This is a genomic window from Achromobacter sp. 1012554356 (assembly GCF_059760815.1).
Genome location: NZ_JCBANC010000024.1, coordinates 1 through 83,017, shown reverse-complemented (window position 1 = coordinate 83,017; position 83,017 = coordinate 1). Strand labels below are relative to the sequence as shown.

Annotated in this window: 80 protein-coding genes; 28 read left to right on the top strand and 52 right to left on the bottom strand. The window is 65.5% G+C overall.

Features of this window, described 5'->3' with window-relative positions:
• Positions 1-258: 258 nt before the first annotated feature.
• The 4 genes from arsC to AC6LJW_RS14575 all read right to left on the bottom strand — a co-directional run bounded on the left by arsC (position 259) and on the right by AC6LJW_RS14575 (position 3,534).
• Positions 259-690: an arsenate reductase (glutaredoxin) gene (arsC, locus tag AC6LJW_RS14590; protein WP_056561337.1), complete on the bottom strand. Its 432-nt coding sequence runs from the start codon at positions 688-690 to the stop codon at positions 259-261.
• A gap of 72 nt (positions 691-762) precedes the next feature.
• Positions 763-1,842: an ACR3 family arsenite efflux transporter gene (gene arsB / locus AC6LJW_RS14585; protein WP_498087641.1), complete on the bottom strand. Its 1,080-nt coding sequence runs from the start codon at positions 1,840-1,842 to the stop codon at positions 763-765.
• A gap of 97 nt (positions 1,843-1,939) precedes the next feature.
• Positions 1,940-2,266 (bottom strand): ArsR/SmtB family transcription factor, encoded by a 327-nt coding sequence (locus tag AC6LJW_RS14580; RefSeq protein WP_056561341.1) that lies wholly within the window; start codon positions 2,264-2,266, stop codon positions 1,940-1,942.
• A 359-nt stretch (positions 2,267-2,625) separates the two neighbouring features.
• Positions 2,626-3,534: a LysR substrate-binding domain-containing protein gene (locus AC6LJW_RS14575; protein WP_498087639.1), complete on the bottom strand. Its 909-nt coding sequence runs from the start codon at positions 3,532-3,534 to the stop codon at positions 2,626-2,628.
• A gap of 278 nt (positions 3,535-3,812) precedes the next feature.
• Between AC6LJW_RS14575 and AC6LJW_RS14570 the strand changes: the two genes are divergently transcribed.
• The 3 genes from AC6LJW_RS14570 to AC6LJW_RS14560 all read left to right on the top strand — a co-directional run bounded on the left by AC6LJW_RS14570 (position 3,813) and on the right by AC6LJW_RS14560 (position 6,348).
• Positions 3,813-4,598, top strand: a complete 786-nt coding sequence (locus AC6LJW_RS14570; RefSeq protein ID WP_056561343.1) for an SDR family oxidoreductase — start codon at positions 3,813-3,815, stop codon at positions 4,596-4,598.
• A 42-nt stretch (positions 4,599-4,640) separates the two neighbouring features.
• Entirely contained in the window at positions 4,641-5,576 is a 936-nt protein-coding gene (locus tag AC6LJW_RS14565) for a dihydrodipicolinate synthase family protein (RefSeq protein ID WP_498087638.1), read from the top strand.
• Positions 5,577-5,643: 67 nt separating this feature from the next.
• On the top strand, positions 5,644-6,348 hold the full coding sequence (locus AC6LJW_RS14560) for a ribonuclease activity regulator RraA (RefSeq protein ID WP_498087636.1): 705 nt from the start codon (positions 5,644-5,646) through the stop codon (positions 6,346-6,348).
• A gap of 63 nt (positions 6,349-6,411) precedes the next feature.
• Here the strand turns inward: AC6LJW_RS14560 and AC6LJW_RS14555 are convergent, their stop codons facing one another.
• The 14 genes from AC6LJW_RS14555 to AC6LJW_RS14490 form a co-directional block, all read right to left on the bottom strand.
• Entirely contained in the window at positions 6,412-7,137 is a 726-nt protein-coding gene (locus tag AC6LJW_RS14555) for a type 1 glutamine amidotransferase (protein WP_498087635.1), read from the bottom strand.
• Positions 7,138-7,318: 181 nt separating this feature from the next.
• Positions 7,319-8,302, bottom strand: a complete 984-nt coding sequence (locus tag AC6LJW_RS14550; protein ID WP_056561350.1) for a hypothetical protein — start codon at positions 8,300-8,302, stop codon at positions 7,319-7,321.
• Positions 8,303-8,311: 9 nt separating this feature from the next.
• The gene (locus tag AC6LJW_RS14545) at positions 8,312-9,094 is read right to left on the bottom strand and encodes a bestrophin-like domain (protein WP_498087642.1); all 783 of its coding nucleotides are present in this window, start codon (positions 9,092-9,094) and stop codon (positions 8,312-8,314) included.
• Positions 9,095-9,162: 68 nt separating this feature from the next.
• Complete coding sequence (locus AC6LJW_RS14540) at positions 9,163-10,134, bottom strand: SphA family protein (protein ID WP_498087634.1); 972 nt, start codon at positions 10,132-10,134, stop codon at positions 9,163-9,165.
• 30 nt (positions 10,135-10,164) lie between these two features.
• Positions 10,165-12,705 carry a spermidine synthase gene (locus AC6LJW_RS14535; protein ID WP_498087633.1) on the bottom strand — a complete coding sequence of 847 codons (2,541 nt, stop codon included), beginning with the start codon at positions 12,703-12,705 and terminating at the stop codon, positions 10,165-10,167.
• 96 nt (positions 12,706-12,801) lie between these two features.
• Complete coding sequence (locus AC6LJW_RS14530; RefSeq protein ID WP_427985477.1) at positions 12,802-14,436, bottom strand: arylsulfatase; 1,635 nt, start codon at positions 14,434-14,436, stop codon at positions 12,802-12,804.
• 48 nt (positions 14,437-14,484) lie between these two features.
• Positions 14,485-15,519, bottom strand: coding sequence for a haloacid dehalogenase-like hydrolase (locus AC6LJW_RS14525; RefSeq protein WP_498087632.1), 1,035 nt, complete (start codon positions 15,517-15,519; stop codon positions 14,485-14,487).
• On the bottom strand, positions 15,516-16,940 hold the full coding sequence (locus AC6LJW_RS14520; RefSeq protein WP_498087631.1) for a BatD family protein: 1,425 nt from the start codon (positions 16,938-16,940) through the stop codon (positions 15,516-15,518). The genes AC6LJW_RS14525 and AC6LJW_RS14520 overlap by 4 nt, the downstream gene beginning before the upstream one ends.
• Complete coding sequence (locus AC6LJW_RS14515; RefSeq protein WP_498087630.1) at positions 16,937-18,448, bottom strand: VWA domain-containing protein; 1,512 nt, start codon at positions 18,446-18,448, stop codon at positions 16,937-16,939. Before AC6LJW_RS14515 ends, AC6LJW_RS14520 begins: the two co-directional genes overlap by 4 nt.
• Positions 18,433-19,461, bottom strand: coding sequence for a VWA domain-containing protein (locus tag AC6LJW_RS14510; protein WP_427985482.1), 1,029 nt, complete (start codon positions 19,459-19,461; stop codon positions 18,433-18,435). The genes AC6LJW_RS14515 and AC6LJW_RS14510 overlap by 16 nt, the downstream gene beginning before the upstream one ends.
• Positions 19,448-19,948, bottom strand: coding sequence for a DUF4381 domain-containing protein (locus AC6LJW_RS14505; protein ID WP_427985483.1), 501 nt, complete (start codon positions 19,946-19,948; stop codon positions 19,448-19,450). The genes AC6LJW_RS14510 and AC6LJW_RS14505 overlap by 14 nt, the downstream gene beginning before the upstream one ends.
• Positions 19,945-20,910, bottom strand: a complete 966-nt coding sequence (locus AC6LJW_RS14500) for a DUF58 domain-containing protein (RefSeq protein WP_498087628.1) — start codon at positions 20,908-20,910, stop codon at positions 19,945-19,947. The genes AC6LJW_RS14505 and AC6LJW_RS14500 overlap by 4 nt, the downstream gene beginning before the upstream one ends.
• A gap of 8 nt (positions 20,911-20,918) precedes the next feature.
• Positions 20,919-21,899, bottom strand: a complete 981-nt coding sequence (locus tag AC6LJW_RS14495; RefSeq protein WP_498087627.1) for an AAA family ATPase — start codon at positions 21,897-21,899, stop codon at positions 20,919-20,921.
• A gap of 57 nt (positions 21,900-21,956) precedes the next feature.
• A complete protein-coding gene (locus tag AC6LJW_RS14490; RefSeq protein ID WP_498087626.1) occupies positions 21,957-23,105 on the bottom strand; it encodes a formylglycine-generating enzyme family protein in 1,149 nt (382 codons plus the stop codon).
• Positions 23,106-23,421: 316 nt separating this feature from the next.
• Here AC6LJW_RS14490 and AC6LJW_RS14485 point away from each other — a divergent pair, with 316 nt between their 5' ends.
• Positions 23,422-23,637, top strand: coding sequence for a hypothetical protein (locus AC6LJW_RS14485; protein ID WP_056561352.1), 216 nt, complete (start codon positions 23,422-23,424; stop codon positions 23,635-23,637).
• A 125-nt stretch (positions 23,638-23,762) separates the two neighbouring features.
• Here the strand turns inward: AC6LJW_RS14485 and AC6LJW_RS14480 are convergent, their stop codons facing one another.
• The 12 genes from AC6LJW_RS14480 to AC6LJW_RS14425 all read right to left on the bottom strand — a co-directional run bounded on the left by AC6LJW_RS14480 (position 23,763) and on the right by AC6LJW_RS14425 (position 38,383).
• A complete protein-coding gene (locus AC6LJW_RS14480; RefSeq protein ID WP_498087625.1) occupies positions 23,763-26,195 on the bottom strand; it encodes a membrane-bound PQQ-dependent dehydrogenase, glucose/quinate/shikimate family in 2,433 nt (810 codons plus the stop codon).
• Positions 26,196-26,528: 333 nt separating this feature from the next.
• A complete protein-coding gene (locus AC6LJW_RS14475; protein ID WP_498087624.1) occupies positions 26,529-30,389 on the bottom strand; it encodes a cobaltochelatase subunit CobN in 3,861 nt (1,286 codons plus the stop codon).
• Between the two features lie 15 nt (positions 30,390-30,404).
• On the bottom strand, positions 30,405-30,752 hold the full coding sequence (locus AC6LJW_RS14470) for a DUF2149 domain-containing protein (protein WP_056566503.1): 348 nt from the start codon (positions 30,750-30,752) through the stop codon (positions 30,405-30,407).
• Between the two features lie 8 nt (positions 30,753-30,760).
• Positions 30,761-31,315, bottom strand: coding sequence for a MotA/TolQ/ExbB proton channel family protein (locus AC6LJW_RS14465; RefSeq protein ID WP_056561358.1), 555 nt, complete (start codon positions 31,313-31,315; stop codon positions 30,761-30,763).
• Positions 31,316-31,318: 3 nt separating this feature from the next.
• The gene (locus tag AC6LJW_RS14460; protein ID WP_498087623.1) at positions 31,319-33,379 is read right to left on the bottom strand and encodes a TonB-dependent receptor; all 2,061 of its coding nucleotides are present in this window, start codon (positions 33,377-33,379) and stop codon (positions 31,319-31,321) included.
• 283 nt (positions 33,380-33,662) lie between these two features.
• Positions 33,663-34,244, bottom strand: coding sequence for a GTP cyclohydrolase II RibA (gene ribA / locus AC6LJW_RS14455; RefSeq protein WP_304438791.1), 582 nt, complete (start codon positions 34,242-34,244; stop codon positions 33,663-33,665).
• 130 nt (positions 34,245-34,374) lie between these two features.
• A complete protein-coding gene (locus tag AC6LJW_RS14450; protein ID WP_056561360.1) occupies positions 34,375-34,794 on the bottom strand; it encodes a YgiW/YdeI family stress tolerance OB fold protein in 420 nt (139 codons plus the stop codon).
• Positions 34,795-34,902: 108 nt separating this feature from the next.
• Entirely contained in the window at positions 34,903-36,306 is a 1,404-nt protein-coding gene (locus AC6LJW_RS14445) for an ATP-binding protein (RefSeq protein WP_498087622.1), read from the bottom strand.
• A gap of 1 nt (position 36,307) precedes the next feature.
• Positions 36,308-36,964, bottom strand: coding sequence for a response regulator transcription factor (locus AC6LJW_RS14440; RefSeq protein ID WP_498087621.1), 657 nt, complete (start codon positions 36,962-36,964; stop codon positions 36,308-36,310).
• A 127-nt stretch (positions 36,965-37,091) separates the two neighbouring features.
• Positions 37,092-37,589 carry an outer membrane lipoprotein gene (locus AC6LJW_RS14435; protein WP_427984525.1) on the bottom strand — a complete coding sequence of 166 codons (498 nt, stop codon included), beginning with the start codon at positions 37,587-37,589 and terminating at the stop codon, positions 37,092-37,094.
• A gap of 39 nt (positions 37,590-37,628) precedes the next feature.
• The gene (locus AC6LJW_RS14430) at positions 37,629-38,069 is read right to left on the bottom strand and encodes a hypothetical protein (protein ID WP_056561367.1); all 441 of its coding nucleotides are present in this window, start codon (positions 38,067-38,069) and stop codon (positions 37,629-37,631) included.
• A 77-nt stretch (positions 38,070-38,146) separates the two neighbouring features.
• Positions 38,147-38,383 carry a LapA family protein gene (locus AC6LJW_RS14425; RefSeq protein WP_056561369.1) on the bottom strand — a complete coding sequence of 79 codons (237 nt, stop codon included), beginning with the start codon at positions 38,381-38,383 and terminating at the stop codon, positions 38,147-38,149.
• 267 nt (positions 38,384-38,650) lie between these two features.
• Here AC6LJW_RS14425 and AC6LJW_RS14420 point away from each other — a divergent pair, with 267 nt between their 5' ends.
• Entirely contained in the window at positions 38,651-39,379 is a 729-nt protein-coding gene (locus AC6LJW_RS14420) for a carbonic anhydrase family protein (protein ID WP_156395094.1), read from the top strand.
• 69 nt (positions 39,380-39,448) lie between these two features.
• Here the strand turns inward: AC6LJW_RS14420 and AC6LJW_RS14415 are convergent, their stop codons facing one another.
• Both AC6LJW_RS14415 and AC6LJW_RS14410 read right to left on the bottom strand, forming a co-directional pair.
• Positions 39,449-40,072 carry a class I SAM-dependent methyltransferase gene (locus tag AC6LJW_RS14415; protein WP_234015627.1) on the bottom strand — a complete coding sequence of 208 codons (624 nt, stop codon included), beginning with the start codon at positions 40,070-40,072 and terminating at the stop codon, positions 39,449-39,451.
• 335 nt (positions 40,073-40,407) lie between these two features.
• Positions 40,408-41,847: an NAD-dependent succinate-semialdehyde dehydrogenase gene (locus AC6LJW_RS14410; RefSeq protein ID WP_498087620.1), complete on the bottom strand. Its 1,440-nt coding sequence runs from the start codon at positions 41,845-41,847 to the stop codon at positions 40,408-40,410.
• Positions 41,848-42,061: 214 nt separating this feature from the next.
• On the opposite strand from AC6LJW_RS14410, the gene AC6LJW_RS14405 reads away from it, so the two are divergent.
• Positions 42,062-42,346: a hypothetical protein gene (locus AC6LJW_RS14405; RefSeq protein WP_056561376.1), complete on the top strand. Its 285-nt coding sequence runs from the start codon at positions 42,062-42,064 to the stop codon at positions 42,344-42,346.
• Between the two features lie 10 nt (positions 42,347-42,356).
• Here AC6LJW_RS14405 and AC6LJW_RS14400 read toward each other — a convergent pair whose 3' ends face one another.
• The 8 genes from AC6LJW_RS14400 to AC6LJW_RS14365 form a co-directional block, all read right to left on the bottom strand.
• Positions 42,357-43,286: a symmetrical bis(5'-nucleosyl)-tetraphosphatase gene (locus AC6LJW_RS14400; protein ID WP_498087619.1), complete on the bottom strand. Its 930-nt coding sequence runs from the start codon at positions 43,284-43,286 to the stop codon at positions 42,357-42,359.
• A 99-nt stretch (positions 43,287-43,385) separates the two neighbouring features.
• Positions 43,386-43,625 (bottom strand): hypothetical protein, encoded by a 240-nt coding sequence (locus tag AC6LJW_RS14395; protein WP_056561378.1) that lies wholly within the window; start codon positions 43,623-43,625, stop codon positions 43,386-43,388.
• A gap of 33 nt (positions 43,626-43,658) precedes the next feature.
• Positions 43,659-44,204 carry a cytochrome b gene (locus tag AC6LJW_RS14390; protein WP_056561380.1) on the bottom strand — a complete coding sequence of 182 codons (546 nt, stop codon included), beginning with the start codon at positions 44,202-44,204 and terminating at the stop codon, positions 43,659-43,661.
• Between the two features lie 133 nt (positions 44,205-44,337).
• Positions 44,338-46,824, bottom strand: coding sequence for a DNA ligase D (gene ligD, locus AC6LJW_RS14385; RefSeq protein WP_498087618.1), 2,487 nt, complete (start codon positions 46,822-46,824; stop codon positions 44,338-44,340).
• Between the two features lie 2 nt (positions 46,825-46,826).
• Positions 46,827-47,843, bottom strand: a complete 1,017-nt coding sequence (ku, locus tag AC6LJW_RS14380) for a non-homologous end joining protein Ku (protein ID WP_498087617.1) — start codon at positions 47,841-47,843, stop codon at positions 46,827-46,829.
• A gap of 19 nt (positions 47,844-47,862) precedes the next feature.
• Positions 47,863-48,141 carry a hypothetical protein gene (locus AC6LJW_RS14375; protein WP_056561386.1) on the bottom strand — a complete coding sequence of 93 codons (279 nt, stop codon included), beginning with the start codon at positions 48,139-48,141 and terminating at the stop codon, positions 47,863-47,865.
• A gap of 60 nt (positions 48,142-48,201) precedes the next feature.
• Positions 48,202-48,594 carry a PRC-barrel domain-containing protein gene (locus AC6LJW_RS14370; protein ID WP_498087616.1) on the bottom strand — a complete coding sequence of 131 codons (393 nt, stop codon included), beginning with the start codon at positions 48,592-48,594 and terminating at the stop codon, positions 48,202-48,204.
• A gap of 30 nt (positions 48,595-48,624) precedes the next feature.
• Complete coding sequence (locus AC6LJW_RS14365) at positions 48,625-48,822, bottom strand: hypothetical protein (protein WP_056561389.1); 198 nt, start codon at positions 48,820-48,822, stop codon at positions 48,625-48,627.
• A 284-nt stretch (positions 48,823-49,106) separates the two neighbouring features.
• On the opposite strand from AC6LJW_RS14365, the gene ppk2 reads away from it, so the two are divergent.
• Positions 49,107-49,928, top strand: a complete 822-nt coding sequence (gene ppk2, locus AC6LJW_RS14360) for a polyphosphate kinase 2 (protein WP_056561391.1) — start codon at positions 49,107-49,109, stop codon at positions 49,926-49,928.
• A 17-nt stretch (positions 49,929-49,945) separates the two neighbouring features.
• On the top strand, positions 49,946-50,200 hold the full coding sequence (locus tag AC6LJW_RS14355; RefSeq protein ID WP_498087615.1) for an RNA-binding protein: 255 nt from the start codon (positions 49,946-49,948) through the stop codon (positions 50,198-50,200).
• A 36-nt stretch (positions 50,201-50,236) separates the two neighbouring features.
• Here the strand turns inward: AC6LJW_RS14355 and AC6LJW_RS14350 are convergent, their stop codons facing one another.
• The 5 genes from AC6LJW_RS14350 to AC6LJW_RS14330 all read right to left on the bottom strand — a co-directional run bounded on the left by AC6LJW_RS14350 (position 50,237) and on the right by AC6LJW_RS14330 (position 55,190).
• Positions 50,237-50,434, bottom strand: a complete 198-nt coding sequence (locus AC6LJW_RS14350) for a hypothetical protein (protein WP_400519817.1) — start codon at positions 50,432-50,434, stop codon at positions 50,237-50,239.
• A 72-nt stretch (positions 50,435-50,506) separates the two neighbouring features.
• On the bottom strand, positions 50,507-52,567 hold the full coding sequence (locus AC6LJW_RS14345; RefSeq protein WP_498087614.1) for a TonB-dependent copper receptor: 2,061 nt from the start codon (positions 52,565-52,567) through the stop codon (positions 50,507-50,509).
• A 179-nt stretch (positions 52,568-52,746) separates the two neighbouring features.
• Positions 52,747-53,160 (bottom strand): DUF2946 family protein, encoded by a 414-nt coding sequence (locus AC6LJW_RS14340; protein WP_498087613.1) that lies wholly within the window; start codon positions 53,158-53,160, stop codon positions 52,747-52,749.
• 88 nt (positions 53,161-53,248) lie between these two features.
• On the bottom strand, positions 53,249-54,652 hold the full coding sequence (locus AC6LJW_RS14335) for a PepSY-associated TM helix domain-containing protein (protein ID WP_056561399.1): 1,404 nt from the start codon (positions 54,650-54,652) through the stop codon (positions 53,249-53,251).
• 73 nt (positions 54,653-54,725) lie between these two features.
• A complete protein-coding gene (locus AC6LJW_RS14330; RefSeq protein WP_498087612.1) occupies positions 54,726-55,190 on the bottom strand; it encodes a DUF2946 family protein in 465 nt (154 codons plus the stop codon).
• A 284-nt stretch (positions 55,191-55,474) separates the two neighbouring features.
• Between AC6LJW_RS14330 and AC6LJW_RS14325 the strand changes: the two genes are divergently transcribed.
• From AC6LJW_RS14325 to AC6LJW_RS14270, 12 genes are all read left to right on the top strand, one after another.
• On the top strand, positions 55,475-56,650 hold the full coding sequence (locus AC6LJW_RS14325) for a PepSY-associated TM helix domain-containing protein (RefSeq protein WP_427984507.1): 1,176 nt from the start codon (positions 55,475-55,477) through the stop codon (positions 56,648-56,650).
• Positions 56,647-57,186 carry a PA2404 family protein gene (locus tag AC6LJW_RS14320; RefSeq protein ID WP_498087611.1) on the top strand — a complete coding sequence of 180 codons (540 nt, stop codon included), beginning with the start codon at positions 56,647-56,649 and terminating at the stop codon, positions 57,184-57,186. Before AC6LJW_RS14325 ends, AC6LJW_RS14320 begins: the two co-directional genes overlap by 4 nt.
• Positions 57,183-57,509, top strand: coding sequence for a hypothetical protein (locus AC6LJW_RS14315; protein ID WP_056561406.1), 327 nt, complete (start codon positions 57,183-57,185; stop codon positions 57,507-57,509). The genes AC6LJW_RS14320 and AC6LJW_RS14315 overlap by 4 nt, the downstream gene beginning before the upstream one ends.
• An 18-nt stretch (positions 57,510-57,527) precedes the next feature.
• A complete protein-coding gene (locus AC6LJW_RS14310) occupies positions 57,528-58,136 on the top strand; it encodes a DUF6162 family protein (protein WP_498087610.1) in 609 nt (202 codons plus the stop codon).
• Positions 58,137-58,179: 43 nt separating this feature from the next.
• Positions 58,180-59,133 carry a metal ABC transporter substrate-binding protein gene (locus AC6LJW_RS14305; protein ID WP_056561410.1) on the top strand — a complete coding sequence of 318 codons (954 nt, stop codon included), beginning with the start codon at positions 58,180-58,182 and terminating at the stop codon, positions 59,131-59,133.
• A complete protein-coding gene (locus AC6LJW_RS14300) occupies positions 59,130-59,897 on the top strand; it encodes a metal ABC transporter ATP-binding protein (protein ID WP_427984504.1) in 768 nt (255 codons plus the stop codon). The genes AC6LJW_RS14305 and AC6LJW_RS14300 overlap by 4 nt, the downstream gene beginning before the upstream one ends.
• On the top strand, positions 59,894-60,799 hold the full coding sequence (locus AC6LJW_RS14295) for a metal ABC transporter permease (RefSeq protein WP_056561413.1): 906 nt from the start codon (positions 59,894-59,896) through the stop codon (positions 60,797-60,799). Before AC6LJW_RS14300 ends, AC6LJW_RS14295 begins: the two co-directional genes overlap by 4 nt.
• Entirely contained in the window at positions 60,796-61,797 is a 1,002-nt protein-coding gene (locus AC6LJW_RS14290; RefSeq protein WP_427984502.1) for a metal ABC transporter solute-binding protein, Zn/Mn family, read from the top strand. The genes AC6LJW_RS14295 and AC6LJW_RS14290 overlap by 4 nt, the downstream gene beginning before the upstream one ends.
• 265 nt (positions 61,798-62,062) lie before the next feature.
• The gene (locus AC6LJW_RS14285; RefSeq protein ID WP_199778146.1) at positions 62,063-62,452 is read left to right on the top strand and encodes a hypothetical protein; all 390 of its coding nucleotides are present in this window, start codon (positions 62,063-62,065) and stop codon (positions 62,450-62,452) included.
• Positions 62,453-62,460: 8 nt separating this feature from the next.
• Positions 62,461-62,682: a YMGG-like glycine zipper-containing protein gene (locus AC6LJW_RS14280; protein WP_056318016.1), complete on the top strand. Its 222-nt coding sequence runs from the start codon at positions 62,461-62,463 to the stop codon at positions 62,680-62,682.
• A 168-nt stretch (positions 62,683-62,850) separates the two neighbouring features.
• Positions 62,851-64,320, top strand: a complete 1,470-nt coding sequence (locus tag AC6LJW_RS14275; RefSeq protein ID WP_498087609.1) for a hypothetical protein — start codon at positions 62,851-62,853, stop codon at positions 64,318-64,320.
• A 57-nt stretch (positions 64,321-64,377) separates the two neighbouring features.
• Positions 64,378-65,166 carry a ProQ/FINO family protein gene (locus AC6LJW_RS14270; protein ID WP_498087608.1) on the top strand — a complete coding sequence of 263 codons (789 nt, stop codon included), beginning with the start codon at positions 64,378-64,380 and terminating at the stop codon, positions 65,164-65,166.
• Between the two features lie 87 nt (positions 65,167-65,253).
• Here AC6LJW_RS14270 and AC6LJW_RS14265 read toward each other — a convergent pair whose 3' ends face one another.
• Positions 65,254-65,850, bottom strand: coding sequence for a DUF4202 domain-containing protein (locus AC6LJW_RS14265; RefSeq protein WP_427984498.1), 597 nt, complete (start codon positions 65,848-65,850; stop codon positions 65,254-65,256).
• Between the two features lie 262 nt (positions 65,851-66,112).
• On the opposite strand from AC6LJW_RS14265, the gene AC6LJW_RS14260 reads away from it, so the two are divergent.
• On the top strand, positions 66,113-67,099 hold the full coding sequence (locus tag AC6LJW_RS14260) for a Bug family tripartite tricarboxylate transporter substrate binding protein (RefSeq protein WP_498087607.1): 987 nt from the start codon (positions 66,113-66,115) through the stop codon (positions 67,097-67,099).
• A 16-nt stretch (positions 67,100-67,115) separates the two neighbouring features.
• The gene (locus tag AC6LJW_RS14255; protein WP_056561420.1) at positions 67,116-67,865 is read left to right on the top strand and encodes a class II aldolase/adducin family protein; all 750 of its coding nucleotides are present in this window, start codon (positions 67,116-67,118) and stop codon (positions 67,863-67,865) included.
• Here the strand turns inward: AC6LJW_RS14255 and AC6LJW_RS14250 are convergent.
• Positions 67,853-69,565 (bottom strand): thiamine pyrophosphate-binding protein, encoded by a 1,713-nt coding sequence (locus AC6LJW_RS14250; RefSeq protein ID WP_498087606.1) that lies wholly within the window; start codon positions 69,563-69,565, stop codon positions 67,853-67,855. The two genes, AC6LJW_RS14255 and AC6LJW_RS14250, sit on opposite strands and share 13 nt — an antisense overlap.
• 139 nt (positions 69,566-69,704) lie before the next feature.
• On the opposite strand from AC6LJW_RS14250, the gene AC6LJW_RS14245 reads away from it, so the two are divergent.
• The gene (locus AC6LJW_RS14245; RefSeq protein ID WP_498087605.1) at positions 69,705-70,649 is read left to right on the top strand and encodes a LysR family transcriptional regulator; all 945 of its coding nucleotides are present in this window, start codon (positions 69,705-69,707) and stop codon (positions 70,647-70,649) included.
• A gap of 16 nt (positions 70,650-70,665) precedes the next feature.
• Here the strand turns inward: AC6LJW_RS14245 and AC6LJW_RS14240 are convergent, their stop codons facing one another.
• The 4 genes from AC6LJW_RS14240 to garD form a co-directional block, all read right to left on the bottom strand.
• Entirely contained in the window at positions 70,666-71,034 is a 369-nt protein-coding gene (locus tag AC6LJW_RS14240) for a hypothetical protein (protein ID WP_498087604.1), read from the bottom strand.
• Positions 71,035-71,140: 106 nt separating this feature from the next.
• Positions 71,141-72,118: a Bug family tripartite tricarboxylate transporter substrate binding protein gene (locus AC6LJW_RS14235; protein ID WP_056561424.1), complete on the bottom strand. Its 978-nt coding sequence runs from the start codon at positions 72,116-72,118 to the stop codon at positions 71,141-71,143.
• Between the two features lie 71 nt (positions 72,119-72,189).
• The gene (locus tag AC6LJW_RS14230; RefSeq protein WP_056561425.1) at positions 72,190-73,239 is read right to left on the bottom strand and encodes an SMP-30/gluconolactonase/LRE family protein; all 1,050 of its coding nucleotides are present in this window, start codon (positions 73,237-73,239) and stop codon (positions 72,190-72,192) included.
• A 61-nt stretch (positions 73,240-73,300) separates the two neighbouring features.
• On the bottom strand, positions 73,301-74,869 hold the full coding sequence (garD, locus tag AC6LJW_RS14225) for a galactarate dehydratase (protein WP_056561426.1): 1,569 nt from the start codon (positions 74,867-74,869) through the stop codon (positions 73,301-73,303).
• A 244-nt stretch (positions 74,870-75,113) separates the two neighbouring features.
• Here garD and kdgD (AC6LJW_RS14220) point away from each other — a divergent pair, with 244 nt between their 5' ends.
• Positions 75,114-76,028, top strand: coding sequence for a 5-dehydro-4-deoxyglucarate dehydratase (gene kdgD / locus AC6LJW_RS14220; RefSeq protein WP_286896166.1), 915 nt, complete (start codon positions 75,114-75,116; stop codon positions 76,026-76,028).
• Between the two features lie 115 nt (positions 76,029-76,143).
• Positions 76,144-77,727 carry an aldehyde dehydrogenase (NADP(+)) gene (locus AC6LJW_RS14215; RefSeq protein WP_056561427.1) on the top strand — a complete coding sequence of 528 codons (1,584 nt, stop codon included), beginning with the start codon at positions 76,144-76,146 and terminating at the stop codon, positions 77,725-77,727.
• Between the two features lie 683 nt (positions 77,728-78,410).
• On the opposite strand, the gene AC6LJW_RS14210 is transcribed toward AC6LJW_RS14215, so the two are convergent.
• Positions 78,411-79,397 carry a Bug family tripartite tricarboxylate transporter substrate binding protein gene (locus AC6LJW_RS14210; RefSeq protein WP_056561428.1) on the bottom strand — a complete coding sequence of 329 codons (987 nt, stop codon included), beginning with the start codon at positions 79,395-79,397 and terminating at the stop codon, positions 78,411-78,413.
• A 275-nt stretch (positions 79,398-79,672) separates the two neighbouring features.
• On the opposite strand from AC6LJW_RS14210, the gene kdgD (AC6LJW_RS14205) reads away from it, so the two are divergent.
• The 3 genes from kdgD (AC6LJW_RS14205) to AC6LJW_RS14195 all read left to right on the top strand — a co-directional run bounded on the left by kdgD (AC6LJW_RS14205) (position 79,673) and on the right by AC6LJW_RS14195 (position 82,984).
• Positions 79,673-80,587, top strand: a complete 915-nt coding sequence (kdgD, locus tag AC6LJW_RS14205; RefSeq protein ID WP_286896166.1) for a 5-dehydro-4-deoxyglucarate dehydratase — start codon at positions 79,673-79,675, stop codon at positions 80,585-80,587.
• Between the two features lie 264 nt (positions 80,588-80,851).
• On the top strand, positions 80,852-81,577 hold the full coding sequence (locus AC6LJW_RS14200) for a FadR/GntR family transcriptional regulator (protein ID WP_056561429.1): 726 nt from the start codon (positions 80,852-80,854) through the stop codon (positions 81,575-81,577).
• Between the two features lie 390 nt (positions 81,578-81,967).
• Positions 81,968-82,984 (top strand): amino acid ABC transporter substrate-binding protein, encoded by a 1,017-nt coding sequence (locus AC6LJW_RS14195; RefSeq protein WP_427984603.1) that lies wholly within the window; start codon positions 81,968-81,970, stop codon positions 82,982-82,984.
• Positions 82,985-83,017: the final 33 nt, after the last annotated feature.

Below are 83,017 nucleotides of genomic sequence, written 5' to 3'. Positions count from 1 at the left end.
TGGGGCTGGGGTTGGGTGTGCTGGGGGTCAGCGGTTTGTGGCTGTGGTGGCGGAGGAGGTCGTTGCGGCGGGAGCGGGTTTCTGCGGATCTTGGTGTCTGACACCTGAATCCGTCTTATGGATCGGTTGCCAAACTCGGTGTCTGACACCCTCTGAGACGCCGCTACAAGTTGACGTTCATCTCCCTGGGTGTCAGACACCAGACGCAAGTCTCCGGAACCGCCAGACGACAGTCTCCTGGGTGTCAGCCATCTTCAACTAAACATCTCGGAAGCGATCACCATTCGCGTCGATCACCCGCTCGCCGTCTTCCTTGTTGAAGGCGCCTTGTTGCGCTGACGGCAGGATGTCCAGGACCGCTTCCGACGGACGGCAAAGGCGGGTGCCCAGCGGCGTCACCACGATGGGGCGGTTGATGAGGATCGGGTGTTGGAGCATGAAGCCGATCAATTGCTCATCCGTCCATGTTGGATCCGACAATCCCAGTTCCTCGTATGGCGTGCCTTTTTGCCGAAGCACGGCACGCACCGGCATCCCCATGGCGGCGATCAACGACTTCAGCGTCTCGGCGTCGGGAGGCGTCTTGAGGTACTCGACGATGAGGGGTTCTTCGCCGCTGTTGCGAATGAGCGCAAGGACATTTCGGGAGGTCCCGCAAGCGGGATTGTGATAGATCGTGATCGAACTCATGGCATGCCCCAGTGGGTGCTGAATAAGAAATTCTTGTCGCGGGCAACTGCGACTACGCTTGGCGACACCGCGTCAGGTGCGCGCGGCGCCGGCTTCGTACCAGCCCTTGCTTTGATTCACGATCCGCACGACGAGCAGCATGACGGGCACCTCGATCAGTACGCCGACCACGGTGGCCAACGCCGCGCCGGACTGGAAGCCGAACAGGCTGATCGCGGCCGCGACGGCAAGTTCAAAGAAGTTGGACGCGCCGATCAGTGCGGACGGACACGCGATGCTGTGTTTTTCGCCGACCCGGCGATTGAGCCAGTAGGCCAGGCCCGAATTGAAGAACACCTGGATGAGAATCGGCACGGCCAGCATCGCGATCACCAGCGGCTGGCCGATGATGGCTTCGCCCTGAAACGCGAACAACAGCACCAGCGTCAGCAGCAGGGCAGCCATCGAGAACGGACCAATCCGCGCCAATGCAGCGTCGAACGTGGGCTGACCGCGTCGCAGCAAGGCGCGGCGCCACACCTGGGCCAGGATGACCGGCACCACGATGTACAGCCCCACCGACACGAGCAAGGTGTCCCAGGGCACGCTGATGGCCGACAGGCCGAGCAGTAGTCCGACGACCGGCGCGAAGGCAAACACCATGATCGTGTCGTTCAGCGCCACCTGCGACAGTGTGAAAACCGGATCCCCGCCCGTCAGCCGGCTCCAGACGAACACCATTGCCGTGCACGGGGCGGCTGCCAGAAGGATGAGACCGGCGATGTAGCTGTCGAGCTGGTCGGCGGGCAGCCATGCGGCAAAAACGTGGCGGATGAACAGCCAGCCCAGAAAGGCCATCGAGAACGGCTTGACCGCCCAATTGATGAACAACGTCACGCCGATGCCGCGCCAGTGCTGCTTGACCTGCCCCAGTGCGCCAAAGTCCACCCTCAGCAGCATCGGGATGATCATCACCCAGATCAGAATGCCGACCGGCAGGTTGACCTGAGCGACTTCCAGGCGGCCGATGGCTTGGAAAACGCCGGGGGCCAACTGGCCCAAGGCCACCCCCAGGACAATGCAGAGAACGACCCACAGGGTCAGATAGCGCTCGAAGACGCTCATGGGCGGGCGGTGAGGCTGCGCAAGTGCGGCGGGTGCGGTGGAGGGCATGGTTATTTTGAGTGAAGGCGGGTGCGGCGAACTTTGGTCCACCGGCGCAGCCGGCGCCAGTTTCAGGAAATTAGAGCAGGGGGAACAGTTCGCGGTTTCAGCAGGACGTACACGCACCGCCGTCGGTGACTACGCAGGGCGCGCCTTCGCAGCAGTGTTCGGTCAGATAGCCCAGTAAGCCATTCATGCGTGAGAAGTCGGCTCGGTAAATCAGGTTGCGGCCTTGCTGCTCGATGGACACCAGTCCGGCATGCGCCAACTCTTTGAGATGGAATGACAACGTGTTGCGTGCAACTTCGAGCTGGTCGGCGAGCACGCTGGGAGTCAGGCCTTCAGGACCGGCAACGACCAGGGCGCGGAACACGCGCAGGCGTTGGGTATGGGCCAAGGCAGCAAGGGCGAGGACGGCATGATCTTCATTCATGCGGCGAATAATACAACGATTGTTGAATTATTGAATGATTGGAGATGAAAAATGCCGATTTCAAGGGCGACCTCGGTGTCTGACACCCTCTGAGAGGCCGCTACAAGTTGGCGTCCATCTCCCAAGGGTGTCAGACACCTGCCGAAGTACGAATGCCGATTCCAGGGAAAACCTCGGTGTCTGACACCCTCTGAGATGCCGCTACAAGTTGACGTTCATCTCCCCAGGGTGTCAGACACCAGCCGAAGTACGAATGCCGATTCCAGGGAAAACCTCGGTGTCTGACACCCTCTGAGATGCCGCTACAAGTCGGCGTCCATCCCCCCAGGGTGTCAGACACCCGCCGCATGCGACCGCGTTCACTGCGGTGATTCTCCCGCCGCGCTCTCATCCAGCAGCCAATCCCGGAAAGCCGCGACGGCAGGAATCGCCAGTCTGTCCGGCGATGCCAGGAAGAAATACCCCGCGCCCGTACTGAATTCCTCATCAAGCGCCGGCGCCAGCACGCCTTGCTGCAATTCATCCGCCACCAGGAAGGTCGGCAACAGCCCAACGCCCAATCCCGACGCAACCGCCTGGATCAGGTGCGTGGTCAGTTCGAACTGGGCGCCCCAGCGCATTGAGCGCACGGGCAGGCCGTGGGCCTCGAACCAGCGTTGCCACACGGCTGGACGGGCCGCGACTTGCAGCAGCATGTGCTGGGCGAGGTCGGCCGGTTTGCGAATGGTCTGGCGCGCGGCGATCTCGGGGCTGATGACGGGGATGACTTGTTCATTCATCAGCCGATGGGGGAGCAATCCCGGCCAGTCGCCGTCGCCCACGGCGATGACGGCATCGATGCCGGCCAGGTCCAGGTCGAAGCGCGTCACGCGGGAATGCAGGTGAACCAGAATGCCGGGATGGCGAGCATAGAAGCGGTGCAGCCTGGGCATCAGCCACTTTGCGGTAAACGTGGGCAAGGCGGCCAGGTGGAAGGCGCCTCGGCCGGTGCGGTGCGAGATCGCCTGAAGCGACGCGCTGCGGATGCGCTGCAGGGCGGCGGCCAGTTCCTTCTGGTATCCCGTGCCCGCCTCGGTCAGCACGATCCGCCGCTTCTCTCGGCGAAACAGCGCGACTTCAAGCAGATCCTCCAGCGCTTGCACCTGCCTGCTGACGGCGCTTTGCGTCAGCGCAAGCTCGGTCGCCGCTCGCGTAAAGCTCAGATGGCGGGCGCTGGCTTCAAAGGCCAGCAGCAGGGACATGGAGGGAGTGAGGCGGCGCGGGTTCATTCAATTCGTGCATGAAATAGGTGGCCCCAATATAGCGGAATTGCCCAGTGTGGCTGCTTTCACGCGATGAATCTCAAACCGTGCGCGAAATACTTCATTCGTAAAACGAATGATCTATCCAACAATTTTCCGTTTTTCCGCAGCGCGCATTGGCTAGAGAATGTTGTCTACAGGCCGCACCTTGCGATCCATCAGGAGCAGGGCGGCGCGACGCGGTCAACATAGGGCGGCCACAGCCAAGTTCTGGCCGATCACGCATTTTTTGCACGGAGGTAAAGATGGATTTGGGTATCAAAGACAAGACGGCGCTGGTGTTGGGCGGCGGGGGTGGCCTGGGAAGCGCCATTGCGCAGTCGCTGGCGCGCGAAGGCGCCAAGGTCGTCGTGGCCGACTTGAACCTGGACGCCGCAAAGGCCACGGCCGACGGCATCGACGCCCAGGGACAGTCCGCCGTCGCCCTGCAATGGGATCTGCGCGCGTTGGACGCCTTCGACAGCCAAGTTGCGTGGATCGAGGCCAACGTCGGCCCCGTCGATATCCTGGTCAACAACACCGGCGGTCCGCCTCCCACGCCGTCCTTCGGGCAGCAGGCGGATCTTTGGCGCGAACACTTCGAAGGCATGGTGCTGTCGGTCATCAAGCTGACCGATCGCATCCTGCCCGGAATGCGCGAACGGCAGTGGGGCCGCATCATCACCAGCACCTCGTCGGGCGTGATCGCGCCGATTCCGAATCTGGGCATCTCCAACGCGCTGCGCATGTCGCTGGTGGGGTGGTCGAAGACGCTGGCGCGCGAAGTGGGCAAGGACGGCATCACGTCGAACATTGTGCTGCCCGGCCGCATCGCCACGGCGCGCATCTCTTTTCTGGACGAAGCCCGGGCCAAGCGCGAAGGGCGCAGCGTCGAGGACGTCAGCCGCGAAAGCACCAGCGCCATTCCGGTGGGCCGCTATGGAGATCCGCAGGAGTACGGCGACGCGGTTGCGTTCCTGGCCAGCGCGCGGGCCAGCTACATCACCGGTTCGACGATCCGCGTGGACGGCGGCCTCATCGCCAGCATCTAAGGGCTGACGCCTGCCTCAATCAAATCATTGGAAAAACAGACCATGAAACTGACTGCTGACGCAAAAGGCGTCTATCCCATTGCCCCGACGCCGTTCTTTGACGATGGTTCCGTCGACCACGCCTCGATCGACCGGATGATGGAGTTCTACCTGGCGTGCGGTTCGACCGGCCTGACCGTGTTGGGCCAACTGGGCGAGGCGCCCAAACTGGACTTCACGGAATCCCTGGAAATTGCCTCGCAGGTGATCGGCAAATCGCAAGGCATTCCCATCGTCGTGGGCGTGTCGGCTCCCGGGTTCGCCTCCATGCGCTCGCTGACACGCGAAGTGATGGATCGCGGCGCGGCCGGTGTGATGATTGCACCGCCCAACACCTTGCGCACCGACGATCAGATCGTCAATTACTACCATCAGGCGGTGGAGGCCATTGGCGACGACGTCCCGTTTGTGCTGCAGGACTATCCGCTGACGTTCTCGGTGCAGATGGCGCCCACGGTCATCCGGCGGATCGTGACCGATCTGGCCTCGTGCGTCATGCTCAAGCATGAAGACTGGCCCGGCCTGGAAAAGATCTCGGCGCTGCGCCGCTTTGAAGCCGAGGGCTCCATGCGGCATATTTCGATTCTGTGCGGCAACAACGGCCTGTTCCTGGATTACGAAATGGCGCGCGGCGCTGACGGCGCCAATACCGGCTACTGCTTTCCGGACATGCTGTGCGACTTCGTCAAATGGGTGGGCGAGGGCAGGACCGAAGAGGCGCATGACCTGTTCGATGCGCACCTGCCGCTGCTGCGATATGAACAGCAGCCGGGTGTCGGGCTGGCCGTGCGCAAATACGTGATGATGCGCCGGGGCATCCTGACCAGCGCGGCGCAGCGCCGGCCGGGCAGTGCGCTGACCAATCAGGCGCGGAGCGAGGTCGATCATCTCTTGTCGCGCCTGGGCAAGCGCGATGCGCGGGCGCGGGATCTGGTCTAGGACGGCTGCCGCATCAATCTCCGGCGCGCTGAGCGCCCATTCCGATTTCACCAGGGAGAAAAAACCCATGACCGTTTCGGACGAGGTTCAATTCAAGGCGCTGTCCGGCGTCACCACAGCAACACTGACCACAATTCTGTTGAAGAAGGGGCTGCGCAACGTCTGGATCCGCGGCGCCTTCCCGTTGGCGCAAGGCATGGAACGCATCGTCGGCCGCGCGTTCACCGTGCGCTTCGTGCCGGCCCGCGAAGACCTGGCTACGCCGGAATCATGGTCGTCGCCGAAGTCCAGCCGCGGCGCCATCGAGCAGATGCCCTCGGGCTGCATCGCGGTGGTCGACGCCATGGGCGTCAAAGACGCCGGCATCTGGGGCGACATCCTGTGCGCCCGCATGGCGAAGCGTGGTGTTGCGGGCCTGGTGACCGACGGCGTCGTTCGCGATCTGGCCGGCGTGTTGGGCACCAGGTTGCCCGTCTGGGCGAGCGGTGCGGCGGCGCCTCCCTCGGTAGCCGGTCTGACCTTCGTGGATTGGCAGCAACCCGTCGCCTGCGGCGGTGTGGCGGTTTTTCCGGATGACGTAATCGTCGCCGACCAGGATGGCGCTGTCGTCATTCCTGCCGCGCTGCTGGCCGACGTGGTTGACGCCGCCGTCGAGCAGGAACGGTTTGAAGGCTGGATCATGGACGAGGTCAACAATGGCGCCGTGCTGCCAGGCCTGTACCCGCCGAACGAAGCCAACAAGGCGAAGTACGAGGCGTCCAAGAAGAAGTAACGCTGTACAAAAGGCGATGCCGGGGAAACCTGGCATCGCCTTTTTTGCGCTTCAAGCGCCGGATCAGCGCTGCGCGGGCTTGGCTATGGTGGCGACGAAGGCCCGTGCAATGTGCAGGCCCGCCGCGTCGGCGTCGGCGGCAAAGCGCGCCCGGTCCTCGGCCGCCTGCGTTTCCAGCCATCCCGGCGCAATGCGATTGACACGCTCAGGATTACCGCGCGTCCAATCGTGAACGACGTCGGCGCTGGCTTCGAAGTGGAACTGCATCCCGTAAGTCGCCCGGCCCACGCGGAAACACTGATTCTGGACGGTTTGCGACCGGGCCAGAAGGAGGGCGGTCTTGGGAAGGGTGTAGGTGTCGACGTGCCACTGAAAACTGGTGAAGCCGTCCTGCAACTCGGCAAACAGCGGATCCGCGCGCCCATCGTCCGTCACTGCCAGCGGCGTCCAGGAGAACTCCCGTGCCACGCCCAACAGGTTCTCGGCGCCGTAGGCGCGGGCCAGTACCTGCGCACCCAGGCAAATGCCAAGTACGGACTTGCCGGCATCGCCGAACGCGCGCATCAGCGCGACCAGCTTGGGCAGGTAGGGATAAAGATCATCGTCCCGCGCGCTCGGCCAGCCGCCCGGAACGATCAGGGCGTCGAAGTCGTCGAGCGCAATGTCGCCGAGTCCGTCGCGATAGACCCGGAACCAGGTGATGTCGGCATGGGCTTCATTCAGCGCACTCAGCAGAAGGCCGAGCTGCGTGTTCTCCATGGTTTCGATGATTGCGACGCGCGGGGGCATGGGTACTGGACTGGGATGGGTTAGGGAGGCTTGGCGCGCATCTTATCCGATGGCGACCGGACAACGGGGCGGAAACGGCTATTTCGCACTTTACATAATACACATTATGCGTATGTCGGCGATTCCGCAGTCCGAATACGCCTGACGGTCTCCGCGCCTCCCGCGGCCGATCCGCTTGTCGTCAGAAGCTGACCGCCAGGCCAACAGAAAAGCCGGACACGTTGTTGCCGAATACATACCGCCCGACCAGGCGGGTGCGCGTAATGAATACGTCGTAGGCGCTGGAGTCCAGTTCGAGACCGGCGCCCACTGAAGTCAGCCGGTCAAAGCCCAGAATCCCCTTCTGATCGCCCAGGAATTCCGAGTGTGTCAGTTCCAGGACGTATCGCAGCGGGCGTTGCAGCAGCAGCATGCCGGTGGGCGCCCGATATCGGGCCCATAGATTCGCCGACTGCGCGATCGCGCTGCCGCTGACCGCAGCGGAACTGTCGAAGCTCTTCAAGCGGATGTCGGAATAGCGCAGTTCGACATCCACTTCATAGCCAGGCCGATAATGCTCGTAATCCAGCATGATCGAGCCGCCCAGTCCGTAGGCGTTCAGCGATCCCCGGTCCAGGAAGTCGATGTCCCGTCCTGTGCGTTGCCCCACGTACCAGCTTGCGGCGCGCAAGTCGCTGGTGACATTGCCCAGGGCGAAATTGAAGATGGGGCGAAGTTTCAGCTCGTCCGTCAACTTGAAGTCCCAGCCGATTCCCCCCGTGGCCGAGAGGCTGTTCCATTTGGTCGGAATGCTCCGGGTTTCGGCGCCTTGCGTTGCCACGAATGTGGGATCGTACCGGCTGCCCGCCAGCACGCCTTCCAGATAGACGGGAAACGAATCCGAAATCGTGTCCCCTCCTCCCAGCTGCGTCATGAAGAATTCAGTTGATCCCGACGTCGACCCGCCGCCGCCGGCGATGTTCAGGGAGCTGGTGGTGATGTCCGGCACGATCGAGAACGACATCAATGCGAGCACGCCATTTGCCCGCTTTTGCAGGTCATTCTGCGTCAGACGCAGCCCCTCCTGGCCAAAGGCAAGGCCAGGAACCACGGCAAGCGCCGCCAGCGTGCATGCGCCAAAGCCGCCCGTGGCCCGGTGGCGCGCAACTCTGGATCCGCTGGGCATACGCACCTCCTATTTGACGGCGGCGGGCGGATCGACCATTGATTGCCGCTGCGCAATCAGCAGTTCGTCGCTCTGGTCGATCCGTATGGTGCCGATGCGGGGGAATTCGAAGTCGATGATGATGTAGAGCGCCGCCGTCATGACGACGGCATACACGAGCCGGTGGATCAGCGAGTCGCGGTTGGACGATGCCAGGTTGAGGCCGACCAGCACCGCCGCCACCAGCGCCAGAAACCCCAGGAAGGCATAGGTGGCAATCGGCGGATGCACCTTTTGCGCCACCGTTTGGGCGGATGCCATATCGAACATTTCATTGACCGCGCCGGCGTAAGACGCGGCAAATGGCGGAACGCTGCTTCTGGCCGCCTGCATGGATGTCGCCCAGATTTCCTTCTGCATCGCCGCCACCTTTGCGGCCACCGCGTCTCGATGCGCAAGGTCCGCGACATTACGGTAATAGTCGATACGCCCGTCCACGTACCGGCGGAACTGCTCTCGCAAGGCGGGCTGCTGGCTCGCATCCAGCATGTCAATGCGTAGCCAGGCGGTCCCGATCGCATTGACTTCCTGGACCAGAAGATCGCGACGGTCCGCCATGCGCTGGGCCGCGCCGGAAAAGGTGAATGCAACCAACAGCCCCAGAAGGGCAAAGACGGAGCCTTCTATGATGGAGGCGCCCGATCCGCCTTTGGCGTCCGTGCCGGCACCAAGCCATTTACCGATCTGCATGGCAATCAGGAGCAGCACGAAGAATCCCAACGCCAAACCCGCAAGAACCAAGGAGTAATTCACTGGGGCACCCATTTCTCTGAACAGCGTTGACGGGAATACTGCCGAGCGCTGACGCACCTTTTCAAAGTTCAAAACACAAGCGTCGCCGTCCCCATGAACGTCCTAGTACTGTCGAGCCGATTCGTACTGCTGACCGTTGGCACCCAGCGCAGGCTCAGCGACAGTGAACGTTTATCCGCCAGCTTCCTGTCGTAGGTCACGATGGGACCGAATGCCCAATCTCGTCCTTTGAAGCCGTTGAGCCGGTCAGCCGTCGGGCCCGTGTCGTCGCCCAACTGCTGCTGGGTGCCCAGAATCAGGCCCGCGCTGACGCCATTGCTGAACGTCTTGCGCCCCATCACGTCCAGACTGAAGACAGGCGCGTTCTGGTAATCCGTGGCGCTGTTGCGGGTGTAGAACTGCACCCCGGCCACCGTATCCAGCTGGAATCCCGACTCCGGAAAGATCTTCGTGTAGGCCACCTGCGGAATGAACGTCCAGTTGTTCAGGCTGGGGTTGGCCATATTGTCGGCGTTGTACTTGCCCGTCGGCGCCCAGATGTTCAAGCTCAGCGCCATGTGAGACGTTTCAGAGAAATGGTAGCCGGCGATGATGGGCGAGAAATACAGGTCGAACAAATTGGATGCAATGTCGCTGTTTTCCACCGTGCGGCCGCCCGGTCCCGTCAGCGTGGAAGTCACCTTGGTCCAGATATAGGGCAACGTGAAACTGGACGCGAAGTTCCAGCGCCCGGGTCCGGTGTCCCAGGTTTTCAGCACGGTCGCCAGCGTGAACGCCACCTTGCCGTCCAGCCCCAGCGAGGTTCGCCCGCCCACCGGCACTTCACGGCTTCCGCCGATCCTGCCATCCAGATAGATTTGCGAGAAATTCACCGCCCAGATCGGTTCGGGAGAAACGATACCCGCGTTTGGCTGCACGTTGGTTCCCGTGACTTGGCGTCCCAGTGCGCCTTCGGTCGCAAAAGCGACGCCGGGCAATGCCAGCTGGGCAAGCGCCATCATTCTCAAAATTCTGTGCCATTTGGCGAACGTTTTCGGCATGCATGTACTCCAGAACATGAATCTGCTGCATCAATTCGAGTCGGTGCCAGCCATGAACCACCGCAGATACGGGTTGTCGCGTGCCCGTTGCGCCAGCGCTTCTGCATGCCGGCCCCACTCCCGTCTGTCGCCACGGTAGGCGGCCAGCGCACTCCGGTAAAAAAGATCGAGGGCACCGCGCTCCTGCTCGATGCCGGCCTTGAGAGACGGATCGACTGCGCCCAGCGGCGGCTCCCCTTGCAGTGCCAACAAGGCAGGTAGCGTTTGCACAATCTCGCGGGGCCGGACCCAGGCCGCGTACTCGATTCCAGGACGATCGTCTGTCACGGGCGGCGTCTGGCTGGCGAAGCGCGTCAGCCCTTCCCTGTCCGTTACCCAGGTCGCCAGCAATGCGGCGGGCGAGCCGACGCCGACCTCCGCCAAGGCCTCGCGCAGTTTGGGATCGGCCATGCGCCCTGCTATACGCGCGGCATCCAATGGCATCGGCTGCAACGATCCGACGAGCAGCATCTCGTGCAATTCGGTCGTCCATAGCGAGGCATGAGGAAACACCGCGATGAAGCTGGCTACCAGCGCCCGGGTGTCGTCGAGATTTTGCGTGGGCAGCGGCAGCCATTGCGCAACAAGCCCTTTGGGATTCAGGCGACCGGCCGCTAGTTCGTAGAAATCCCGCGAGTAAAGGTTGACCACGCCCGCGGCCGATGGCGGCGGAGGCTCGAGCGTGATCAGGTCGTAGCGTTCGTCGCTGGTGAGCAATTCGCGCCGTCCATCGCGCAGCCGGCGATCAAGGCCAGGATCCGTAGCCGCGTCATAACTGCCCTTGAACAAAGGGCCGGCCTGCAGGACGCCAGGCAACAATTCCGCGACGACGCGCCGCTCCAGGCCGGAATACCGTGACAAGGCGCCCGCCGTGATGCCGGTCCCATAGCCGATCACCAGGGCGGAACGTGGTTCGCCTGCGTGGATCACCAGCGGCAGCAACGCTTGCAGCCGCATATAACGTAGCGATGGCATCGCGTCGCCGGAGTTGGAAACGCCCTGGATGTAGAGCCGCCGGAAGCGCCGCTCGCCTTCGCCGCGCTCGACGACCGCGACCGTCCCACCCCGGCTTTCCTCGTAAAAGACCAGCTTGCCGTCCTTGGCCCCGGGCAGCAACCGCGCCAAGTGATCTGCCGGCAGCGCCCAACCCAGGATAAGCACGGCGCCAAACAGCGCCATCGTCAACGCCCGTGCCATGGGCGCGTCAGCGCGCCAAGCAGCCGCGACGCCGATGGCGCAGGCGGCCGCGGCAAGAACGACAAGGGCGTGCACCGTGCCCAGGCGCGGCAATAGAACGAACGCGACAAACAGGGTGCCGGCAATCCCGCCCAGCGTGTTCCCCGCCAGGACCAGGCCCGCGCCCTGCCCTCGCCGGTCGGCAGGAACCGCAATGCGCAGCACGGCGGGAAAGGCCGCGCCAAGCAGCAGCGTGGGCAACAGCACGACCCAAGCGGCAACGACCGCAAAACGGGCGCTCATGCCGGCCAGGCCGCTGTCGCTCCAGCGCCGCACCGCGCCCTCGGCCAGTGACTGGGCATGAATGAGCCACGGCCCCAGGATCGCAACTTCCAACAACGCCACCACGCCCGCACCGGCAATCAACAGCGCGAACACGTGCCACGGATCGCGAAACCGGTGTTCCCAGCGTGCGTAGGCCGCCGAGCCCAGCGCCAATCCGGCGAGATAGACGGCCAGCACCACGGAAAACGCGAACGCCCGCGTGCTCATGAAAGGAACCACCATTTGGGACCAGAGCACCTCATAGCCCATTGCGACCGCGCCCGCCCCGGCATACAACGCGAGCGCCGCGCGAGCCTCCTTCGACAAGCGCAGTGTCGGCGACGTGGCTTGAGGCGGCGCTGGAGCGTCAGCGGCCGGAGACAGGTTCCGCCGATCCAGCGCCCACGCGCCCAGCGCCGCCACCAGGTTCAAGCTTGCCGCCGCCCAAGCTGTGCCACGCACGCCCAGCGCGGCGATAAGCAGAAAGGACGGAAGCAGCGCACCGATGATGGCGCCGCCCGTGTTGGCGGCGTATAGGGTGGCGCCTGCACGACCGATGCGTCCCGCGCCCGTGGCGCGCAACAGGACAGGCAATGTACCGCCCATGAAAAACGGGGCGACGCCCACGACCACTATGACCGCGATCCAGGCTAGCCAAGGGCTGTACGCCTGCGTCCGGGCAAAGGCCGGCGCGCCGACCGCCAGCGCGAGGGTCACGGTTATGCCCGTGACGGCAATGGCCGCTTCGATGCCCGCGTAAAGCAGATACGGCCGGGCGGACCGGTCCGCCTGACGGCCCAGCAACCAACTGCCCGCAGCCAAGCCCAGAAAAAACGCGGCAACTGCAGCCGCGATCGCGTGCACTTCGACGCCGACGATCAGCGACAGCTGTTTTATCCAGACAATCTGGAACATCAATGACGCCGAGCCGGAGATGGCCAGCAGCGCAACTGCGGGCCAAAGGGGCGCCCGGGAAAGCGAGGCCGCGCCGGTCGCACGAACTACCGCAATCGGGCGCGCGGATGCATTCATTGGTTCGTCCTCTTCCTCTTGTCTGTCCACCGAGTTGTCTGGCGCGAGCGCAGCCGTGTAGCCGCGCCCGCCCCTTGCCCTGCTTACTTGCCCTGCCTACTTGCCCTGCTTTTTGGCTTGCTGCTCGAAGTATTCCTCGATCTTCTTGTCCACTTCCTTCTGCACTTGATCGGTGCTGAAGCTGGGCGGATTCTGACTCGGCGGCCATTCGATGAAGGTCTGGAGGAACTCTCCTGCCTTGGCCGATCCGATGAAGGCAAGATACGCGTTCTTCGTAATCCAGTCGTTGTACTGGTCTGAGACGATGTCGGCGCGCTCATAGGGATCCATGCGCAGGTTGAACACCTTGGGCACGCGCAGGCACACGAACGGCTCCTTCCATACCTCGAACCCGCCAGGTGACTTCTGTTCGCAAAAGACGACCTTCCAATTCTCAAACCGCATGGCGACCAGCAGGCCGTCATCGTTGAAGTAATAGAAGTCTTCGCGTGCGCTCTTGTCGCTCTTTCCGGTCAGGTAATCCAGTTGGTTGTAACCGTCCAGGTGCACCTTGAAGTCGCGGTTCGCGCCGTTGGGGCGCCATCCCTTGAGCAGGCGATCCTTCACGCCATCGTCGCCCGCGGCCGCCAACAGCGTCGGGAACCAGTCCAAACCCGACACGATATCGTTCCTGACGGAGCCGGCCTCGATGTGCCCCGGCCAACGGATCATCGCGGGTACGCGGAAGGCGCCTTCCCAATTGGTGTCCTTTTCGCTGCGGAACGGCGTGGTGGCGGCATCCGGCCAACTGAACTGGTTGGGCCCGTTATCCGTCGTGTAGATCACGATGGTGTCTTTGGTGATACCCAGATCGTCCAGCTTCTTGAGCAGTTTGCCCACGTCCTGGTCGTGCTCCCACATCCCGTCGGCGTAGTCATTACCCGGCATCCCGCTCTTTCCCTGATGCTCCGGCCGGATGTGCGTGAACAAGTGCATGCGGGTGGTGTTCATCCACAGAAAAAAGGGCTTTTCCGCCTTGCCGTGCTTGTCCAGGTAGTCCAGCGCCGCGCCAACGGTTTCGTCGTCGATGGTTTCCATGCGCTTGGTGGTCAACGGGCCGGTGTCTTCGATCTTGCCATCGGCCGACGCCTTGATCACACCACGGGGCATGTAGCTCTTGATTACGGGGTCTGTGGGGTTTTTCGGGAAGTACGGACGCTCGGGCTCTTCTTCGGCGTTCAGGTGATAGAGGTTGCCGAAGAATTCATCGAAGCCGTGCTTGGTCGGCAGGTACTCGTCGCGGTCACCCAAATGGTTCTTGCCGAATTGCGCCGTGTTGTAGCCCTGGCTTTTCAGGGCTTGCGCAATCGTGATGTCGCGATCCTGCAACCCCACGGGCGCGCCCGGGATGCCAACCTTGGACAGGCCGGTGCGGCGCGGCGACTGGCCGGTAATGAAGGTCGATCGGCCAGCGGTGCAACTATTCTCTGCGTAGTAGTCGGTGAAAATCGCGCCCTCTTTTGCGATCCGGTCGATATTTGGCGTCCTGTAGCCCACCAAGCCATTCGTATACGCACTGATATTGGCCTGTCCCACGTCATCTCCGAAGATCACAAGGATGTTCGGCTTCTTTCCGGACGTTTGCGCCTGCGGGCTGGACTGAGCACTCTGGGCCTGCGCATGTGCGCCGCCCATCATCCCCAGTCCGCTCGCGGCCACCAGCGCCGCCCCTAACCATCGAATTGCTTTCATGACTGCTCTCCTCGCCCAAATGGGCATGTAATCCCAAGTCAATCCTGCTTAAGGCTTTTCGAACGCGTAAATCCGATTCCACTCCGTTTTCATATCAACAACCGTCCATCCGCTGCGCTGCGCTTCGTCCAATGCTCGGTCCAGTTTCCCGACGATGGAATCCCGGTCGTAGGCCCACTCGCGCTGCGCGTCGGTGTGGTGAACGATGCCGGCGAAGCGTTTGCCTTCGCCCGCGGTCGTCCACTGCAACATCTGGAGATCACCATCGGAATTGCCGAAGGCCAATAGCGGTCGACGGCCGATGTAGCGTTGGATGGCCACCGGTTTACCTGGTCCGTCGTCGTTGAACTCGAGCTTGTCGTGGCGCCAGAGCACCGGCTTGCCACCGCGCATTTCGAAAGTGGTCGTGAACCCGCTGCCGATGACTTGCTCCGGCGGCACGCCGTACGCGGCCTGCGCCCAAGGACGCATGAATTCGGTTTCGCCGCCCGACACGATGTAGGTCTTGAAGCCATGCGCGCGCAGGTAGTCCAACAGTTCGCGCATCGGCAGGAAGGTCATCGACGTATAAGGCTGATCGAACCTGGGATGCCGAGCCGTCGCCGTCCACTGGGTCACGCTTTGCGTAAAGTCGTCCACGGTCATGCCCGTGTGCGTCGCGCCCATGATCTTCAGCAGCCCCTGCTCCCCGGATTTCGCCAAGGCGGCCTTATCGCCGTCGATTACCGCCTTGAACGGCTGGCGCTTGGCCCAGTCGGGATGCGCGGGCGCCATCTCCTTGACCCGGTCCAGCGCGAACAGCATTTCAAAATAGAGCGGCTGCTCGGACCACAGCGTGCCATCGTTGTCGAAGACAGCGATGCGTTCCTCGTTTGCAACGAAGTCCGGACTGCCCGGTTGGGTTACGGCATGTACGAAATCCACGATCGCGGTGCGCGATGGCCCGTCGTTCCACGAAGGCAGGTCCACTTGCGCAGGCGGCGCCTTCTGCGGAGAGGCGCAAGCCGCCAACAACAGCGCGATGAAGGCCGACGCCAACCACGCTGCCCACCCATGCCGTGCTTCAGTCGTTTGCTTCATCATTGGCTTCCTTGCGCATCGTGCGCGGTTACGGTTCGTTCAGCGTGGGCCGGGTTCAAATCGTCCGCCAGGGCATGCACGCGAGCCGGCGCGTGGCATCTTCTCCAGCGCTGTCTCCAATGAATCGAAGCCCGCCACAGCATGCCCCGCCAGGCCGCGGTGGGCCCCGGTGTACCGTACGCGCCGCGCAGCACCGCTGCCGCCGTCTGCCGGGAATCCTGGCCTGACGGCGCGACAGCCGCGCGCAAATCTCGCGCGCCCGACGCCACGCGCAGCCAGCGATAGAAGGCGCCAAGCGTTGGGGTCTGCCGGCGCGCTTCATGCCGCCATGCGCGCCAGTGCCAGGCTTCGCTTGCACGGCGCGTGGCGGCCGCTTGGTCCGCACGCACGCGCAACGCCCGGGCAAGGCGTTGCCACACGGGCCAGGTCAGCCACAAAGAGACGATGACGGCCAGCAGGCCCGCGCCCCACGCCAGCCAGGCCCTCGGGATGACCCAGCGCAGTCCATGGCGCAACTGGGCCAGGTCTTCCGACAGCGAGAATGGCGGCGTGACCGCAGGCGCTGGCGCCACGGTGAATTCCCGTCCGGGCAATTCCGATTTGGCGGGTGCGCCGGTCGCGCCATCGCGCCATCGCACGGTCAGCGGCGGCAGCTGGAATGTCCCTGCCGTTTGCGCGACGTAATCGGCGCGGTCGATCCGCTGACCGCCGATGAAGCCGCCGCGGCCATCGTCCAGGGGGGTCACTTCCGGTTCGCGCGGGTAGCGTTTGAATCCTGGCAGGTCCGGCAGCACGACGGCAGGCAGAAGCATCGCCTGCACGCCTTCGGCGCGCTGCGTCACGGACCGTGTGATCCGCCCGCCCACGACCACTGGATCGGGCGCTATCGAGAAGTCCTGGGTGACGGTCATTTTTCCGGCCGCCACCGCTTGCCCGGCGCCGGCCGTCTGCGGCAGCACGGAAAACGAGACAGGCTTGCTTGTTCCCGATGCCACCGGGCCGCCAGGGCCGACCTTGGCGGTCACCGGCAAGGCGGGCACGTGGATGACGCCCGCAGCTGTCGGACTCAGTACATAGGTGTAACGCACGCCGCTGTAGGAAACCCCGTCGAAGGAATCGCGTACCAATTCGCCTTCGCCCTGTGGCGGCGTCACCAGCACGCCCGGAATATCGAGCGGGGGCAACATCGGCGGTTGGGTGAACCAGGTCGACGTCAGCACTTCAAGCTCCAGCCGCACTGTCGCGCCCACCCGCACCTCTGACGGCGCCTGTACGGTTGCTGTGACCCGCAAGGCCGGCGTGTCTTGCGCGATCACGGCGCCAGGCAGGCCAAGCAGGCCGACGAGGCCAAGCGGGCCCGTGAGGCGATACAAGGCCAAAGCGCCCTGCATCATGAATGAAAGCACCCGATGCACACCGCTCATGGGCGCCCTCCTGCCGCGTCTTCGACGGCGAACCGGCCGCGCAGAAAGCGCGTGGGCGACAACGTCAGATTGCGCAACCAGACGTCTTCGGATGCCGCCTGGGCGACCGGAGCGGCAACCATCTTGCCGTCCTTTGCCGTCTTGTCCGCGATCGTCTGATCCGGCGGCTCGGCCTGGCTGCCCTGCTCTTCCTGGCTCATCGCCGCCAGCAGCCGTTCGACGATGCCCCGGTTCACGGCGGCGGCCTCCCAGCCCGGCGACATGGCCAGGGCGCGGTCGTAAGCGGCCAATGCAGCGTCGTACTGCCGAAGGCGCGTCTGGGTATTGGCCACATAGAAGACGCCCTCGCGGGTATCCACCTTTGAAAACGCGGCCAAGGCGTCGGCGTACTTGCCCGCCTGATAGGCGGCCCGTCCTTTCCAGTACGGATCCTGGAAAAGCGTCGCAGCTTCTTCGAAGCGGCCACTATCGAACGCCCGGCGGCCCTGCTGATCCGCCGTCAAAAACGCGTCGGCCAACGGGTTTGCGTGCGATTGCGCCGGCACGCCCACCGATGCGGCGATCACGATCACGGCCATCCAGGCCACATTCCAACCCCGCCGTACCGTCAACCATGCCAGCAATGCGAGGGGCCAGCAGAGCCAATAGCCCGCATCCTTCCAGTGAATGGCGCCGGATTGCGCATCCTGCACGGCCTGGAAGTGCTGCTGCGCGTGCAGCGTGATCCAATCCAGGTCGTCTGGCGTGGCGGTAAGGCTGCCCAGCGGCGCGCCCGCCGCCCGGGCCAAGTCTTGCAGTGCAGCCTTATCCAGTCCCGATTGCCCCACTGCCATCACCAGCACCTGCAGGTCAGCCGCTGCTTGCGCGCGCTGACGTACCGCGTCCTGGCTGCCGGCATCGGCGCCGTCGGTCAGCAGCAGCAATGTGCCGCCGGCACGTTCGGCCGCCAGCACCTGAGCGGCCAACGCGATGGCGCCCGCCGCGTCCCGCCCTTGCGGGCCGATCAGATCCGACGCCAACGCCTGCGTGAACAGGTCCAGCAAGTTGGTGTCGTCGGTGGGCGGCAGCACCAGGTGGCTGCTGCCCGCGTAGGCGATCAAGCCCGTCTTGGCGCCGGCGCGGCGGGCGGCCAGATCCCGCACGAGGTGCTTTGCCGCTTCCAGGCGTGTGGGTGGAACGTCGGCGCCGTCCATGGACGGTCCCAGTGCGACGGCCACGATCAGCGGCGCCACATTGTCCAGAAATTCGGGCTGATCGCGATGCCATGCCGGGCCGGCGGCGGCGACGGAACCGATAGCCAGAATCAGCGCCAATGCGTCGATCGGGCGCGGCCCTCGGCTGCCGGGCGAACGCACGATCAGATAAGGCAGCAGCGCGGGCGAGATCCGGCTGGCGCGCCCCACGGCGTCCCCTTCGCCACGCCGCGCCCACCAGAGCAGCGCCGCCCCAAGCAGGCCCAACAACCACCAGGGGCGCAAGAAGTGGAAGGCGCTCAGATCGAGGTCCATGCTTGCCCCTCTTCTGTTCGTTCATCGTGCGGGACCTGCGTGCGGCGAAGCCGCCATGCGGAGATCGCGGCCACCCCATGCCAGGCGACCAGCAGGCAGAGAGCGAGCCCCAGCGGCAGCCAGAAATAGTCGCGCTTGGGCTGATGCCGCAGGGTCTTGACCTCTCGCGGCGTGATGCGGTCCAGCGTTGCATACACAGACTGCAGGCTGGCCAGGTCTTCCGCCTTGAAGAACTGCCCGCCGGTGGCCCGCGCAATTCCTTCCAACATGCCGAAGTCGACGCGGTCCTCGCCCGTCGCGGCAGCATCGCCGATACCGATGGTATGCACGATGATGTGGTGCTGTGCCGCCAACGCGGCGGCGCGCGCAGGCGGCACGGCGCTGCCTGTGTCATTGCCGTCGGTCAACAGGATCAATACCTTGTCCCGCTCTTTCGCGGCATCCAGCATCCGTATGCCCAGGCCGATGGCGTCGCCAATGGCCGTGTTGGGACCCGCCATGCCCACGGCCGTCCGATTCAGCAGCAACGTCAGCGCAACGTGGTCGGCCGTCAGCGGCGCCTGCGGATAGGCGCTGGTCCCAAATACGATCAACCCCAGCCTGTCATCTGGCCGCTTGGCGATGAAGTCCGCCACCACGGCCTTGACCGCCGTCCACCTTGATTCGGGATGCCCCTGCGCATTTCGGAAATCAGCGGTGTCCATCGACTGTGAGATATCGACGGCCAGAAGGACGTCTCGAACCGCCTCGGTGTGCGTCAGCGGCGGCTCGACCCATTGCGGACGTGCCAGCGCCACCACCATCAGCAACCAGACTGCGATATTCAGCCAGAGCTGGCCAGCGCGGACCCGCACGCCTGGCCGCGACGGCGTTTGCCCAATGATCGCGGCAACGGAATCGAAGAACGGGACGCGCAGCGCATTGCGTTGCTGTACATAGGCGGGCAGCCAGCGATAGGCTGCCAACGCAAGCGGCGCAGCGACGAGCAACCAGGGATACTCAAGCCTCCACATGATGCTTCACCACCCATTCGCGGCTGGCCCGGATCAACTGCGACAACGATGCGCCGTCCAGGCCACGCACCGCGTCGTCCGGCGCATAGGCCAGCAGCCGCATCAGTTCAGCCGCGTTCTTCGGAAAGCCCGCAGGCACGTCGTGCTCCAGGTAGCGGATCCATGGCTCGCCACTCAGTGACGCCACCGCAGCGCGCCCATCCGGCGGCTGGGCCGCCAGCGCCGTGCGCTTGAGCAGCGCTGGCAGGCCACGTGCGGCCAAGGAATCCTCGGCCGTAGCCCGAGCCAGTTGCCGCAACGCTTGCAATGCCTGGCGCCGATACAGGTTGCGGTGACGCCGGCGCCATATGACCGCTGCCGCCCATGCGCCGCCAGCCAGCAGCAGGACGGCCAGAACGGCCCAACCCCAAGTCTCGGGCCAGTACGGCACGGGTGCCGGCAACGGCAGTTCGCGCAACTGATCCAACCCCGGCAGCGCCTCGCTCATGCTGGCCTCCCCCTTTGCCGCGGCGTGACCGCCGCCGTCGCCTGCTTGCCGAGCTCGCGCCGCAACTGAGGCAGTTCTTCCTCTGCCGTATTGATGGACAGCAACGGCACGCGGCTTCGGTGCAGCACATCCGCCACCCGGCGAAGGCGGTCACCAAAGAAACTCGCCAGTGGCTCGCGTTCCCGCCGTTGGCCCACTGCGACTTCCACCTGCAATTCGCCCTGCGTGACCACCAGCCGACCGCTACGAGGCAATTGCTGCGCCATCGGGTCGAACACCAGCATGCCCAGCACGTCGTTGTGCGCCGCCAGCAGCCTCAGGATGCGCAAGGTGTCGTCGTCCGCGCCGGCAAAATCGCTGATGACGCAGACCAGGCAATCGTGCGGCGCGTTCAGAAGCGCGCCGCGCAGCGCACGGTTCAAGCCTTGCTCGGCCGGCGCATCGGGCCGCTCGGCGGACAGGTTGGCATTCGCCGACGCCACTGCAGCCAGGAATGCACGGATCCGGTCGCGGCTTCGCAAGGGTTTGAACGCCTTTACCCCGCCATCGTCGAACACAAGACCGCCGACGCGGTCCCCTCCCCGGTAGGCTATCCACGCGGCAATCGCGGCCAGCCGCGCCGCGACGGCGCTCTTGAATGCACGCACGGAGCCGAAGTACATGCTCATGCGTTGGTCCACGACGATCATCGCGGGACGGTCACGTTCCTCGGTGTACGAACGCACGAACGGCTTGCCGTAGCGCAACGATGCGCGCAGGTCCAGGCGGCGCAGGTCATCACCGGCCACGTAACGCCGAAGCTCCGCAAAATCCAGCCCCCGGCCCCGCAGCCGGGACCCATGTGGGCCCGCGAGCACGCTGCTAAGGGGTTGGTTCGCGAGAAACGACAATCCGCTCGCCGCTGACTCCAGTGCGATCAACTCGGACAACGGCGGATGGACGGGGTGCGGCGCGCGATTCATGGGAACTACTACGCCGGCACGGCGACAACGTCCAGGACACGATCGATGACCTGATCTGCCGTAATCCCATCGGCCACCGCATCGTAGGAAAGATGCAAGCGATGGCGCAGCACCGCGTGAGCCACCGCGCGCACGTCGTCCGGCGCGCTGAAGTCGGCGTCTTCCAGCCACGCATGGACGCGGGCGGCTCGGTCCAGCGCAATGGCGCCGCGAGGGCTAGCGCCGACTTGAATCCATCGGCCCAGATCCGCGTCATGGTCGGCGGGACGACGCGTGGCGTTCACAAGGTCCACCGTATAGCGATCCACCGCCGGCGCCACATGGACCGCCGCCGCTTCGGTTCGGCAGGCGAAGAGCGTTTCCTGGGAAATGCGGGCCGCCTCGGTACGCACTGCCGCGCCGTCGTCCTGGGTTGCGCCGCGAAGCATCGCCAACATCGCCATTTCGTCCTCGGCGCCGGGATAGTCCAGCTTTATCTTCATCAGGAAGCGATCCATCTGGGCCTCAGGCAACGGATACGTACCCTCTTGCTCGATCGGGTTCTGCGTGGCCAGCACCATGAAAAGCTCGGGCATCTTGCGCGTGTTGCTGCCAACCGTGATCTGTCTTTCCTCCATGGCTTCGAGCAACGCCGATTGCACCTTGGCCGGCGCCCGGTTGATCTCGTCGGCCAGGATGAGGTTGCCGAACAGCGGTCCGGCCTGGAACGCGATGCGATTGCGCCCTTCGGCATCCTGCTGCAGCACATCGGCCCCGGTGATGTCCGACGGCAGCAGGTCGGGCGTGAACTGGATCCGGCTCATGTCGGCCGCCAGGTGCGACGCGAGGGCCTTGACCATGCGCGTCTTGGCCAGCCCGGGAAGACTTTCAAGCAGCACATGGCCGTCGGCCACCAGTGCGATCAGCATTTGGCGTATTACCGCCGCCTGTCCCAGGACCTCCTGGGATATCGCCGCTTCCAAAGCCAGAATTCCGTCGCGCTGCGCCATGCTTGACCCTCTTGTCCACTGCAAACGGGCTCACCGGGACGGATGCCCGGTAAGGAATCAACGGCTGGCGACGCGTCCTGACTGGCTTTGCGCCTGCTTCCATTGTTCAGGCGTCATCACTGTGCGAAAGCCAAGGTGGGACATGCCGTTCAAGGGGTCGTTGCCCCGCCGCGCGCTGGCGCGGTAGCTGATGCAGTAGGTGTCGCTGCACAGGAAAGAGCCGCCTCGCGTGACGCGTTTTGGCGCGGACGCGGGGACGTTTCCGTCGTCGGGGTCAAAGCTGTCCGCGGGTCCGGCGGGGTCTTGTGGCGGTTGCCGGTACTGGGCCTGGATGCGGAACGCATCCGCGCGGTACCAATCTGCCGTCCACTGCCAGACGTTGCCGGCCATGTCATAGAGGCCGTACGCGTTGGCCGGGAACGTGCCGACCGGCGTCGTGCCAACCTGGATCTTCTCGTCCTTGACCACCGGGAACGGCTGCTGTTGCCGCGTATCCCAGATGTTGGCCATGGGCTTGCCGCCGGGGCTGAGCTCATCGCCCCAAGCATAGGTCGCCTGTTCGAAGCCGCCACGCGCGGCGAACTCCCATTCCGCTTCCGTGGGCAGACGCTTGCCTGCCCACTTTGCATACGCCTGCGCATCGTCGTAGGAGACCTGGACAACGGGATGGTCGTCCTTGCCGGTGATATTGCTGCCCGGTCCTTGCGGTTGACGCCAATTCGCGTCTGGCACGAACCGCCACCAGCGGCTGTAATCGCGTAAAGACACTTCCGATTCGGTCCCGATAAAGACCATGGCGCCCGGCACCAGCAAGGTCTCGTCCGGACGCGGCGTGCCCGGGGGAAGCTGCACTTTCAAGTCTTCCCACTTCGGCTTTTGCTCCGCCGTCGTCACATAGCCCGTGGCATCGACGAAACGGCGGAATTCCGCATTCGTGACATCGTGTACGTCCATCCAGAAACCGGTGACTCGAACCCGATGAGCAGGCAACTCGTTCGGCTGCGAGAGTTTGTGGTCGTTGCCCATCAGAAATTCCGCAGGCGGGATCCAGGCCATGCCGGCCGGCCCTTGCTTGCCGTCGCCCAGCATCGCCGCGACAGCGGCGGGCTTTGACGTCAAGCTGAATCCCGCGACATAGGCGCCCAGCGCGCTGGCTCCAAGAAGCACGCCGGCCACCGTCAGTCCAACTTTCAACTGCTGCTTCACGTACCCCTCCGTACTGCTCGGTATTCAAGACGGCACGCCAGTGCGCTGGCGCATGGGTAACACGCAATGCTGGTCACATAACAGGGGAAATGCACGCGGCGAATGCCGACGGAGACGCTCAGAATGCACTACTCGAGTGCGGGGTAACTCGTCTCGTTTCTTGCGATATTCATTTATCTTGCCGATGTCGCCAGGGATTATCTATTACATTTTGTTAGCGACACCCCCTGCGCACTACGCCTTCCGGCTATTCCAGGTTGCATGCCTTCCCGACTACGATCCTTATTTTTCAGCGACTTATGAAGAGGCTGCGGAGATGACTACCACCTACTTTGGCCTGACCGTCGTGAAAGACCGCCTGGTGCGGCTGAACGACATTCGTCGCCTGCCGTTCTTCTCGTTCTGGGAAGAAAGCAGCCGGGGCTCGGCGCTTTGCGAAGGCGATGAGGGAGAGATGTTTGTGTTCCTAAACGACTGGGAAAACTTTTCGGATCTCTTCATCAAGACGGGGAAGCATCGCTACAGCCAATAATCGGCTTGGTGGGCGCCCCGGTGGCGTTGTACAAGCTGTACCGCACCCGCACGCTGCAATCCCGGCTTTGACCCAAAGAAAAAGGCGCTCCGAAGAGCGCCTTGATCCTACGCTTACCGCACCGTTCAGATCTTGCCCGGCAATGCGTAAGCGATCACGTAGTCGCCGCGGTCCGGCGAGTTGCGGGCGCCGCCGGCCGAGATGACGATGTACTGCTTGCCATCGGCGGTCGACTTGTAGCTGATGGGCGTGCCCTGGCTGCCGACCGGCAGGCGGACCTTCCACACTTCCTTGCCCGTCCCGGCATCGTAGGCGCGCAGGTAGTAGTCCTGCGTGGCGGCGATGAACACCAGACCGCCCTGCGTGGCGAGCGTGCCGCCGATGGTGGGCATGCCGATCGGGATCGGCAGGCCCAGCTTGACGCCGAAGGGGCCGGTGTCCTGCACGGTGCCGACCGGCACCTGCCAGACCATCTTCTGCGTCTTCAGGTCCACGGCCGTCAGCGTGCCGAACGGCGGCGCCTGGCACGGGATCTCCAGCGGCGACATGAAACGCACCTTGGCGTTGATCGCATAGGGCGTGCCGGACAGGGCCACGGGGCCCTGGATCGCGGCGGCTTCATTGCCGTCGCTCTTCTTGGCGTTGGCGCCGGCTTCGACCAGTTGCACTTCCAGGCCGACGCGCATGTCGTTGATGAAAAGGTAGCCGTTCACCGGGTCGATCGAGATGCCACCCCAGTTCATGCCGCCCAGCGAACCCGGCAGGTTCAGCGACGGATCCGTGCCCGGCGGCGTGAACAGGCCCGTGTAGCGCTTGGACTTGAAGTGGATGCGGCACAGCAGCTGATCGAACGGCGTGGCGCCCCACATGTCCGATTCCTTCATGTCGTTCGCGCCGATCGAAGGCATGCCGACGGAAAACGGCTGGGTCGGCGAGTAGGTTTCGCCGGGGATGTTGCCGGCTGGCACCTTGCGCTCTTCGACGCGCGTAAGCGGCTTGCCGGTCTGGCGGTCCAGCACGAAGATCTGGCCGGCCTTGGTGCCGAACACCAGCGCCGGCACGGTCTTGCCGTCGACGGGGAAGTCGGCGAAGGACGGCTGCATCGGGACGTCGAAGTCCCACAGGTCGTCATGCACGGTCTGGTAGACCCACTTCTCGCGGCCGGTGCTGGCATCGACGGCCAGCACGGACGCGCCGTACTTGCGGTCGAGCGCAGTGTGCTTCACGCCCCACAGGTCGACGGCGGCGCTGCCCACCGGCATGAACACGGTGTTCGACTGCGCGTCATACGACATCGGCGCCCACACGTTCGGGGTCGAGCGTGCGTAGGTCTGGCCGTCGGCGGGCGCGGCCTGGTCTTCCGGATTGCCCGGATCGAAGGCCCAGCGCAGCTCGCCGGTAATCACGTCGAAGCCACGCACCACGCCGCCAGGCATATCGGTGCTGACGTTGTCCGCCACGCGGCCGCCGATCACGATGGTGGTGCCGGCCAGCGTCGGGGCCGAGGTCGGGTAGTACTCGCCCTTGTCGGCGCCCTTGCCCATGCCGGCGCGCAGATCCACGCGGCCTTGCTTGCCGAAATCGGCGCAGAAGGCGCCGGTGTCGGCGTCCAGTGCGATCAGCTCGGGCGTCACGCTGTTCATCAGGATGCGGCGGCGGCAGGCGGCGCCGGCGCCCAGGCTCACGGCCTTGACCGGCGTCGCGCCCTCGACGGTGGGCTGCTCAAGCGGCGCATCGATATCGAAATAGGCCAGGCCGCGGCAACGCATCCACTTCTTCTGTTTGGCGTTGATCTCGACCTTCCAGAGTTCCTTGCCCGTGGTGGCGTCCAGCGCGATCACGTTGTTGTGCGGGCTGCACAGGAATACGCGGTTGCCGATCTGCAGCGGGGTCTGCTGGTCTTCGGCGCCGCCGCCACCGGGGCTGACGGGGGTGTCGCCCGTACGGTAGGTCCAGGCAACCTCAAGGTCCTTCACGTTGTCGCGCGTGATCTGGTCCAGCGCTGCAAAGCGGGTACCGCCGGCGGTGTTGCCGTAGTGCGCCCAGTCCTTTTGTTCCTGGCCGGGTGCGACGGGCTTGAGCGCCAGGGTCTCGCCTTGCGACACGGGCGCGTGCGGCACGAACATGCCGGCCACGGTCGCGATGAAGGCCAGCGCCAGCACGGCGGCGGCAATGCGGGCCGGCGCCGGATTGGCCGGCAGCTTCTGCGCGCGGCGCAGCAGCGGCTGCGACAGCGCGACCAGGATGCCGAAGCCCACGAACACCAGCACGCGGGAGACGAGCGGCCAGAATTGCAGGCCGACGTCGATGACTGCCCAGATGGCGGTGCCGATCAGCGCCAGCGCGAAAAGCAGGCCGCCATTGGCGCGGCGGCGGGCGATCTGGATGCCGGAGATGGCGAGCACAACGCCGCACACCACGAAATACCAGCTTCCATTCAGGGCCACCAGACGCGCGCCGTGGTAACCGAAAAACAGCCCGGCGGCCAGAATGCACGCGCCCAGCACAAACAGCCACACTTTTGCGAGCGCGGACAGGTCTTTATGTTGTTGATTCATAAGGGATTCCAAAACGAGACGGCCACTCAGTCAGCAATGCGTCTCAATGACCGGGCCAGAGTATAAGGGTTTGTCCTAGGTCAAGGAACCCGCAGCGGCGGCTAAATCTGATTCGGGTTGAGCTGCATCCCGTACGCAGCGCCCCATCGGTCGTACGAGCGGATCCATAACGTCCCGCAGGCCGAGCACGAAAAATGCGCATGGCGGCGACCTGCATGTTCCGGTGCAGTGGCGTCCACCCGCTGGACGCCACGGTACATCAGACGCGGATGCGCCTCGACCCGGCCGCCGTTCGCCAGCGCGTGGCAATGCGGGCACAGCCCTTTCAACGCGTCACCATCTTGGGCGCAGGAGCATGCCTGCCAATATGGCGGCCAAGGCGATCAGCGCCAGCGGCCAATGTCGTGAAGCGGCGGGATCCGGCGCGTCGGCGGCCTGGCGCGCTTGCAGCGCATAGCCTTCGACGACGGCGCCCTCGCCCATCTGGTCGCCAGTCTCGCCGCCCGGCACGCGAGCCGGCGCCTGTTGCCCGCCCGGCGATGCGCCGCAGTCCGCGGCCCCGCAGGCGTTGCGCGCGGCCTGCCGGCTGTCTGCCAGCGCGGCAGCCAATTCGCTACGCTGCTGCCCGTCGGCCTTCCAGGCGCCCCGGTCGATGGCCGCCAGCAGGGTCTCGATCAGGTTTTCGCGTGCCGCCGGATTGCTGGCCTCGAAGTAAGTCTTCAGGCCGAGGTCATGCTTGTCGTCGACATACACCTCCTTGACGTGCGCCCAGTCCGCGTCGCTGACGAGATCCGGTGTGGTGGTGTCCCACAGCAGCAGATTGGCCGGCAGCTCGGCCATGTAGCGGGCGCCGTTGTAGCCGCTACCCTGCATCGCCTGGATCCACGCGGGATTGAGGTAGCGGGTGGCCAGCTCGCGGTTGAACGTGCGCGACAGCGATTCCATCCGCACGTCGCCCCGCCGCATGTTTCGCGTATCGGCCACGTAGTTGCTGATCTGGCGTCCGGTCTGCTGGCGCACCGCCATGCCGATTCCGCCCAGATACGCGGCGGGCATGCTGGTGTCCAGCAAGCCATACGCGTTTGAGCTGCGGCTGAAGACGGCCGCGTCCACGCCCGAAAGCTGGGCGGCGAAGGCCTCGGCGTCGGCCGCGCCCGAGTCGGTTTCCCCGTAGGCATGGCCAAGCCTGTCCGTATACAGCCGGGCCAGCCGTTCGTCGGTCCATTCCGCCCCGGCCTGAATGGCAAATTGGGTCGATGGCGAATAGGCGCCGGGCGCTGTCGAGTAGATGCGCCGTCCGGCGCGGGTGGCGGCTTCGCCGGGAGCGACGCCCGCCGCGATCAGGATGCGGCGCGTACTTTGTTCGCTCTGCCGCACCGGGTTGTCGGCCTCCGGCGCGGACGCGGCCAGCCGTGCGGCCTTGGCAAGCATGGCAATCTTGTCGCGGAAATGATCGCGGTAGGTACCTGACGTGGTGACCAGCACATCGACGCGCGCACGCCCCAATGCCGCGCGGTCATCCAGCTCCACGTCGATCACTTCGCCCCGCGGATTCCAGACGGGCCGGGTGCCGAGCAGCCGCATGATCTGCGCTTCGATCATCCCTTCGTTCTGCGCGGACTCGCCAGACCACAGCACGAAGGCGACCTTGCCGGGCACCGCGCCATGCTCGCGCTGGTAGTTGGCGACCAGCTCGTCGGCCAGCTTTGCTCCCTGCTCCCACGCCTGCTTCGTCGGGAGACGCCGGGTTTCAGAGGTGTAGGGATTTCGGCCAGGCGGCAGCGCGTCCGGGTTGCGGATGGCGTCCGCCATGGGTCCCGGCGGGACATAGCGGCCGGCCAGCGCGCCGATCACGGCGTCCATCTCTTGCGGCGCGGCCAGGATGCGTTCGGTGTAGGCCTGAATCCGGGCGGCGGTCTCCGCCGGCAGCGCGGACGGGTCGCCGTCCAGCACGGCGCGCACCGCGCCGATCGCGGGTGCGTCGGCCGAGTCGCCCGCCAGCATGGCCTGCACCATGCTCGCTACCGTGTCCGGCCCCGGCGCCTCTCCCAGCACGTGACCGCCGATCGGGGTGACGGCGCTGTCCATCTCCTGCAGATAGGCCTGCAGGGCCGACGCGAGCGTTGGCCAGTCGGCCGTCTGCGGGTCCACATCGAGCGCCGTGGCAAACGGCTGCGCCGCAGCGCGCGCCGCGTCCTGCGTGGCGGGGGCCGAGGGGCTGGCCGCTTCGAGCGCCTGCCGCAGCGCCTGCACGTGCGGCGCAGCAGGCAGACGGCCGATGGGCGGCATGAATCCGATCGTCACGGCCTGCGTGCGGCGCTTGTTGCCCACGCCGCCGTTGGCCTGCAACGGCGTGGGCTGGATGTGCGGCACATTTCCGATCAGCGCGCCCACCCAGTCGTCGCGGCCGGGCCCCTGCTGTTTGCCGGGCATCAGCGACAGTTGCGTGAAGATCGGCAGATAGGCGTCGGCCTGCCATGACTGCTGCATCCAGAGATAAAACGCGATGTACTGATGGTGCGGCGCCAGCGCACCCGTCGAACGCAGCGCCCCGGCATCCTGCAGATAGCCCCACACCGGATGCGGCATCAGCGCGACCTTGCCGAATCGCAGAATGGGCAGCACGATTGCGCGCTTGCCATCGGAAGCGGTATGCACCATGAGCCGGCCGGGCGGCGGGCCCCATTGCGCTTCGGTCTGCGCGCGCAGCGCTTGCGGCAGCCGTGCATAGGCGCGCAGGTAGTCGGCTTCCGGCAGCAGCACCGCATTGCCGTCGCTCACGCGCCGCGCCATTTCGTCCTGCGCGGCCTGCGTCTTCGCAGGGTCGCGCGCCGGCTGGGACGGATCCCACAGGCCGCCATCGATGTTGGACGCGTCGCGCGCCATCACTTGGGCAAGGTGCGCGGCGTCGGGCAGTGCGGCGTCGCCCACATCGTAGCCCTCTGCTTGCAATCGCCTGAGCAACGCGGCCAGGCTGGCCTGCGCATCGAGATAGGTGTCAGGGTCGCTGCCCACGTCCGCCTGGTCCGCGGCCTCACTGTGGAAGGCGACGACGATCCGTTTGTCGTGGTTGGCCATGCGATGCAGCCGGGCCCAGGCCAGCGCCCGGGCGACACGCCATTCGATCTGCTCGGGGATCGGCACATGGCGCACCGCGCCGTCGGGTTGCACGGTTCGCGCGCCGACCATCATGGGCTCGACGATGCCGCTGACCTCCGACAAGGCCAACTGTCCGCTGCGATCCGGCGCGAAGCCGCCTATGTCGCGCCGCCATTCGTCCGGGGTGCGCGTGTAATCGGTGGTGCAGCCCAGGACGGTGACGCCCAGCGCCCTCGCCTGTTCCACGCCGGCGCGATGATCGCGGTAATCGATCTGGCTGGCGCACAGGATCAGGACATCGATGGCCGCGCGGCCATCCGGTCCCATGAACGATTGCAGCGAATCACGGCTATCGCTGCGCCAGATCGGCACTGGCAGACCGCCCTGCCGTTCGACTTGTGTGATGAGCGCATCGATCACGCCCGTGTTCTCGCCCAGCGCGAGGCTGCGGTAGAACATGATGCCGACCCGAGGCCTGACGGATGCGTCCGGCAGCCGCTGGCCCATCCATGCCATGTAGTCCGCGGGCGATTCGAACGCCTGGGCATGCGCGGGGTGGTAATAAGCATGGTCGGCGTATCGGACGGGTGGTTGGACCTCGCCCGGCATTCCCAACAGACGTGCCCCCAGGTAACCAAAGAGCCGGACGTAATTGCTGACCGTGGCGTTGCGCCAGTAGACGATGGCGTCCGGGACGCTGTCCGCCGCCACGTTGCCGCGCAGCCATTCCGATCCGTTGATCACCAGCACGCGCGTGCTCGCGCCCGCCGCATCGAACTGGCTGCGGTATTGGGCAAGCTTCGGCCCGACGCCTTCCACCAGGACGAGGTCATACGCCGCCAGGTCCACATTGTCGATTCCCGGCAATTGCCCCGATCCGAGCCCGAACAGGTCGATCTGGAACCGGCCGGCCAGGCGCTGAACGGCTGCGCGCAGCGTGGTCGGCTGCTGGGCAACTTCGATCGACACGACGGCGATCCGCGGCGGCGCGGGTGCGGCCAGCAGGGGCGCGACGCCCATCATCGACAGCAGCGAGGCCACTATGAAAAGCAGCGTGAAGGCCAGATATCGCTGCAACGCGGGGTATTTGTTCAACTGGAGTTTCATCGCTTACTTGGACGCCGGCGCGCCTTGTTCGGGAACGTAGACGACCTGGCCGTCGGGAAGCCGGTAGGCAGTGCCCAGGCGATGGCCCTGCCCCGACAGTTTCTGGTCGGTCACGCGTTCGACCTTGATCTGCTGCTTCTCCTTGCTCACCACCTCCAGCGTTCCATCGGCGGTAGTGCGCGTGAGCGTCCAGCTGGCGTCGTCGCTCAGGAGGTCGGTCGACCCCAGCACCGAGAACAGCGCCAGCGCCATCGCAACGATGAAGGCAAGGCTTGCGTCGAACAGGTTGGCCACGCCGGCCAGCGGATCGTCGTGGACCGCGCTGTCGCCGTGCCGCCGGGCGAACCGCATGCACGGCTTCACGAGACGGCTCCGTCAGCGGCGGCCTCATGGCGGCGCAGCACGCGCTCGGCATGCAGCCGGATCGCGTCCAGATCCTGCCGCTGCCATCCCTCGCGCACCATGACGATGACGTGCGCCACCACCCCGACAGCGATGCCCACGATGGTGGACGAGAACGCCACCACCATATGGTTCGCCAGCGCGGGCAGGTCGCCCTGCGCCAGACCGCTGAGGGCGGCCGCCATCGGGATCAGCGTGCCGATCAAGCCGAGCGACGGTCCGCACCGGACCGCAAAGCGCACCGCGTTGAGCGACCGGAGGCTGGCATGGTCGGCCTCGGCCAGCACCTGTTCTATCCGGATGTCCACGGGATCGTCGGCGGCCTGCGCTGCGTCGTCGATGCGCGCCGTGTAGCGCGCAACGGCCGACCGCCGCCCACGCAGCCGTTGCATCGCGCTACGCCCAAACATGCCCAGCGCGATGAGCGTCCATGCCACCAGGACGATGAGCAAGGCGATGACGGGTTGGAACAGCAATTGCGCGATGCCTTCCAGCAGGGACTTGATCTCCATGGCTTACAGCATCCGCGTGTAACGCAGGTAATAGGCGCGGCCGGGCATCACGTAATCGGCCTTTTCGTAATAGTCGCGGTCAAACAGGTTGGCCACGTCAAAGCGCAGCGAATCCTTTGGCGTGACGTTCCAGCGTGCGCTCAGGTCGACCACGGTGAAGGGTTCGTTGCCGAACACGCCGCCCCGTCCGCTGGTGTAGATGCTTCCCTGGCTGTTGTCGTTGTCATAGCGCGTGCCGACGTGACGCGCGGTCACGGTGGCCGACAATGCCCGACCGTTGCTGACGGTAAGCGACATGTTTGCCTTCCACTTGGCGACGTTGCGGATGGGCACCGGGCCGCTCGCATCGAAGTCTTCCGCCTGGATCAGGCGCGTAAGGCTGCCCGACACGCCCACGCGGTTGGCCGGCAGACCGAACCACTGCCCGGCATCCACCGCCAGCCGGGCTTCGATGCCGCGCATGCGCGAGTCATTGGCGTTCTCGTAGCTGCTGATCCGCTCCTGCGGCGTGTTGCTGACGATGGCCGAGCGGATGCGATCGCGGATGCGTGAATCGAAATAGGTCAGGTCGGCGTCGACGCGATCGTCGGCATAGCCCAGGCCCAGGTCCCAACTGCGATTGCGCTCGGGCTTGAGGTTTGCATTGCCCATGCTGACGCGCCGCTGGGCTCCGGCGTACTCGACGTTTTCGCCCGCCAGTTCGCTGCCCTGCGGTGGCGCGAATGCGGTGCCGGCGGACCCATGCACGCGCCAGAACTCATTGAGCTTGTATACGGCGCCGCCCCGCGGATTAAAACTGGTGAAGCGCGACGAACCCGGCGAGAACGTGTTCTTGTACGGCGTGGACAGGGTGCTCGATTCGATCCAGTCCATGCGCCCGCCCAGCGTCAGGATCAGGCGATCCTCCAGCCAGCGGCTGCCCCACTCGGCAAAGATGCCGTTGCTGTCGCGGCGTTCATTCGGGCTGTAGGGCGCGAGCCGGTCGCCGCTCGCGTTGTAGCTGTAGCGGTCGGCCTCCACACGCTGCCAATCGGTGCCGTAGGTCAAGGTGTGTTGCGGGGTTAGCGTCCACACATCCTGCAGTTGCATGCCGACATAACGCGACTCGGTGCGGCTGGAACGGTAGCGCGACGCCGCGGGCGGCACGGTGAGGTAGTTGTAGTTTTCGCGCGAGGCATACAACACCGCCGTGACCAGGTGGTCGTCCGGCGAGACTTGCAACCGCACATCGCCACCCAGGCGGTCAGTCTGGTTGGCAGACGCGTTGGGCGGGTCGAAACTGACCGGGCCCGGCGCGTTGTTGTTCAGGTCTGCCCAGTCGAGCGTCGCGTCGATGCGCACGCGGTCGGTCAGATCGCTGCCGATACGGGCCTTGCCCGAGGTGCGCCGGAAGTCGCTGTTCGGCCGCTTTTCTCCGGCGCCGGTCCGAAAATCGCCATGCTGGTTCACGTAGCCAAGCGCCAGGTCGAAGTCGGTGCGGTCGTCGATGGATCCGCCCAGCGCCAGATCCGTCTGCCGGGTGTCGAACGACCCATAGCCCACGCTCACTGAGCCGCCGATCGGCCCGCTGGAACGGCGCGTGATGATGTTGACCACCCCACCCATGGCCGAGGCGCCGTACAGCGACGACGCCGGACCTTTCAAGACCTCCACGCGCTCGATGCTCTCGGGCGACAAGGTCGTGAAGCTGGTCGATCCGGACGGACGGCCATCGATCAACACCAGCGTGCGCGGGTTGATGGTGAACTCGAAGTTGGGCCGCAATCCGCGCAAACCGATACCCGCCAAGCCATTCGGATACTGGATCACGTCGACGCTGGCGTTCTTCTTCAGCCGGTCCAGGAACGTGTTGCCCACCGTCTCATCCAGCGTGTTTCCGTCCACCACTTCCATCGACGAGGCGACATCGTCCCGGCGCTGCTCGTTCCGGGTGGCAGTGACGACGACCGGGTTCAGTTCGACCGGCTGCGGGCTGACTGCAACGCGTTGCGCGGACGGCGGGTTTGCGGGGGACACTTCGGCGCCTTGCGCGGCGCAGACGGAGCCCAGGGTGATCGCGGCCATGGCAGCGCGCGCGCTCCGGCGTTGCCGGCGGTCTTGCGGCGCCGAGTGGTGATGCTTCTTCATTGACTTCTCGAATGGATGAAATTGCTGCGTATCGCGGGTTGGACGACCGGCGCTCATTTGGCGGGCGGTGCTGGAACCACGGCGGAACGACGCAATGTTATAACATCACATTCAACTTGCATATAGTTACGCGCCCGGGGGGCGCGCATGAACAGTTGGACTCGGATGCCGCGCGCAGAACTCGCGGGGCCGGTGACCGGCTATCAGTCGGGCAAACCTGTCATTCCTCGGTCTGACCGAGCTCGATCCGGTGCTGCGTGCGCAGCGCCTTGGCTAGCAGATAGCCCTTGTTGTGCTCGTTGGGATAGACCCCCGTCAGCCGGCAACCGCTCACCCGGATGCCCATGTGTTCGAGCTGGGTGCGCTTGTCGGGATTGTTCGTGAGCAGTTCCAGATTGTCGACGCCCAATGCACGCAGCATTTGCGCCGCCGGCGTGTAGTCGCGATCGTCCAGGCCGTGGCCCAGTTCCAGATTGGCGGTATAGGTGTCATAGCCCAATTCCTGCAACCGATACGCGTCGATCTTGGAATACAGGCCGATGCCGCGCCCTTCCTGGCGCAGGTACAGCAGATAGCCGCCCTCCTGGCTCATGAGGCGAAGCGCTTCCTGCAATTGCGGGCCGCAGTCGCAGCGCAGCGAGCCGAAGACGTCACCGGTCATGCACTCGGAATGCAGCCGGACGAGCGGCTGCGGGCCGGGCTGCCCGAATTTGAGGGCGAGATGGTCTCGGGCGTCGGCCAGGCCGTGAAAGCTGTACGCCAACGCCTGCGCCTCGGAGCCGTCGGCAAGACGGATGGGCAACCGGACAGTGGCGCGGATGGTGGCTTCGGGCAGTTGGACCGCGGCGGGGGGCGTTACGGGGTTCACGACAAACAGGTACGGGTATTGACTTGAGGCCGACAGAATACCGTATGCGCCCTCCGCACGCTCTTTACATCACGCGGACGCTGTCCACATCGAACTCGACGTTGTTGCGATCGCGGTCCAGTTCGCCGCGCAGTTCGACCTGGGTCTTGTCGTCGATCTTCTGGCCGGCGGGGAAATCGTCGTTGTCGATCTCGACGCGGATCTGGCCCGTGCCGTCGTCGAAAGTGTAGTGATCGTCGCCGTCGTGCGAGACGATCCGGCCGCGCAGGATGGCGTTCTGGTCATCGCGGCCATTGGCCAGCAGTTCCTTGACCGTGGTGACGGCCACCGTGCTGGGGCCGCTATAACCTTGGGCCGCCGGTTTGCCGGTGCTGGGACCGGTGTAGCCCTGCGCATGCGCCACGCCCGCCACGGTGGCGCCGGCCAGCACCGCGCTGGCCAGGAACGTGCGGATGAAAGTGGAACGACGGGTGATCTGGGTCATGGTGCAGCTCCTTGCGCAAATTGCGCTTCGTTGTTGAACATGGCTTCATTTGACGCCCCGAAGATGAAGCAGATCTTAGCCTTGGGCACGGATGCGAAATTGTTGTGGTCAGACCGCAGTGTCGATGGGCACGAGGAGCGTGACGCCCAGCCCCCGGCCGTCCAGTCCCGGCCCGAACCGCAATTGCCCGCGGTGCATGTCGGCCACGCGCGCGACGATGGACAGGCCCAGGCCATTACCCGGGACATTCGTGCCCAATACCCGGTAGAAACGCTGCGTCAACCGTTCGAGATCAGCCGGGGCCACGCCGGGGCCGTCGTCTTTCACACTGAGCGCGACATATTGGCCCGCGCGTTCGGCAGCGACCTGCACCTGCCCGCCTTGGCGGCCGTACGACACCGCGTTGTGGATCAGGTTGCGCAAGGCGGTAAAGAGCGCATCCCGGTTGCCGGCCAGTGCGGCCTCGCGGGCGGCAATCGCTATCGTCGTGCCATGTGCCGCCGCCATGGGCGCGCAGGCGTCGGCGGCATCCTGCAGCAGGTTGGGCAGGTCCAGCCGCTCGCGGGGCATGGCATCGGCCGACTGCGGGTCCAGGCGCGCAAGCTGCAGCAGGTTTTCAACCAGGCTGGTCGTGCGCATCATGTCGGCGCGCAAACGCTGCAATTGGGCGGCAAGCGCCGGGGCCTGTTCGGCGGGATGGCTGCGTTGCAGCACCTGGATCCGCGACGCCAGCGCGGCGAGCGGTGTGCGCAGCTCGTGCGCGGCGTCTGCCGTGAAGCGCCGTTCCGCTTCAAGGGCGTGATCCAGGCGGCCCAACAGGCGGTTCAGCGCCGCCGTGATCGACTGGACTTCATACGCCCTGCTCTCCTCCGCCACGGGCGACAGGTCTGTCGGCGATTTGGCCTCGATGCCGCGCGTCATGCGCGCAAGCGGCTTGAGCAGCCGCCAGATCAGGAACCAGTTGATCAGCCCCAGCAGCACCCACAGGCCGACCAGCGGCCAGGCCAGCGATTCGAGCATGTCCCAGATGAGATCGGTGCGGTCGTCCATCTCTTGACCGACTTGCGCCGAAAACCCCAGGGTGTCGTGATGGCGCACGTAGACGCGCCAGTCCTCGCCGTCGGCACGCACGTTGTAATAGCGGTCACCGCGTCGCTCGGGATCAACGAACGGCCGCTTGGGTGCGTCTTCACCGCGCAGAAGCACCTCTCCCGTGCGCGACACCAGTTGGTAGTCCAGCCGCAGCGCAGGCTGCGTGTCGGCCGGGGCGCGTTCGCCAGCCACGCGGCCGATGCTGCCCTCGCCCAGGGCCAGGACCAGCCGCGCGCCCTCTTCCAGCCAGTCGTCGTAAGCGTCGTTGACTTCCTTGCGCGCGATGGCCAGCACGATGAGCGTGCTGACGAGTCCGACCAGGATGCTGGAGCCGAGCGTCGTGCCGATCAGTCGCCGCCGCAGGGAATAGCCGCGCGGGGGATTGGACGTGGTGTTGGGTGCCGTCTTGCGCCAGCGCATGTCAGTCCGCCAGCCTGTAGCCCTGGCGCCGCACCGTCTTGATGAGATCCGCCGCCAGCTTGCGCCGCAGGTTGTAGATGTGCACTTCGATCGTGTTGCTTTCGACTTCGTCGCCCCAGCCGTACAGGGCTTCTTCGAGTTGCGCGCGGGACACGATGTGGCCGGGATGGCGGATGAGCGCGTGCAGGATGGCGAATTCACGCGCCGTCAGCTCCACCTGCGCACCTTGGTAACGGACCTGCTTGGCGGCGACATCGAGCGAGACACCGCCGTGTTCCAGGGCCGGCGTGGCGTTGCCGTCGCGGCGGCGCAAGGCGGCGCGGATGCGCGCCGACAGTTCCTCCAGGTCGAACGGCTTGACGAGATAGTCGTCCGCGCCCAAGTCCAGGCCTTCGATGCGGTCGGGCACCGCGTCGCGGGCGGTGATCATGATGGCCGGCACGTTGTCCCGCCGCGCGCGCAGCCGCCGCAGCAGGTCGTCACCCGTCATGCCGGGCAGCCCGCGGTCGATCAGCACGCAGTGGTAGTCGTGAGTGGCAAGCGCGGTCTCGGCAAGATCGCCGCGCGTCACGCGGTCGACGACGTAGCCGTCGAGCTCCAGCCAGGACTCGATCGACTCGCCCAGGGATACATCGTCTTCGGCCAGTAGGATACGCATGCGCCGACTATACGCGACAGGATGAAGTGAATCTTAAGACGGCTATTCTCCGCAAAATCTGCGGAGAATTGCCGCCCTAATCACCGCATCCGGCCGAACCCCGGCGCCGGATGCCGCTACCGCCGCGTCAGATACCTCCAACGCGGCTGACACCGCCCTGCGTGACGATCTGGACGCGCTGGCCGGTCGAAATCGGCACGTCCGCTTCCTGCGTAATGACGCGCACGTCGCCCGAATCCAGGCGCACGGTGATTTCCAGGCCAGCCCTGCGCGCGCTGGCGTTTTCGATGGCGTTGCCGGCCATGGCGCCGCCGACCGCGCCGCCGACGGTGGTGATGCGGCGTCCCGAGCCGCCGCCCACGGCGCTACCCGTGACGGCGCCCAGCGCGCCGCCGGCAATGACGCCCAGGCCCGAGGTCTGGCTGGCCTGGATGGTGACGGGCCGCACGCCGATCACATAGCCAAGGGTGACGGTCTGGGCGCGCTGCGCCTGGTCGAAGGTGTAGACGCGCGAGGACGCCGACGGGTTGGCGCAACCGGCTAGGATGGCCGCCAGGCCAAGGATGCCGCCTGCGGCGATAAGGGTCAGGGGGCGACGCGGGGTGGCCTGCTGAGGCTTGTGCATGATGGGTTCTCCGGAACGGCGGAATGGGGAATGCCGGGCCTAGCGCGGCTGCGCCGGCGTGGCTGCGGGCGCGGGCGCAGCCGCGCCGGGCGGCTGGGCGCTGGTGCGCATGAACTTCCCATTCGCATCGAAACCGCCTATCGCGCGGCCGTTGAAGAACACGACGCGCCGCGCGGTCCACTGCGGCTGGTCGGGGCCAGCCTGGTCGTAGCCGGCGACTTCAAAGTCATACTGCCAGGCGGACACCGGTTTGCCGTCCTCGCCCACAACCGTGGTCTTCTTCACGGATTCGGCATATCCCTTGTCGCGATAGCTGACGTACCGGGTGGGCGGCATGGAATCGCGTAGCGTCGACATGTACTGGTACAGGTCGTCGTCACTGGGCGGCGTGCCGTACTTGGCCAGATCGTTCTTCGTCGCGACCGTGCCGGCGCAGCCGGCCAGCACGCACGTGGACAAGACAAGGAATAACCGTTTCATCGGGATTGCTCCTAAGTACGCGTTCGCGCCCTGACTGCGGACGCACGGCGGCTAACCGGGTGGCGCTTGGGGAATCGTCAGGTGGTGGGACCGGCGGGACGGCCGGTGGCCCCACGGAAGGCGGAACGCAGCAGGCTGAGCAGAAAGCCGCCTGTGAGCATGCCCAGGATGTAGACGCCGATGACGAGAACCGACGCCGGCAAAGTGAAGGTGGAGGTCCAGAGCGTCAGGGTGACGGATTCGAAGTTCTGGATCTTGAACGACAGAACCATCGCCGTGAGCAACACGATCAATACGATGTACAGGTATCGCATGGGGCACCTTTCGCATTCGTTGTCGAACCGCCCCGAAGCCGCCCTGGGGCCCGTCGTGCGAAAAACTATGCCACTCATCCGGCACGAAAACAAGAAAAATAGGGCCGCGCGCGAGACCATTGTTCACCGCCGCAAACAGGAACAGAATGTCTCTCGCCGCGAAAGCGGCATGTGTGGCCGGCCCATCATCGAGTAGCCGCGTCCCGCGGTCTATCGTTGTGGGCTGCTTATAGGGGACACCTCATGGAAGCGATCAAGGATTGTTGCATGGCTGGGCACCCTCTGGACCTGGGACGGCGTGGCTGGTTGAAGGCCGGTGTTGGCGCGGGCGCGGCAGCGATGGCCGGCGTGACGTTTGTGCCCAGCGATGCGCAGGCCGCATCGCTGACGCAGGCGCAGCGCGATGCGATGACGCCGGACCAGGTGATTGACATGATGAAACGGGGCAACGCGCGCTTCCGGGCGGGTAAGCCTCAGAAGCACGACTATCTTGCGCAGAAGCGTTCCAGCGCGCTAGGTCAGTTCCCGGCAGCGGTGATCCTGAGCTGCATCGATTCGCGCGCGCCCGCCGAGATCATTCTGGATACGGGCATCGGCGATACCTTCAATGGGCGGATCGCCGGCAACATCTCCAACAACGATCTGCTGGGCAGCATGGAGTTCGCCTGCGCGGCGGCGGGCGCCAAGGTGATTCTGGTGATGGGCCACACCGCATGCGGCGCGGTGGCCGGGGCGATCGACAATGTCCAGCTCGGCCACCTGACCGGCCTGCTGGACGTCATCAAGCCGGCGGTCGAGGCAACGAAGTACACGGGAGACCGGAGCGGCAAGAATGGCCAGTTCGTGGACGCCGTGGCGCGGACGAATGTGCTGCACACCGTCGAGGCCATACGCAAGAACAGCCCGATCCTTGCCGGGCTGGAAAAGGAAGGCAAGATCAAGATCGTCGGGTCAATGTACGACCTGAGCAACGGCATGCTGACGTTCCTGGCATAGCCATCTCCCCAAAAGACTTACCCTCGGGCGCGCGAGCCGATCCAGCATCGCCACGCGCCCGCCCCGCGCTCAGCGCGTCCGGCTAAGGCTATAGACAGAGGCCGGCGGCAGGTTCATCGGCACAAAGCGCACCCGCCGCGCATGGAGTCCACACGCGTCAAGCACCCCCGCCGAGATCGGGCATTTCACGCCATAGGTGAAAAAGTGCATGGAGCCGCCCGGCGACATCGCCTCGAAGACGGCGGTCAACAGCTTATGGTGATGCGCGCCGCTCATGTTCCGTAGCGGCAGGCCGCAAATGGCCGCGCTGATCCCATGCAGCTCCGGATGGCTGTCCCGCGACAGATCCTGCGCCGGCACCTGCAGGACGGCTGCTTCGGGAAACTGGCTGCGCAGGCTGGAACTCATGTCGGAGTCCTGCTCCACCAGAACCAGGCTGGACGGCGCAATGCCCTTACGCAGCATTTCCCGGGTGAACACGCCCGTTCCGCAGCCCAGTTCGAGGACTTTACCGGCCCGCGGCTGGATCGATTCCGTAATGGCAGCGGCCAGCGCCGCGCTGGAAGGCGCCACTGCGCCAACGGCCGCGGGGTTGGACAGCAGCGCCTTGACGAACTGCTTGCGTTCCTTGAGCCAATTCATGGCCGGGCCGGCGTGGGACTTGTGCCGGGCAAGGGTCTTGAGGGGCGGCATGGAAAACATCGAAACGTCTATCTCCGGGGCGACATGGTCAGAGAGACCTTACCTGCGGGCGGCGGGCGCGACCGGCAACGGTGCGTAAGCGACCCTGTCAAATGGAGAACGGCGAAAGGATCGAAAGAAGGAAAAACGCGGCGCGCCGGAGTGTGCAGCGCCGATTCTGCCGCGCGCAGGCGACTGCGGCTATCGCCCAGACGAGAGACATCCAAAAGATGGGCGCCGGCAGGAAAGCGCAATCAAAACCTGAACCCACGGCCACAAACGAAAAGGCCGTATCCGACGTGACTCGGATACGGCCTGTTTCTAGTCAGGCAGGGTCTGACGCGGGCTTAGACGCCCACAACCGACACGGCCTTGGTGACCAGGTACGCCTCGAGCGCCTCGGGACCGCCCTCGGAGCCATAGCCCGAATCCTTCACACCGCCGAACGGCAGTTCAGCCGAAGGCGTCGCGGGCTGGTTGACCCAGAGCATGCCGACTTCAAGGCGGCGCGAGAGCTCGTGCACCGTCTTGATCGACCGGGTGAAGCCATACGCGGCCAGGCCGAACGGCAGGCGGTTGGCTTCGCGGATGGCTTCATCGAGGGTTTCGAAGCTGCGGATGGCCGCAATGGGGCCAAACGGCTCTTCGTTGAAAATATCGGCGTCGAGCGGCACGTCGGTCAGGATCGTCGGGGCGAAGAAATTGCCCGCGCCGCCCACGCGTTGACCACCGGTTGCCACGCGGGCGCCCTTCTCGGCCGCGTTCTTGACGATCTTGTCCATGGCGGCCAGGCGGCGGTCGTTGGCCAGCGGGCCAAGCGTGGTGCCTTCGGTCAGGCCGTCGCCCAGCTTCAGCTTTTCGGCATGGGCCACGAAGGCCTGCTCGAAGGCGGCCTTGACGTTCTTGTGCACCAGGAAGCGGGTCGGCGAGATGCAGACCTGCCCGGCATTGCGGAACTTCGCGCCGCCCGAGGCCTTGACGGCCAGTTCGACGTCGGCGTCCTCGGCCACGATCACCGGGGCGTGACCGCCTAGTTCCATCGTGACGCGTTTCATGTGGCGGCCGGCCAAAGCAGCCAGTTCCTTGCCGACCGGCGTGGAACCGGTGAAGGTGACCTTGCGGATGATCGGGTGCGGGATCAGGTAGCTGGAAATCTCGGCCGGCGAGCCAAACACCAGGCCCAGAACGCCCTTCGGAATACCCGCGTCGACAAAGCAGTTGAGCAACGCGGCCGGCGAGGCCGGGGTTTCTTCCGGCGCCTTCACCAGGAAGGAGCAGCCCGTGGCCAGTGCCGCGCCCAGTTTGCGCACGATCTGGTTGACCGGGAAGTTCCAAGGCGTGAACGCGGCGACGGGACCAACCGGTTCCTTGATGACCAATTGCTGGGCCGCCGGATTGCGCGACGGCACGATGCGGCCGTAGACGCGCAGCGCCTCGTTGGCGAACCAGTCGATGATGTCCGCACCGGCCAGCACTTCGCCGCGCGCTTCGGCGAGCGGCTTGCCCTGCTCCTGCGTCAGCAGACGCGCCACGTCGTCCGCGCGCTCGCGCAGCAGGACGGCAGCCTTGCGCATGACGGCGCAGCGCTCGTGGGCAGAGGTGTCGCGCCATGTCTCGAAGCCGCGTTGCGCTGCCGCCAAAGCGGCGTCCAGGTCCTCGCGGGAGGCGCTGGCCACTTGGCCGATCTTCTGGCCGGTGGCGGGGTTCACGACGTCGATGCGCGCGCCGCCGCGGGCCTCGCGCCATTCGTTGTCGATCAGGAGAAGAGTATCTGGGTAACCGTTCATGAATGCTCCGTGGTTGAAATGCGGCCGTCACGTGTCAGTCGATTCGGGCAAGCGCGGCGAGAAACGCCCGGCGCCTGCCGTATCGTAAGTGTTTGGGCAGGAGACGGGAAGTGGGCCATGCGCGGACCGTCCGGCTGACGGGCAAGGGTTGGGCACGCTGCTTGCTGTAGGCGTTTCGCCTTTCGTCACCCACCCCCAACTGCGGAGGCTTTCCATGAGCTCACCGGAACCCGTTCTGACGCCGACTCCCGCCGGCCGCCCCCTCATCTCCCTGGGTATACCGCCCATCGCCCGCGGCGCGGACGCCGTGGCCAGCCAGCGCCTCAGCCCCAAAGCCGCCAACGAAGAAATCCTGCCTGACCCGCAATCGGCCGGGCGCCACGCCGAGACCGACGCGCCGGTACGCGTGCCGCTGAGTGCCTGGCTGTCGCTGGCTTTCTACGCCATCGGCACCGCCCTGCTTTTCAGCCTGGGCGTGGCGTACCGCCTGTTCGCGTGACCGGCCCCGGTCAGGCGACCTGGGCGAGCGCCTCGCGCGTCACCTGTACCAGCTTGCGGTCGGACAGCCGATAAGCTGTGAGCGGGCCGCCCGTCACGCAGCCCGTGTCCAGGCACACGGCGTCCGAGCGTACGAGCAAGCCCAGCGTCGCCCAGTGGCCGAACACGATGGTCCTGTCGGCGCCCGACTGCCGCGGCAGGTCGTACCAAGGCAGGGTTTCGCGGGGCCAGCGCCCCGGCGTGGACTTGGCGCCGGGCGCCAGCGCCGCGTTGCGGGTGCACAGCCGCATGCGGGTGAACGCGCTGACGATGAAGCGCAGGCGTTGCTGCGTGTCCAGCTTGGCGCTCCAGGCGAGCGGCGCGGCGCCCGAGAGCGTTCGCATGTGGCGGCGCCAATCGCTGTCCCGAAGCATGGACTCGACCTCCCCGGCATGCGCCATGCCTTGGCGCTCATCCCATCCGGGATACAGGCCCGCATGCACGAGGACGTGACGGTCCTGCACGTGGATGAGGGGTTGTGCGCGTAGCCAATCCAACAGCAGCTCGGCATCAGGCGCATCGAATAGATCGCCGAGGGTGTCGCGGGCGTCCGGCCGGAGACAGCCCGCGGCGATGCCCAGAGCGCGCAGATCGTGGTTGCCCAGCACTACCGTGGCACGGTCGCCCAGGGACATGACCCGGCGCAGGGTCTCCGCGTTCGAGGGGCCCCGGTTGACGAGATCGCCGACGAACCAGAACCTGCAGGCCGGGTCGCCCGCGATCTCCGGGCTGGCCAGCAAGGCGTCCAACGACTGGCAGCAGCCATGTACGTCGCCGATTGCCCAGATGGCGGGCCGGTGTGCTTCCGGTTCGTCGTCCGCCAGCGGCGGATCGCGGGCCAAGGTCGCTGCGGGTGTGATGGTGAGGCGGCGGATTGGCTGTCTTACCCGTCTGCGTAGCATGTGCTGTCCTTCTCGCTGGCCATTTCCTGGCACGAATCAATGGTTTCGTGCCGGCAGGCCAGCAAGCCCCATGCCCATGTAAACGTTTGCATGCGGGGACTAACCCTCCTTCTTGCGGCGCCCCCAAACGGATTCCTGCCGATAGGAATCCGCCTGGCACAGCGTGCGGTAGAACATGGCGCCCGCGCCGATGAAGTTGCCCAATTCCTTTTCGGTCAGCTTGGGCGCGACGCCTTCCAGGTATCCCGCATAGAGGGAAAGCACGCGATCCCACTCGTCCAGCCGGGGAGCGGGTGCGGAAACCGAGATCATCAATGCCAAAAGCTCATCGCGCTGCATGGTTCCCTCCCGTGGCAGACGCCCCGCCGGCCGTCAGCCCTTGGTCATGTGGGTCAATACGCGCCGCCCGTCCGCCCTGCGGTGCAGGAAGGCCATGGTGATATGACCCACGGCCAGCGCCAGCAGCGTCCAGCCCAGCAATCCGTGCCAGGCGTTGCCAAGTTCGACCAGGTCTTCGATCTCCTGATCGCGGGGGCTGAAAATCTGGATGCCGAAGGCGGAATATCCCCTGCCCCGCCCATAGGCCCGCAAAAGCGCCAGCGTGGGAATGGCGATCATCAGCAAATACAGGACAAGATGCCCAAAGCCCGCCAGCAAACCGCTGTCGGGCCGCTTTCCCCAGTTGGCAATGGCCCACGCGCCGCGCACGAGCACCAGGATCAGCAGCAACAGGCCCAGCGACGTATGCGAGGCCCAGAAGAAATCCTCGATCGGCGTGTCCGGCAGGAATTGCCGCGACGCCGCGCTGGTGAACTGCCATGCCAGCAGCACGGCCATGAGCCAATGCAGGACGCGGCTGACGATTCCATACCCATCCGGATGGTCCTTGACGCTTGAGGCGGCGACGCGGGGTGGCATAAGGAGCCTCCTTCGAAGATCCATGCTGCACAAGGAAAATCCTGCTCCGAGCATTGTGCCAATGCCCCGGGGGCCGGATGCAACGATTTGCAATTCCCGACAGCCGAGGGGCGCAGGTGCGGACGCGTGCTCATCATGGCTTGAACTCCATCGCAGACATGGCGGCCGTCAGCGATTGCGGCGCGTAGTCGTCCCAAGGCGTGTTGCCCACGTCCAGCCGGGAGTGGACATCCTGAATCGTCCAATGGGCCCCGCTGGTGAGCTTGTCCAGCTCGTCCCACGTGACCGGCACCGAAATGCCCAGACCCGGCCGGGCGCGGGCAGACCACGCGCATACCGTTGTCGCGCCGAAACCGTTGCGCAGGTAATCGGCGAAGATTTTTCCGACGCGGTTCTTCGGGCCGCTCTTGGCCACGAACAGTTGCGGCAGCGTGCGGGCCAGGTGCTGGACGACCGCCTGGGAAAACCGCTTCACGGTGTCCCAGTCGTACTGCTTTCGCAGCGGCACGACAACGTGCAGCCCCTTCCCGCCGCTGGTCTTCAGCCAAGCCTGCAGGCCGATCTCCTGCAGCAGCACGCGCACCAGGTTGGCCGCCTGCTGCATGGTTGGCCATTGCACGCCCTCGCCCGGGTCCAGATCGAGCATCAAGCGATCCGGTTTGCCGATGGATGTTTTGACGGCGTTCCAGGTGTGGAACTCGACCACGTTCATCTGCACGGCAGACATGATGGCCTCTGCCGTCGGGACTTCAAGCAGCGGCGGATGATCCGGATCGAGCTTGGCGGGCAAGGATTTCACGCCGGGCATGGCGGCTTCAAGGTGCTTCTGGAAGAAGAATTCGCCCTGAATGCCGGCGGGCGCGCGCAGGAATGACACCGGCCGCCCCTTCAGATGCGCCAGCATCAGCGGCGAGATCAGGCCGTAGTAGCGAGCGAGATCCAGTTTGGTGAGCTTGGTGGACGGGTCGATGACCCGGTCCGGATTGGTGAGCTTGCCGCCCTTGGCGCGGCTGGTTTTGCTGGTGGGCGTTTCACTGTCGATGTCCTTGACCGGCACCGCCTTCTCCCTGGAAATCGCCTTCACTGGCTTATCCTGCCGCAAGCCCCGGAACACGGAATGACGGATGTGGCCGCCGCTCGTCCATTCGCCAAACGACACTTCGGCGATCAATTCCGGTTTGACCCAGCGCACGCCGCCGGCCGCCGGCGCATTCGCGACCGGTTTCTTGTCTGTTTCCATAGCCGCCAGGCGCTTCTGCAGGGACACGAGACTCGCGTCGTCAAAGCCCGTGCCGACCTTGCCGGCATAGCGCAGGCTGCCATCCTGCTCAGTGACCGCAAGCAGGAGCGCCCCCAGCCCGGCGCGGCTGCCCTTGGGCGCCGTATACCCGACGATGGCGAATTCCTGGCGCCGGGCGCACTTGACCTTGACCCAGGTGTCGCTGCGGCGCGAGACATAAGGCGAGGACAGGCGCTTGGCCATGATGCCCTCCAGCCCCATCCTGCACGCGGTTGCCACCAGATCCGACGGCGCGGCCTCAAAGGCTTCGCTGAATCGCAGATGATCGTCCTCAGCCGTGTCCATCAGTTGCTGCAGCAGCGCCCGGCGCACGCCCAGCGGTTCCTGGCGCAAGTCGCGCAGCCCGATGAACGGCAGGTCGAAGGCGTAGAACACGATGTCCTGCGTCCGGTCGTTGTCGAAGGCATTTTGCAGCGACTGAAAGTTCGGAATGCCCTCGCGGTCCAGCATCACGATCTCCCCGTCGACCCACGCCCATTTGGCGGGCAACGCGCGCAAGGCCTCGACCAGATGCGGCAGTTTGGCGCTCCAGTCGTGGCCGTTGCGGGTGAACAGACGGACATCCTCGCCTTCGATCCGGGCGACCAGCCGGTAGCCGTCGAACTTCATCTCGTACAGCCAGTCCGGGGCATGCTGCGGCACGCCGTCCACCAGCGTCGCAAGCTGGGGCTTGAGTTGCGCGGGCAAGTCGGCGGCTATGCCTGGCAAGGCGGGTTGGGCGTTGGATCTGGACGTGGCCTTGTCTTTCGGACCCGCGCCCTTCCCCATTTTGCGCAGCGGCACCACGCTGTCCGGCATTTCATCCACCACGCTGAAATCCCGCTCTGGCCGTGAGAAATCGTCGCGGTCCTTGATGAGCAGCCAGGGCGGCTGCTTTTCGGACTCCTTGCCCTTCAGCCGGATCAGCGCCCAACGGCCCTGCATCTTCGCGCCCTGCAGGTCGAACTTCAGATGGCCGTCCCGGTAGCCTTTGCGCGGATCACCCACCGGCATCCACGTGCCTTCGTCCCAGATGATGACCTTGCCCGCGCCGTACTGGCCCTCGGGGATCTGCCCCTCGAACTGGTTGTAGGCGATCGGGTGGTCCTCGACCTGGACCGCCATGCGCTTGACGGCCGGGTCGTAGCAAGGTCCCTTGGGTACCGCCCAACTCTTCATGGCCCCGTCCAGTTCCAGGCGGAAGTCGTAATGCAGCCGGCTTGCCCAGTGCTTCTGGATGACGAAGGCGCGCGCGTCCTCGTTTGCCTCGCCGCCCTCGGCGGGCTCCGACGTGACCTCGAAGTTGCGCTTTTCGCGGTACTTCTTCAGGGAGTCAGCCATGGTCAGGCCGCCTTGCGCGCTTTGCTCGCCGTTTTGCTCCCCGTCTTGCTGGCCGACTTGCTGGCCGCCTTGGTCGCCGTCTTGGTCGTCGCCTTGCTGGCGGTTTTGCCCGTCGCCTTGCTTGCGCTCTTGGCGGACTTGGCCGCCGTCTTACTGGCCGGCGCCCTGGCCGCCTTCTTCTCATCGCCTTCGTCTGACTTCGCGGACGCCTTGGACGCGCCCTTGCCCCCCTTCAGGCTGCGTTGCAGCAGTTCGGTCAGGTCAATGACGTTGTCCGCATAGGCGGGCGACGATTCCTGCGGCTCGATGACCGTCTCGGTCTCGCCAGCGTTCGCCTTCTGCTCCACCAGCTCCATCACGGCGGCCTTGAATTCGTCCTTGTACTGTTCGGGATCCCATTCGCCGGACATGTCATCGACAAGCATCTTCGCCATCTTCATCTCGCTGGCGTTGGGCGTCATGTTCTTGGCGCCAGCCTTGGGCAGATCCAGTCCTTCCACCGACTTGACCTCGTCGCCCCAGCGCATCAGATTCAGCACCAGCGCATCGCCCGACGGAATCAGCGCGGCCAGATGCTGCTTGGTCTGGATCACGACCTTGGCAATGCCGATCTTTCCGGTCTTGGCCAGCGTGTCGCGCAGCAAGGCATACACCTTGTGCCCCTTGTTGATGGGCGCGACGTAGTAAGGACGCTCCAGATAGACGAACGGCACGGCCCCGGCGTCCACGAACTGCTGGATCTCGATGGTCTGAGTCGTCCGGGGATAAGCCTCGGATATCTCCTCGGGCGACACGATGACGTACTTGCCATCCTCATACGCCACGCCCTTCACGATGTTGTCCTTGTCGATTTCCTTGCCTGTGCGCTTGTTGATGCGCTTGTAGCCCACCGGGTCCATCGAGCGCTTGTCCAGCCAGTCGAAGTCGACGCCGGATTCGGTCGTGGCCGTGTGCAGGCCCACCGGAATGTGGACCAGCCCGAAGGAAATCGCCCCTTTCCATATGGTTCTTGCTGCCATGACGGCCTCCTGCGCGTGATCAGCCCAGGCGTTTGACGATCCGGGCGACGCGGGCAATGCCGCCGGTTCCGCTTGCCGCGCGGCCGATCAACGCGGTCCCAGCGGCGGTAATGAGGGTGCGCCGCAACACGGTGCGGCTGCGCATGCCCGACAGCATGAGCAGCACGCCCACGCCAAACACGATCAGGTGTTCGCCGGGAAAATCCGGCCTGCGGGCGTCAATGTCCTTGATCTGCGCAACCAATGACCGCGAGCGCGGCTCGCGACGGCGGGGTTCGGCGACGGGTTCGATCTGCATGCGGCCTCCTGCGGGCGTGGATGAGGACACGCGGTGCGGGGCGGGCTGCCCCGCACCGCCTTACTTGGCGTACTTGAATTCGGGCAGCGCCTTGAGCGTGTCCTTGGTCGCGTCGGGTAGCTGGAACTGATCGCCGGCAATCTGCATCTTCGACAGCGGGACCGTCACCAGATGGTTGCCAACCCCCAGCAGCCCGCCGACCGACAACACCGCATACGGCGCCCAATCGGGCGGGCCGATGATCAGGTCATCCACCGTGCCGATCTTTTCCTTCTTGCCGTTGTAGACGGTCGCTCCGATGATCTTCGAGGCGCGGTAGCCGGCCTCGACCTTGGCGACATCGACACGGACCTCGGTCACCGACTGCGGCGTGCCCTGCGCCCAGCCGGTGGATACGGCGCCAGCGGTGCCCAGCCAGACGGCCACGCCCAACATTGCGGTCTTAACGATCATGATCGGATCTCCTCAGGGGTCTGTTGGTGGTCAGGACGTGCGCTGCGACTCGGCGGGATCGGGATTGGACTCGGAGGCGTCGGACGGCTCCAGGTCTTCGCTGCTGACTTCGTTGCCCTGGGCGTTATCGCTGGCGTCCGACGGCTTGACCGGCGGCGCGCCGCCCGTGTCCTCTGATCCGCCCGCCGGCCGCACCGGCAGATCGTCCGGCGTCGAAGTCGCTTCCACGGCGTTGTCCTGGGAAGCTGGCTGCTCAACGGAATATCTTGGTTCCATTTTCGTCACCTTGGATTGACGGCGGCCATCGGAAACGTGGCCGAGGACCCGGACAGCAAATAGCGTTCCCGCCAGGCGCACCCGGCACCGCCCTCCCCATGACGTCGCGGACTGCGGCACCATAATTCCATTGGTAACGCGGTCCCAAACCGCCGTGGATCGGCAATATATTCAGATCACAGGCGGCGCCCTCGTGCGCCGTTCATTCGTGGCAGGAAGACCTCCGGAGCGCGACGATGGGCGACAAGAAAAAGCAGAAAGATATCCCCGAGGCAACTGGGACGGCCAAGCTATCCAAGAAGCAGTACGAAAGCGAACTGGCGCAGCTGCATGTCGAACTGGTCAAGTTGCAGCAATGGGTCGTCGCTACGGGCGCCAAGGTCTGCATTGTGTTCGAGGGGCGTGACGGTGCCGGCAAGGGCGGCACCATCAAGGCCCTGACCGAGCGCGTCAGCCCGCGCGTCTTTCGCGTCGTGGCGCTGCCCGCTCCCACGGAGCGCGAAAAATCCCAGATGTACATGCAGCGTTACCTGCCGCATCTGCCGGCTGCGGGTGAAGTCGTGATCTTCGACCGTAGCTGGTACAACCGGGCGGGCGTTGAGCGGGTCATGGGTTTTTGCAGCCAGCCGCAGGTCGATGCCTTTTTGAAAGCCGTGCCGCTGGTCGAACGCGTGATGATCGACTCCGGCATCCTGCTCTTCAAATATTGGCTGGAAGTCACCGAAGCGGAGCAGACGCGCCGGCTGCAGTCGCGCATCAATGATGGGCGCAAGACCTGGAAGCTGACGAAGATGGATCTGGATTCGTACAGCCGCTGGTACGACTATTCGCGTGCGCGCGATGAGATGTTCAAAGCGTCGGATACCGCCATCTCACCCTGGTACGTGGGGCGTTCCGACGACAAGAAGCGAATCCGGCTGAACATCATCACCCACCTGCTCGAACACATTCCCTACACCGCCGGCCCCAAGGAAAAGATCACGTTGCCCAAGCGGCAGAAGGCCAAGGGTTACACGCAGCCGGAGCATCCTTTCCGGTATGTGCCCGAAAAGTTCTGACTTCCGGAGGTTCTGTCATGGCAGCGCTGCTCATCAACCAGGTCGAAGAGTCCACCAGCGACGAAGACATCCAGGCTTTCCTGGTCAAGTACGGCTTTCCCGCCCCGGACGGCGTGAAGCGCGTGCCCAGCGAAGGCGATCGCCCGGCGGTGCTGGTCACATTCAACGGCGTGACGGAACCGGAGCTGCAAGCCTTGCTGCCCCGGATCCATCAGATGTTCTGGAAAAATCACACCATATCGGCGCTGGTGATGCGCGCGCCGATCGAGTAACGGGCGCCGTCATTCCGCGGCGCCCGTCCTCGCCTCTTACCACCCCGTGCGCGGCCGGTAGGTATCTTTTACATATTTGGCCAGTTCGGCCTCGACGGACGACATCAGGACGGCCGGCGGACGCTCCGGATGCAAAAGCTGCTGCGCCGCAGCAAGCGTACGCAGCGCGCAACGTTCGCCGTTGGTCATGGGTTGGGGAGTGGACAAGGTGGGCGTGTAGTTGAAAACTTCCATGATGCTTCTCCATAAGACAAGGAATGACCCTCGGCCCACCTTCAGCAAGTAGCGTGCCCAACCCCGTTTCGGTCAGTATCGGACGCTGACCCGGGCCCAGACGCTACGCCCGGGTTCGTTAACTGCCGTCCCCGCCGAATAGCCAAAACCGGCATTTCCCGCCAGATTCAGGTGTTCGCTGTAGGTCTTGTCGAACAGGTTGTCCACCCCGAGCGACAGCCGCACCTGCTTGTTCACGACATAGCCCGTGTTTAGGGAAAAGACGCCAAAACCGGCGCTGGGGCCGAAATCCTTGCCCACGACATTGCCTTCGTTGAGCGCATAGCGCTTTTGCGGCGCCACGATGCGCCACAAGGCGCCCGCCGACCAGGTGCCGTCGTCATAGGCGGCGGTGAGCTTGGCCTCCAGCGGAGGAATCTGAGGCAGCGCGCGGCCGTCGCTTCGGTTCTGGCCCCAGGCGTAGGCCAACGTGGCGCCAAGCTTCCAGCTCGGCGACACGGCATAGGACGCGCCGAACTCCCCGCCAAAGATCCGGGCATCCACGTTCGTGGCCTGCGAGGTGGCTCCCATCATTCCGCCGGACGTGTAATTGAAAAGAATGAAGTCGTTCACGTAGCCCGCGTACCCGGAGAACCAGGCGTCCAGCGTTTCGGTTTTGTACTGGGCGCCGAAATCAAGCTGGGTGGTCTTTTCGGGCTTGACGCCCTGAAAGGCGTTGACCGATCCGGCCGGCCCGCGCTTTGGTGAGAACAGCTCCCAGTAGTCCGGGAACCGCTCGACGTGGCCCAGCCCGATGTAGAGCGTGGCGGGCAGCGAATCCAGGTCTTTCTCATAGCGCAGGAAGCCGCTGGGCAGCGTATCGTTGCGGCGCTCGCCCGCCGTGGGATTGGGCATGGCCATCATCATGCCGCTGGTGGTCTGCCGGAAATCCTTGGCGGACGCCCAATCGACGCGGGCGCCGCCGATGACGCGGCTGCCGGGCGCGGCGCGCCAGGTCAGTTCTCCAAAGACGCCCGTGTTGGAAAAATCTGCATCCTTGACCCACGGCTGGCTGCTGTAAGACACGGTGTCCGTGCCGCTGCGGGCGCGGTGGCGGCTCTGCTGGAAGTCCATCCCCGCCTCCAGGCTGGTGTCCTGCGACAGGGTCCAGGTGGTGGCAACGCGTCCGCCCCAGGTCGCGCGGTCCACATCCGAGGCCATGGCCATCGCCATGGCGCTGGACGGGTCCGGCGCGCGCAGCGTGTAGTTGTCCATGACGTGGTCGGCGTAGTTGTAATAGAGCTGCGCCTCGACCTGATTCAGCACGGACCCGAGGTTACGCTTTTCAAAACGCAGTCCAAAACTTTCCCGCTTGAACTGCGAGCCGTCCATGCCGCGGCCCGCATAACGGGCCTCGCCGTCGCCCGTCCCGGCGGTCAGTTCATACAGCGTGTCCGCATCCGGCGTGAAGCCCAGCGTGAGATCCGCATTCCATTTGTCCCACCGCGACGGCACGGTTTTGCCGTCGCCGTCCTTGTAGTCCTGCGAATGCGAGTGGTTGGCGGTGATCCGGGTGTAGACCTTTTCGTTGCCGATGGTCAGGTCCGCCGTCTGGTCGTTGCGGCCGAACGAGCCGCCCGTCAAGCTGCCATCAAAGCGCACACCCGGCTCGTCGAACTGAGGCGTGTCGCGGTCGAAGCGGACGGTGCCAGCCGAAGCGCCCGGCCCCCACAGCACGGTCTGCGGTCCCTTGATGACAGTGAGCTGGTCGAAATTCTCGGGCGAAATATAGGAGCTGGGCGCGTCCATCCGTGACGGGCAGGCGCCGGGCATGGAGGTGCCGTTGGTCAGGATGTTCAAGCGCGAACCGAACATGCCGCGCAGCACCGGGTCGCCATTGGTGCCGCCGTTGCGGATGGCCGAAAACCCGGGAATGGTCTTGAGATAGTCGGTGCCGTCGCTGGCTGGCAGCGGCTGGCGCGGCAGCTTCGGATCGGTGGTGAAAGTCAGCGGCGCGCTGGGCGCCACGCCCATGATGACCACCGGATCGAGCGTTGCCACGCCTTCCTGGACGGGCTGCGCCCCGGCGGAAAAGCTGGCGGCCATGGCGCCGGCCAGGCAGGTCATGCGAAGGAATTGCTGTTGCTTGCACATAGGGAATCTGGACCAACTTGGAGTGTGTGTCGGGGGCCGTGCATACACGCGCCGCGGCACCCGAACCCAGGAATGGGTCCGAGCCACGAACGACGAGGCGGACAGGCGTTAACCGGCGGCGGCGCGCCCGTCAACCGTGGGCGCCGCGATGCAAACCGGTGATGCTGAGAGAAATGCCGTCAGGCGGCGGATGGCGGCGCACGCGGCTGCTGCTGCAGGCGGGCGTGCGCGCTGGAGAAGTGAGGAACGTCGGCGGCGGGCGCCGTAACGGGCTGCGCCAGAGTGGGCAGGAACCAGGCAAGCAGCCACAGTCCGGGCAGCGTCGCGCCGCCCAGCATGGCGCAGCCGGCGACGCAGCAATGCGGCATGGCGCCGCTGTGCTGCTCCACGCCCTGTGCGGCGCCTTCGATGCCGATGGTGACAACGCGCGGCCCGCTGGCCGTGCAGATGATGGTGGTGGCGCCGGCGGCACCGGATATTCCGCCGGGACCGGGCGCGGCAAGCGCCGCGGAGGCAATCAACGCCTGAAAGACGAACAGGGCCGCCGCAAACAGCGAAACCCATCGTCTGACCGTAGTGGCGCTTCTGTACATCAAATCCCCTTGACGCCGCAGATGGTAGCGCGGATCCGGCCGCAAGCTCGGGCCGGCAACGCCCATCCGCACCGCCCGTTGACGCATATCAAGCCCGGCGGGCGGCCGCCCAGCGCACCACGTCAATCACGAGGAATACGGCCAGGCTCACGCCCATCACCGGCAGGCTCCAGCCCAGCGCCAGCGCGACTGCGGCCACGCCGATCCGTCCGGGCCAGGACAGCTCGCGCCAGGCATGGGTCAGCGTCTGCCCTGCCGCGCCCGCAGCCGGCCGGCGCAGCCACCACATCCGGTAGCCCAGTACGATCATCGCCGTCAGCGCGATGCCGATGGCCGCCATCAAGAGCTGATTGGGCCAGCCGAACAGAATGCCCATGTGCATGTCCACGCCCCAGCGGATCAGCTTGGCGATGAGCGGGAAGGTGTCGAAGTCCGCACGGCTGGTGATGGCATACGTTGCCGGGTCCACGGCAATGGTGTCGACCTGGGTAGGCCAGGAACGGTCCACCTCGCGCACCAGCCAGGCCTGGCCCGCGCCGCGCGGCGGGCGGATTTCGAGCTGGCTGCTGTCGATGCCGCCTTGGCGCGCGGCTTGCAGTACCCGGTCAAAGCCCGATGCCACATTGTCCGGCGCCGGCGCCATGGCGGCATGGTCGTGGCCGCCATGGTGATGGGCGTGCTCGCCGCCCGCCGGCATGGCGGTCATCCCGGCGCCCGGCAGTGTCAGGGATACCGCCGGCGTGATCCATCCCAACTGCGCGCGCAATTGGTCCACGCGCGCACCGGCCCAGTTGGACCACGTCAACCCTGTGGCCGAAAAAAACACCAGACCGATGCCAATCCACAACCCCAGCAGTCCATGCCAGCGCCGCGCGCGCAGGCGCGGGCTGCGTGATTCCACAGCCTTGTCGCGCGCGCGCCGGGCAAACCACAGCACCAGCCCGCCCAGCGTCGCGATCCACAGCCATGACGCCGCCAATTCGCTGTAGTTGCGCCCCAGGTCGCCCAGCATCAGGTTGCGGTGCAGGTAGTCCAGCTTGGTCCGGAAAGGCAGCGTGCCGCTGGTGCCATAGACGACCATGTCGCCCTGGATCTTCAGCGTGACGGGGTCCACAAACAGCGCACGGGCTTCGGAGTCTCCCATGCCCGGCTGCGTGAACATGACGCGGGTGGTTTCGCCCGGGCCGGGCGCGGGTCGGACCGCGAACAGGCGCGGGCCCGGTCCGATCTGGTTTTGCGCGGCCTCGACCTGCGCCGCCAACGGCTGCGCCGCGCCGGTGGAGGTGGTGCGCAACTGGTCGGCGTAGATCAGGTTCTCCAGCTGCGGCGTCAGCACGAACAACGTGCCGGTCACCGCCGCGACGAGGATGAAGGGGCCGACGAACAGGCCTATATAGAAATGCAGCCGGGTGATCAGCGCGAGGAACGCGCTGCCGCTTGCCGCCCGGGGCCGCGCGGACGCGGCGGGGCTAACCAGGGTGTCAGTGGACATGATGATCTCGAAAACAACGGACGCCGCCTGCAGCAGGCGGCAATCGTGCGCGCGGGGCGCACGGCGACGGATGTCATCCGGTGATTCGAGGCGGGGCGCGCTGTCCCAGTGGCGGGCCGGCGGCCGGCATCGGCGGCCGCGGACTGTCGGTCAACCGAGGCGTCTGCACCCACCAGCCCAGCAGCGCGGGCACCAGCGTGACGGCGGGCGGTACGAGCAGCGCCTGATGCGCGCTCAGTCCGAATGGGCACTCCTGGCCGGCGCCAACATGCTTGGAAGAATCGTGGTGCCCATGATGGTCATGGGCGGCATCGGCGTGGGCGGTGTGCGGATCGGCCAGACCCGGCATGCCAGGAAACATCCCGCCGCCCGCGGCACAGAAGCCCAAGGCCAATCGCCCCTGCTTCAGCGCCTGCACATCGGGCATGTATCCGACCGGCACGAACGCCCGAGCCGCCAGCAGAAGCAGCAGCAACAGCCGCGCGATGGCGGCGGCACAGGCTGGGCGTAAGGACGGACAGGAGGATCGGGCGTGCATGCGGGGCTTCCGGACGACGGCCGATTCCGTCGCCAAACCGGCATTTTAAACACCGGGCCGCCGATCTGGCGCCAAGGGATTGGCGCCGGCGGACCTTGCGCCGCCCGACCGGAACGCGGGCAGGTTTCAGGCGGATGGGCCCGCCCCACGCCGAATCGCGCGCGACCGCGCCGGTAATCTGGGGTAACGAAGACAATTGAGAACTATTATTGCTAGAATTCCGCCTGACGCCTCCCTTAAATGGGGACCAGGCATACCTTTTTCGTCTACCGGATAGCTTTTGAATGGCCAAGCCATCGCGCTCCAAATTATGGTTTCTCGTCCACAGTTGGCTGGCCTTGCCAATCTGGATCTTCCTTTTCTTCATCTGTGCGACCGGAACCATCGCCGTCATCAGCCAGGAAATCGTCTGGCTCATCAATCCCGCCGTTCGCGCGCAGGCGCCCGATGCCGATACGCCCCGCATGGGCTATCAGGCCCTGATGGACGCCATTGCCAAACAGGAACCCGAAGCCTCTGTGCAGCGCCTGTCCTGGCCTGAGGAATCCCAATTCGCTCTGACGGCGGCCGTCGGCTATCCGGGCGCACGTTTCACTTCCATCTACGTCAACCCGTACACCGGGCACGTGCAAGGTCCGGCCCTGAGCTTTGACCTGCGCCAGTTCATGCGCGCGCTGCACGGCTGGCTGCTCATCCCCTTCAACAACGGCTATAGCTGGGGCTGGTACCTGGTCTCGCTGCTATCGCTGCCGATGCTGCTGTCGCTGATCACCGGCCTGGTGGTCTACAAGCGGTTCTGGCGCGCCTACTTTCAGAAGCCGCGTCTGCGCGTCGGCCAAGGCGCCCGTATTTTCTGGGGCGACTTCCATCGTCTGTCGGGCCTGTGGTCCGTGTGGTTCATCCTGCTGATCTCGGTCAGCGCGATCTGGTTCCTGGCGCAGGCAATCCTGGCCGATACGGCCACCACCATTTCGACGCAGGGCGTGCCGGCTGTCGTCGCGCGCGATCAGGTGCCGACGGTCGCCGCCGGCGAATCCGTCAAGCGCCTGCCGCTCGACCAGATCGTCGCCGTCGCCGAGCGCGAGCTGCCCGGCCTGGAAACGCAGCACGTGTTCTTCCCGGGCAACGCGTATGACCCGATCACCATCTCGGGCCGCGGCGCCTATCCGTTGATGTTCCAGTACGCCAAGATCAATCCGTACAACGGCACGGTCGAGGAAGTGCGCCGCCTGTCCGACCGTAACGGCCTGGAGTTCTTCACCGAATCCATGCGCCCCCTGCATACCGGCGACTTCGGCGGCTTCTGGCTGAAGCTGGTGTGGTTCCTGTTTGGCCTCCTGCTGACCATGATGTCGCTCAGCGGCCTCTTGATCTGGACCAAGCGCACCGCGCAAGCCACCGCCAAGGCCCTGCGCCCTGCCCGCGCAGACCGTACCGCCGCTCGCGAGGTGACCGAATGAGCAAGACTGCCACCCTGGACGCCACCGCGGCCAAACCCAGCTTCTGGCGCCGCTGGCGCTTCCATCTGAGCGCCCTGCTGCTCATCCTGCCCATCATTTATGTCCCGAAGTATTTCGAAAACCTCGCGCTGTCGCGCGGGTTGATGGGATTGGGCCAACGGCCTGCCGGCGACGTGCAAGTGGGACCCTGGAAGCTGCAGTTCGCCGAATGGAAGGTCGAACCGCCCCATACCGACCCCGCCGGCATGGTCAAGACCTTCACCATGGCCCAGTGCGCAGGCTGCAGCGACCAGATCCGCGCCGTCTACGTCCGCGTGGGCAAACCGCGCAGCCTGCGCGCCGCAGGCTCGATCTTCTTTGGCAGCCCGCACCGGGCATTTGCCACCGTGCCGATTCCGCCGCGCACCGCCCCGGACGCCGAGCTCTGGGTTACCGCCGAAGGCTGGGACGGTTCGGTGCACCAGGCAGCCTGGCCGCTGGCCTCGGCCTCCCCCGCCACCGTCGAGTGGCTGAAGAAACAAGGAGCATCGCGATGAATGCGATTTTTGCGAACAGCCTTCGCGCTGCCCTGATGGGCGCGCTGTTGACCGCCAGCGCCACCGCGTTGGCGCACAATCCCATGGCCGAATGCAAGGCCGATGGCAAGGAACAGATTCAGTGCACCGGCGGATTCTCCGACGGCAGCGGCGCCGCCGGCGTCACCATGGACGTGATCTCGTACGACGAACAGATCATCGTTCCGGGCAAGCTGGATGCGGATTCCAAGATGTCGTTCAAGCGGCCCAATGGCGAGTTCTACGTGCTCTTCGACGCGGGCCCCGGCCACGTGGTCGAGATCGATCACGTCGACATCCAGTAAGCCCCGGCCCTGCGCAGCATGCATACACAAGTCATCCGACCCGCCGGCGCCGGACATGAAACCCTGGCGGTGCTCGGCGCCTGCCTGGTCATCGTCGCGGCCGCCGCGGGTTACATCGGCCTGCGCGAAGCGCCGCCCGAGAGCGCGCCGCTCGCCGCCACACAGATCGATGCACGGCGCGACCTGACGCCCGCCGAACAAGGCATCTACGCCGACCTGCGCGTCGCCTACGAGGAAATCGGTTTCGCCCTGCAGGCCGGCGAGCCCCTGCCTTCCGTCGCCGATCTTGCCGCGCAGGGACTGCCGCCTTTCGTAGCCGACAACAGCACGGCCGCGCGCGGCGGCCATGCCTGGCGGCTTCAGCGCCAGGCCGGCAAGGCGCTCTACGTGGGCCAGACGGCCGACGCCGCGCTGGCCGGCTCGTTCGTGCTACGCACCGAAGACGGCCACGCCAAGGACGGCCATGGCCATGACCATGGCGCGGACGGCCAAGCCGATGTCTGGCTGGCCCGCGATGCCGCGGCGCGCGTACCGGACGCCGCCGACGACGCCGCCCTGGCGGCCGCGGGGTGGCGCCAGGTCGTCGCCCAGTTCGACGCCGGCGTGACCCGCCAGAACAAGCCCTGATCGGGCCCCTCCCCTTCGTCTTCCGACACGAGCCTACGGATTTATGTCTGCCTTTTCGTCTTTCTCACAGCTCCTGCGCCGCTGCGCCGCGCCGATCGCCGCGCTGGCGCTGCTGGCCGGCGCGTTCACCGCGCCCGCCCACGCCGAAGAGGCCAAGCGCCTGAAGATCGGCGTAACGCTGCATCCTTATTACAGCTACGTCGCCAACATCGTCGGAGACAAGGCCGACGTCGTGCCGCTGATTCCGGTCGGCTTCAATCCGCACGCCTATGAGCCGCGCGCCGAGGACATCAAGCGCATCGGCATGCTGGACGTGGTCGTGCTCAACGGCATCGGCCACGATGACTTCGCGGACCGCATGATCGCCGCCAGCGAAAACCCCAAGATCCCGGTTATCGAAGCGAATGCGCAGGTGCCGTTGCTGGCCGCCGTGGGCATGGCCGCGCGGGGCGGCGGCGATTCCGGCAAGGTGGTGAATCCGCATACGTTCCTGTCGATCACCGCCTCGATCGCCCAGATCAACACCATTGCACGCGAACTGGGCCGAATCGACCCGGCCAACGCGCAGACTTACACCGCCAATGCGCGCGCCTATGGCCAACGTCTGCGCAAGCTGCGCGCCGACGCGCTGGGACAGCTTGCAAAAGCGCCCAACGCCGACCTGCGCGTCGCCACCATTCACGGCGCCTACGATTACCTCTTGCGTGAATTTGGCCTGGAAGTCACCGCCGTCGTGGAACCGGCGCACGGCATCGAGCCCAGCCCCGCGCAGCTCAAGGGCACCATCGAGCAATTGCGCGCGGCGGACGTCAAGGTGATCTTCTCCGAGCTGAACTTCCCGTCCGCGTACGTCGAGACGATCCAGCGCGAGACCGGCGTGAAACTGTATGCGCTGTCGCACATTTCCTACGGCGAATACAGTCCGGAGCAGTTCGAGAAGGAAATGAAGCAGAACCTGGCCACCGTGGTGCGCGCCATCGAAGAGGCCGGCGCGTGACCGCCCCCGTGACAGCCCATCCGGGCGCACTGGGTCCCACGCTGACGTTCGACCACATTTCCCTGACGCTCGGCCGCACCGACATCCTCAGCGACGTCGCCTTTACCGTCGCGGCGGGCAGCGTGCATGCGCTGGTCGGCCCCAATGGCGGCGGCAAGAGTTCGCTGGTCAAGACGCTGCTGGGCCAGATGCCGCATCGCGGCAAGCTCAGCGTGGCATGGCCGGGCGACCGGCCCGGCATCATCGGCTATATCCCGCAGGCGCTTGAATTCGATCGCGGCCTGCCCATGACCGTCAACGATTTCATGGCCGCGATGTGCCAGCGCAAACCCGCGTTCCTTGGCCTGTCGCGCGCGAAGTCGAAAGACATTGGCGAGGCGCTGGAACGCGTCGGCATGCAGGACAAACGCAACCGCCGCATGGGCGCCTTGTCGGGCGGCGAGCGCCAGCGCGTGCTGCTCGCGCAGGGACTAGTGCCCAGCCCGTCGATGGTGGTGCTGGACGAGCCGATGTCGGCGCTCGACGAAGCCGGCGTTCGCGTGTTTGAAGAACTGCTGGACAGCTGGCGCGCGCAGCGCGTGACGGTGCTGTGGATCGAACATGACCTGGAGGCCGTTGGCCGCCTGGCCGACCGCGTCACCGGCCTGAACCGCCAGGTGCTTTGCGACGGTCCGCCCGCGCAGGTACTGACGCCCGACCGCCTGCTTGCCCTCTTTTCGACCCGCCCGCGCGTTGGCAACCAGCCGCAGGAGCGCGCCGCATGAACGCCCTTTTCGACAATCTGCGCCAGCTCATCCAGAGCGCGGCGGAATCCGGCGTGCTGCCGGAATCGCTGGCCTACGGCTTCGTAATCAACGCCCTGCTTGCCGGCCTAATCATCGGGCCGGTGCTGGGCGGCTTGGGCACACTGGTCGTGGTCAAGCGCTTCGCCTTCTTCTCGGAGGCCGTGGGCCATGCCGCGCTGACGGGCGTCGCGATCGGCATCCTGCTGGGCGAGCCCTACACCGGGCCGTACGGAAGCCTGTTCAGCTATTGCCTCATCTTCGGCATCCTGCTCAATTTCCTGAGCAACCGCACGCGCCTCACGCCTGACACGCTGATTGGCGTGTTCCTGTCGGTGTCGCTGGCGCTGGGCGCGAGCCTGCTGCTGGTGCTGTCCGGCCGCATCAACATCCACATCCTGGAAAACGTCCTGTTCGGCTCGGTGCTGACCGTCAACAGCAACGACCTGTCGGTCCTGACGTGCGTGGCGATCCTGGCGTTGGCGCTGGCGCTGCCCAACTACAACCGCCTGATGCTGGCCAGCTTCAATCCGCAGCTCGCCGCCGTGCGCGGCGTGCCCGTCAAGGCCATGGACTACCTGTTCGTGATCCTGGTGACCCTGGTCACCGTGGCCTCGGTCAAGGTGATCGGCGCCATTCTGGTCGGCGCGCTGCTGGTGATTCCGGCAGCGGCGGCACGGATGCTGGCGCAGTCGCTCAAGGGCTTTTTCACGATGTCGGTGCTGTTCGCCCTGGTCAGCACGCTGGCCGGCATCATGTTGCCCATCGAGCTGGAACTGCCGATACCTTCCGGCGCGGCCATCATCCTGGTCGCGGGTGTTCTGTTTGCGATCTCGGCCCTGGCGCGCAGCCTGGTCCCCGGTCTGAAAGGAAATGCAGCATGAGTCTGAAGTCAGGTTACGTCACCCTGCGCCGCGCCGCCCTGGCGGTGGCGATGGCATCCGCCCTGGGCGCCGCCGTCACGGCGCACGCCCAGGAAGCCGCCAAATCCGGCCGCGCCGCGCGCGCCGCGCAGCCTGAAGCCACGGCTGCGGCCCCGGCTGCCGTCACCGTGCTGGCCGCGCATCCGGTCGTATTTGCGCTGACCGACAGTCTGGCCAAAGGCAGCAGCATCCGCGTCGAACGGGCTGCGCCGGCGAACCTGCCGCCCACCCGGCTCACGTCGTATTTCAGCGGACGCGGCGGCGCTGCGCTGCAAAAGGCCGCCGCATCGGCCGACGCCGCCGTCGGCCTGCGCTCGATCTGGCCGGACGATCCGCTTTACGCCAACGCGCGCCGCACCAACATCCGCATTGTGGAAATCGACGCAGCGCGTCCGCTGGATGGCGCGCTGAACGGCATCGCCCTGCAAAGCGACACGCGTCCCGGTGGGCAGTTCGCCGCCCATCCGTGGCTGAGCATCGTCAACCTCGGCCGCATGGCCGATATCGTCGCCGCCGATCTGGGGCGCCTGTCCCCGTCCGACGAAAAGCGCATCGCCGAGAACCTGGCGCAGATCAAACGCACGCTTGTCGAGCTGAACGCCAGCAGCCAGGCCGGATTGGCTCAGGCCGAGAACGTAGCCGTCATCAGCCTGTCCGAGCGCCTGCCTTATCTGATCGCCGAGTTCAACCTTGACCTGATCGACACGGTCGTGCGCGACGACAAGGACTGGACGTCCGAGACACTGGCGGCGCTGACCGCCAAGCTTCGCGACAACGGCGCGGCCGCCGCGCTGCTGCATCGCGAACCCACGCCCGAACTGCGCCAGGCCATCGAAGCCGGCGGCGCCAAGGCCGTCGTGCTGGCCACCGACGGGGCCGACCCCGTTGCCGACCTGCAGGCCAACGCCAAATTGCTGCTGCAGGCGCTGGCGCCGGCTGCGGCCACCGCGGCCAAGTAGACCTCCACGTCCACGCGCACTCGCACACCTGCGCCGCCTGCATGGCGGCGCAGATTCCGGTGCGCGCGAGCGCTTTTCTCGCGGCGCCGCACACCTGCCCGCGCCGCGTACCGCCGCGGCCCGTCCTGAAGTCCGGTCTTGCATGACCACGCATTCAGGCATAAATTGATCGGTACCGCTTTTCGATCGGCCATCTCGATCCCCCCGCCCGAATCGCGCGCGAAGGTTGTTTTCTATCTTTTGTTCCCCCACCAGGAGCGATGCGATGCGAGTAAAACACCTGCTTGGCCCAGCGACCGTAGCCCTCTCGATGTTGTTCGGGTCGGCCGTCACGGCCGCCCCCTCGGACCCCGCCCCGATCATCACCGGCAAGCACTGGACCGATTCCGACGCCAACCTCAAGAAGGCCTATCTGCTGGGCGTGGCCAATGCGCTTGAGGTCGAACGCGCCTACCAACAACGCCGCGCCGTGCCGGACACCCAGACGCTGGTGCCCAAGTTCTCTGCGGGCCTTCAGAACCAGACGCTGGACTCCGTGCGTGAGACCATCGACCGCTGGTATGCCGCCAATCCGACCCAACTGGATCGTCCCGTCATGGAGACGATCTGGTTTGAGATCGTCGTGCCCGCCACCAAGACGAAACGCACCCCCTAGGAGCCGCCATGAAGACTATCCGCACGATAGGCCTGGCCATTGCGATGGCATCGCTGGCCGCATGCACGAATATGACCAAGGAACAGCAAGGCACCGTCACGGGTGGCTTGATGGGCGCCGCGGCCGGCGCCGGCATTGCCGCCATCGCGGGGGGCAGCGCCTGGACCGGAGCCGCCATCGGCGGTGCAGCCGGCGGTATTGCTGGCAACATCCGCGGCGCGAACCAGTAAACAGCGCCAGTAGACAACGCAATACCGGCCTGACCCGTCTCCCCGAACGCCGGCTCGCGTGCAAACGCCAGCCGGCGTTCTTGCGTTTGGGCTGTGGCTACCCGCCGCGGCCAGAGACTGCTACGCTGTGCGCCGCGATTCCACCCGGGCGATGCGGATGTTGCTTTCATGATGTATGTGCTGTGGTCCCTGCCGGCGCTGACCGTGATCGGCGCGATCGCGAGCGGGCGCGTCAACACGACCGTCGCGGCGCTGCTGGGGCTGTTTGCCGCCATGCCCATCGCGTTGTTTGCCGCACCTGCACCCTTCGCCCTGGCGCAACTGGGCGTCGCCCTGGAACGCGGGCTCTGGATCGGCTGGATCATCACCCCTTACATCCTTGGCGGCTTGTTGTTCTGGCAAATGGCGGCTCAGGGCCGCACGCCCGCAGACAATCCGGACAGCCCGCCGCCTGCCCCCCTCGATCCGCTCGCGAGCCGCCGGCTGCTGTTCTTTGCCTGTTTCCTGGTCGGCCCGTTCGCCGAGGCGGCGACCGGATTCGGCGTGGGCATGCTGGGCACCGTGTTGCTGATCCGCCCGCTCGGTCTGAAACCACGCGAGCTCATGGTGTTTGCGCTGCTCAGCCAGACGCTGATCCCGTGGGGCGCGATGGGCAGCGGCACGATGCTGGCCTCGGCGTACGCACGCATGCAGCCCGCGCAGCTTGCGCTGTACAGCATGGCGCCCGTGGCGCTGCTGATGGGGGTCTGGATGGCGCTTTACTGGCGCACCGCCACGCGCGCGGGGTTGACGGCTCCCGCCGCCGAGCTGGCGCGCGAAGCGGGCTGGATGGCGGCGAGCCTGGCGCTGCTGGCCGCGGCAACCGCGCTGCTGGGACCCGAAACGGCGCTGCTCGCAGCGTACGGCCCGCTGATCGTGCTGCGCTTCCTGGCGGACCGCCGCCCCGACCGCGGCCAAACATGGCAAGCCGCGCGGCGCGCCCTGCCCTACATCGCGCTCATCGCCTGGCTGGTGGCCACGCGGCTGCTGCCGGGCCTGAACCGGGGCCTTGCCAGCATGGCGGAATTCAAGCCCTATGCGGACCTGCCCGCGTGGATGCCTTTTCTGCATGCCGGAAGCTGGCTGATCGCGGGCGCCGTGGCCATGGCCGCCTGGCAGCGCCGTCCGGGCGCGCTGCGGGCACAGGCGCGCGCAGCGTGGATGACAGGACGTCATGCCGTCATGTCCGTCTTTTTGTTCGCAATGATGGCCGAGGTGCTGGCCGGTGCAGGGATTTCCCGAGCCTACGCCGATGGATTATTCTCGAGCCTGCGCGACTGGACTATTCTGATCACGCCGCTTCTGGCCGGCACGTTCGGCATTCTGGCCAACAGCGGCAACGCGCCGAACAGCCTGTTCATGTCTTCCCAGCTATCATTAGCGCTTCAGGCCGGTCTGAACGTGCCCGCAGCCGCCGCGCTGCTGCACGTTTCGGGCACGTCAATGGGGATTTTTTCTCCGGTCCGGATGTCGATTGCGGCCGGTTTGGCACATGGACGGGGGCAGGAACGCGGCGTGTATGTTCTACTACTGCCGTTTGCCCTGGCCGCGTTCGGCATTCTGCTGTCGCTGGCGCTGCTCGTGATCCTCTCCGGGTAGCGGTTTTCACGGCATAGCAGTTACGCTCGCCGCCTCAACCTTTTTTTTGTGTAGCACATGGGACTAGAACAATTAGCCGCGATCCGGGAATTGCTTATCAAGCAGTCGCCTGACAAGGCAGGCTCCAAGAACGAATCGCGTCCGCAAGGCACGGACAAGCCGCGCCGCCCGCAAGGCGCCGGCAAGGGTCCGCGTCCGCAAGGCGGAGACAAGGCAAAGCGCGCGCAAGGCGGCGACAAGGGCCAGCGTGCGCCGCGTCCCGAAAAGCGCGAGACGCCGGTCGATCCCGTGGTCGTCGCCATTTCGCGCCTGCAACGTCACTTTCCCAAGGCGTTCCCCAAGAACCCCGCCCCCAAGGTGCCCCTCAAGCTGGGCGTGCTGGCGGACCTGGTGCAGCACGCCGAGCAACTGCAGCTCGACGAGGCGCAGATCAAGGAAGCCGTCAAGACGTGGTGCGATGGCCGCCGCTATTGGGCCAGCATGGTCGAGGACGCGCCGCGCGTGGACCTGAACGGCGAACCCGCCGGCGCCGTGACCGCCAACGAAGCGCGTCACGCCAAGCGCATGGCGTCGCGCAATGCGTCCCGCAATGCCGCGCGCGCACGGGCCGAGAAAAAGGCGCAGACGGCTGCCGAACAAACGCCCGCGCCGGCTGGTGACGCCGCGTCCGACACGCAACCTGCCGACGCGACGTCCGCAGACGTGAAAGCGGTGGATGTGAAGGCCGCGGATGTGAAGGCCGCGGATGTGAAAGCCGCGGATGTGAAGACGGAAGGTGCAACGCCCGCAGACGTCACGCCTGCCGACGTCAAGCCGGAAGACGTCAAGCCCCAAGCGTCCGAATAAGCCCGCGCTAAGCAATTCAGGCCTGCGCCCGGCCGGGATAACGTTTCCCGGCCGGGCGCAGGCCTTTCTGCATGGACGCAGCAGTATCTAGCCTGCCGGCTCCAGCGCCGCCAGCGCCTGCTTGATGTAGCCCATGCCCCGATCCGAATAGGTCAGCGTCATGGCCTGCTGATGACCCGAGCCGTCCATCTTCAACAAGGACTTGCGCAGGATCTCGACGATCTTGTCTTCGTGGGCAGGATAGAAGGCTTCGTACTGGTATTGCAGAAACACCAGGCAAAGCGCGTTTTCCATCACCTGCACATCCGGATCCTGCTTGATCCCCTGCTTCATCAAAATCGCCGCCACGCGCTCGCCGTCCGCTTGCGGGTAACCCGTCTCCTTCATGATCGCTTGCGCAATGCCGGCGTGATGCCGCGCCAGCGCCTTGCGCCACGTGAGATAGCCGATGCGGCCTTCCGGATAGCTGGCGCGCGCGATCTCCCAGCGGCCGATGTGCTGGCATCGGGACGCCAGGATCAGCGGCTCGGACGCATCGGGCGCCAGCTTCATGACCCATTCGTGCAACTTGCGCGCAAGAAACAGCTCCTGCGGACAGGATTCGCCTTCCCAGGTAAACGTGTTGGGGTCGGCGGCGTTGTAGTCGTCGAAACGGCGCAAGGTCTGCTGCAGGCGGTCGTTCATGGGGTGGCGTCTTCGGAAAGACCGGCGCGCGTGGGCCGGTGCGGAAATTGACAGGCGGAAAGGAAGTCATCATACCTGCGGCATCCGGCGCCGTGCATCGTCTATGCCGTTTCGCGCTATCTGCTTGGCCCGCGGTGTCATTGAACCCGCCCCTGCGGTGTGCGACCGTAAAAGGCGTCGGAGCGGTCGAGGAGCCGGGCCCGATGCGGGCCGGCGCCAGCGCTCTCCCGCCATTCAACAACAAAGACTGGAGAGACGACAGATGCGACACGCAAGAATACTGGCCGTCACGCTGGCTGCCACGCTATGGACGGCGGGCAGCGCCGCGCAAGCCCAGGACGAGCCCTACCCCGCCAAGCCGGTGACCATCCTGGTGGGCTTTCCGCCGGGTACGGCGACCGACACGGTGGCGCGGTTGCTGGGCGAACGGCTGGCGCAGCGCATGGGCCAACAATTCATCGTGGAGAACAAGCCGGGTGCGGGCGGCTCCATCGCGGCGGGCCTGGGTGCGCGCGCCAAACCCGACGGTTACACGCTGATGATCGGCGCGTCCGCGCCGCAGGCGATCAATCCGCACGTGTACCCCAACCTGAACTACGACGCGCGCAAGGACTTTGCGCCTATCGGATTGATCACCTGGCTGCCTTACCTGTTCGTCGTCAGCGCCGACAACCCGGCGCGCAATCTGACCGACTTCCTGACCGCCGTGAAGGCCAAGCCGGGGCAATACACCTACGGCACCACCGGCGTCGGCACGACAAGCCACCTGGTGACGTCCGTGCTGCTGTCCAAGGCAGGCGCGACGATGGTCCATGTGCCGTACAAGGGCAGCAGCCAGGCGCAGACGGACATCGTGGGCGGGCGTACCTACGCGACGTTCGACACGATGGTGTCGTCGCTGTCCATGGTGAAGGCGGGCCGCTTGAAGGCGCTGGCCGTCAGCACGCCGGAGCGCGTGCCCACGCTGCCCGACGTGCCCACCGTCGCGGAGCAAGGCTTTCCGGGCTTTGACATGGGCGCGTGGCTGGGACTGATTGCGCCGGCCGGCATACCGCCCGCCATCCAGGAAAAGCTGGCCCGCGAAATGAACGCCGTGCTGGCCGATGCCGCCGTGCGCGACAAGCTCGCGGACCTGGGCGCGCAGGTCCGCACCACCGAATCGCCGGCGCGGTTCGGGGCGATGATGAAATCCGAGTACGAATCGTGGGGCAATGTGGTCCGCGAATTCAACGTGAAAGGCACGGACTGACAAGGAAACGGCAACCATGAACACAAAAGCGGAAATGAGCAGCCAGGAATGGGACACGCGCGTCCAGTTGGCCGCGTGCTACCGGCTGGTGGCGCACTTTGGCATGAGCGACCTGATCTACAACCACATCACCGCCCGCATCCCGGACACCGACGATCATCTGCTCATCAACCCCTACGGCATGATGTATGACGAGATCACCGCGTCCAGCCTCGTCAAGATCGATCTGGCCGGCAACATTCTGGATCAGCCTTCCGGCTACGGCATCAACGCCGCAGGCTATGTGATTCACAGTGCGGTGCACGGGGCGCGGCACGATGTGGCGTGTGTCATCCATACGCACACGCGGGCAGGCATGGCCGTGTCGGCGCTGCAATGCGGTCTGCTGCCGCTGACGCAGACCGCGATGCGGTTTGCGAAGATTCCGTATCACGACTACGAAAGCGTCGCCATCGACCTGGACGAGCGCGGGCGCCTGGTGGCGGACCTGGGATCGTCCGATGCGATGATCCTGCGCAACCATGGGCTGCTGGCGGCAGGCCCGTCTATCGCACAGGCGTTCAATACGCTCTATTGGCTGGAGATGGCCTGCAAGGCGCAGGTCGACGCCCTGAGCTCGGGACGTGAGCTTTGCCTGCCGCCGCCCGAGGTCATCGAAAAGACGTGGCTGCTGTACCAGCCCGGCACCCGCCGGCCTTTTGGCGACCTGGAATGGCCCGCCATGCTGCGCCTGATGGACCGCAAGGACCCGGGCTACAAGGATTGATGCCCGCTGCGCGGCGCAAGGTCGACGCCTGCCGCGTGGCTCACGCCGGCGGGCAGGATGGCGCCCAGGCTGCTGCGCACTTCCAGCAGGTACGGCGCGTCCGATGCCAGGCCGCGTGCGATGGCGTCATGCAGTTGATCGGCGCGCGTCAGGTATTCGGACTGGATGCCGAAGGCGCGCGACATCATCGTGAAGTCGGGGCTGGCGAGATCGGTGCCCACGTACCGCCCGGGATACGTGCGCGCCTGGTGCAGCCGGATCGAGCCGTAGCAGTTGTTGTTGGCGACGATGAACAGGATGGGCAGCCCGCGCTCGGCCGCCGCGGCCATTTCGTTGCCGGTCATCGTGAAGCCGCCGTCTCCCGCCATGCAGACGACCCGGCGCTTGGGATCGCGCAACTGCGCGGCAACGGCCGCCGGCGTCCCGTAGCCCATCGCGCCGGATTGCGAGGCCAGCAGCCGTTGCGGATAAACGAACGGGAAATGCCGGTACACCGGCGCGGCAAAGGTGCCGGCATCCAGGCATATCGCCACGTCCGCGGGCGCCTGCGCCGCCAGCGCCTGGACCACTTGGAAGAAAGGAATGCGGTCGTCTACGGCGCGCCCCGCCGCGTCTGGCCATGCCGCCATCCGTTCCCGAATCGCGCGCAGCGTGGCTGCCCAGTCGTCGCGCGCCAACCCTTCGCCCGTGGCCGGCAGTTCGGCGAGCGCCGCCGCCGTGGCCGTGGGATCTGCCACCCATCCCACATCGGCCGCGAAATGCTGATTCACGATGTGCGGATCCGGATAGCAGTGCACCAGCGTCTGTCGCGGCCGCGGATGCGCGGGAAATGTGTAGCCCTGCGTCGTGATGTCGCCCAGCCGTGTGCCCAGCGCCAGGATCAGGTCGCTCGCATCCAGCGCCGCCACCTGCGCGGCTGGCGTCGACAGATCGAGGTCGCCCGCATACAGCGGATGCGTGTTGGGAAACAGGTCGTGCTGGCGGAACGAGACTGCCACCGGAATGGCGTGACGCACCGCCAGACGCATCAGCGCTTCGCGGCCGCCCGGACGGTTGAATCCGCCACCCGCGATGATCAGCGGCTTGTGTGCGCGGGACAGCAGCGTGTGGACATGCGCCAGCCCATCCGGCGCGGGTTGTGAAGGGACTTCAGGCGTTGCTATCCAGTCGTGTTGGTCCACCAACGCCTGTTGCACGTCTTCGGGCACCACCATCACCACCGGCCCGGGCGTGCCGGCCATCGCGACCCGCACGGCCTTGAACGCGGCAACCGCCAGTTCCTCGGGCGTGGTCACCTCGACCACCCACTTGGCCATGGAACCAAACATCTTTTGATAGTCGATTTCCTGGAACGCTTCCTTGCGCACGTCTTTTTTCGGCACCTGGCCGATCAAGAGGATCATCGGCACGGCGTCCTGCTGCGCCGCATGCACGCCGATCGCGGCATTGGCGGCGCCCGGTCCGCGCGACACCATCACCACGCCGGGGCGCCCCGTCAGACGCGCATCGGCGCAGGCCATGAACGCCGCGCCGCCTTCGTGGCGGCACGTCACCACGTCGATGCCGGGAAAATCATGCAGCGCGTCCAGGACGCCCAGATAGCTTTCGCCGGGAACCACAAACACGCGGTCGATGGCATTGTCGGCCAACACCTGGATCAACGCGTGGGCGGAAGTGTTCGGTGTTGCGGATGCGGACATAAGCTTGGGCCCCGGCAGGAAAAGGTCCAGGGCATTCTAGATTGGCATCCCCGGGCCAACTAGGCATACTCTGGCAACCAGATATACAAGAATGAGACAGCGGCGCCTGCAGCAGCATGGCCGCCGTGCTCCGGAGACGATGGACCTACGCAAGATCGAAAACCTGATCCACGTCGCGGATCTGGGCAGCTTTTCCCGGGCGGCATCGGTGCTCGGCATTGCTCAGTCGGCGCTCGGCAGGCAGGTGCGCAAGCTGGAAGACGAATGTGGCTGCGCCCTGCTCTACCGCAACGGGCGCGGCGTGTCGCTGACGCCCGACGGCGAAAAGCTGCTGGACCGGCTGCGTCCGCTCATGCGGCAGATGGATCACGTGGTAACCGAGTTCCATAACGATCAGAAATCGCCGTCAGGCCAGGTCATGCTTGGGCTCACGCCCACGCTCTGTCACATGGTGGGCATGCGGCTTGTCGCCGAGATCTGGCGCCGGCACCCTCGGATTCAACTCAACGTCATCACGGGCTATAGCGGCTACGTGCATGAATGGCTGACCAATGCCCGCGTGGACATTGCCGTGCTGCACGACGCGCGGCGGTCGCAGCACATCGCGGTGTCGCCCCTGGCCGAACTGGATCTTGCGCTGGTGTCTCCGCCGCAAGGTCTGTCGCCCGCCGCGCGTGCGATGCCGGCCATCCCGTTCACAGCGCTGCGTGATCTGCCGCTGGCGCTGCCCACGCGCAATCACGGCCTGCGCCGCACGCTGGAACAGGCGGCCACGCAGGCCGACATGCCGCTCAACGTGGTCTTCGAAATGGACGCGCTGGAGCTGATGAAGGACATCGTCGTCGAAGGCCTGGCGCACACTGTGCTGGCCCTGCCCGCCGTGATGAATGAAGTCGCGTCGGGCAAGCTGATCGCCCGCCGGATCGTCGACCCGGGCCTGTCCACCCGCCTCATGGTGGCGACGGCATCGAGCCGTCCGTTGACGCAGGCCGTCAAGCTCGTCCAGGCGACGCTGCGCGAGGTGCTGGCCGGCATGACGCAGGCCGAGCCCTACCGGGATAGTCTGCGCATGTGCGACGAATAACGCCCGAGCCCCACACTTATCGCGGCAAGGCGGGCGCCGGCGTCAGCGGGCCCACGGGCGCCTGGCCCGGCCGGGGCGGCAACGGCGGCAGCCATGTCCGGGTGGGCGCCTTCAGCCCAGGCTGATCCTGCGGCCGCGCGGGCGTTGACGCAGGCGGCGGATAGCGGGAGCCCGGGCATGACGTGCCGAGGCAATCCCGATTGATCTTGCCCGGGTCCACGATGCGCGGGCAGTCGGTGCCCAGGCATGTATCCGGCACGACGCGGGCGGATGCGGGCGGCGATGGCACTGTCGGAGGCGGATCGCGCGCCAGCGCTGGCGCGCTTGCCAGGGTGGATAACGCTCCCAATGCCGCCAACACCAACGCCGCGAACGAGGCTTTCATTGATGGTGCTCCACGGGAATCGCTCCAGGCCGAAGCCTGGATGCCATTCCAGTGTGCTCCCGATCCCCCGCCCCTAGCAAGGCGGAGAATCGGTGGCCAAACCCGATCAGTCCAGGCGGATGTCGGTGCTGGCCACGACCTTGGCCCAGCGTGCGCGCTCGCTGCTGAAGAACTGCGCAAGCTCGGCCGGGCTCTTGGTGACGATCTCGGCGCCCTGCTCGTTCAACTGCGCCGTGACGTCCGGCTGCGTGACGATCTGCGCCATCAGCGCCTGCAGCTGGGCCGCCACGGGGTCGGTCATGTTGGACGGAGCCATCACGCCTTGCCACGTGCCGGATTCAAAGCCCTTCACGCCTTGCTCGGAGATGGTGGGGATGTCCGGCACCAGCTTCATGCGCTCGCTCTTGGAAATCGCGATCGCGCGCAGCTTGCCGGACTTGATGTGCGGCAGCGTGGCCAGCAGGCCGTTCATGATGATCTGCGTCTGGCCGCCGATGGTGTCGGTGACCGCCTGCGAACCGCCCTTGTACGGCACGTATTCCCATTGCGCGCCGGTGGCCTGCTGAACCGCGACAGCCGCCAGGTGCGGCGCGCTGCCGATGGCGGTGACGGCAAAGTTGATGCGTTCTTTCTTGGACAGCTCGACCAGATCCTGCACGGTCTTGGCCTTCACGTCGGGATGCACGGCCAGCACGTGCGGCGAGTACGCCAGCATGCCCACGGCGCGCAGGTCCTTGGACGGATCAAAGGTCAGCTTGGTGTAGACGGACGGGCTGATCGCCAGCGCGCCCACGTCGCACAGAAGGACCGTGTGGCCTTCCTGCGCCGACTGCACCACCAGGCCGGCGCCCAGGTTGCCATTGGCGCCAGGTTTGTTCTCGACGACGACGGTCTGCTTGAGCACTTCGGCCAGGCGGGGCGCCAGGATGCGCGCGATGATGTCCGACGAGCCGCCGGGCGGGTAAGGCACGACAATGCGCACGGGCCGCGTCGGCCATTGCGCCGATTGGGCCCATGCCGGCACCAGGGGCGTCAGGCAAAGCGCCGCGGCGCTGCCCAGAAACTGTCTCTTGCTCGGGTTCATGCTGTCTCCACACTGTTTGGTATGTGTGTTGAAGTGTCCCGCGGCCTGGTGAGGCCGCGGTGGGGATGTGCCTATGCCGCGCCGCGGGTCTCCACGTACAGGGCATAGAGCGAATGGCTGCTCGCCATGAATAGGCGGTTGCGCTTGGCGCCGCCGAAGCAAAGATTGGCGCAGCGTTCCGGCAGCCGGATGTGGCCAATCGCCTTGCCGGCGGGATTGAAGACCATCACGCCGTCCAGATCCTCGGATTTGGCGTCGGGCGATCCGTTGCTGCCCCAGCCGCACCACAGGTTGCCGGCCTCGTCGCACTTGATGCCGTCGATGGCGCCGGGTCCCTGCGCGTCGACGTGCACGCGCTTGTTCGACAGCGCGCCTTCCGCGCTCACGTCGAAGGCCCAGATCACGCGGTTGGGCTGGTGGCGCGACTCGACGATGTACAGCACTTTCTCGTCTGGCGAAAAGCACAGGCCGTTGGGGCCGGCCAGATCGGCAAGCGCCAGCGTCACGCGGCCGTTGGCGGGATCGATGCGATAGACGGAATGCGGCAGCTCTGGCGTGGCCTTGTCGCCTTCCCAGTGTCCGCCGATGCCGAAAGGCGGATCGGTGAACCAGATGGCGCCGTTGCGCTGGCAGACGATGTCGTTGGGCGAATTGAAGCGTTTGCCATCGAAGCGGTCGGCCAGGACGGTGATGCTGCCGTCGTACTCCGTCCGGGTGACGCGGCGGGTCAGGTGTTCGCAGGCCAGCAGACGGCCCTGGCGGTCGCGCGCAAGCCCGTTGCTGAAGTTGGACGGCTGTCGGAACACGCTGATCTGACCGGTGGTCTCGTCCCAGCGCAGGATTCGGTCGTTGGGAATGTCCGACACCAGCAGGTAGCGGCCATCACCAAACCAGACCGGGCCTTCCAGCCAGCGGAAGCCGGTAGCCAGTTGCTCCACGCTGCTGCTGTAGATGCGGAACTTGGCGAATTCCGGGTCCAGAATCCGGACCGAGGGATCCGGGTAGCGCTGCTGCGGGGTGAAGCTGAAAGACTGCGCGTGCACGAGACTGGCGGGGGCCAGAGCAAGCGCGGCGCCCAGCAGCCGGCGCCGGCCGGCCTGGACTTGCGGGTCAATTTCCATCGGCTGTCTCCTCTCGGTGGTTTTATTCTGCGATGGCGCTACGGACGGATTGGGTCCCCGATCAGGTCACGGGGCCCGGGTTGAACAGCGCCAGAGCGTTGTGCAGCTTGAGCTTTTCCGCACAGGTCTGCTTCTTGCCGCTGGCGACGTCCAGCATCATCTGAAAGAGCTGCCAGCCCACTTCCTCGATCGAGGCCTGGCCGGTGGCGATGACGCCGGCATCCACGTCCATCAGGTCGTGCCAGCGGCGCGCCAGCGCCGAGCGCGTGGCGACCTTGATGACCGGCACCTGCGCCAGCCCGTAGGGCGTGCCGCGGCCGGTGGTGAAGATGTGCAGGTTCATGCCGGCGGCCAGTTGCAGCGTGCCGCAGATGAAGTCGCTGGCGGGCGTGGCCGCAAAGATCAGGCCCTTGCGCGTCAGGCGGTCGCCGGGCGACAGCACGCCATGGATCGGCGACGAACCCGACTTGACGATCGACCCCATGGCCTTTTCGACGATGTTCGACAGGCCGCCCTTCTTGTTGCCGGGGCTGGTGTTGGCGCTGCGATCGGCCATGCCGCGCTGCAGATACGCGTCGTACCAGGCCATTTCGCGGATCAGCGCGTCGGCGACTTCAGGCGTTTCGGCGCGGGCAGTCAGCTGGTCGATGCCGTCGCGCACCTCGGTGTTCTCGGAAAACATCACCGTGCCGCCAGCGCGCACCAGCAGGTCGGTGGCAAAGCCCACGGCGGGGTTGGCCGTCACACCGGAAAACGCATCGCTGCCGCCGCATTGCACACCGACGGTCAGGTCCGACACCGGGCAGGTTTCGCGTTGACGGGCATTGAGCTTCTGCAGGTGGCGCTCGGCCGTGCGCATGATGAGCTGGATCATCGAATCGAAGCCGATGTTCTCTTCGTCCTGCAGCACGATCGTCTCCACGCCGTTGCCGCCCATGCCTTCGCCGGCGCGGATCGGAATGGCGGTGGGCGCCAGCAGGCGTTCAGGCTGCAGCTTTTCACAGCCCAGGCTGACCACCATGGACGTGCCGCCGAAATTCGGATTGCGGGCGATGTTGTGCAGTGTGCGGATCGGAATCGCTGCGCCCGGCGCGTCGATGGCCACGCCGCAGCCGTAGGTGTGCTCGATGCCCACCACGTCGTCCACGTTGGGATACAGCGGCAGCAGTTCGCGGCGGATGCGCGCCACCGCATGTTCGACCACGCCCTGCACGCACTGCACGGTGGTGCTGATGGCAAGAATGTTGCGCGTGCCGACGGTGCCGTCCGCGTTGCGATAGCCCTGGAAGGTGTAGCCCTCGAGCGGCGGCAGCGGCGCAATCCGCGTGGAGACCGGCAGGTCTTCCAGCGTGCGGGCCGTTGGCATGGTGGTGACGCGCTCGTTGATCCAGCTGCCGCGCGGCAGGGCCTTGGCGGCGTAACCGACCACCACGTTGTAGCGCCTGACTTCGTCACCCTCGGCCAGATCGGTCAGCGCCACCTTGTGCCCTTGCGGCACGGCGTCAACCAATTGAAGCCCGTCGGGCAGAACGGTTCCCGCAGGCAATCCGCCGTCGTTCGCCACGATGGCGACATTGTCGTCGGGATGAATCTTGATGAGGACCGGGGCCTGCTCGACTGCAACCTGCATGATGAATCCTTTAGCCTGATGGATGCCCCGCTGCGGGCACCGTACGTTATCGTACAACCAAGAGAATATCGCTGAAAGGCATCAGAAAGGAATTTCGGGTTTCCCCTTGTAAATGCCGCGCCCCATGGGGACACGCCTTGAATCCGGCAATTTGATGTTGTACGATGACTCACCTTTTACCACCGCATCCCGTTCGCAAGCACCAACCTTTCGCCTGCGACGGCCATTTAGGGATGAGCGCAACATGACGACTCCGCAAGAACTCAAGGCCATTGTTTCGGAAGGCCTGCTGTCCTTCCCCGTGACCGACTTCGACCAGAACGGCGATTTCAACGCCAAGAGCTATGCGGCTCGTCTGGAATGGCTGGCTCCCTACGGCGCCACCGCCCTGTTCGCCGCCGGCGGCACCGGTGAATTCTTCTCGCTGGCCCCCGACGAATACTCCGACGTCATCCGCACCGCCGTGCAAACCTGCAAGGGCAAGGTGCCGATCCTGGCCGGCGCCGGTGGCCCCACCCGCACCGCCATCGCCTACGCCCAGGAAGCCGAGCGCCAAGGCGCCAAGGGCGTCCTGCTGCTGCCCCACTACCTGACCGAAGCCTCGCAGGACGGCATCGCCGCCCACGTCGAGCAGGTCTGCAAGTCGGTCAACATCGGCGTCATCGTCTACAACCGCGCCCAATCGCGCCTGTCGGCCGACAGCCTGGCCCGCCTGGCAGACCGCTGCCCGAACCTGGTCGGCTTCAAGGACGGCATCGGCGACATCGAATCGATGGTCCGCATCCGCCGCAAGATGGGCGACCGCTTCTCCTACCTGGGCGGCCTGCCCACCGCCGAAGTCTACGCAGCCGCCTACCGCGCGCTGGGCGTGCCGGTCTACTCGTCGGCCGTCTTCAACTTCGTGCCCAAGATGGCCATGGAGTTCTATCACGCGATTGCCGCCGGCGACAGCGACACCACCAACCGCCTGCTGGACGATTTCTTCCTGCCCTACCTGGAAATCCGCAACCGCAAGGCCGGCTACGCCGTCAGCATCGTCAAGGCCGGCGCCAAGCTGGTCGGCCACGACGCCGGCCCGGTGCGCGCGCCGCTGACCGACCTGACCGGCGAAGAAATGGAAATGCTCGCCGCCCTGATCAAGAAGTCCGGCGCCGAGTGATCGGCTTGCCCTGACCCCTTCTATCTGCCCCCGGTCCGGGGGCATTTTTTTCCCCGGACCCGTCGGGGGCGAAAACGCCCATCCTTCGGATCGGCGTCTATTTTTGGAGATGACCATGAACTTGACCGGCCAGATGTTGATCGGCTCGACCGCCGTCCTGGGCGCGGGCGCTGCCCAGCACGCCATCAACCCCGCCACTGGCGAACGCCTGGAACCCGCCTACCCCGCTGGCTCCGCTGACGACGTGTCGCGCGCCGCCGAATTGGCCCGTACCGCCTTCGACGCGTACCGCGCCCTGCCGCTGGAGACGCGCGCGCAATTCCTTGAAAGCATTGCTGAAAACATCGTGGCCATTGGCGATGCGCTGATCGAGCGCGCGCACCAGGAAACCGGCCTTCCCGTCGCCCGCCTGCAAGGCGAGCGCGGCCGCACGGTCGGCCAGCTGCGCCTCTTCGCCCGCGTCGTTCGCGACGGGTATTTCCTGGACGCCACCATTGATCCGGCCCAACCCGAGCGCCAGCCGCTGCCGCGCGCCGACCTGCGCCTGGCCAACGTTCCCCTGGGCCCCGTGGTGGTGTTCGGCGCCAGCAACTTCCCGCTCGCCTTCTCGGTCGCGGGCGGCGACACCGCGTCGGCGCTGGCCGCCGGTTGCCCGGTGATCGTCAAGGCGCACAATGCCCACCCCGGCACGTCCGAGCTGGTCGGCCGCGCCATCCAGCAAGCCGTCGCCAAGCACGGCCTGCCCGAAGGCACGTTCTCGCTGCTGTTCGGCGCCGGTAACGAAATCGGCACCGCACTGGCGACCCACCCGGCCATCACGGCAATTGGCTTCACCGGTTCGCGCCGTGGCGGTCTGGCGCTGGTCGCCGCCGCCAACGCCCGCCCGGTGCCGATTCCCGTGTACGCGGAAATGTCCAGCATCAACCCCGTCTTCCTGCTGCCGGCCGCGCTGGAAGCGCGCGCCGAGACCATCGCCAAGGGCTTCGTGGATTCGCTGTCGATGGGTGTGGGCCAGTTCTGCACGAATCCCGGCCTGGTGATCGGCATCGAAGGTCCGGCGCTGGACCGCTTCCGCAAGGCTGCCGCCGAGGCCGTCAAGGCCAAGGGCGCCGCCACCATGCTGACGCCGGGCATCTTCTCGGCCTATGAGCAAGGCGCGGACGCCCTGGCCCGTCACGCCAGCGTGTCGACGGTCGGCCGCGGTGAACCCTCGAACCCGGCATGCAACGCCGCCGGCGCCGTGGTGTTTGGCGCCAGCGCCGACCAGTTCCTGGCTTCGCACGAACTGGAAGCCGAAGTCTTCGGCCCCGCTTCGCTGGTCGTCGCGTGCAAGGATGCCGCGCAGGTCCGCGCCGTGGCCGAGCACCTGGAAGGCCAACTGACCGCGACGCTGTTCGTGGACGGCGCCGACGTGGACGACGCCCGCGCACTGCTGCCGGTGCTGGAACGCAAGGCTGGGCGCATCCTGGCCAACGGTTACCCGACCGGCGTGGAAGTAAGCCACGCCATGGTCCACGGCGGCCCGTTCCCGGCCACGTCGAATCCGGCCTCGACGTCGGTGGGCGCCACGGCGATCCGCCGCTTCCTGCGCCCGGTCTGCTACCAGGACCTGCCCGACGCCCTGCTGCCCGACGGCATCAAGCGCGCCAACCCGCTCGGCCTGACGCGCATGGTCGACGGCAAGCTGGCCAACGCGTAATGGGTTGACGCCTGGCTTTAGGCGTTGCCTCGGACCAGCCGTAGGCCCCGGCGCCGCATCACGCGGCCCGGGGCCTACGCCATTTGGCGCGCGGTGCACGTGGGTGTCAGACACCCGTTGTTCGAGCGCCACGGTGTGCCCAAAAGGTATCTGACACCCTCGCAAAAGGTGTCTGACACCCTAGGGAGATGCCCGGCAAGTAGTTGCAGCATCACAACGGGTGTCAGACACCTACTGAGACACCCATTGCAAGCCCCGATTCGCCGCATCAACGGGTATCCACCCATCTCCAGCGCCACGGCGTGCCCAGCGGTGTCTTACACCCTCCCAAAAGGTGTCTGACACCCTAGGGAGATGCCCGGCAAGTTGTTGCAGCATCACAACGGGTGTCAGACACCTACTGAGACACCCATTGCAAGCCCCGATTCGCCGCATCAACGGGTATCCACGCATCTCCAAAGCGCCACGGCGTGCCCGGGGGTGTCTTACACCCTCGCAAAAGGTGTCTGACACCCTAGGGAGATGCCCGGCAAGTTGTTGCAGCATCACAACGGGTGTCAGACACCTACTGAGACGCCCATTGCAAGCCCAGCCACCGTGCGCGAATCAAACGTGCCGCCCAATAAAAAAACCTGGCGCAAGGATCGACTCCCCGCGCCAGGCTCACATACCCAACTTCGCAATCACTGCGCCTTCAGCTTTCCATCGGCAATGATCTTGGCCCACTTGGCCTGCTCGGCCGTCTGGAATGCCGTGAACTCGGCGGGCGTGTTCGGCGTGTAGGCCAGGCCCAGTCCCTGCATCTTGGCGGCGACTTCGGGCTTGGCCACGATGTCGGCGATCGTCTTGTTCAGCTTTTCGACCACGGCCGGCGGGGTGTTGGCCGGCGCGTAGATCGCCTGCCAGCTGCTGACGTCGAAACCGGCCACGCCTGCTTCCTGCATGGTGGGCACGTCCGGCAGCACGGCGGTGCGCTTGGCGGACGTGACCGCCAGCGCGCGCACCTTGCCGCTTTGCACGTAGGGCAATGCGACCAGGGCGGTTTCGAACGAGCTGGGGATCTGACCACCGATCAGGTCCGAAATGGCCGGCGCGCTGCCGCGGTACGGCACGTGCGTCAGGTGCGCGCCCGTCAGCTGCTTGAACACTTCGCCCGAGAGATGCTGCGACGTGCCCTGCCCGGCCGAGCCGAAGGCGATCGTGTCGGGGTTGGTCTTGGCGGCCGCGACGACATCCTGCACGGACTTGTAGGGCTCGTTCGCGCCCACCAGCAGCACATTGGAAATGCTGCCCAACAGGATCACGGGCGAGAAATCCTTTGCGGCGTTGTAGTTGATGCTGGGCAGCAGCGACGGATTGATCGCGTGCGTGGCGATCGTGCCCAGCAGCAGCGTGTAACCGTCCGGCTTGGCGCGCGCCACGGCGTCCGCGCCCAGCACGCCGCCGGCGCCGCCCTTGTTTTCAACGACGACGGTCTGCTTGAGCGAAGTGCCCAATTCCTGCGCGATCAGACGGCCCAGGATGTCGGACGTGCCGCCCGCCGCAAACGGGACGACCAGCGTGATGGCCTTGCCGGAGGGCCAGTCATCGGCGGCGTGGACGGGTGCGGCAAACGCGGTGGCGACGGCCAGGACGGCCGACAGGCGGCTCAACAGGGGAAATACCTTCAAACTTGTCTCCTAGAGATTTGGAATTGTCGTGTTTCTTGTACGTTGTCGTACGACAATGAGCGCTGAGAATAGCGCGGGCCAGTTCTCCGTTCAACATAGGGAAATTCCTAGATTCGGAAGAAATGCATGGCTTGTTGTACGACAACATTTCTACCCTGCAACCGTTGTAAGGCCAACTTATATGTTGTACGATGACTGACATCGCGGATCGAATAACGCCGCGGCCACGGCATACCGCCTTTTCAATACCCATTCCTCATATTTGGAAGACAGCCATGACGACTCCCCAGGAACTCAAAGCCATCGTCTCGGAAGGATTGCTCTCCTTCCCCGTGACCGACTTCGACCAGAACGGCGATTTCAACGCCAAGAGCTATGCGGCTCGTCTGGAATGGCTGGCTCCCTATGGCGCCACGGCCCTGTTCGCCGCCGGCGGCACCGGTGAATTCTTCTCGCTGGCCCCCGACGAATACTCCGACGTCATCCGCACCGCCGTGCAAACCTGCAAGGGCAAGGTGCCGATCCTGGCCGGCGCCGGTGGCCCCACCCGCACCGCCATCGCCTACGCCCAGGAAGCCGAGCGCCAAGGCGCCAAGGGCGTCCTGCTGCTGCCCCACTACCTGACCGAAGCCTCGCAGGACGGCATCGCCGCCCACGTCGAGCAGGTCTGCAAGTCGGTCAATATCGGCGTCATCGTCTACAACCGCGCCCAATCGCGCCTGTCGGCCGACAGCCTGGCCCGCCTGGCAGACCGCTGCCCGAACCTGGTCGGCTTCAAGGACGGCATCGGCGACATCGAATCGATGGTCCGCATCCGCCGCAAGATGGGCGACCGCTTCTCCTATCTGGGCGGCCTGCCCACCGCCGAAGTCTACGCAGCCGCCTACCGCGCGCTGGGCGTGCCGGTCTACTCGTCGGCCGTCTTCAACTTCGTGCCCAAGATGGCCATGGAGTTCTATCACGCGATTGCCGCCGGCGACAGCGACACCACCAACCGCCTGCTGGACGATTTCTTCCTGCCCTACCTGGAAATCCGCAACCGCAAGGCCGGCTATGCCGTCAGCATCGTCAAGGCCGGCGCCAAGCTGGTCGGCCACGACGCCGGCCCGGTGCGTGCGCCGCTGACCGACCTGACCGGCGAAGAAATGGAAATGCTTGCCGCCCTGATCAAGAAGTCCGGCGCCGAATAATCGGTTCGCACTGACCGCGTGCGCGACTAGCCGCCAGAACGCCCTCCGCTGGAGGGCGTTTTGCTTCTTGATGCAAAGAAAAGTTGGCGGAATTCATCCCGTATGTTGTCATATGGCCTCTGTGCTTCCTCGCGGCCGCGCGCATCTGGCGCGGCCGACGCCTTTGGGCCGGACACCCAATAGGCTTCAGAGGAACGCGTACACTTGCGGCTGCGCGCCAGACCGCCAGCCTCGCCCGCAGCGATTTTCCCTATAAGAGAGACAATGCAAACTCCCGCCCGGCCTCCCCGCTCGCGCCTGACCGATTTCGTCATCGAGGAACTGACCAAGCGCCTTGACGGGCGCCAGTACCGCGCCGGCGACAAGCTGCCCTCCGAACACGCGCTATGCGACGAATTCGAGGTCAGCCGCACCGTCATCCGCGAAGCCGTGGCCTCCATGCGCCTGAGCGGCCGCCTGGTCAGCAAACCCGGCATTGGCGTTTTCGTTACCGAAGACCGTGAAAAGCCCATCGACTTTGTCGTGGAGCCCGCCACGGACCCGCGCTGGGCGCTGCACATCATGGAATTGCGGGCCGGCCTTGAAGTGGAAGCCTGTGGGCTGGCGGCGGAGCGCCGCAGCGCGGCGGACCTGGCCGGCATCGTCGAGGCCTTTGATGCCTTCAACCGCGCCACCCGCGACATGGAAGCCGCGGTCAAGGCGGATTACGAATTTCATCTGTCGATCGCTCGCGCGTCCAACAATCCGCACTTTCCGGCCCTGCTCAAGGCGGCGGTGCGCGACGTCATGCTCGATCTGAACATCAAGCACGGCGGCAAGACCCCCGAAGAACTGGAAACGTACGAGATCCGCAACGTACGTGAACACGAAGCCATCCTGACGGCCATCATGCGCCGCGACCCCGGCGCCGCGCGCGCCGCCATGGCCCGCCACCTGGGCGACAGTATCGCGCGCTACCGCAAGCTGCTGTCCCATCCCCCGGCGCTTTAACCCCGCCTGCCTGCCCGCCCGTGATGCCAATTACGGGAATCCCCTTACTTGTTTACTTGTATGACGGCTGCCATCATACGTCCTATTGCATAACGTAATACGACGCGGCTTCAGCACCGCCTGCGTCTTCCGCGACCCGTAAGACCTGCCGTAGCAGTGCCGCCGATGAGCCCCATTCTTACCCTCCGCAGTACGTACCACCCCTACGCCACGCGCATTCACCGGCGCACCCACTGACCGGCCCCGCGCCGGCGCTCTACCCCCCCTCTTTCCGTACCCCGTCCGACTGCGCGACGCACCCTCTCCGGCTTGCCGGGGCGGACCCCGCACGCTTGGCCGTTTTCGACCCTTCCGCTTTTCAATCACTTTCGATCCCCAGGAGAAATCTCCATGCGCAAGTTTCTGAGCTCCGCCATTGCGGCAACCCTGCTGTGCGTCGCATCCGGCGCGCAGGCCGGCGTGACCTTCGAGGCCGTCAAGAAAAAGGGCTTCCTGCAGTGCGGCTTTGCCGGCATTCCCGGTTTCTCGGTGCTCGACAGCAAAGGCGAATGGACCGGCCTGGACGTGGACATGTGCCGCGCGGTCGCGGCCGCCATGTTCGGCGATGCCTCCAAGGTGAAGGGCAATGTGCTGACCGCCCAGGCCAAGTTCACGGCGCTGCAGTCCGGCGAAATCGACATGCTGTCGCGCAACACCACGCAGACCCTGACTCGCGACACCACGCTGGGCCTGATTGGGGTGGGCGTGAACTTCTATGACGCCCAGGGGCTGATCGTGAAGAAGGCGATGAACGTCAAGAGCGTGAAGGAACTGGACGGCGCCACCATCTGCGTGCAGCCCGGCACCACCACCGAACTGAACCTGGCCGACTATTTCCGTAGCCGCGGCCTGACGTTCAAGCCCGTGCTGGTCGAGAACTACGACGAAAACTTCCGCCTGCTGGAATCGGGCCGTTGCGACGCCTACACCAACGACAAGTCCAATACCGCCGCCAACATGCGCACGCGTCTGGCCAAGCCCGACGACTGGGAAATCCTGACCGAGAACCTGTCCAAGGAACCCCTCGGCCCCATGGTCCGCCAGGGCGACGAGCAGTGGTTCAACATCGTGCGCTGGTCGCTGAACGCGATGCTGGAAGCCGAGGAATACGGCATCACGTCCAAGAACGTCGATGAAATGTTGAAGAGCACCAACCCGAACGTGCAGCGCATCCTGGGCGTGACGCCGGGCATGGGCAAGAACCTGGGTCTGGACGACAAGTGGGCCTACAACATCATCAAGCAGGTCGGCAATTACGGCGAAAGCTATGACCGCGCGATGGGCAAGGACAGCCCCCTCAAGCTGGAGCGCGGCCTGAACAAGCTGTGGACGCAAGGCGGCCTGATGTACGGCTGGCCGGTGCGCTAAGCACGGGTTTCGCGGCTCCGCCCTGTGCGGAGC

Bases quoted from the DNA above. Each gene is read 5' to 3' on its own strand.
- AC6LJW_RS14350 (WP_400519817.1), bottom strand. From the start codon at position 50,434: ATGGAAGTTTTCAACTACACGCCCACCTTGTCCACTCCCCAACCCATG.
- AC6LJW_RS14515 (WP_498087630.1), bottom strand. From the start codon at position 18,448: ATGGACCTCGATCTGAGCGCCTTCCACTTCTTGCGCCCCTGGTGGTTG.
- AC6LJW_RS14575 (WP_498087639.1), bottom strand. From the start codon at position 3,534: ATGAACCCGCGCCGCCTCACTCCCTCCATGTCCCTGCTGCTGGCCTTT.
- AC6LJW_RS14260 (WP_498087607.1), top strand. From the start codon at position 66,113: ATGCGACACGCAAGAATACTGGCCGTCACGCTGGCTGCCACGCTATGG.
- AC6LJW_RS14315 (WP_056561406.1), top strand. From the start codon at position 57,183: ATGAATGCGATTTTTGCGAACAGCCTTCGCGCTGCCCTGATGGGCGCG.
- AC6LJW_RS14320 (WP_498087611.1), top strand. From the start codon at position 56,647: ATGAGCAAGACTGCCACCCTGGACGCCACCGCGGCCAAACCCAGCTTC.
- kdgD (WP_286896166.1), top strand. From the start codon at position 79,673: ATGACGACTCCCCAGGAACTCAAAGCCATCGTCTCGGAAGGATTGCTC.
- AC6LJW_RS14500 (WP_498087628.1), bottom strand. From the start codon at position 20,910: ATGAATCGCGCGCCGCACCCCGTCCATCCGCCGTTGTCCGAGTTGATC.
- AC6LJW_RS14460 (WP_498087623.1), bottom strand. From the start codon at position 33,379: ATGGCCGCGATCACCCTGGGCTCCGTCTGCGCCGCGCAAGGCGCCGAA.
- AC6LJW_RS14215 (WP_056561427.1), top strand. From the start codon at position 76,144: ATGAACTTGACCGGCCAGATGTTGATCGGCTCGACCGCCGTCCTGGGC.
- AC6LJW_RS14295 (WP_056561413.1), top strand. From the start codon at position 59,894: ATGAACGCCCTTTTCGACAATCTGCGCCAGCTCATCCAGAGCGCGGCG.
- AC6LJW_RS14540 (WP_498087634.1), bottom strand. From the start codon at position 10,134: ATGCCGAAAACGTTCGCCAAATGGCACAGAATTTTGAGAATGATGGCG.
- AC6LJW_RS14245 (WP_498087605.1), top strand. From the start codon at position 69,705: ATGGACCTACGCAAGATCGAAAACCTGATCCACGTCGCGGATCTGGGC.
- AC6LJW_RS14235 (WP_056561424.1), bottom strand. From the start codon at position 72,118: ATGAACCCGAGCAAGAGACAGTTTCTGGGCAGCGCCGCGGCGCTTTGC.
- AC6LJW_RS14450 (WP_056561360.1), bottom strand. From the start codon at position 34,794: ATGACCCAGATCACCCGTCGTTCCACTTTCATCCGCACGTTCCTGGCC.
- AC6LJW_RS14325 (WP_427984507.1), top strand. From the start codon at position 55,475: ATGGCCAAGCCATCGCGCTCCAAATTATGGTTTCTCGTCCACAGTTGG.
- AC6LJW_RS14580 (WP_056561341.1), bottom strand. From the start codon at position 2,266: ATGAATGAAGATCATGCCGTCCTCGCCCTTGCTGCCTTGGCCCATACC.
- AC6LJW_RS14410 (WP_498087620.1), bottom strand. From the start codon at position 41,847: ATGAACGGTTACCCAGATACTCTTCTCCTGATCGACAACGAATGGCGC.
- AC6LJW_RS14520 (WP_498087631.1), bottom strand. From the start codon at position 16,940: ATGAGCGGTGTGCATCGGGTGCTTTCATTCATGATGCAGGGCGCTTTG.
- AC6LJW_RS14345 (WP_498087614.1), bottom strand. From the start codon at position 52,567: ATGTGCAAGCAACAGCAATTCCTTCGCATGACCTGCCTGGCCGGCGCC.
- AC6LJW_RS14480 (WP_498087625.1), bottom strand. From the start codon at position 26,195: ATGAATCAACAACATAAAGACCTGTCCGCGCTCGCAAAAGTGTGGCTG.
- AC6LJW_RS14395 (WP_056561378.1), bottom strand. From the start codon at position 43,625: ATGCAGCGCGATGAGCTTTTGGCATTGATGATCTCGGTTTCCGCACCC.
- AC6LJW_RS14200 (WP_056561429.1), top strand. From the start codon at position 80,852: ATGCAAACTCCCGCCCGGCCTCCCCGCTCGCGCCTGACCGATTTCGTC.
- AC6LJW_RS14270 (WP_498087608.1), top strand. From the start codon at position 64,378: ATGGGACTAGAACAATTAGCCGCGATCCGGGAATTGCTTATCAAGCAG.
- AC6LJW_RS14570 (WP_056561343.1), top strand. From the start codon at position 3,813: ATGGATTTGGGTATCAAAGACAAGACGGCGCTGGTGTTGGGCGGCGGG.
- AC6LJW_RS14440 (WP_498087621.1), bottom strand. From the start codon at position 36,964: ATGCGTATCCTACTGGCCGAAGACGATGTATCCCTGGGCGAGTCGATC.
- AC6LJW_RS14550 (WP_056561350.1), bottom strand. From the start codon at position 8,302: ATGCCCAGCGGATCCAGAGTTGCGCGCCACCGGGCCACGGGCGGCTTT.
- AC6LJW_RS14400 (WP_498087619.1), bottom strand. From the start codon at position 43,286: ATGCTACGCAGACGGGTAAGACAGCCAATCCGCCGCCTCACCATCACA.
- ligD (WP_498087618.1), bottom strand. From the start codon at position 46,824: ATGGCTGACTCCCTGAAGAAGTACCGCGAAAAGCGCAACTTCGAGGTC.
- AC6LJW_RS14420 (WP_156395094.1), top strand. From the start codon at position 38,651: ATGGCTGGGCACCCTCTGGACCTGGGACGGCGTGGCTGGTTGAAGGCC.
- arsC (WP_056561337.1), bottom strand. From the start codon at position 690: ATGAGTTCGATCACGATCTATCACAATCCCGCTTGCGGGACCTCCCGA.
- AC6LJW_RS14290 (WP_427984502.1), top strand. From the start codon at position 60,796: ATGAGTCTGAAGTCAGGTTACGTCACCCTGCGCCGCGCCGCCCTGGCG.
- AC6LJW_RS14415 (WP_234015627.1), bottom strand. From the start codon at position 40,072: ATGCCGCCCCTCAAGACCCTTGCCCGGCACAAGTCCCACGCCGGCCCG.
- ku (WP_498087617.1), bottom strand. From the start codon at position 47,843: ATGGCAGCAAGAACCATATGGAAAGGGGCGATTTCCTTCGGGCTGGTC.
- AC6LJW_RS14405 (WP_056561376.1), top strand. From the start codon at position 42,062: ATGAGCTCACCGGAACCCGTTCTGACGCCGACTCCCGCCGGCCGCCCC.
- AC6LJW_RS14470 (WP_056566503.1), bottom strand. From the start codon at position 30,752: ATGCGGTTCGCCCGGCGGCACGGCGACAGCGCGGTCCACGACGATCCG.
- ppk2 (WP_056561391.1), top strand. From the start codon at position 49,107: ATGGGCGACAAGAAAAAGCAGAAAGATATCCCCGAGGCAACTGGGACG.
- AC6LJW_RS14340 (WP_498087613.1), bottom strand. From the start codon at position 53,160: ATGTACAGAAGCGCCACTACGGTCAGACGATGGGTTTCGCTGTTTGCG.
- kdgD (WP_286896166.1), top strand. From the start codon at position 75,114: ATGACGACTCCGCAAGAACTCAAGGCCATTGTTTCGGAAGGCCTGCTG.
- AC6LJW_RS14265 (WP_427984498.1), bottom strand. From the start codon at position 65,850: ATGAACGACCGCCTGCAGCAGACCTTGCGCCGTTTCGACGACTACAAC.
- AC6LJW_RS14505 (WP_427985483.1), bottom strand. From the start codon at position 19,948: ATGAGCGAGGCGCTGCCGGGGTTGGATCAGTTGCGCGAACTGCCGTTG.
- AC6LJW_RS14390 (WP_056561380.1), bottom strand. From the start codon at position 44,204: ATGCCACCCCGCGTCGCCGCCTCAAGCGTCAAGGACCATCCGGATGGG.
- AC6LJW_RS14425 (WP_056561369.1), bottom strand. From the start codon at position 38,383: ATGCGATACCTGTACATCGTATTGATCGTGTTGCTCACGGCGATGGTT.
- AC6LJW_RS14435 (WP_427984525.1), bottom strand. From the start codon at position 37,589: ATGCACAAGCCTCAGCAGGCCACCCCGCGTCGCCCCCTGACCCTTATC.
- AC6LJW_RS14335 (WP_056561399.1), bottom strand. From the start codon at position 54,652: ATGTCCACTGACACCCTGGTTAGCCCCGCCGCGTCCGCGCGGCCCCGG.
- AC6LJW_RS14495 (WP_498087627.1), bottom strand. From the start codon at position 21,899: ATGGCGCAGCGCGACGGAATTCTGGCTTTGGAAGCGGCGATATCCCAG.
- AC6LJW_RS14375 (WP_056561386.1), bottom strand. From the start codon at position 48,141: ATGCAGATCGAACCCGTCGCCGAACCCCGCCGTCGCGAGCCGCGCTCG.
- AC6LJW_RS14485 (WP_056561352.1), top strand. From the start codon at position 23,422: ATGACTACCACCTACTTTGGCCTGACCGTCGTGAAAGACCGCCTGGTG.
- AC6LJW_RS14255 (WP_056561420.1), top strand. From the start codon at position 67,116: ATGAACACAAAAGCGGAAATGAGCAGCCAGGAATGGGACACGCGCGTC.
- arsB (WP_498087641.1), bottom strand. From the start codon at position 1,842: ATGCCCTCCACCGCACCCGCCGCACTTGCGCAGCCTCACCGCCCGCCC.
- AC6LJW_RS14250 (WP_498087606.1), bottom strand. From the start codon at position 69,565: ATGTCCGCATCCGCAACACCGAACACTTCCGCCCACGCGTTGATCCAG.
- AC6LJW_RS14445 (WP_498087622.1), bottom strand. From the start codon at position 36,306: ATGCGCTGGCGCAAGACGGCACCCAACACCACGTCCAATCCCCCGCGC.
- AC6LJW_RS14230 (WP_056561425.1), bottom strand. From the start codon at position 73,239: ATGGAAATTGACCCGCAAGTCCAGGCCGGCCGGCGCCGGCTGCTGGGC.
- AC6LJW_RS14560 (WP_498087636.1), top strand. From the start codon at position 5,644: ATGACCGTTTCGGACGAGGTTCAATTCAAGGCGCTGTCCGGCGTCACC.
- AC6LJW_RS14510 (WP_427985482.1), bottom strand. From the start codon at position 19,461: ATGTGGAGGCTTGAGTATCCCTGGTTGCTCGTCGCTGCGCCGCTTGCG.
- AC6LJW_RS14370 (WP_498087616.1), bottom strand. From the start codon at position 48,594: ATGATCGTTAAGACCGCAATGTTGGGCGTGGCCGTCTGGCTGGGCACC.
- AC6LJW_RS14555 (WP_498087635.1), bottom strand. From the start codon at position 7,137: ATGCCCCCGCGCGTCGCAATCATCGAAACCATGGAGAACACGCAGCTC.
- AC6LJW_RS14535 (WP_498087633.1), bottom strand. From the start codon at position 12,705: ATGAATGCATCCGCGCGCCCGATTGCGGTAGTTCGTGCGACCGGCGCG.
- AC6LJW_RS14285 (WP_199778146.1), top strand. From the start codon at position 62,063: ATGCGAGTAAAACACCTGCTTGGCCCAGCGACCGTAGCCCTCTCGATG.
- AC6LJW_RS14240 (WP_498087604.1), bottom strand. From the start codon at position 71,034: ATGAAAGCCTCGTTCGCGGCGTTGGTGTTGGCGGCATTGGGAGCGTTA.
- AC6LJW_RS14310 (WP_498087610.1), top strand. From the start codon at position 57,528: ATGCATACACAAGTCATCCGACCCGCCGGCGCCGGACATGAAACCCTG.
- AC6LJW_RS14530 (WP_427985477.1), bottom strand. From the start codon at position 14,436: ATGAAAGCAATTCGATGGTTAGGGGCGGCGCTGGTGGCCGCGAGCGGA.
- AC6LJW_RS14330 (WP_498087612.1), bottom strand. From the start codon at position 55,190: ATGCACGCCCGATCCTCCTGTCCGTCCTTACGCCCAGCCTGTGCCGCC.
- AC6LJW_RS14305 (WP_056561410.1), top strand. From the start codon at position 58,180: ATGTCTGCCTTTTCGTCTTTCTCACAGCTCCTGCGCCGCTGCGCCGCG.
- AC6LJW_RS14275 (WP_498087609.1), top strand. From the start codon at position 62,851: ATGATGTATGTGCTGTGGTCCCTGCCGGCGCTGACCGTGATCGGCGCG.
- AC6LJW_RS14280 (WP_056318016.1), top strand. From the start codon at position 62,461: ATGAAGACTATCCGCACGATAGGCCTGGCCATTGCGATGGCATCGCTG.
- AC6LJW_RS14525 (WP_498087632.1), bottom strand. From the start codon at position 15,519: ATGATGAAGCAAACGACTGAAGCACGGCATGGGTGGGCAGCGTGGTTG.
- AC6LJW_RS14430 (WP_056561367.1), bottom strand. From the start codon at position 38,069: ATGAAACGGTTATTCCTTGTCTTGTCCACGTGCGTGCTGGCCGGCTGC.
- AC6LJW_RS14355 (WP_498087615.1), top strand. From the start codon at position 49,946: ATGGCAGCGCTGCTCATCAACCAGGTCGAAGAGTCCACCAGCGACGAA.
- garD (WP_056561426.1), bottom strand. From the start codon at position 74,869: ATGCAGGTTGCAGTCGAGCAGGCCCCGGTCCTCATCAAGATTCATCCC.
- AC6LJW_RS14565 (WP_498087638.1), top strand. From the start codon at position 4,641: ATGAAACTGACTGCTGACGCAAAAGGCGTCTATCCCATTGCCCCGACG.
- AC6LJW_RS14465 (WP_056561358.1), bottom strand. From the start codon at position 31,315: ATGGAGATCAAGTCCCTGCTGGAAGGCATCGCGCAATTGCTGTTCCAA.
- AC6LJW_RS14195 (WP_427984603.1), top strand. From the start codon at position 81,968: ATGCGCAAGTTTCTGAGCTCCGCCATTGCGGCAACCCTGCTGTGCGTC.